The sequence below is a fragment of the Xenorhabdus thailandensis genome, assembly GCF_037996785.1.
GTDB classification, from domain to species: Bacteria; Pseudomonadota; Gammaproteobacteria; order Enterobacterales; family Enterobacteriaceae; genus Xenorhabdus; species Xenorhabdus griffiniae.
This window is the reverse complement of sequence record NZ_JBBMXF010000015.1, coordinates 1-115,343: the sequence shown is the minus strand read 5'-3', so window position 1 is coordinate 115,343 and position 115,343 is coordinate 1. Positions and strand designations below refer to the sequence as shown.

Here is a 115,343-nt window from a genome sequence, read left to right as displayed (position 1 = left end):
TGAGTGCTTGTTGCATCTCTTTTTCACATTCTGGATCGGCATAGGCGGTAGCTTCATCTAATACAAGAATGGGCGCGTTTTTCAGGATAGCGGCGGCAACGGCGATACGCTGTTTTTCTCCTACAGACAAGCTAATACCGTTGTTGATTACGGTGTTGTAACCTTGTGGTAACTGTTGGATAAATTGATGTGCTTGTGCTGCGATGGCCGCTGCTTCAACTTCTGCTTGTGAAGCATCAGGACGAGCCAGGCGGATATTATTGGCTATCGTATCGTTGAACAGAAATACCCGCTGGAACACAAAAGAGATGTTATTACGCAGTGTGGTTTCATCCATGTTGCGGATATCAACACCACCAACAGTAATTTTGCCCTGTTGAGGATCCCAAAGACGGGCAACCAGGCTGGCTATCGTGGATTTACCAGAGCCGCTGGCACCAACCAGAGCGAGTGAACTGCCGGCAGGGACGGAAAACGAAACGTTATTTAAGACATTGTCCTGCTTATCTTGATAGGAAAAGCTGACATTATGCAAAGCCACAGTATGATCGGCAGGGACCTGATTTTGGGTACATGGCGCTAATTCAGGTTGATTCATCAGCCAACGATATCGTGTAACTAAGGCCTCTTGCTGCTGCAAACGTGTCATCACCGAAAACATAGATGAAGCAATATTGCCGAATGCCATGGCAGCCAGAATAAAGAAGGTGAATTCAAATAAAGTAATGGCTTGTCGGTTAAATAGCCAGACCGCCAAGGGGAGGACAAACAGCAGATTAGCGCTGGATAGCACAAAAAATCGGCTGGATTTGACCTGCACTTTCTCAACCCAAACATCGATAATACGTGTCAGGGCGGTAAAGGCTTCTTCCGCTCGCTGTAGGGCAATATTGCCGCCTGAATAGGTTTTCACTACAGGAATTGCGTTGATAACTTCACCCATTGTCGAGGCAATACGATTTTGGGCGGCGTAAAATCGTTGAGTAGTGGTTTGAACTTTCATCTGAATATAGATGAATAATAAACAAGCACCCAAAGTTGGAACAAAAGCCGCTAATGCTAATCGCCAGTCAATGGCTAACATCACACCCAATGCTATTAATGGACCGAACACGGTTGCTGACATCTCTGGAATAATGTGGGCGATACCATCTTCAAGTTGTTCGACGTCATCTAACATCATCTTCTTGATTTCGGTGCTGTCAGTCTGCATAAAGAAGCCCAGGGGGACAGACTTCAACTTATTGCTGATATTACGACGAACATCAGCTTGAACATCGGCAGCGATCAAATGAGCAACAAACGTTGAACCACTGAAAGTCAGCATCGCGGCAAAGGTGAAGCTCAATAACATGACGCCGTAATTCAGCAAGGTGTCATATTGCCCGTCATAGAGTGATTGGGTAATAAGGCCAGCAACTGCGGCCGGCAGTATTTGCAGGCCAGCAGAAACAATGGCAAGTGCGATAGCAACGTAACTCAGCGTGCGGTATGGGCGCATCATATCCCACAATGTCTTAAGGACACCGGCGTCAGCGGCACGTTGCTCAGGAGAATTTTGAACAGAAGGATCATTGCTGGGCATAGGTGTTTTCCTTTTGGAAATTGTGGCGCTTACGTAATGTCCAGAACAAGCCAGCCAGGGTGAAGAGGGAGGCAAGCGCGAAAAGAGAGGCATAGCTTGCTTTGGTTACAATCAATCCACCCAGCATTGAACAGATGATGGCAATGCTCATATCTGCGGATTGCATCAGCGCAAAATCCACACCAGATTGTATGCCTGCCGCCAGAGACATCATTTGGGTATACAAGGCAACAAATTTGGTCGCGGTGATTAGTGTGATAAAAACGTATGCTGCCGAAAGCAGGGACAGGGGTGTTTCTGGTTGCTGAGAAAGCCAGAAAATACCCACTAACACCAGACACTCAAGCAACATGACCGCCAATAATGTCTGGATGGCACCTAGCTTACGAACCACGATGCCGCCAAGCAGGACACCAGATAAGCCAGCTAATGCCCCACCACTGGCAGCAATGATACCTAATTGGGTTAAGTCTACGCCGCGATCGACTAAAAATGGGGAGAGCATACCGAGTGACAGGCGTGTCCCCATCATACATAGCAGTATTAAAATCAGTGCTTGTTTAACTGGGGTACGGCGTAATGCACTCTTTAGCGAAGGTTTTGGCGAGGAGGGCGTGATCGATGTTTTTGACGTGCTCGATTCTGCCTGTCCCTGCGTTTTTCGGATGAACAAGATAGGCAGTGACATTAATAGCATCACTATCACCAACATGCCTGCACCAATGTGCCAGCCATAGAGTGAAATAAGATATAAAAACAGACCGCTGCCAATAATGGCGCCCAGATAACTTCCCCCAACCTGCATGACATTGCTCCAGGGGCGATGCTGTGGTGGTAATCGATCGATAGCATGGCCGTCTGTGGTGGTATCTACCACGGTCAGACAAAGCGTAATCAAAAACAGGGCCGCTATGATAAGCGGCATATGTTCGGCAGGTTTTGCTAAGGACATTAAACCAAAAAGCAGTGCAATTAACAGATTGCCGCAGAGCATGATGCGGCGGGGGTGAGTATCCCCCGAACCTGATTTGCGATAGCGTTCTACAACGGGTGCCCAGAGGAATTTTAATGCCCAAGGTAACATTAATAGATAGAGTAACCCTATCTTATCTGGGGTAACGCCGTGGTTGCGTAGAAATGCCGGCATGCTTTGTAACGTTAACATACCAATGGTACTTTGGATGGTGTAAACACCAGCCAAAGTCAAAAGTAGTAACGAGATGTGACGGCGATGTGAGGTGCTGTGCATCATAGTGCAACGCTCACATCCAGCCCAACATTCAAGCCTTTATTTATCATGCTATACGTATTGTTTCCCATCTGGAAACTGGATGCGCGATACTGTTTGTTACCTAAATTTTCCCCATAAAGTTTGACATTGATGCCATGATCCATTTCTAAACTGAGTGATGCGTCATAGAGAGTATATCCCCCTTGTTCAAGGGCATTCGCTTCATCAAAGTAGCTTTTTGAATAGTAGCGAGTGCCAGCATTGAAATAGAGGTTACCTGGTAACAATGTTTGATTAATCAGATAGTCGAAACTTGCATTAAGCATGACATCTGGTGCATAAGGCAGGCGTTTGCCTTTATAATTTACGCCACTTGTTGTCTCAGTGAAATTTGACTTACCTACGCTACCCCCCAGAGAAAGTCTAAGCCCTTGCATTGGGTTAATCTGGCTGCTCAGCTCGATACCTTTACTTTCTGCTTTTCCGGCGTTACGAATGAATTGTCCACCCATAGGTCCGACGTAGATCTGTTTATCTTTGGAACGAATGTAATAAACTGCGCTGTTTAATGTCATTGCGTCATTAAAGAATGAGGTATGCCAACCAAACTCATAATTGTCTGAGGTTTCGGTATCGTAAGGCTTTTTATCATTGGCAGAGGAAACAATGTTATTGAACCCGCCCGGCTTGTATCCTTTGGTGGCAGAGAGATAGAAACGGGTATCTGGTGTCAATTGCCAGCCCAGTGCTGCCTTAGGTATAAACTCATTGCTGGAAACCTGGTTATCAAAAGCGTCGACCGCCATTATGCCAGAACGGCCTGCATAGGCTATTTGAGATTTTTCATGTGACAAACGCCCGCCAAGCGTCAGATCCCATTGAGAAGCGATGGGTAATTTGACTTCACCAAACAGGGCCAGTGATTTTGTTTTTATCGTGTTCAAGGCAGCGCTATAGTAATTCATATAGGCGCCAGTATGATGTCTGCTAGTTTCATCTGAGAACCAACCGCCGAGAACGCTGGTAATCCCATTAGAGTAGTTGGAGTTTAAGCGTAGTTCTTGGGTGGTGGCATGGTGTTTTTCTTTCCATTTACCCCCGATAAAATCACGGAAAATATCGCGATCCTGATAGGCGGTGATACTGGTTAATACGTTGTTACCAAAATCATAGTCCGCTTTGAGTGCATAACTGTTGACGCGCCGTGTTAAATCCGGGATAGGGCCATCATATTCTTTCCGACGGAACTGTTCGTCGGTTAAATAAAGCTCTTCATGTGAATTGAGATCTTCATGAGCAAAGCTAAGTTCAGCGCTGAATGGAGACTCTTCTGGTGCAAAGGTCAGCTTTCCTTTACCAAGCCAGGTTTTGCTGGAGTCAATATTTTTATCACCGCGATTTGGGGCATCAATTTGTCCTGGCTCTTTTACCCAGCGTAGACTCATGCTGCCATAAAGCATGTCTTCAATAAGCGGCACTGATCCGCTGAAGGAACCCCCTTGTTTTAATTTAGAATAATGACCAGAAAGGTTAAACCAAGGGCCTTCTTTTGGAGAGCGAGTGATGATATTGATAACACCGGCTTGGGCATTGCCACCATATAAAGTGCCTTGGGGACCACGTAATAATTCTACACGTTCTACATTAATTAACTCTTGTGTCAGAAATTGGTGATCTTGAGGAACACCATCAACATAAATGCGAATGGAGGGTGAATAGTAATCGGGTGAACTGATACCCCGAATGGTGGTTGCTGAGTAGGTTCGGTTACCGCGAGAGCGGATTTGTAAGCCAGGGAAAGCACGCTCAAGATCCTGTACTTGGGTGATACCTGCTTGCTCAAGTTCCTCGCCAGTTTTTACTAAAATACTGCCATTAACTTTATTTAATGCTTCTGCTCGTTTGTTAGCCGTCACAATCAAAACATCTTCTGTAGCTTTGGGTGAATGCTCCGCCCAAGTCACAACAGGTGTGATCAGACAACATAAGACAGACGCTTTAGCATATTTTTTTCTCATAAATACTCTTTATGCCTTTCCAAATCATGTTTTAAAAAGATCAAATGTGGTAAACCAAATAAGCGTGGTAAACCGAAAACAATCTTTAGTGAAATTAACTGGAATAGAAAGGAAGAGCTAACGGGATAGGGACAAAAATAGCGCGATACGTACTATTGATAATGATTCTCATTAATGATAAATTGCGTGATATTCACATTGGTATATAAATATATAAAATAAAAGAATAATGCCTTTAACACGCACAACATGCTGTTTTTATTGTGGAAAGCGTTTTTTTGAAATGGTTGGTGTCTGATGCTGATTTTACAGGGGATTTCATGAAGACAATCTATAGCGAAACATTGGGGATTTTCGCTGCTGGCCATGGCAATAATAGGCATTCACCAGTAGAGGAAAACAACACAACGCCTTCATTGCTAACAGAGGAACTATCCGATGGAATTCACATCAACCGTATCCATCTTGAGCTAAGCCAAGATTTTACAGAATATTGTGAAGGACCACCAACAGTGTCAATAGCCTTTGTTCTCAATGGGAAGGGAAAAATGGCAATTGAAAATGGCGAGGTTTTAGATATTAATCCGGGAACGATGGTCTTTTTTTATTCGCCTACGATAACGCGGGGTATGAATTTTTTTGGCTGCGGAACTTGGCGTATTCTCGATATCCGTTTTTCTCTGAACGAAATTGAAGCTCAGGAGTTGCCATCTTTTACCAAATTAACGGCTGGTTTTGAGAAAAACGCGAGTTATAGTGATGCTTTGATGATGGCTTGTCCTATCTATCCGCCTTTTATGCAGATAGTGAATCAAATAGAAGAGTGTCAATTAACTGGTAGTGTCAGGAAGGTCTACTTAAAGGCAAAGGCGTTAGAGATACTCGCTTGCGTGACAGCGCAAATTTATGATTGCCAATATAATATGATTAGCGGGTTGCAGCGCCGGGCTGTTTACAATGCGATAAAAATAATTAATAACGATTATCATCATCCCTGGACAATAAAATCGTTATCAAGGGCAGTAGGTCTGAATGAACGGAAATTAAAAGAGGGATTCCGGGCGGTTGTTTTTCGTACTTTTCATCAATATCTGGAAAACGTCCGTATGACCACTGCGGAAGATTTATTGAAGAAAGGAATGAGTGTCATTGAGGTTGCTGCCGCAGTGGGTTATTCCAGCCCAAGTCATTTTTCTAAACGTTTCCGGCAACATTACTTAATCAACCCTAAAGCATGGCAGGCAAAATATGCCGTGAATCACACACTACTGAAAGAAAATATTACAGTAGGAAGTCGGTAGAAATGCCGAATGTGGCATGACGTTGTTAATTGGTATTTAACCCGTTAAATAGATTCATTTCCCGAAATTCTGATTTATCCCCGTACTTACGGGGAACACAGATATGACAAATGTAATAGAAATACCGAATGAGGTTTATCCCCGTACTCACGGGGAACACTTTAATATCATACGGTTACGGCGAGTTCTCTGCGGTTTATCCCCGTACCCACGGGGAACACGCTTTCTGTAATCACAAACCAGTCACCACTACCGGTTTATCTCCGTACTCACGGAGAACACAGTCTTATTGCTATTTCCTTCAAGCCGTGGAGCGGTTTATCCCCGTACTCACGGGGAACACAACATAGCCATCCTGGCTAATTCTCTCAGTTCCGGTTTATCCCCGTACTCACGGGGAACACATGATTTCGCCGCTGTTTTTTGACAGGCGTGTCGGTTTATCCCCGTACTCACGGGGAACACCTGAGTTGCAGTGAGTACGGGGAATATTGATGCGGTTTATCCCCGTACTCACGGGGAACACATAAAAGCATGGCGAAATGTGTGCCGCCCGGCCGGTTTATCCCCGTACTCACGGGGAACACCTGAACGCGGATTCAATTTCGATGACCGGAGGCGGTTTATCCCCGTACTCACGGGGAACACTCAGGGAAAAATGAAACCGTGCCGGCAACAGCCGGTTTATCCCCGTACTCACGGGGAACACACTGGCCTAGTCGCCAGCCGTATCACTACCAGACGGTTTATCCCCGTACTCACGGGGAACACTCGATCAATATAACCTGGTGTATTGTTGCGCCCGGTTTATCCCCGTACTCACGGGGAACACATCATATCCTGCCACGGTAACACCTGACCGGACGGTTTATCCCCGTACTCACGGGGAACACAATGGCGGAGCCAGGCGCAAATCGCGTGCCATCGGTTTATCCCCGTACTCACGGGGAACACGGGGCAAACTCCAACACCTTGCCTGCCGGGATCGGTTTATCCCCGTACTCACGGGGAACACGACTGAAGCTGCTCGACTGCTGACTGAAGGGGCGGTTTATCCCCGTACTCACGGGGAACACTTATAGTGACCAAATGGCACATTAAATTCACCCGGTTTATCCCCGTACTCACGGGGAACACCATCCCGAATGAAAAAAGGTGAATCATGAATACGGTTTATCCCCGTACTCACGGGGAACACTGAGTCAGGATTACATAGATTACCTAGAACAACGGTTTATCCCCGTACTCACGGGGAACACTTGCCGCCCATGCAGAGCGTAATATGGATTATCGGTTTATCCCCGTACTCACGGGGAACACCGGCATCGTGAATGTCGTAGGCTACCCGTACGCGGTTTATCCCCGTACTCACGGGGAACACATGGGAATAAATCCGCCAAAGTCCGGCAATGGCGGTTTATCCCCGTACTCACGGGGAACACCTAATTAATCCAAAGAAGTTTATTGAAAATATCGGTTTATCCCCGTACTCACGGGGAACACGCAAATACCTAGTTACAGCAACCTGACACTCGCCGGTTTATCCCCGTACTCACGGGGAACACGTGCAAATTTAAACATCGTTAAACTCCAGATTCGGTTTATCCCCGTACTCACGGGGAACACTGCTAACATTAGGTCAGACTGCTCCCCCGTACCGGTTTATCCCCGTACTCACGGGGAACACAGGATTGATAAACAGATAGCCAATTTTTGGCTCGGTTTATCCCCGTACTCACGGGGAACACGTAGAGTTTTAATCCACGTAATACACCGACCTGCGGTTTATCCCCGTACTCACGGGGAACACAGAAAAGGAGCAAGGGACACCACGCGCCGAGGCGGTTTATCCCCGTACTCACGGGGAACACCTCCATGCCTGCTTGTAAACACTCATTGATATCGGTTTATCCCCGTACTCACGGGGAACACGCAGCAAGGATAGCTGATCACACTAAAGCTAACGGTTTATCCCCGTACTCACGGGGAACACCTCCAGCAGGGCATAGGGCTTGAATCGGATCGCGGTTTATCCCCGTACTCACGGGGAACACAACCTGTTTGTTCATCTGCCAATACACCGTGACGGTTTATCCCCGTACTCACGGGGAACACAGGCCGCTGCAAACATTACCTGTCATGGGTGTCGGTTTATCCCCGTACTCACGGGGAACACAGGTACATAACCGTGATATAGCGAAGCGGTCGCGGTTTATCCCCGTACTCACGGGGAACACCATTAATGTGAGTTCTGCCCGCGTGCCCTCATCGGTTTATCCCCGTACTCACGGGGAACACTTATGCAGGAAGCAGCAACTGATGAGTATTTGCGGTTTATCCCCGTACTCACGGGGAACACAGGTATTCAATCAGAGGCTGAAAAAGGGCGACCGGTTTATCCCCGTACTCACGGGGAACACTCCATAAATATCAGCCCGCAAGAGAGCCGGGGCGGTTTATCCCCGTACTCACGGGGAACACTATTCATGTTAGTTCCAGTTGAAATTGATTTTCGGTTTATCCCCGTACTCACGGGGAACACCTCATCCAATCCACTGATGCTGCCATTATTCTCGGTTTATCCCCGTACTCACGGGGAACACAACTGCCCGCATATCGACCAATCAGTAGTAGGCGGTTTATCCCCGTACTCACGGGGAACACGTTGTATACAACTTTAAAAAGTGGCCCTGATTCGGTTTATCCCCGTACTCACGGGGAACACGCCCCGTGTCGTATAGGGGGAATTCCAGGTGGCGGTTTATCCCCGTACTCACGGGGAACACGGTTTCACATTTCGCCCGATTATCTGATGATCCGGTTTATCCCCGTACTCACGGGGAACACGGTTCCAAGTCTTTAACCGTCAGGCCGGATTGCGGTTTATCCCCGTACTCACGGGGAACACGCATTGATTCCGACTTCTTCATTACGCCCTGCCGGTTTATCCCCGTACTCACGGGGAACACCCGTATTGACGGTAATCGTCGTATAACGCCACCGGTTTATCCCCGTACTCACGGGGAACACATCACCTTGTTTCAGTTTTCAGCCATCCGTGGCGGTTTATCCCCGTACTCACGGGGAACACCTGTTTGCAATTATTCCGTGCCGTGCGAGTTTCGGTTTATCCCCGTACTCACGGGGAACACCAGCTCTGCCGCCAAATCAGCAACACCGTAGCCGGTTTATCCCCGTACTCACGGGGAACACTTATGCCTATATAAGAGTAAGGCCAAGTCTGACGGTTTATCCCCGTACTCACGGGGAACACCTCAACAGCAGTAATCTCAAAGGACACGCCATCGGTTTATCCCCGTACTCACGGGGAACACCTGAAACACTCAGATGGTCGCTACCTCACTATCGGTTTATCCCCGTACTCACGGGGAACACGTTTATTGAGCTTAACTGTTTGTGAAGCCCAGCGGTTTATCCCCGTACTCACGGGGAACACTTGTTTAACTCATTCAGGCATTCCCTCGCCACCGGTTTATCCCCGTACTCACGGGGAACACATATAAGGGTTATCCTGTAGCTTCCGCAGTTTCGGTTTATCCCCGTACTCACGGGGAACACATCTTGCCACCCTATCCCCCTAACGCCAGTCCCGGTTTATCCCCGTACTCACGGGGAACACCTACGGGAACCGCTCTCACATTATAAATCGGGCGGTTTATCCCCGTACTCACGGGGAACACTCGTTCAAAGACAACCCAAATCTGATAGTGGGCGGTTTATCCCCGTACTCACGGGGAACACGCCTGTACTTGAATGGTTGGTGTGCTAGCGATCCGGTTTATCCCCGTACTCACGGGGAACACGGAATATCCCCGCCCAGAGCACTTGGAGCAGGCGGTTTATCCCCGTACTCACGGGGAACACTCGCTTCGGCGGGGTTTTCATTTCTAAGGCCGCGGTTTATCCCCGTACTCACGGGGAACACTTATCCGCCGCTTTCGCCAAATCATACGCCGCCGGTTTATCCCCGTACTCACGGGGAACACTCAATATCGCCATCCTGCAGCTGGTACTCACGCGGTTTATCCCCGTACTCACGGGGAACACGGCCGATTTCACTGTCTTGACCGGACGTGGGCCGGTTTATCCCCGTACTCACGGGGAACACTAACAGGATTTCATAATGACGCTGTAGCAAATCGGTTTATCCCCGTACTCACGGGGAACACGAATGCACTGGTACTGAAAGCGTGGGACATTATGGTTTATCCCCGTACTCACGGGGAACACATATACCCGGCATGGCTGCCGTTCAGGTAATACGGTTTATCCCCGTACTCACGGGGAACACTTATTTAAAATCGCATTTTCCCGACGGGTAACCGGTTTATCCCCGTACTCACGGGGAACACTAGCTGTAGTTGCTTCTGGCATTCTATAGCCGCGGTTTATCCCCGTACTCACGGGGAACACCCTAATTTTATCTAACTGTTTTATAAAATATTTTTTCGACTTAAAAAGTCTACCATTTTTTCAGCCTATAAATCAGTAAAATTTATCTTTCCGTTTTTTCTGATTTATAATCTGCAATACAGATCGTGTTTTTATTATTGTGATAGAGAATTGAATATAGGAAAGATTTTTGAGAGCGGCTTACAAAGTACCGGCGAGTTCCCCGTGAGTACGGGGATAAACCAAGGTTAAAAGGAGCCTTTAGAGACTCCTTTTGGAACAATTTCTTACTCTTAAGATCTATCCTGAATTCGAAAAAATTGACTCACTAATACTAATATACTTACCAGCAGATAAGCGGCAAAAATACCAATCAGCCATTGCGGCATATCCAGTGTTAAAAATTCCCACTGTTTCATCGAACAATCCCCAATCGCCTGAAACACTGAAGGTAACCAATCATTCAGTGGTAGCCAAGATGGGAATCGGACAAAAAATTCACAAGTATTAAATGGGGAAGGGTATAACTGCATCATGGTGTGATCCCATGCCAGTTGTAATCCTTGCCATGCGCTATAAATCCACAGCAAAATCGCTAACCAACGCAAAGGCGTTTTTGGTGCGATTGCACCAAGTAGCGCAGCGCCTAAAATACCGAACAACGCAACACGCTCATAAATGCACATTACGCAAGGCTGTAACTGCATCACATGTTGAAAATAGAGTGCTGTCGCTTCCAGGATAAGGGCTGTCAATGCCATCAATAACCATGCGCCTCGCCCTTGGGAACTCTGATTTAAAAATTGAAACATTTTCTTTTCTTCCCATCTTCTTAAGATAAATAACGGGTTTATTGTGCCGTTTCATCAGCCATAAAAAAATAAAATTAAAATCAACTGAGCTATTTTTTCAGGCAAGTGGTTAACAAAAAAACCGGATGGTATGCAGAACCACACCACCCGGCAGGATATAACGATAAATTAGGCCTCCAATTATAGTGGCGTGATCAAACCAAGTTTGATGAGATATTCAGTGGCAGGCACTAACCAGAATTCAACACACAATAGTCCCACTAGTGTCATCACAATGGTATAAGGCAAGGCCATCATGACCATGCGACCATAAGAGAGACGGATTAATGGAGACAAGGCAGAAGTTAGCAGGAATAAAAACGCGGCTTGTCCATTAGGGGTTGCCACGGATGGTAAGTTAGTTCCTGTGTTGATGGCAACGGCCAAATACTCGTATTGTTGTTGTGAAATCAGACCACTCTTCAGGGCGATAAGTGCTTCATTAATGTAAACCGTACCGACGAAAACGTTATCAGAAACCGTGGAGAGCAATCCGTTGAACAAGTAGAATAAGGAAAGCTGTGAAGCGGGTGAAGACTGCAAGACAAATTGAATAAATGGCGCAAACAGTTGTTGATCAACAATGACGGCAACTACAGAGAAAAACACGGTTAACAGGGCAGTAAACGGTAAGGCTTCCTCAAATGCTTTACCTAACGCATGTTCTTCGGTAATGCCACAGAATGCGGTTGCTAAGATAATGACTGATAAACCAATCAAACCCACTTCAGCCAAATGAAAAGCCAATGCTACAATCAGCCAAATACCGATCAGTGCCTGAACAGCAAGCTGGGCTTTTTCTTGGCGGGTACGTTTTTCACTGGCCTTTTGGTCGTAATCTTCCAGAACAGAGCGAACACGCTCAGGTAATTCAGCACCGTAACCGAACAGTTTAAAATGTTCAACCAGTAAACAGATTAGCAAACCACAAATAAACACGGGGATGGTGACTGGCGACATACGAATAAAGAATGTAGCAAAATCCCAGTCGACATGTTTGGCAATAATCAGGTTTTGGGGTTCACCAACCATAGTCATCACACCGCCCAAGGCAGTACCAACTCCCGCATGCATCATCAGGCTGCGCAGAAATGCCCGGAACTGTTCCAATGTCTCTCTTTTATCTTCACTGTCAATATACTTATCGTCATTCAGTTCAGAGCTGCCATGATGGGAAAGGAATTGGTGATAGATGGCGTAAAACCCGATTGAAACACTGATAACAACGGCAATGACAGTCAGAGCATCAAGGAAAGCGGACAAGAAAGCACTCGCCAGGCAGAATGCCAATGCCAGCATTTTCTTGGAACGGATATTTAACAGCAGCTTTGTGAAAACAAACAGCAATAACTGTTTCATGAAGTAAATGCCCGCAACCATGAAAATCAGCAATAAAATGACTTCCAGATTGTTGGAAATTTCATGACCTATTTGTTTTGGTGAAGTCATTCCAATGATGACCGCTTCAATAGCAAGTAATCCTCCAGGTTGCAGAGGATAACATTTTAATGCCATTGCTAATGTGAAGATAAACTCAACGACGAGCATCCAGCCAGCAACAAAAGGGCTGATGAAGAAATAGACCAGTGGATTGATAATCAGAAAAACAATAATAGCTAGCTTGTACCAATCCGGCGCATTACCGAGAAAGTTTTTCACCACTGCACGTTGGATACTGATTTCCATTATTATTAATATTCCTCTTTGTGAATACGTGGAAAAATCTAAGTTGCTATCAACCACTAAGAAACATATTGGTTCGGTATAGTACGCTCAATGTGATAGCAATTTAAGAGCATTAGCGCATAATTAATCTACTAATATTTGTATTTTTTATGAGCCTATTCACTCTTTCACGGTTTATTTACCAGGTAACTATGTCGAGCAAACACATTCTGGTATGATCAACCGCTATTATTAGCCAAGAAAACTACTTTGGAATAATTAAAATTATGGTAATTAAGGCTCAAAGTCCTGCGAGTTTCGCGGAAGAGTATATCATTGAAAGTATTTGGAATAATCGCTTTCCACCTGGCTCTATATTGCCAGCAGAACGTGAATTATCTGAATTGATCGGTGTCACCCGTACGACCTTGCGTGAAGTGTTGCAGCGCCTTGCCCGTGATGGTTGGTTGACTATCCAGCATGGAAAGCCAACCAAGGTTAATAATTTTTGGGAAACATCCGGTCTTAATATTCTGGAAACTTTGGCGCGTCTTGATCATGATCGTGTTCCTCAGTTGATTGATAACTTATTGGCAGTGAGAACTAATATCGCAGCCATCTTTATCCGTACTGCATTTAGGAATAACCCTGAAAAGTCATTGGAAATTTTGGCAGAAAAAGAAAACGTGGAAGATACCGCTGAAGCTTTCAGCTCTGTGGACTATGATATTTTCCGTGGTCTGGCTTTTGCATCAGGAAACCCAATTTATGGTTTGATTATTAATGGGCTGAAAGGGTTGTATACCCGTGTTGGTCGTTATTATTTCTCCAGTCCTGAAGCACGTAATTTAGCGTTGAATTTCTACCAGCAGTTAAGTTCATTATGCCGGGAAAAAGCCTATGACAAGATTATGGATTGCGTGCGGAGTTATGGTAAAGAGAGTGGCATTATTTGGCATAGTATGCAGAGTATTATGATCCATGAATTAACAGAAAGATCAATGAATTAACAGAAACATGTCTTAAGTTGGTTAAACTCTTCGTTTTTTGTTTACCTCGCTATTGGTTACATTTATTTACCCCAGTTATGTAGTGATATCATGGTTAGGTCATATAATATACAATTATATGATGCATAATTATCTATGTTTCTGGGGCACTTCACTAATCATCACTTAACACATATGTGTTATTTAGAAACACTCCCAACTGTGTAATGCAGTTTTTTAAATTATTATTCTACTTATTAACAGTGGTCTTATATAAAATTCTAAAAATTTATATTTTTTTGGTGTTTTATAAATTTCACCCTTGTGAGTGAAATGTTTATTTTTTGCCATAAAAACCACTTTAATAAGTAGAAATTAAAGGGGTGAACAGTATTTTACTCTTATTTAACTTGATGATTTAAATGTATTTCTATATAGAAAATATGCGATTATTGAAGAAATGTGTTTTTTATATTTTGTAATGTAAATGTGACTTAAATCCTAAAAGTTAATTAATTGTATCATAGTCTATTATTCTGTATTGGCTTTTTATGTTTAGCATATTATGCTTGAAAATATCACTTGCCAGTAGGGGGTAAAATGAAGGTCCTTATTTTAGGCAGCGGCGTTATTGGCGTAACCAGCGCATGGTATCTTGCACAAGCAGGCCATGAAGTTACTGTAATTGATCGCCAGAATAGTGCCGCGGAAGAAACTAGTGCTGCTAATGCCGGTCAAATCTCACCAGGGTATGCCACCCCTTGGGGGGCTCCAGGGATCCCACTAAAAGCAATAAAGTGGGTGTTTCAACGTCATGCACCTTTGGCTATTCGCCCTGATGGTTCCCTGTTTCAGTTGCGCTGGATGTGGCAAATGCTGCGTAATTGTGATGCAAGCCATTACGCGATGAATAAAAGCAGAATGGTTCGTTTGGCAGAATATAGTCGGGATTGTATTAAACAATTAAGGATTGATACGGGGATCCAATATGAAGGGCGTCAGGGGGGAACCCTGCAATTGTTCAGAACCACCAAGCAATTTGATAATGCTGCCAATGATATCAAAGTGTTAGAGCAAGAAGGAGTTCCTTATCAATTATTGACCGCTGAGCAATTGGCTACAGTGGAGCCGGCGCTTGCTAATGCTTCCCATAAACTGACTGGCGGGTTGCAATTACCGAATGATGAAACGGGTGATTGCCAGCTTTTTACCAAAGCACTGGCTAAAATGGCAGAAGATATTGGTGTGCAGTTTATATTTAACAAGCAGGTTAAACGGATCCTAGTGGATGGAAGTAAAGTCACAGGTATTCAATGTGATGATGGTATCATGACGGCGGATCACTATGTGGTAGCGATGGGATCTTATTCCACTGAAATATTAAAAGAACTGGTTAAAATACCGGTTTATCCATTGAAAGGTTATTCATTGACGATGCCGATTATGGACGAGTCAAAAGCACCCGTCTCAACTGTGCTGGATGAAACTTACAAGATCGCCGTTACGCGTTTTGATAATCGTATTCGCGTTGGTGGTATGGCGGAAGTAGTCGGATTTAATTTGAATGTCCTCCAAAATCGTTGTGAAACGTTAAAAATGGTTGTGCAGGATCTATACCACAATGGTGGCAATATTACGGAGGCCTCATTCTGGACAGGTTTGCGTCCTATGACCCCGGACGGTACCCCTATTGTTGGGCCAACTAAATATGCGAATCTTTATTTAAATACGGGACATGGAACACTGGGTTGGACAATGGCCTGTGGTTCAGGGAAGTTACTGGCTGATTTAATTTCAGGCAAAAAGCCCGACATTGCGGCAGATGATCTTTCCGTATTCAGATACATTGATGGCTTTAATATAAAAGTGTTTCCAATGAAGCCTCATTTACACACAGCATAAACTTATAAACTATAAGAAGGGGTCGTCATGCCACGTCCTATTTTGGCAACGATCCATCTCGATGCATTTCGCCATAATCTGTCAGTTATTCGTCAAATGGTGGGTAACAGCAAAATTTGGTCGGTAGTAAAAGCGGATGCGTATGGGCATGGATTGGACAGAATATGGCAATCACTCATGCAGACAGATGGATTTGCACTGCTTGACATGAATGAAGCTATTTATTTAAGGGAGCAGGGATGGCAAGGGCCAATCTTGCTATTGGAGGGTTTTTTCAAACCTGCGGATTTGCAGATTATCAATAAATACCATCTGACAACCGTAGTACATAGTCATTGGCAACTTGATGAGATAGAAAAAACTAAATTAGATGCTCCCATTGATATCTATTTGAAACTCAATAGTGGTATGAATCGGTTGGGATTCACCGCAAAAGAGTATACACAGATAGTTTCAATGGCGAAAAAGGCTAAAAATATTAAGTCAGTGACGTTAATGACCCATTTTGCCAATTCGGATAATGAAATGGGTATTGATGAACAATTCGCGGTTGTTGAGCGTTTGCAAATGAATTCACTGCACCATTGCCTGGCGAATTCTGGTGCTGTGTTGTGGCATCCGAAAACACATAAGGATTGGATACGGCCAGGTATTATTCTTTATGGCGCGTCTCCTAGTGGAAAGTGGCGTGATATTGCCAATATTGGGTTGAAACCAGCCATGACGCTAAAAAGTGAAATCATCGCAGTACATGAGCTTCCCAAGGGGAAAAAATTGGCTATGGCAGCCGCTATATAACTCAGAAACCCATGCTTGTCGGTACAGTTGCCTGTGGTTATGCGGATGGGTATCCGCGGCATGCCCCAACGGGAACACCTGTCATGGTTGATGGTGTTCGTACCCAGTTATTGGGTGCTATATCAATGGATATGATGACGGTTGATTTGACTCCGTGTCCTCAGGCAAATATAGGCAGTATTGCCGAGTTGTGGGGAGAAAATCTACCCGTAGACGAAGTCGCAAACTCGGCAGGAACCATTGGTTACGAGCTTTTGTGCGCTTTAGCGAAGCGTGTTCCTGTCACTGTGGTTTAACCCTTTCTATCTTTAAGAATTCAGGCATTTTTATCCTTGGTCTTGGAATAAATGCCTGCTCTATATTTCGCTTGGTTGATTATTATCTGAGAATTTACGGCAGCGGATAATGACAGAAAGTCTGCCAGGGTTGCCATTCTTAGGCTGCAATGGGTCATTGATACGTGCAGTTTCGATACAAGCCATATTCTTATAACCCTCTTTGCTCATGTCTTTCATACTACTGGAAAGTGCAGCGCCGGGGTTCCAGCATACTACTTCGCTATGGTGATAGTGGTGTATTTCAATTGTTCGTTTCCATAGCGGATCTCTGAGCAGATTAAAATCGTCTGGTTCTGTATAAATGCGGTCTGTTCTTCCGTGGAAGACTAAATCTTCATCAATATATTGCTCGCTATCGGTGAGGGTATCAATAAAATGGGAACCAAGCCCACTGACCCGAATTTGATTGATGTCACTCACATTGAAGTAAGAGTGAAGAGCACAAGTGGCTTGATATTCACCATGAGGCTCTAACTCTATTTCGCAAGTTTCCCCCAATTTAAAACGGGCAATGAGCGTGAATTCATGTGGCCATAACTTACGGGTATATGCGTTATCCTGTAATGTGAACGTCAAAATAACGCCATTTTCATTTTCATCATGGGCTTTGAGTTCCCAAGGTAATATCCTCGCAAATCCATGGCTGGGAGCTGCAAATGAACCAAACCAAGGCCAACAGATGGGAATGCCGCCACGAATAGCAGTGCCTGCCCTGAAAGGGGTGTTATCACTTACCCATAATACCGGTTTTTCGTTATTGGGCTGCCAGGTGATCAGGTGTGCGCCTTGAAGACTGATCACTCCACGAGCTTTGGGATGGGAAACAACAACTAACGGAAAACCATCAATGTTTCGCTGGCTGATATAAGGGGAGAGCTGTTCTACAATTGGTAATGAGAAAATTTTATCAAGCATCTGTCATGACCTTATGTAAACTTAAATTAGCCGTTGAACTAAAAGACAAGAATATCTCAATATTTTAGTTATATAAACATAAAAGCCACCTGTAAACAGATGGCTTTTGAAAGTCGATAAAAGCTCAGTTATTTGGAGATATGAGCGATCAGATCCAGGACTTTATTGGAATAACCGGTTTCGTTGTCATACCAGGAAACCAGTTTTACAAAGTTATCGTTCAGCGCGATACCTGCTTTTGCATCAAATACAGAAGTCAGTTTTTCGCCGTTGAAATCAGTAGAAACCACGTCATCTTCAGTATAGCCCAGAATGCCTTTCAGTTCGCCTTCTGCAGCTTCTTTAATTGCATCACAGATTTCTGCATAAGTTGCTGGTTTAGCCAGACGTGCAGTCAGGTCAACAACAGAGACGTTAGGAGTAGGAACACGGAAAGACATACCAGTCAGTTTACCGTTCAATTCTGGGATAACTTTGCCTACTGCCTTTGCTGCGCCAGTGGAAGATGGGATGATGTTCTGTGCTGCACCACGGCCACCACGCCAGTCTTTCGCTGAAGGACCATCAACCGTTTTCTGGGTAGCCGTTGTTGCGTGAACGGTAGTCATCAGACCTTCAACGATACCAAATTTGTCATTGATAACTTTAGCCAGTGGAGCCAGACAGTTAGTGGTACAGGATGCGTTGGAAACGATATCCTGGCCTGCATAGGCATTATGGTTGACACCCATAACGAACATTGGCGTATTGTCTTTGGATGGACCGGTCAGAACAACTTTTTTCGCGCCAGCAGCGATATGTTTACGTGCAGTTTCGTCAGTCAGGAAAATACCCGTTGCTTCTGCAACAACATCAACACCCACTTCGTTCCATTTCAGGTTAGCTGGGTCTCTTTCAGATGTCACACGGATGGTTTTGCCGTTAACAACCAGTTGGCCGTCTTTAACTTCAACAGTACCGTTGAAGCGGCCGTGGGTTGAATCGTATTTCAGCATGTATGCCATGTATTCTGCATCCAACAGATCATTGATTGCAACGATTTCAATGTCTGAGCGCTCTTGAGCAGCACGGAAAACAATACGGCCGATACGACCAAAACCGTTAATACCTACTTTGATAGTCATAGTATTCCACCAGCTATTTTTTAGTGAATTAAAAGTTGTTTTTAAAGTTACCAAAATCTTGCCAGCCGTCAAGCGGAATCGTGTCAACAATTGAAAAAGATCAATTTAATAATCACTATCTAGACGATTGCTATACAGCTGGAACAAGCTCTACGCACACCATTATCGGGGCATAAGGAGATATTTAAAGTTACCATTGGTTAGTTATGTGAGATTTATCACAATTAGTAAAGTAAATTGCTATGTTGGATAGGTTAGAATGCGTTTTGACATTTTGGTGTTAATTTTGGGTTGTTTCCGATGATATTTTATTGAAATCATTGACCTTAAAAGGTGGTCATTATGACTAAAAGTCAAAATATTTCCCTTTCTATAGAACAGCTTAATAAAATGCAACGCTATGTTACGCAAGAAGCAGGTACTGAGCCGCCATTTTCAGGGAAACTGCTGCACAATAAGAAAAATGGCATTTATTATTGCTTGTGTTGCCGCCAGCCATTATTTGTTTCTGATACGAAGTTTGATTCGGGATGTGGATGGCCAAGTTTTTACCAACCGATTAGTGATGGCTCTATCACATATATTGATGATTATTCTCATAATATGCATCGGATAGAGGTGCGTTGTAGCCAATGTCAGGCACATTTGGGGCATGTCTTTCCCGATGGTCCGAAACCGACAGGGGAACGTTTTTGTATTAATTCAGCAGCGCTGCGTTTTGTTGATAAAGAAACAGGCGAAGAAACGGCAGGTTAATGTTATTTTGAATACGCTGAATTTAAATGAAAAGTTGGCCTTATGAACTAAAAAGAAACGATTCAGCTTATTTTTGATAAAGTATTCTTAACTGTTCTTAAGGTCAATAATATTAATAATAACCATGTCGGCTTACGGCCGTACAAGTAAAATATGTAGTGCATGTAGTAAAATAGAGCACATAGCCATTAAGGAAATTTCGATGAAGTTGGATGATTTACTCTCCGCCATGACTCCTGAAATTTATCAGCGATTAGTTCAGGCTGTTGAACTGGGAAAATGGCAGGATGGTGTACCACTCACGCCAGAACAGAAAGAATACAGTTTACAGGCGGTGATGCTCTGGCAAGCAAAATATAATCATGATCCTGAACATATGACGATTGGCACAGACGGTCAAATTACCATGAAAAGTAAGCAGGAGTTAAAGGCTATATTTCAGTCCGACATGGTTGCAAAATTAAAACCTCAGTCGGAAGATTGAAATGGCATGAATTGAGAACCTCGCCCTATTTTTGTTGAGAACGAGGTTCTTTTTAATTTTATGAAGGAGCTAGGGGAGTTATAAAATGGATATAATTTCACTTTGTAGAATTAACTTTGCCCCTTTTCCTGCCATTTCCTCAAATGCTTGTTGGCTATCATCTTTCTGGATATTAACACCACGACAGCCATCAATAATGACATAGGTTTCATAACCGAGTGCCAGGGCATCAAGTACGGTAAATTTTACGCAATAATCAGTGGCGATACCCATGACAATCAGGCGTTGTATCTTCTGCTCTGTTAGCCAATCATCCAGGTGAGTTTTGCTTTTATGGTCATTATCAAAGAATGCACTGTAGCTATCTATTTGGGGATTTTCACCTTTGCGGAAAATTGCTTGAATAGCAGATTGATTTAACAAAGGATGAAATTCCGCACCAAACTCTCCTTGTATACAGTGATTAGGCCACCATACTTGAGGAATGCCATTGAGTTCGCCTAATTCACCTACTTTTTGTCCTGAATTTTCTGCAAAACTCATATGATTAGCCGGATGCCAATCTTGAGTGGCGATGACAGTGATAGTGTTTTCCTGACATCGTGCAATAACATTATTTGCTACTTCAATCACTGCATCACTATCTTTGACAGCCAGGGCGCCTCCAGTACAAAAGTCGTTTTGTAGATCGATAAGTAATAATGCTGTTTTCATCATATTTCTCGACTCATCTGTTCATTATTCATCAGCATAACTCAACTCTCCCCGCAGATTTTGTTGCATCAGATAGCGGATCTCTTCAGGGGTATAAGATTGGCTTAATAAATAGTGCAATTTTGTTAAAGTTGCTTCGAAAGTCATGTCATAACCACTGATAACACCTGATGCAGCCAGAGAATGACCAGTCGCATAGCCTTCCATGTTGACCCGGCCTGAAATACATTGTGTCAAATTAACCACAATAATACCTCTCTCAGTCGCTTGCTTTAACGTTTGTAGCAAATCAGCCCGTTGTGGAGCATTGCCAACACCGTAAGAGCGTAAAATTAACGCCTTGACTGGTTGCATGAGGATGTTTTCTACCACCTGACTGGATAATCCCGGGTAGATAGTCACGACACCAATTGGTTGTGATGTGATGGTATTCACAAAAAATTCGCCATGACTAGCAGGTATAGGATTTGTTTTGAAGGTGCGAATATTTATTCCGGCTTCCATCAATGGAGGGCAGTTAGGGGATGAAAAAGCATTAAAGCCATCTGCATGGGCTTTAATTGTTCTATTGCCACGAAATAACTTATTGTTAAAAAACAAGCTAACTTCGTTAATAGGGTAATTCGCTGCGAGATACAGCGCATTAAGAAGATTGGTTTGTCCATCGGAACGCAATGCTTCCAGAGGAATTTGTGACCCTGTCACAATAATGGGTTTATTCAGGTTTTCGCACATGAAGGAGAGTGCTGATGCAGTGAAAGCCATGGTGTCCGTACCATGCAGAATAACAAAACCATCGTAGTCATGATAATTCTGATAGATATCATTTGCGATAATGCTCCAATCGTCAGGACTCATATCAGAAGAATCAATCAGGGGTTGGTGTTCACGGATCGTGAATGTCGGCATTTCTGGACGGTGAAATTCTGGCATTTTGGCGAGTTGTTGTTGTAAATGACCGGAAACGGGAATGTATCCATTGGGGGAATGTTGCATCCCAATAGTACCGCCGGTGTAAACAACATAGATCGATTTCTTCTGCATGGTAACGCCTCAATAAAAACATTTAGCTGGATTATAGGGAGTATCAGGAATAAAAAAAGCCTGAGAGTGAAATCAGGCTTTAAATTTGTTGTAAATTTAGTCAGTTATTTAACGAATATCGACACAATTCAGGCAGAATGTGTATATATTCTGTGGATCATTCATATTTTTATAAAATGCAGCTTGTTTTTTTACATCTTGAGCGACTTCGGCAAATGGAGCAGGCAACATTGATTGTAAAGTATTTGGCAATAGTGCTTGCGCTGATGAAGTCAGTCCCAGCATGAATTTTTCCGAGAATGAAAGTTCAGGTTGCATCCAGTCCAGTGAGACATCTTTGATCTTTGCCAGCTCAGCGGCTTTTTTAACGGCATCATCAAAATCACCCAGTTGATCGACTAGACCATGCTTTTTGGCATCAATGCCACTCCAAACACGCCCTTGAGCGATATTATCAATTTCATCTACAGACTTATTACGGGCAACTGCAACCAGCTTAATAAACTTACTGTAGCTACTCTCAATAGCGAGCTGCATTACATCTGAGAACGTTTGGTTAATACCTTTGGTAACAGAAATATCAGCTAATGGCGTTGTTGAAATACCGTCGGTATTCACACCAACGTAATTGAGCGTCTTTTCAAAGGTCTGAATGACACCAAAAACACCAATCGAGCCTGTTAAGGTACTCGGATCAGCAATGATGTAGTTAGCAGGGGTAGATATCCAGTAACCCCCTGAGGCAGTCATCCCTCCCATGGAAACTACAATAGGTTTCGCATTTCCAGTCTTGTCATCTCGGATGGCTGCCAATTCATTGCGAATAATTTCGGACGCACCGATACTACCACCTGGGCTGTTTACTCGTAATACGATCGCTTTTATGTTGGGGTTATGGTGTGCGGCACGTAGTTGTTCAACAATAGTGTCACTTCCAACGATACCCGGCGATTGCTTGCCTTCTAAGATTGCACCTTCAGTAACAATGACAGCAATATTGCCTTTATTATCTGCATATTGTATTGGTTTTTGGTCAATGTAGTCATAGATGCTGATGTAATTGAAATGTTTTTGTTCTTTGTTCCAACCAAATTTTTCCCGCATTTTCTTTTCAACCGCATTGCGGGGTTCAATAGAGTCCACTAGTTTGTTTTGGTACGCATACAGTGAAAAGTCCCCACCCGCTTTACGGAGTTTTTCAATAAAGTTTGCTGCACCAGGGAAGACTTGATCAACAGGGATATGTCGGTTAACTGCGATGGTATTTAAGTAATTGTTCCACAATTCGTTAAGCCAGAGGCTGTCAGCTTCACGAGCCTCTTGTGACATATCGTCGCGCAGTATGGGTTCAACTGCTGATTTATAGGTTCCCACACGAAAAATATGGGTAGATACTTTCAACGTATCCAACAATGATTTGTAGTATAAATGGTTGGTGGAGAAACCATGGATATCAACGGAACCAAGTGGAGATAAATATATTTTATTGGCATAGCTGGCTAAATGATATTGTGATTGGCTGTAAGCATCACCAATCGCAAAAACAGGTTTACCAGCAGTTTTAAATTCGTTGATAGCCTTACCAATATACCTCATAGAAGTTTGGTCTGCGCCGATGAAATTATTTAGATCTAATACCATGCCCGTAATTTGGGGATCATTTTTTGCGCGGCGAATACTGTCAACAACGTCAAACACGGAGGTTTCTTTGTAATTGCTATTGGATGGCCCAATAAGATCTTTGGTAAATTGTTCGAGTGGATTGCGATCAGTTACGCGATCAAGAACTATACCAGATAGGTTGACATACAACGCCCCGTGATAATTATCGTCAAGTTTGGATTGTTGCTGGTAAACAGTAACCCCAACAACGATAACAGCGATCAACAGAATAAAAATAAGATTGAAAATAAACTGGCGAACAAAATTTAGGAGTTTCCAACTCCATTTAAATAATGCTGCCGTGAAGTGCCATAATTTGCGCATATTATCTCCGGTTATGGTATCAAGAGGGGTTATCCTAATCAGCTCACTGGAAAATGTCAGCTGGAAATCATGTTATTGATTGAAAAAACAGTTTATGTGCTTTCATTCATTAACGAATAAACAGAGAATGTGGGTTTGAGACAGATTATCTTATTTAGGAGAAAAGAATGAATGCTTTGGAACTTTTGTTAAATCGTCGTTCAGTTTCACGTTTAACAACCCCCGCGCCAAAAGACAGTGAATTGCAACATATTTTAGCTGCAGGGATGAGGGCGCCTGACCACGGGGCTTTGCGTCCTTGGCATTTTATTGTGATGGAAGGGGAAGGGATAAATAAATTTAGTCATCTTCTTGAAAAAGCAGCGATTGAAGGTGGTCTGGGCAAGGATGTTGAGGAGAAAGCAAAAAATGCCCCTTACCGAGCACCTATGATTATTACCGTTATCGCCAAGGTCGTTGAACATGCAAAAGTTCCGGCATGGGAACAAGTGGTTGCTGCGGGGTGTGCCGTTCACGCGATGCAAATGGCCGCCATCACCCAAGGTTTTGGCGGTATATGGCGTTCAGGCTCATGGACAGAAGATCCCATTGTTAAGGCAGGCTTGGGATGTAAGGAAAATGACAAGATTGTGGGATTCTTGTACTTAGGAACCCCAGAACTGAGGGCACCTGCAAAAGTTGCAATGCCAGATTTGACGAATTTTGTCAGTTATTTCTAATTTGTCAGTGACTTCTTAACTGGAGCGACTAATGTCAACAGAAATCCGTCTGACTCAATACAGCCATGGTGCCGGATGTGGCTGCAAAATTTCGCCTAAAGTGCTGGAAACTATTTTGCACAGTGAACAGGCAAAGTTTTTCGATCCTAATCTTTTGGTAGGTAATGAAACCCGTGATGATGCTGCTGTGTATGATATTGGTAATGGTACAGGCATCATTAGTACTACGGATTTCTTTATGCCTATTGTTGATGATCCGTTTGATTTTGGCCGTATTGCGGCGACTAATGCCATTAGCGATATTTACGCGATGGGAGGGAAACCCATCATGGCAATTGCGATTTTGGGTTGGCCAATTAATAAACTGGCACCGGAAATTGCGCAAAATGTTATTGAGGGAGGCCGGGCTGTTTGTCAGGAAGCGGGTATTTCCTTGGCTGGAGGGCATTCTATTGATGCCCCTGAACCCATATTCGGCTTGGCAGTGACGGGAATCATCAATATTGAACGTGTAAAGCGTAATAATCAGGCAAAAGCAGGCAGTCTCCTGTTCCTGACTAAGCCTTTGGGCGTTGGCGTATTGACTACGGCTGAAAAGAAAGGGTTGTTACAACCCGAACACCAAGGTATTGCGAAAGAAATTATGTGCCAGTTGAATAAAGCGGGGACAGATTTTGCAGGAATTGAAGGTGTTACCGCTATGACGGATGTAACAGGCTTCGGCTTGTTAGGGCATTTAAGTGAAATTTGTGCAGGTTCTGGTGTTCAGGCGAAGATCAAATTTTCACAAATTCCGAGATTGCCAGATGTTGATGTTTATATCGAAAAAGGTTGTGTACCTGGAGGAACGGGACGCAACTTTGACAGCTATGGGCACTTAATTGGAAAGATGGCTTCCCATCAACGTCATCTCTTGTGTGATCCACAAACTTCGGGTGGTTTATTACTGGCGATTTTGCCGGATGCCGTGGAAGAGGCGAAAGCCGTTGCACGAAGCCACGACATTGATTTTTTTGCTGTTGGTGAACTGACTGAGCCAAGCTCAGGCAGGGCACTCATTGAAGTTCTTGAATAATTCCATGCGTCTTTTTATTGCAGAAAAACCCAGCCTCGCGAGGGCTATCGCGGATGTTTTACCGAAGCCCCATCGACGTGGGGATGGGTTTATCGAATGTGGTAATAACCAGTTTGTGACTTGGTGTGTGGGTCATCTATTGGAACAGGCCGAACCTGATGCCTACGATAGCCGTTATGCTCGTTGGGTATTGGCTGATTTACCGATCATTCCTGAAAAATGGCAGTTAAAGCCACGGGCAGCCGTGGCCAAACAGCTCAACACAATTAAATCCCTGTTGGAAAGAGCAAACGAGATAGTCCATGCAGGTGACCCTGATCGCGAAGGGCAATTGTTGGTGGATGAAGTGCTGGATTTTTTAGATCTGGATATGGATAAAAAACACAATGTCCAGCGATGCTTAATCAATGATCTCAATCCCCAGGCAGTCGCAAAAGCGATTGAACGGCTAAGAAGCAATCGGGAGTTTATCCCCTTATGTGTTTCTGCGCTCGCCAGAGCCAGGGCAGACTGGCTTTATGGCATCAACATGACCCGTGCTTACACTTTATTAGGCAAAAATGCCGGTTATCAGGGGGTATTATCGGTCGGGCGAGTGCAAACCCCTGTTTTAGGTTTGGTTGTACGTCGTGATGAAGAGATAGAAAATTTTGTGCCAAAAGATTTTTTTGAAGTTAAAGCACACGTTGTTACACCCAATGAAGAGCGATTTACGGCTTTATGGCAACCGAGTGAATCTTGCATTGATTTTCAGGATGAAGAAGGCAGAATTATTCACCGGCCGTTAGCTGAGCATGTTGTTGCGCGTATTACTGGACAACCTGCCTATGTCTCCTCCTATCAGGATAAGCGCGAAACAGAAACGGCACCATTACCTTTTTCCCTTTCATCCTTGCAGATTGAAGCGGCCAAGCGTTTTGCTTTGAGTGCTCAGGATGTCCTTGACATTTGTCAGCGGCTTTATGAAACCCATAAAGTGATCACTTATCCGCGTTCTGACTGTCGTTACCTGCCGGAAGAACATTTTGTTGGGCGTCATGCAGTCCTGAATGCCATTTCGGTTCATGCTACCCATTTGTTTCCGCAGAATGCTTTAAATATAGAGCAAAAGAACCGCTGTTGGGATGATAAGAAGGTTGATGCTCACCATGCCATCATTCCTACTGCACGTAGTAGCCAAGTTAATTTAACCGAAAATGAAAGCCATATTTATAGTTTGATTGCGCGACAATACCTGATGCAGTTTTTTCCTGATGCGGTATTTCGGAAATGTACGATTGAACTTGATATTGCTGGTGGAAAATTTATCGCTAAGGCACGTTTTCTAGCAGAGGCGGGTTGGCGGACTCTACTTGGCAACAAGGAACGGGATGAAGAAAATGAAGGTACGCCATTACCTGTTGTTGCTAAAGGAGATGAATTATTGTGTGAGAAAGGTGAAGTGGTGGAAAGACAGACACAGCCTCCAAGGCCTTTCACTGATGCGACACTATTGTCTGCAATGACTGGCATAGCTCGATTTGTGCAGGATAAAGATTTGAAAAAGGTACTTCGTGCAACCGATGGCTTAGGTACTGAAGCGACTCGAGCGGGGATCATTGAATTACTATTCAAACGGGATTTCCTGTACAAAAAAGGACGCTATATTCACGCGACTCCGGCTGGCAGGGCGTTAATTCATGTGTTACCGGACATGGCGGTATTGCCAGATATGACAGCACATTGGGAATCTCGGCTGACACAAATCAGCGAAAAGCAATTCCGTTATCAGGATTTTATGTTCCCCCTTCAGGAAACATTGCAGCAGTTGATCTGGCAGGCAAAACAGCATCGTAATTTAACGGCTTTTAGGAACTTGCCTCCTGCTCCTGTTAATACCAAAAAAGGGAAAGGCAAGCAGGAAAAATCTGGTAAGAGCAGAGCAAAGAAAGATCAAGTTAATCAGGGATAATTCACGATAACGACACAGCACCATAATGGAGGTGCTGTGTTTCATGATCGTTGTTTATATCTTAAACTCTGTCCAAATAGGGGCATGATCGGATGGTTTTTCCATACTGCGTATAGCATAATCGATACCAGAGGATATACATCTTTCTGCCAGAGGATGGCTGGCAAGCAGCAAATCAATGCGCAGTCCACGATTATCATCAAAACCTTTTGAACGATAGTCGAACCAAGAAAACTGATCATTAGCTTCAGGATATTTTACCCGGAATGTATCGATAAGCCCCCAATTTTTTAAGCGTTCCATCCATTCTCGCTCTTCTGGTAAGAAAGAACATTTTCCCATTTTTAACCAGCGTTTCTGGTTGTTTTCTCCAATGCCGATATCGAGATCTGTTGGACTGATGTTCATGTCTCCCATAATCAAAATGTGTGACTCCGGAGAATGATTAGTTTCTAGGTAAGATAGTAGGTCCTGATAAAATTTTTCTTTTGCAGGAAATTTAATCGGATGATCACGGCTCTCTCCTTGAGGAAAATAGCCATTGATTACAGTTAATAAACCAACAGGTGTCTCGATATCGGCCATAATAATGCGGCGCTGTGCATCATCGTCATCAGTAGGAAAACCTTTACGGATATCCACTGGTTGTTGGCGAGTTAGCAATGCGACACCGTAGTGAGATTTTTGACCATGATAAAAAATGTGATAACCCAGCTTACTGACTTCTTCCAGAGGAAACATTTCATCATGGACTTTTATTTCTTGTAATCCGATAACATCAGGTTGGTGTTGTTCAACAATGGCTGCGAGTTGATGATGACGTGCTCTTAACCCATTAATATTAAATGATATAAATTTCATTTTGTTATAATCACCTATAGAATATGTTAATTAATATTAACAGATACAAATAAGGATGTAACTATTTATTAAATAATAATTTTTACTTAATTACTTTGATAATTCGCTATTTTACTCATATATGTATACTATATTGGGTATAATACTCTCATTATCCAGAATTTAAAGTATCGAAACGATTTTTAAAAAATAAAAAGACACCAAATAAATGATTAGTAAATTAATGAACTTATAATAATTTACTAATTATTATAAGTTATATTCAACATTTGATATTATAATTTTCCGTGAGGAATTTTATTCTTAGAATTCATTTTATGTTGCGTGTTACAAAAATTAATTAATGAAAAAGTAGAAGAGTTAATCAATCTCTGATAGAAATTTGAGCTTGTAGACCATGGTTATATTTATTAATGGATTACAATCACGGTGGAATATTCATCATGATATAGATGAATTATATTATTCATCTAAACCGCATTATTACATCAGGGGCTGGCATTTTATATAAATGCCATTTGAAAAATATTTATTTTTATTGTACAAAATTGTACCTTCATAATATCAAGTTTGATTTAGCGGTTACCTGATGAGAAGGCCATTTCAAGGAAATTATTTTAGCCACAAGTTACATAGGAACGGTGAATTATGTTTTTTTCTCGTAAATTAGAAGCATTCATGGCGGTGGTGGAAATGGGTTCTTTAAGCAAAGCGGCAAGAGTGATGAACCGTACGACTCCCCCAGTCGCTAAATCAATTAAAGACTTTGAAGCGACGTTAGGAAAGCGCTTGTTTAAAAGGGAGAAGTTTGGGATGATTCTGACCAAAGACGGAGTGGAATTATATAATGACTTAAAAGAGCTTTATTTGAAAGAGAAAGAAATTACAAAGAAACACATTAGTGGGAGTATTTGTAATGTTGTAAATATATACCATGATTGGGGTAAGAAAAAGCATCTGATTTCGCTTTATAAAGCAGCGGACAGAAATAATGCTCAAGTTAATATATTACGCTTCAGTTATGATAACATTGATGAAATAGTTGACTATGAGGGCAATACAATAATTTTAAGTTCAGAAAAAATACTTAGTGACCGATTCAGCCTGGTACGGAAAATTGATGGACCAAATTTGGGGATCTGCTGTCGAAAGGAACTATTGGATGAAGTAAACGGAGACTTTATTCAATTGCTGAAAAAAAGAACATGGTTATGTGATCCAGTGCTCTACAAAGGCAATTTGATAAAGAATTTGGAAGAGGAAATAATGAAAAATGGAGAAAAAGTTAATATCCGACAAATGGATAGCATAGAATGCTGTCTTAACTTTATTCAGTCAACCGATTATATTTTTATTACAGATTCTCATTCCGGTGCTTTGGAAGAGGGAGAAAGCCTAGGCTTCATTCCAATATCACGACCTGATGCAGTTAATCAGTGTTATGTCTACAAATCAAAATCTCATTCAAGCGTATTAAATCGTTTCATTGACTCCGTCAGCGATATGGAGTAACTGACTACATGAACGATAAAACTATCTGATTTCCCGGCTCCACTATGGCGCTTATCTAAACGCATTAACTTTGAAGACATTGGTTTATCCGTTAATTTGAAGTGTTTTGTTTTTGTTGATTTGTTTTACTTCAACCAAGTTTTTTAAACGGATTTTTTTAAATAGATTAGTGATGAATTTCGACGATTGGTGCAAGTAATGAGGTAACCATTTGTTGATCTCTTAATGCATTAAGAGCTTGGAAAAGATTTTTGATAGTGGTGAGGAAGGATAAGGATGATGTGTCATTTCGTTCCTCACCTTTGGTCTATGCATAATTACACATCTCTCTATTCTACTAAATGAGATCTCTTATTTTCTACTCACAGTCATTGTATAGTATTTCAATTTTACGATTCAGCAAACTATAGTCTATTGTTTGGTAAAAACAAATAGATCCATTTTGGGATTTTTATGTAAAAAATGAGTTTTGATGGTGGTGGGGGAAGGATTCGAACCTTCGAAGTCTGTGACGGCAGATTTACAGTCTGCTCCCTTTGGCCGCTCGGGAACCCCACCAGATTTTGAATTGTATGCTGTTGTTAACAGCGAGCGGTATCATATCAGATAAACCGCCGCTGTAAAGTAGCTAATTGAACATAAAGTATTGTTCGATTGCTTTTTGATCTTAATGATCGCGTTGTAACCTATTGGGTAATACCATCGATAGAAAGTACCTGTATTACACCTCAATCAGCTAAAGGCAAGATACTTGATTGTTTATTAGAGAATAACCGTACGGTTACCATATACAAAAACCCGCTGGGAAAATACCCAGTATAATGCTTGGCTCAATACATTCTTTTCAACATCACGTCCAGCACGCATCATCTCTTCAGCTGTATAGGTATGATCTACATTTATCACATCTTGGGTGATAATCGGTCCTTCATCCAAATGATCATTTACATAATGAGCCGTTGCGCCAATAATTTTCACACCACGTTCATAAGCTTGATGGTAGGGGCGCGCACCAATAAATGCGGGTAAGAATGAATGATGAATGTTGATTATTTGATTTGGGTAATGCTGAACAAATGCGGGTGTTAAGACGCGCATGTATTTGGCAAGAACAACATAATCCGGTTTATATTGATCAATCTGGTCCATCAACGCTTCATCATGTTGTTCTCGGGTTAGGCCTTCATGACTGATGTAATGAAATGGGATATCAAACTGCTCAACCAATTTTTGTAAAGTAGTATGGTTGCCGATGACAGCAGCAATTTCGACATCCAATCCACCATAGGCGCTTTTAACTAAAATGTCGCCAATGCAATGTGCTTCTTTTGTCACCATGATAACGATACGACGTCGGCCCGCTGTATTTAATTCACGATTTGAACCTGCAGGTAGAGCGTCATCCAAATCGGCCAAAAGTGTTTCGTCATTAAAAACACCTTCCAGCTCGGTACGCATAAAAAATCGGCCAGTACGATGATCAACAAACTCATTATTTTGAACGATGTTTAATTGATGTTTGTAACAAATGTTTGTGATTTTTGCGATCAATCCTTTGGAATCAGGACAAATCGTACGTAAGATTTTTTTTTGTATGTTTGCGTTTTGCATGGATTACGAGAACCTCAAATATTTTTCACTGTGTGTGAGTTGTGATGTTTGATATTTAGATGCTGTTTTAATCACAGCATTTCTTATATTTTTTGCCTGAACCACATGGGCAGGGGCTATTTCGGCCTATTTCAGGACGAATACCATCTATATAAAACCAACGTTGATCGATGCGCAAAAAACGTGAACGCTCATGAATCAATTGCTTATCTTGCTTTCCTTGTTCAATAAAGCAAGCTGAAAATTCAACATAGGCCTCGTTATTATGTTTCCCTTGATTAGTTTCGAGGACATTTAATCCCAGCCATTGTACACCGGCAAAACTTTGTTCTATTTCTGTACGCCAATTTTCAGCCTGACAATCTGGGTGCCAGGTAGCGATAAGGTAGTCTGCATTTTGTGTAACGTAAGCACTGTATCTGGAACGCATCAGGGATTCAGCATTTGGGGCAGGGTAATGGTTTTCAAGATAGGGGCTACAGCAAAGGTCGAAAGATGTACTGCCACAGGGACACATTTTTGTCAAAATCACTCCAGTTATTTAAAGAGATTGCAGATTATCGTTAATTGTAAGGCAAATTAGTATTTGCTGAATAGGATTAAATGCACAATCCGACATCTAATCATTGAAATGTGAGCAAAGGTTAGCACACTGTATATTTGGTTGAATTAACTAGTGTATACTTGTGCCCGTTATTTTTATGAGTGTGTTTTTATAATCATTTTTTCTGAGAGTTAATGATATCGTTTAAGCCGTAAAGGAGTTTTGCAGTGAAAACATATCAGTAGGAGACGATTTAATGTCAGTGTCAGTAATAAATAAAAAGGTCAAAAAAGCGGTTATACCTGTTGCTGGCTTGGGAACCCGGATGTTGCCAGCCACCAAAGCCATCCCAAAAGAAATGCTCCCCTTGGTGGATAAGCCTCTGATTCAATATGTGGTTAATGAATGTATCAAAGCAGGCATTAATGAAATCATTCTGGTGACACATTCATCCAAAAACTCAATAGAAAATCATTTTGATACCAGCTTTGAGTTGGAAGCGATTCTTGAGAGAAGAGTTAAGCGTCAATTATTGGACGAAGTACAGTCTATTTGTCCAAATCATGTGACGATTATGCAAACCCGTCAGGGAATTGCAAAAGGATTGGGGCATGCTGTGTTATGTGCTAAACCACTTATTGGTGATGAGCCATTTGCTGTTATTTTGCCGGATGTTATTTTGGATGAGTACAGTACTGACCTATCAAAATATAATTTGAGCGAAATGTTATCACGCTTCAATAGCCGTGGTGCAAGCCAAATTCTCGTTGAACCCGTCCCTGTAGAAAGTGTCGCAGATTATGGCATTGTTGATTGTTTGGGGGAAAATTTACAGCCTGGGGATAGCAAACCGATTGTTCGAGTTGTTGAAAAACCAAAACCAGAAGAAGCGCCATCGAATCTTTCCATTGTTGGTCGTTATGTATTATCCGAAAAAATCTGGCCATTATTGGCTAAAACTGCGCCAGGGGCAGGAGATGAAATACAACTGACCGATGCCATTGCCATGCTGATGGAAAAAGAACCCGTTGAGGCTTATCACTTACAAGGCCGTAGCCATGATTGTGGTAATAAGTTGGGTTATATGCAGGCATTTGTTGAATATGGCATGAAACATAAAGAATTGGGCAAGTCATTCACGGATTGGATCATGGCCTTGCAAAATCAGATTGAAAAATAATCTACTAGTACTTTAAGGTGTGATATGAAAGTTACTGTATTTGGTATTGGCTACGTAGGCTTAGTGCAAGCAACCGTATTTGCTGAAGTGGGGCATGATGTACTTTGTGTCGATGTTGATGCAAAAAAAGTCGAGAACCTAAAAAATGGTCAAATTCCTATTTTTGAGCCGGGTTTGACACCCTTGGTAAAGAAAAACCATGCTGAAGGGCGGCTGAATTTTACAACGGATGCTAAAGCCGGTATTGCCCATGGCAAATTACAGTTTATTGCAGTAGGCACACCTCCTGATGAAGATGGCTCGGCTGATCTTAAGTATGTTACTGCTGTAGCCAGAACTATTGCAGAAAATATGGATGGTTACAAAGTTGTTGTTGACAAATCAACTGTGCCAGTGGGTACGGCTGATAAAGTTAAGGCAGTGATGCAAGCAACATTGGCCGAGCGTAGTTTGGAGCTTCCATTTGATGTCGTTTCTAATCCTGAGTTTTTGAAAGAAGGCGCTGCTGTTGCTGATTGTATGCGGCCTGAACGCATTATTATTGGTTGTGATAATGATGATGTGGTTGATGTCATGCGTGAATTGTATGAACCATTTAATCGTAATCATGATCGTATGATAGTTATGGACATCCGTAGCGCGGAATTGACTAAATATGCAGCTAACTGCATGTTGGCAACAAAAATTAGTTTCATGAATGAAATTGCTAATTTGGCAGAAATGCTGGGAGCTGACATTGAACATGTGCGCCAAGGCATTGGTTCCGACTCACGTATCGGATATCACTTTATTTACCCTGGATGTGGATATGGCGGTTCATGTTTCCCCAAAGATGTTCAGGCACTGATCCGGACTTCTGAACAAATTGGATATACGCCAAAAATTCTTCAGGCAGTGGAGCAGGTTAATGAAGAACAGAAAAGTAAATTGCCTGCTTTTATAAGACAGCATTTCGGTGATGATTTATCGGGCAGGACATTTGCTATTTGGGGACTGTCATTTAAACCTAATACCGATGACATGCGTGAGGCATCGAGCCGTGTCTTGATGGAAACGTTATGGAAATGTGGTGCTAAAGTTCAGGCGTATGATCCTGAGGCTATGCAGGAAGCTCAGCGTATTTATGGGCAGCGTGATGAACTCTCTTTAATGGGAACAAAAGAAGCGGCATTAAAAGGTGCTGATGCTTTGATTATCTGTACAGAATGGCAAAACTTCAGGGCACCTGATTTTGATGTGATTAAGAATTCATTAAAAACTCCAGTGATTTTTGATGGGCGCAACCTTTATGATCCTGAACGCGTACAATCGCGAGGTTTTACTTATTATGGCATTGGCCGCGGTGCTTCAATCAAACCAGTTATTTGAGTTAATATATGAAATTTTTAGTGACAGGTTCTGCTGGTTTTATAGGTTTTCATGTTAGTCAGCGGTTATTGAATATGGGGTATGAGGTTGTTGGTATTGATAACCTCAATGATTATTATGATGTTAACCTGAAACAGGCGAGATTAAATTTATTACTCCCTTATTCAAATTTCAAATTTCAAAAACTAGACTTGGCTGACAGAGTTGCAATACCCGAATTGTTCGCGAAACATCAATTTCAGCGAGTGATCCATTTAGGGGCTCAGGCAGGGGTGCGTTATTCAATACAAAACCCTATGGCATATATAGATGCCAATATTGTCGGTCATATCAATATACTTGAAGGTTGCCGCCATCATTCTGTAGAGCATCTATTATATGCGTCTTCTAGTTCAGTATATGGTTTAAATAAAAAGCAGCCTTTTTCTACGGATGACTCCGTTGATCATCCTGTTTCTTTATATGCAGCAACGAAAAAGGCTGATGAATTAATGTCTCACAGCTATTCACATCTTTATCAACTTCCCACTACAGGATTAAGATTTTTTACTGTATATGGACCGTGGGGGCGTCCTGATATGGCTTTATTTAAATTCACTAAAGCCATGTTAGAAGGTAAGCCGCTTGATGTTTATAATTACGGCAATATGGTGAGAGATTTTACATATATTGATGACATTGTTGAATCTATAGTTAGGTTGCAGGATATCATTCCTACTTCTAATAAAGACTGGTCAGTTGAAGCTGAACAAATATCTACCAGCTCTGCACCATATAGAGTTTACAATATTGGTAATGGACAACCGACAAAACTGGGTGATTTTATTGAAGCTATTGAAACTTCATTAGGGATTGAAGCGAAGAAAAACTTTATGGAAATTCAAGACGGTGATGTATTGTCAACGTGTGCAGATTCAAGCGCGCTTTACAATCAAATTGGTTTTTCGCCTAATACGCCGGTAAAGGAAGGGGTGAAACGATTTACTGATTGGTATTTAGGCTTTTATCAAAAACTGTAACAGTAGAAATAGGAAAAGGAGCGATTAGCTCCTTTTTTTATAAGATTATGTTAATAAAAAACTAATTTAGTGTTAAGTTATTTTTTATCACATCGAAAATATGAAAGCGACTTAGCTATTAATATAACTCTCTGTGTTTTTACATCAGCCCGTAATTAACCTAGTTAGTTTATATTAAGCATAAAACAAAAATACCCTTGATAGGGTATTTTTGTTATCAGGTTTACAAAACAGCTGATTAGATCAGGAAATCGTCCAGTGTTTTGCCTTCTTCTTCAATTGCTTTTTTGATTACAGCTGGTGTACGGCCTTGGCCAGTCCAGGTTTTAGTTTCACCTTCATCAACGTATGAATATTTTGCTGGACGAGCAGCACGTTTAGATTTACCAGTAGCTTTGCCACTTAGGGCATCTACTAAATCGCTTAATTCAATACCGTCTTTTTCCAGCATTTCACGGTATTCTTGAAGTTTACGTGTGCGCTCTTCTAATTGTACACGAACCTGGTTTTCTTCTTCACGACGTTCTTCAACAACAGTCGTAAGTTTTTCCAGCATTTCTTCTAAAGTACTAAGTTCACATTCTCTTGCTTGCGCGCGCAAGGTACGGATGTTATTTAAGGATTTTAAATTTTCGCTCATTGTCCTGGTCTCAAATTATAATGATGATAGCTGATGTGGAGATAATAATAGAATGCTATTTTATTTTCTGCAATAGTGAATTTACTTTCTCAGGTTAAAACATGTCATTTTAAAATGCAATTTTTGAAGTGATCGATATATTGCGTTTTAATCCTGCTATTGGGATTACCATTTTTCAATAAGCGTGAAGGAGAATAGTGTAAAGTTTAGTAAGGGATAAAACATAGAGTATAAAACTAATTTATAGTCAATCCGTAAGAAACATTAACTGTTTTGCTAGAAATAAGTTGAAGAGTAAGTGTGAGATGAAAGTTTTTTTATGGGTAATCCATTAGTTATGATCATGGTGGGTGAATTGAACAAAAGTAAACCACTATGATTATTAATATTCAAAGGATGGGGGTAAAAATAATTATTTTCTTTTTATGTTAATTTTGTTCATTTGGTATGCAGGAAGTATTTTATGGTGTTGATTTTATATGCGCAAGTGTGATGATTATCATGAAAATAATTTTTTCTGATTCGTTCTAATTTGTTTCTGCTACTCTACATTTGACAATCGCAAGGATAATCTCAACCAGAATTTGTGGTAAGCTGGTGCTGTTATATCGCCTGATTAAATTTGACAAGAGGATGGACAGGCCAATGGCTCAGCTTTATTTTTATTATTCTGCCATGAACGCAGGGAAATCAACTTCCTTATTGCAGTCTTCCTATAACTATAATGAAAGAGGAATGAGAACACTGATCTTTACAGCAGAAATCGATATTCGATTCGGTAAAGGGAAAGTTAGTTCCCGTATTGGCTTATCCGCTGAAGCTTTGTTGTTTTCACCAAGAACAAATATTGCTGAGCTTATCAGAAAGGAAAATGAGGCAGAAAAAGTCCATTGCGTTTTGATTGATGAATGCCAATTCTTAACGAAAGAGCATGTTGAGCAACTTTGCGAAATTGTAGATTATGATGATATCCCCGTTCTTTGTTATGGTTTAAGGACAGATTTTCAAGGCGAGTTATTCAGCGGAAGTGAATATCTTCTCGCGTGGTCAGATAAATTGGTAGAGTTAAAAACAATTTGTCATTGTGGGAGAAAAGCCAGTCGTGTACTTCGCTTTAGTAGCGATGGCAGTGTTGTTTACGATGGTGCTCAGGTTGATATTGGTGGTAACGAAAAATACGTCTCTGTGTGTCGTAGGCACTATACTGATGTTATTCGTGAAGCCAGGGTAAGAAAGGTTTAATACGCCACCCGTTTTAATCAATAAATCTAAAATTATATCGGTTTGAGAAGGCTGGAAAATAAAATAATAAAAAGGCGTTGGGTTACCCAAACGCCTTTTAAGTTATATCCATCAGACTATCATTTATTATTCTTTCTTATTATTTTTTCTATTTGGTTTTACTGCCTCCTGTGGTTTGTTCTCTTCGGTGAATTTACGGCCATAAAAAGAATCTAGCAGCAGTTGTTTCAACTCAGAGATTAATGGGTAGCGCGGATTTGCACCGGTACATTGGTCATCAAACGCGTCTTCTGCAAGCTTGTCGATTTTTGCCAGGAAGTCAGCTTCTTGCACACCTATTTCACGAATTGAAGCTGGAATGTCTAGCTGAGACTTCATTTCTTCCAGCCAAGCCAATAGTTTTTCAATTTTGACGGCAGTACGATCACCCGATGAGGTTAACCCCAAATGATCTGCAATTTCCGCATAGCGACGTCGCGCTTGTGGGCGGTCATATTGGCTGAAAGCAGTCTGTTTTGTCGGATTGTCATTGGCGTTGTAGCGGATTACGTTACAAATCAACAGTGCATTAGCTAAGCCATGTGGGATATGAAACTCAGAGCCAAGTTTGTGGGCCATAGAGTGGCATACTCCTAAGAATGCATTAGCAAAGGCAATACCTGCTATTGTGGCAGCATTATGGACACGTTCGCGGGCAACGGGGTTTTTTCCACCTTCGTGGTAACTAACAGGTAGGTAATCTTTTAGCAGGTTTAGTGCTTGCAATGCCTGCCCATCAGAGTATTCATTGGCTAAAACAGAAACGTAGGCTTCTAATGCATGGGTTACTGCATCTAGGCCACCAAAGGCACATAACGATTTTGGCATATCCATGACCAGGTTCGCGTCAACAATTGCCATATCGGGGGTAAGCGCATAGTCTGCCAAAGGATACTTCTGCCCTGTTATGTCATCGGTAACAACCGCGAAAGGTGTGACTTCTGAACCCGTGCCTGAAGTGGTGGTAATGGCGACAAATTTAGCTTTCACACCCATTTTCGGGAACTTATAGATACGTTTACGGATATCCATAAAGCGCAGAGCCAGTTCCTCAAAATGCGTTTCTGGATGCTCGTACATCACCCACATAATTTTAGCTGCATCCATCGGGGAACCGCCGCCAAGGGCAATGATGACGTCCGGTTTAAACAGATGCATTTGTTCAGCACCTTTGCGAACGATGCTTAATGTTGGATCTGCTTCGACCTCAAAGAATACTTCAGTTTCAACGCCATAAGATTTCAAGACATTAATAACTTGATCGGCATAACCGTTATTGAATAAGAAATGGTCTGTCACAATAAAAGCGCGTTTAGCACCATCGGTGGCGACTTCTTCCAGGGCAATGGGCAGAGAACCGCGTCGGAAATAGATTGATTTTGGAAGTTTGTGCCACAACATATTTTCGGCTCTTTTGGCGACGGTTTTTGTATTGATCAAGTGTTTTGGTCCAACATTTTCAGAAATAGAATTGCCTCCCCAAGAACCACAACCCAACGTCAGAGAAGGAGATAGCTTGAAGTTGTACAAATCTCCGATACCACCTTGAGATGCAGGTGTGTTGATCAAAATACGCGCGGTCTTCATTTTGTCGCCAAAATATTTAATACGCTCTGCCTGATTATCTTGTTCGGTATAGAGACATGACGTATGTCCAATACCTCCCATATCAACCAATTTCTCGGCTTTTTCGACCGCATCTTCAAAGTTTTTGCTACGGTACATGGCAAGCAGTGGTGATAGTTTTTCATGGGCAAAGGGTTCTGCTTCATCTACCAGAGTAACTTCACCAATAAGAATTTTGGTGCTTTCAGGAACATTAATACCAGCTAATTCAGCAATTTTTATTGCGGGTTGGCCAACAATCGCTGCATTTAAATTGCCGTTTTTCAAGATAATATCTTGAACAGCTTTTAGCTCTTTTCCCTGGAGAAGATAGCCACCATGAGTTGAAAAACGTTCACGTACTTGTTCGTAAACAGAATCAACGACGATAACAGATTGTTCTGAAGCACAAATCACACCATTATCAAACGTCTTAGACATCAGGATAGATGCAACGGCTCGTTTGATATCAGCCGACTCATCGATCACGACAGGAGTATTGCCGGCACCAACACCAATAGCGGGCTTGCCTGAACTATAGGCTGCTTTTACCATACCTGGGCCACCTGTTGCTAAAATCAGGTTAATATCAGGGTGGTGCATTAAGGCATTTGAGAGTTCAACGGAAGGTTCATCTATCCAGCCAATGATATCCTTTGGTGCGCCTGCTTCAACCGCTGCCTTTAAGACAACTTCAGCTGCTCTATTAGTCGCTTTCTTGGCACGTGGATGAGGGGAAAAAATAATACCATTACGGGTTTTCAGGCTGATAAGTGCCTTGAAAATAGCAGTGGATGTTGGGTTTGTTGTTGGAATAATGCCGCAAATTAAACCAATAGGCTCAGCGATAGTAATAGTACCGAAAGTATTATCTTCAGATAAGATACCGCAAGTTTTATCATCTTTATAGGCATTATAAATATATTCTGAAGCGAAGTGGTTTTTGATCACTTTATCTTCCACAATGCCCATACCAGATTCAGATACGGCCAATTTTGCTAGTGGAATACGGGCATCAGCAGCGGCAAGGGCAGCAGCTCGAAATATTCGGTCAACTTGTTCCTGAGAAAATCGGGCAAATTCCTGCTGGGCTTTTTTTACACGAGCAACTAATTCATTGAGTTCTGCAACATGGACTACAGTCATAAAAATTACTCCTGACAAATTTAAATATTTTTAGGGAAATTAGCTGCGAGATTATTAACTTATTAAATAAAATTATGAGATTAATTATTTGAATTTAATCGTAAATACTGCTAATTGCCGTGATAAATTACTCAACAAATTGATTAATATAGAAATAGTTACTTTCCTTAAAATTTTGTCTTGAATACAGCTTACCATTTACCGGCATTTGCATTGTGATTTAGATCATGAAAACATCAAGCTGACTCAATTCAGCTATTGTTTTTGGATCAACGAGAACTGGTTAATTATTTAACTGTATAAATACAATTTATTAACTTTGTTATTATTGCATTGCCTATAGGTAAGGGGGGTTGCTCAGTTGTAATCACTAAGTTAATTGATTTGACTTACCGAAATAGTTTCGATTTATTGTATTTTTAGGTGAATGCGCTGATAGTCATGATGACTGTATCGATGAACAACGATAAGTTATGTAAAGATAAGCAAAATAAACGCGAAAATTGGTTGTTATTAAGTTCGATATCTTTGTTTCCTGGGTTACTGTGATATATACCAATCTAACTTCAAGATGCATGTGATTTCTCCCCGCGAAGCGGGGAGAAATCAAGTTTCATAGCGTGTTGTAAATTGCAACTTGAAGTTTAATGCGTATAGCAAGAATAATTTATATATTTATTCAAATTATTCATGTAGTGAGATGAAATTTTATACTCTTGTCTAACCGGTGGCTTGCATCGTTGTTTTGTGATGAAGATGGGCTTTTACTTTGTCGTAATTGCTTTTTGTTAAAATAATGTTTATTTTCTCTTTTGATAATATTCCATAGATATCGCTTGGGGATAATAGAATAAAAATGATAATTATCATTGCATTACATTTATTTTGTAAGTGTATTGTATACAGGGATAATGAATAATTTTAATGTTTTAATAAATTTATTATAGGAATCAAATAACAATTATTATGTGGACATGGTTTTTTAGTAGGTTAATTATAATTTGTTAACGAACTAAGTAAATTAGTTGAGTTAGTAAATTAAAAACGATTCATTTACTGTTTATAACTTAGGGAAAAATATGAGAAAAAAAACATTAAAGTTAGGTCAGTTGATTTCGAATATCGTTTTATTATCTTTTCCTGTGGCTCAGAGCATTGCTGCAACTCTTCCAGCAGGCGTTACCTTAGCTGAAAAACAAGAAATAACCGTTAACAATGGTGTCGAAGTCACTTCATTGGATCCTCATAAAGTTGAAGGTGCTCCAGAAACCGTCATTATTCGCAATCTATTGGAGGGACTGGTAACGACTGGGCCACATGGTGAAACTGAGCCTGGCGTAGCAGAAAGATGGGAAAATGATGGTTATAAGGTATGGACATTCTATTTGCGTCGTGACGCCAAATGGAGTGATGGTAATCCTGTGACTGCGCAGGATTTTGTCTATAGTTGGCGCCGGCTCGCTGATCCAAATACTGGCTCGCCTTATACCAGTTATTTGCAATATGCCTATATTCAGAACGTTGACGATATTCTGAAAGGAATCAAATCACCGGAACAATTGGGGATTAAGGCGTTAGATGATCACCGTTTCCAGGTAACACTTAGCCAGCCAGTTCCTTATCTGATTGACATGTTAAGCTATACAGCGATGAAACCTATCAGGCAAGATGTGGTTGAAAAATGGGGAAATAAATGGACATTACCGGAAAACTATATTGGCAATGGTGCTTATACATTGAAGGATTGGGTGGTCAATGAGCGAATTGTTTTAACGCGTAATCCTCAGTATTGGAACAATAAAGAAACCCTCATTGAAAAAGGCACTTTCCTGCCTATTGTCTCTGAAGTTAGTAGTGTTAACCGCTACCGTAGCGGGGAAGTGGATATTACTGATAGTGCTATTCCTCCTGATCTATACCAAAAAATGAAACGGGATATCCCCGAACAATTGCAAATTTCACCTTATTTGTGCACGTTTTATTACGAAATCAATAATCAGAACCCTCTGTTTAAAGATAAACGGGTGCGTGAAGCCATAAAACTGAGTCTTGATCGCGATATCATTACGAAAAAAATTATGGCGCAGGGGCAAATTCCGGCTTATGGATATACTCCCACATATATTGGCGGCGGTTTGACTATTAATCCAGAATGGGCAAGTTGGACCCAGGAACAACGCAATCAGCGGGCAAGGGAATTGTTGAAAGAGGCAGGTTTTGATGCCAGTCACCCCCTTAAGTTTACTTTGTTATACAACACATCAGAGCAAAATAAACAACAAGCCATTGCTGCGGCTTCTATGTGGCAGAAAAATATTGGCGCAAAAGTCACTTTGCAAAATCAAGAGTGGAAAACTTCTCTCCAGAACCGCCACCAAGGAAATTACGATATCGCAAGAGCGACATGGTGTGGCGATTATAACGAACCCTCTTCTTTCTTGAATATGTTGCTGTCAAGTAGCAGTACCAATACTGGTTTTTACCAAAGTGAGACTTTTGATAACTTGCTTAAGCAGGCCCTGACTGCCAAAGATGATGCGACACGTAAGGCATTTTATCAGCAAGCCGAAGCTCAGCTAGATAAAGATTCAGGGTTGATACCGGTTTATTACCGAGTCAGTGTGCGCCTTATTCGGCCGACTGTTGGGGGAATGACAGGGAAAGATCCCATGGATTATGTCGATCTAAAGAATTTGTATATTAAAAAGGTGAATAATTAATTATCGTCACAAGATATTGTTTTACCGTAAACAAAATAGTTCCTTTTGGATACGGAAAATAACCAGCCCAATGTGTGGATATGACTTTAATGGGTCAAATGATATCAATTGGAGAGAATAAGATGATAAACACAACAAAGAAAAAACTGGCTACTGGTATTACGGTAGCGTTAGGTATGATGATTGGGTGGCCAGCTTTTGCAGCACAAGTGCCTGCAGGCGTGCAACTTGCGGACGCTGCAAAACAGGTGCTAGTTCGTAACAATGCCTCTGAACCACAATCGTTGGACCCGCATAAAATCGAAGGTGTACCAGAGTCTAATATCGCGCGTGATCTATTTGAAACTCTGGTAATCAATGATCCTGACGGTAAAATTATACCGGGAGTTGCAGAAAGTTGGGAAAATAAGGATTTTAAAGTTTGGACATTCCATCTGCGTAAAGATGCAAAGTGGTCTAATGGTGACCCTGTCACTGCACAGGATTTTGTTTACAGTTGGCGTCGTCTGGTAGATCCAAATACTGCGTCCCCATACGCAAGTTTTCTTCAATATGCCCATCTTCTCAATGTTGACGATATCATCAGAGGTAAACAAAAACCTGAAACGTTGGGTATCAAAGCATTGGATGATCATACGTTAGAATTGACACTCAGCGAACCTGTACCTTATTTAGTTAGATTGTTTGTTCATCCAAGTACATCACCAGTCCATCGTGCAACTGTAGAGAAGTATGGCGAAAAATGGACGCAACCCCTGAACTTTGTCGGTAATGGCGCTTATAAACTGAAAAGTTGGGTGATCAATGAACGTCTTGTTTTCGAACGTAGTCCAACCTATTGGGATAATAAGAATACAGTTATTAATCAAATCACTGTCTTGCCTATTTCTTCCGAAGTCACTGATGTTAATCGCTATCGCGCTGGCGAAATTGAGATGACTTATAACAATTTACCGATAGAACTATTCTCAAAACTAAAAAAAGAAATTCCTGAACAGTTGCGTGTAAACCCGTATTTATGTACTTATTATTATGAAATCAATAACCAAAAACCCCCATTTAATGATCCCCGTGTGCGTACTGCACTGAAACTGGGTATAGATCGAGATCTTATGACTAATAAGGTGAAAAATCAGGGTGATATACCTGCCTATGGTTATACACCACCCTATATCGCCGATTTTAAAGATGAGAAACCAGACTGGTATACCAAATTAAATCAGCAGCAGCGTAATGAAGAAGCGAAAAAACTTTTGGCAGAGGCTGGATTTACTAAAGATAATCCTTTGAAAATTAAGCTACTGTACAATACTTCCGATTTGCATAAAAAGTTATCCATTGCCGCAGCATCTATGTGGAAAAAGAATATCGGTATTGATGTTTCTCTTGAAAATCAGGAATGGAAAACTTTCCTTGACTCCCGCCATCAAGGTAACTACGACATTGCTCGTGCAGGATGGTGTGCTGATTATAATGAAGCTTCTACCTTCTTGAACGCCATGTTATCCAATAGTAGCAATAACACAGCCTATTATAAGAGCAAAGAATTTGATGCATTAATGAAACAATCACTTCAAGTCAAAACCGACGAAGAACGTGCTGAAATTTATGCTAAAGCTAATGCGCAATTGGATAAAGATTCTGCAATTATTCCTATCTATTATTATACAAATTCTCGTTTGCTAAAACCTTATGTCGGTGGTTATACCGGTAAAGATCCCTTAGATAACTTCCATACCAAAGATCTGTACATAATAAAACATTAGGAATTAGCTGGTGATCCAACGAGATCACCGGCTTGTTAAATAATTAAAAGCCACAGTTTGGCTAAATAGTAGGAACGGGCAATGCTAAAATTTATTTTACGTCGCTGCTTAGAGGCGATCCCGACACTTTTTATACTTATTACTATTTCGTTTTTTATGATGCGGCTTGCGCCGGGTAGCCCATTTACAGGAGAAAGAAAGCTACCGCCAGAGGTTATGGCAAATATTGAAGCGAAATACCATTTAAATGATCCTATTTATAAGCAATATTTCAATTACCTAATCCAACTCTCTAAGGGGGATTTTGGTCCTTCATTCAAATATAAAGACTACAGTGTCAATGATCTGGTTGCAGAAGCTTTGCCGGTTTCTGCTAAATTGGGATTTGCCGCCTTTGTTATGGCGGTAATATTCGGTGTCAGTGCAGGAGTTATTGCGGCATTGAACCAGAATACGAAATGGGATTACACGGTAATGGGGTTTGCCATGACAGGCGTCGTGATCCCCAGTTTCGTGGTCGCCCCCTTATTAGTTTTGATATTCGCCATTACATTAAAATGGTTGCCGGGAGGGGGCTGGAATGGCGGGGCACCTAAATATATGCTTTTGCCAATGGTCGCACTTTCACTCTCTTATATTGCCAGCATATCCCGTATTACCCGTGGTTCCATGATAGAAGTTTTGCATTCCAATTTTATTCGTACAGCACGGGCCAAAGGTTTGCCATTGCGGAAGATTATTTTCCGTCATGCGTTAAAACCTGCCTTATTACCCGTTATCTCTTACATGGGGCCTGCATTCGTAGGCATTATTACGGGTTCAATGGTTATTGAGACTATTTTCGGTTTACCTGGCCTGGGACAATTGTTTGTTAATGGTGCATTAAACCGTGATTACTCACTGGTACTGAGTTTGACGATCCTGGTGGGGAGCCTGACCATTATGTTTAATGCCATTGTTGATGTGCTATACGCCGTCATTGATCCGAAAATTCGTTATTAAAACTGGAGCGCGCAATGTTACTGAATAAAAAAAATAGCGAAGCTCTGGAAAATTTTTCTGAGCAACTGGAAATTGAGGGCCGCAGTTTGTGGCAGGATGCACGTCGCCGTTTTGTGCATAACAAGGCGGCGATTACAAGCTTATGTATTCTATTCTTGATTATATTATTTGTGATCTTAGCTCCAATGTTGTCCCAATTTGCTTACGATGACACTGATTGGAACATGATGACGATGCCGCCGGATTTTGAATCCAAACACTATTTTGGCACCGATTCTTCAGGGCGTGATCTGTTAGTGCGCGTTGCCATTGGTGGGCGGATTTCATTGATGGTCGGGATTGCCGCCGCTTTGATTGCCGTGTTATTTGGTACTTTATATGGTGCGATGTCAGGCTATCTTGGCGGTAAAATCGACATGGTCATGATGCGCTTGCTGGAAATCCTCAACTCTTTTCCATTCATGTTCTTCGTTATCCTTCTAGTGACTTTCTTTGGTCAAAACATTTTGTTGATTTTCGTTGCAATAGGCATGGTGTCATGGCTGGACATGGCACGTATTGTCCGTGGTCAGACACTGAGTTTAAAACGCAAGGAATTCATCGAAGCAGCGTTGGTTTGTGGTGTTTCTACCCGTCATATCGTTTTGCGCCATATCGTGCCAAACGTATTAGGTGTTGTGGTGGTTTATGCCTCATTACTTGTACCTAGCATGATCCTGTTTGAATCCTTCTTAAGTTTCCTTGGCTTGGGAACTCAGGAGCCACTCAGTAGTTGGGGCGCTTTGTTAAGTGATGGTGCTAATTCAATGGAAGTGGCTCCGTGGTTATTGTTATTTCCGGCGGGCTTTCTGGTCATGACCTTGTTTTGTTTTAACTTTATTGGTGACGGCCTGCGAGATGCCCTCGACCCGAAAGACCGTTAAGGAGAGCCTATGAATAGCGTTGAAACTTCGAAAAATGTTGAATCCCTCTTATCGGTAAGAGATCTAGATGTCGTATTCAGTACGCCAGATGGCAACGTGACTGCTGTAAATAAATTGAATTTTGACTTACAGGCCGGAGAAACACTGGGGATCGTGGGTGAATCTGGTTCTGGCAAATCGCAGACAGCATTTGCATTAATGGGGTTATTAGCCAGCAATGGTTCGGTCAGTGGCTCTGCCCACTTTAATGGGCGAGAAATTCTCAACCTGAGAGAAAAAGAGCTGAACCGAATGCGGGCAGAAGAGATTTCGATGATATTTCAAGATCCCATGACTTCCCTTAACCCTTATATGCGGGTGGGTGATCAATTAATTGAAGTATTGATGCTGCACAAACGTATGAGTAAAAGTGCGGCTTTTGAAGAATCTATCCGTATGCTGGATGCCGTTAAGATGCCAGAGGCACGTAAGCGCATGAAAATGTATCCGCATGAATTCTCTGGTGGTATGCGTCAACGCGTCATGATTGCTATGGCGTTATTATGTCAGCCTAAGTTATTGATTGCCGATGAACCGACAACGGCATTGGACGTAACCGTTCAGGCACAGATTATGACGTTGCTTAACGAACTGAAAAAAGAGTTTAACACTGCCATCATCATGATTACCCATGACTTGGGGGTGGTTGCTGGCATTTGTGACAAAGTATTAGTTATGTATGCCGGAAGAACGATGGAATATGGCACGGCGCGTGACGTATTTTACCGTCCTACCCATCCATACTCTATTGGGTTATTAAATGCTGTTCCTCGCCTGGATGGTGATGAGGAATCATTGGAAACGATTCAAGGCAATCCCCCCAATTTATTGCGTTTGCCAAAGGGATGCCCATTCCAGCCGCGTTGTCAGTTTGCCACAGAGCATTGTGTTCGTGAGGAACCACAGCTGGAAAAATTTGGCCATGGGCGCTTGCGTGCCTGCTTTAAACGCCAGGAGGAATTGGTATGAGCACAATAGCTGAAAAACGTGTCTTATTGGAAGTTAATGACCTTAAAGTTTATTTTGATATTAAAGATGGAAAACAGTGGTTTTGGCAGCCGATAAAAACCCTAAAGGCGGTAGATGGCGTTACCTTAAGATTATATGAAGGTGAGACACTGGGCGTAGTGGGAGAATCTGGCTGCGGGAAATCGACTCTTGCCAGAGCCGTCATTGGGTTAGTGAAAGCATCTGGTGGCGCAGTCACTTGGCTTGGTCAAAATTTGCTGGATATGAGTGACAAACAATGGCGAGATATTCGCAATGATATTCAGATGATTTTTCAAGATCCTTTGGCATCACTGAATCCACGTATGACCATTGGTGATATTATTGCGGAGCCATTAAAAACGTATTACCCCAAAATGAAAGGTGGGGAAATAAAAGAAAAAGTTCAAAAGATGATGATGCGGGTAGGATTGTTACCTAACCTGATAAACCGTTACCCACACGAATTCTCTGGAGGACAATGCCAGCGTATTGGCATTGCTCGCGCCTTGATTCTGGAGCCTAAATTAGTTATTTGTGATGAACCTGTTTCAGCGCTGGATGTTTCCATTCAGGCACAAGTCGTTAACTTGTTGCAGGAATTACAGCGGGAAATGGGACTTTCCCTGATATTTATTGCTCATGATCTATCAATAGTAAAACACATATCAGATCGTGTTTTGGTGATGTATTTGGGAAATGCTGTGGAATTGGGTACTTACGATGAAGTTTATCATAATCCGTTGCATCCATATACCAGAGCGCTTATGTCGGCGGTGCCAATCCCTGATCCAGACAAAGAGCGCAACAAGCATATTGAATTGCTGGAGGGAGAACTGCCTTCACCGATTGATCCCCCGTCTGGATGTGTATTCCGCACTCGCTGTCCAATGGCTGATGCCGAATGTGCCAGGACCCGTCCGTTGCTTGAAGGAAGCTTTAAACACGCGGTGTCTTGCCTTAAGGTTGATCCACTCTAATCCGTTAGATTAGGTTAATGTGACGCTGTCACGAAATTAAATTCAATGCCCTCACTGTGAGGGCATTTATTTTGGCCGATCGGGGGAGGCATGTCTGATTATTTTTTCCATAGGATATGGCAGATGGAGTGAGATTTTTCCCGGCAGAGCAAGACACGGGCAAAGATGTCATCAATTTCAGCCTCGTCTGATTCAGCCAGGCCAATAATGACTTCTGAAAAAAAGTCTGGATCCAAATCAAAATCAACATGTTCAAGCCAGATCCTTGAAGGTTCCACTAATTCAACCCCCCCTCGTTCTTCAAATTGCAAATTAAACAATAGGCTGTCAGCCGGATCGAGATGAGAAAGCGCTTGTTCCAAAAAGATGTCGTAAGCTTTTTCAAGTGCTTCATCTTCAGTCATTCGGTTATTTAAGTCTAATTGCATAGAATCTTTCGGTTGGTTTTCCATGGTGCAAGATCCGAGATTAATCACATGATGAAATTAAAACATGTTCTGTATTGAATGAATACTGTTATTCGTGGAATTATAAAAGCGGGCTGAAAAAGTAACAGATACGTTCCAGGATACGATGCCACACAGGGCGTTTTTCCCATTTATTGTTTGCAAGCAATGTTGAACGCATAATATAGTCTTGTTGAACCAGAGTTAAATCATTGCCAAAGTGCTCATCATCAATGACCACTGTAATTTCAAAATTCAGCCATAAGCTGCGCATATCCAAATTGACAGAACCGACCATACTGAGTTGTCCATCGACTAAGACACTTTTAGTGTGTAATAAGCCATCTTCAAATTGATAAATTTTCACACCGGCTTCCAGTAATTCAGAAAAAAACGCGCGACTGGCCCAACGAACAAGAAATGAGTTATTTTGGCTTGGTACAATAATACTGACATCAACACCGCGCATAGCCGCAGTGCAAATTGCGTGCATTAAATCATCGCTGGGAACAAAATAGGGAGTGGTAAGAATAAGCTGTTTGCGGGCAGCAAAAATAGCAGTCATTAGGGATTGTTGGATTAATTCATCAGGGAACCCAGGCCCGGAAGCAATAACTTGGGCTATATGACCACTGGCTTGTTCGAAGGGCATGGTGACACTGTCAGGGGGCGGAGGAAGATGCCGCTGTCCTGTTTCCATTTCCCAGTCAAAAGCGTAAATGATCCCTAGTGTTGTCGTAACAGGGCCTTCCATTCTTACCATGATATCGACCCATTGACCGACCCCTGCATCTTGTTTAAAAAAACGGGGATCAACCATATTCATGCTACCGGTGTATGAAATATAATTATCGATCAGGATAATTTTTCTATGCTGGCGCAAGTCCATACGACGCAAGAATAAACGGAAGATATTAACTTTGAGTGATTCAACAAATTCAATACCTGCTTTTCGCATAATATCAGGATAAGGGCTACGGAAAAATTGCCAGCTTCCTGCCGAATCTACCATAATTCGACATTTAATGCCGCGTTTGGCTGCACGCATCAGAGCATCGGTGACCTGATCAACCAGTCCCCCAGATTGCCATATATAAAACACCATTTCGATATTGTATTTGGCGTTTTCAATATCATGAACAATCGCTTTTAGCGAGTTATCATAAGATGTCATTAATTGCATTTTATTACCCTTGACACCTTTGAGCTTTTGTCGACGCTCACACAGTTGAAACAACGGAGTAGCGACTTCACTGTTTTCATCGGCAAAAATTTGAGGGGAATTTCTTAACTCGGCCAGCCACTTGGCTACAGATGAACGCATCTGTCTGGCTTGCTCAACCCTGCGTTTGCCAAGGTGTAATTCTCCGAATGACAAGTAAGCAACGATCCCGACTAATGGAAAAATGTAAATAATGAGTAACCATGTCATTGCTGATGTCACAGGACGACGTTTCATCAAAACTCGAATAGTGATACCCGCAATAATCAGCCAGTAGAAAAAAATCGCCAGCCAGCTCAGTACAGAGTAGAAAGTTGTCATACGTGGCAATCAATCCTATTTATTTAAATATTAATGTAGTCATTGCCGCAAGTTTCTAGAAATTCGGGTGAACTATCAACTTAATATCATTAATTGAATAGAGTACAATTTTAGCCAAAAAGCGCCAATTATGATAAATACCATGACTATTTAGTCAATTATAACAACGATTTGATTTTGTAGGCTGTATGTAATATACGCAAATTGATATAAATAAATCATGAATGGTTGATGATAGTGATTAATCTGATGATGTCGAACAATGTACTCTCATGCCAGAGTCATGGGGTAGATTGGCAATGGGTTGACATCGCTAATCGTGACAATTAAGAATAATATTATTTATTCAATGAGAGATTACTCGGAATATTTATGAAACATAGTAGAAGAGAAGTAGGGCGTTGGAGAATACTCCGTCAAAGTATCCGTTGCCGTCGCCGCTGGTTAGAAGGGCAGTCACGTCGTAATTTGCGTATCTATGCACTCCGTAAGGTAGATGCTTATAAGCGCCGTAGATCGATTCTATTCACCCAGAATGTAGAGTGGGTTTAATGCTAATGTAGTGAAATTGCTTAGGATCAATGTGCAGCATTTTCTTAATAACTCAATATTTTTCCGTTAAGAAAAATATTTTCAGCCGCCAAGATTATGGTTAATAATCATGTGATTCCACTGGAATGAGCGTGTGTATCCAATAAGGTTTTAGCTTGAAAAATGCAAATCAGGTATAGAAGTTTTTGAATCTTTATTGAATATGATAGTCATTTGCATTTAAACTAATATCTATCTGAAAACTGACTATCATGCTGTTAAGCAAGAATTCTCTTATGCGTTGGATACATTGGCCGATACTACTTTCCGTTTGTTTACATATTTCTATTGCTGCGGCACTTTTCCATGCCACTAAGCTCGAAAAACAGGCAGAAGCTACACCTATGTCTGTTGCCATGATCCAGTTGGCTGCTGAAGAGGCACCTGTCTCCAAACCTGCCGTGTCTGAATCCCTTCCTGAGCCAGAACCTGAACCGGAGCCTGAACCTATTGCGGAAATTGCTCTGCCTAAGCCTAAACCTGAAAAGAAAAAAATCGTCAAAAAAGAAGTGAAGCCAAGAGAGAAAAAGGCAGAAAACACTTCTGAACAACCGCTGAAACCTGTTTCTGATCAAGAAACTCAGATAGCAAAGAATTTGGATGATCAGAAATCGGATCACCATACTATGAGTGAAAAAGCGGGAGTACAAAACGGGCCGAAAGCATTAAACAGGCCAGATCCCGTTTACCCATCCAGAGCACTACAGTTAAGGACTGAGGGAACGGTAAAGGTAAAATTTGATGTTGATGAAAATGGCCGCGTTAAGAATATTAAAATTATTTCTGCCAATCCGAAAAATGTCTTTGAACGTGAAGTGAGAAATGCGATGAGAAAATGGCGTTATGAAAAAATTCCCGCTACTGGGTACATAACGACTATCGAATTTAAAACTACAGGCATTTCACAATCCTAATTGTGCAAAAGTTTCTTTTCTGAACAGGGGATGTAAAGCATCCCCTAACTTCATCAGCAAAATGGATTATGGCTCTGAGTCACTGCTTTCCAACTTGAAATGCCTTTATTTAATCACTATTAATCATTTCCAGTCACGTGCAGTCACATTTTGTTAATTAATATTTTGATTTTTAAGATAATTTAATCCTTTGTTTGTTGTAATCAGAAATAGTCACAAATATTCATTTGGCGTCATGAGAAATTCACGACATTGGTAATAAAGATGATAGTTATCTGTTTAACGTCAGGCTCAATAGAGAGAAATTTGCGTATCTACCAATCAAAAACATAGCTGAATGAGACCCCATAGAATATTTATCAGGCTTTGATGTGCTGATTAACATGGAACTAACAACAAAATGAATGCAATTGAGTTGAGATGGTGACATAAAGCTCCATTAGAGCTTTAAATCGTCTATGATTTATTTGATCAGTGATTAACTTGTTACCTGTATGGCACAGATGAACTGCTTCAAAGATAAGCTGTCAATGCTATTTATGCATTTATTTGGGGTCGTTTTCCTTCATTGATTGGTATAATGAATAAAATTTAACAATGGAGGTAATGAAAAGCTAGGTGTGGGTTGGTTACGGTTTGTTTGTTATCTTTTAATGTAATGGAAAATGATATAAAAAGGTTCTATTTTATGATGAATACTAAAAGATTGCTTTTGTCCGTTTCTTTTTTAAGCGCTTTACTTCTCAGTGGTTGTGCTAGCGTACCTCTTGCAACTGAACAAGAAACAGTAGAAGCTAAAAGTTTCTCTGCTCCAGAGAAGGGCAAATCTGGTTTATATATTTACCGAGACAGTTTTGTCGGCAAGGCTCTAAAAAAAGATATTCATGTTGATGGTAAGTGTCTTGGAGAAACAGCAGATAAAACTTTTTTCTACACACAGGTAGCAGGTGACCGAAACCACAAAATATCTACTGAATCGGAATTTTCCCCTAATGATTTACTCATTTTTACTGAATCTGGGAAAAATTACTTCGTAAGGCAGTACATAAAGATGGGCGTTTTTGTTGGTGGCGCTGATTTAAGTGTATCAACAGAGGAAGAAGGAAAAAAGGTAATATCTAAGTCAGATGTTCGTCTTGCCAAGGAAGGGTATTGTGGTAATTGATTTCCATTATACTAACTAGATTTATGACTCTGGTCAGTCTTTTTATTCCTTTTAAATAACGGCCTCTTATGAGGCTTTTTTTATTGCTTTTTATGTAATAAATAGCGTTTCAAAATGATAGGAGTATTCCTTACCCCGCGCGGAGCGTGGGGGTAAGGAACTCCAACATCTGATACTCTCAGTATTATGAAAACCTATTTATTGTCGCGATTCAAACTTATTACATAAAAACATTATGGAGAAAAAATTAAAAATAAAAAGCTAATCATCATCGGTGCGATTGTTGTATTTGTGATTATGTTTTTTAAGCTCCTGTCAGAAAATCTAGCTTCAATATAATGATACAGCCCCGTAAGGTACTTTTTAATAGCTGCAAAATTTCGTAGTTGGAATGTTATCTTTGAGTGTGCTAGTTAAACACTAAAACGTGTGTAATCCTTTATAAAATTCGGTGAGTACCTGACCTGAATACGTGTCTTAGGGAATTCTCATTCTACAGAGGTTATTATTTTGTTCTTTAAAGCGTAACTCGCGTGTGTCGAAAAAAGTATACGCTATAGGTTTTCTTGGAGCAAGTAATCCTCTAGAATAGGGCTGGTTAATTACAATTAATGCTCTGCCCATGTGGAGAGTCTTTGCCCTTTAATATCACTGTGCTGAAAAAGCACAAACCATCTTAGAATTAATACATTCATAATATTTTATACATAAATTATTATGAAAATAAATAATTCTATAACTTAAGAAGTACCCAGCCTTCACTCATTCCAAAATCTAAGACCATGAAATTAACCTGTGAAATCTGGCTTTTGGCTTCCTATTGAAAGGAGAATATAAATGACTACAAACGGGTCAATATATGATTGGAGAATTGACTAATGATCACTGAAACTTATGTTCGTGCACGTATTGGTGCGGAGACTAAAGCCCGCTTCGTTGGGATTTTTTTATCAGCAGAAAACTTTAAATTTACACTCCAGCAGATTACTTACTTAGCGAATGGTAAGATTTTATAATGCGATGCCCTATATTAATGCGTATTAATAGTAATGTGTCTGCATCTAATTGATATAAAAATCTGACTTAAGTAATATTAATTGGCTATTTGTCAGTGGATTGAAATGACCTTGAACTTTAACGATGATAAGTGAGGAAATGATGTCTGATGTTAATAAGCTAGTGAGTAATGATGCTGATAAAAAGTGTTTATTTGACCCTGAACAATACAAACCGAAAGTTAAGATTGATAATTGATATAGCTGCACCAGAAGGCTCTTTTCCGTGGGCTATGATTAAAGCGTACTTAGGAAATAAAGTATATCGTAGTAATTGGGATTTTCCTGTTGAATACATACGCCTTGCAGGCATACCTGATAATGATCCTTATATTGAAAAACATAAGCCGGAAAACACCACATCTTGGAATCCAGCTCAAAAAGATTTGGTTGCTTGTGATTGGCAGGTAATGTGTCCAGACGATAGTATGTTGTCTTTTGATCTTACTTTAGGTACTAGGACTTACGGTGATGATGGTGTTAATACCGGCTCATTTGGTCAAGATTGGGGATATATGACGAACAAAGGGCAGCGAGAGCAAGATGAACAAATTTTTGGAACTTTGACTACGGATCAAAAAAATAAAACAGATATTGCAAATGTTTTATCATTCTTTTGGGAAGAGCGTGTTCATTTAGGTACCTCAGAGACTTTGCGATTTAGAGTATCTTCCAGCAAAGCTAATTATCAGAATATGCTGAATTTAATGCAAAAAGCGCTTTCCGTAATTGTCGATGGTGTGTCTTATCATGTTGGTGTGCCTACTTCTTCTTCCTATCCAACTAACGATAACATCAACGATTGGTACACGTACACTGCTTATTATCGAAGTGATGATGCACAAAAATTGAGTACTATATTGAAACAAAGAAATACAATTAAGACTTTTTGCTTCAACTGGAAATAACTCACCCAAATCTGCATACTAAATTCAAAGCCGCGTTCTGGCGTGGCTTTTTCTATATCTATCGCCTAGTACGGTTTTTTATTTTATAGATATTTATATGGCTGTTGACGTATGTAAGTGCCAGTGGTGAATTTAAGCATCGCATTAAAACGTAACCTAGAAAGTCAGTCATGGTCTTACTCTTATATCGGCATAAAAGGGGAAGTCGCTCCAATCTTTCAGTTTATTCGTAGAGACACTTTGAGATCATTCATTTGGACGACTCCATACGGTGAGAAAAAACTATATCGGGTCAAGGCAGACGCAATAATTATGATCCCCATGTCTGGTGGGGCATGAGAATTAGCTATATTTGATGAACAGGCACATTGCGTATGAAAATTAATACAGATTTTCAACGCTTGGAAGCAGGAAATAAAATTCTATTGTTTGCTATTGATGGCTCAGGCGTATGTGACTATTTGTATAACATTTGCACATTATCTGGATGCGCGAAATTTATCCGAAGGCAATCCAGAAGCAGATCTCACGTAGCAAAAGATTGATGTTTTCTATATCCGCTCCGTTTTGGTCTTTGGCTAGTTGAATATTGGCATTTTGATTAGCTGTATTCGCTAAATCATACGCCGCTTTTACTGCTTTTGGTAATTGCTACCAGAATCATTGCTCAGGACAACAAATCCTTTATCTTTCAGTGTTGCATCTGGATGATTGCGGTTTTGAGGTGGCTGATGAAATTTAGTACAGTAAACGTGGAGGTTTCTCCGTCTTTAATTTAGCACGCTTCTGTTTCAAACGGAGGTATGAAATTACCGTGGTCTTCACTTTGGCTTACCTAATAATTTGGGGGGTAGTTCCAATCGGACGAATGTTTGACTAATTATACATCAGCTGAAATTTTAGCTGATGGGTGTGTGAAAAATTTCTCGAATCTTAAAGATAATCGGAATTTCCATCATGGCTCAGATTTGAGTTATATACGGGAACTATAGGGATTTCCCGATTTCAAATCGGAAAATTTTTTAGATGATCACCCTGAGAGTTAAAGGGCAGATGACTGCCCTGTGTGTGGTGATAGTGATTTCCTTTTTATCCTTACCTATGACCTGAACTTCCTCTATCTAACGTACGTAAAATCCATTGCTATGTGCTATAGCGAGTATGTTTTCTGTTTGTACATAGGTGTGAGCATGTGTGGTTTTTATGCGTTTTGTATTTTATTTAACATTTTGTTTTAATTTAATTATTGTCAATTTCACTGCTTTCCAACTTGAAATGCCTTTTATCTTCAGGCAAAGGACGGGAAGTATTATTTTCATCAACGGCAACATAGGTGAAAACGGCTTCTGTAGCACGGTAACGCTGGCCGACTGGCTCAGAAGCCACTTTTTTCACCCACACCTCAATATGAATGGTGATGGATGAATTTCCCGTTTTGAGACAACGGGCATAGCAACATACGACGTCACCTACCGCAACCGGTTTCAGAAAACTGATGCCATTTACGCTAACAGTCACTACGCGCCCCAGAGCAATCTCTTTTGCTAAAATTGCGCCGCCAATATCCATTTGAGACATCAGCCAACCACCGAAAATATCCCCATTGGCATTAGTATCAGCAGGCATGGCCAGTGTACGGAGAACCAATTCTCCGTTTGGTAAGCATTGTTGTTGTGTCATTAGAAAACTTGCTTTATTTGGTGAATACAACAATACCTGCCGCTGCATCGGCAGGTATCCATATGAAGGTCATTATATTATTTTTGTTCGCGAGGCAGATGACGGTAGATATATACCACACTCAATACAGTAAAAACTAGTGTCAATGCCGTTAACCCGAACACTTTAAAGTTTACCCAAACATCCTGGGGTAGCCAGAAAGCGACATAAATATTTGCTAATGCGCAGGCAACAAAGAAGATCGCCCAAGCTATATTCAGTTTGTTCCAGACAAAATCAGGCAATTCTAACTCTTTGCCTAACATCCGTTGAATTAACGGCTTTTTCATCACCCATTGGCTAATAAGCAGTACCAGAGCAAAAATGGCATAAATGACAGTCACTTTCCATTTAATAAATAAATCGCTGTGGAAAGCCAGTGTCAGAGTACCGAAAACAGCAACCATAACAAATGTAATTAAGGAGGACTTTTCAACTCTACGATAAATGAAGTAAGAAATGACAACAGCTAACCCTGTTGCTGCAATCAAGGCACCAGATGCATAGAAAATGTCGTACATTTTGTAGATGACGAAGAAAACGACTAGTGGCAAAAAGTCTAAAAGTTGTTTCATAAATTGAATCCATTGTGAAGTCAATGATGGCATGTTTTTAAATTTGTGCCAGAGTGTACCAGATCTCAATGAAATGGTTTATTTATCAGGTAAAAAACATTTTTCATCTGTTTAGGTAATTTTATCACAATGAGCGACAAGCTAAGTGTGGGAAAGGGGAAGTTTGTGAGTTTCCATTTAGTTACGCATTATAACTAAGTTTCATTTTCACAAAAGGACATAAAGGCTATGTTGTGGGAAAGATTACATCGCTGGATGCCTGGCTTGGGAAATATCTGTCATTACCGTAGAGAATATTTCAGTCATGATATGCGGGCGGGTCTCTCTGTTGCTGCAGTAGCATTGCCTGTTGCGATTGCTTATGCTGAATTAATGGGGATCAGCGCCATTATTGGTTTATATGCCTGTATCTTACCGATGTTTGTGTATGCGTTGTTCGGTACTTCACGGCAGTTGATTGTTGGGCCAGATGCTGCAACGTGTGCTGTTATTGCTGCTGCTGTTACACCGTTGGCATTGGGAAATGAGAATGTGCGTTGGCAGCTTGCGATAGTGATGACGTTAATGACAGGATTTTGGTGTATTTTGGCCAGCCATTTTCGTCTGGGCGCTTTCGCTGATTTTATATCTCATCCCATTTTGAAAGGCTTTATTAATGGTGTTGCGATTACCATTATCGCTGATCAGTTGGCTAAAGTTTTTGGGCTGTTTGGGTTGCCGGTGGAATTGATTGAACGATTGATTGCATTTCCCCATAAGTTGTTAGAATCTCACTGGCCGACAGTAGGAATATCAGTCATGACGCTGCTGGTACTGCTTAGTGTAAATTTTCTCCGTCCGAGTTGGCCTGCGCCATTGGCGGCCATGATCGTATCGACTTATATCAGTTGGCAATTTGAACTCAGCCAATATGGTATCCAGATTGTGGGGAGTATGGGGAATGGTTTGCCTGTGGTTCCTATACCTGAATTTGAAATCGGTATCATACGTGATTTAGTGGTTCCTTCCATTAACTTAGCGGTGATCAGTTTCGTCAGTTTTATGATGACTGCTCGTAGTTTTGCCAGTAAAAATGGCTACCAAGTCGATGCAGATTTGGAACTTAGGGCACTAGGTATTTCTAATATCGCTTCGTCATTGTCGCAAGGTTTTGCTGTTAGTGCTGCGGGTAGCCGTACTGCGGTCAATGACGCGCTAGGTGGTAAAACGCAAATGGTTTCGGTGATAGCAGCCTGTGCTATTTTGCTGGTATTGCTATTTATGACAGAATTTTTGGTGTATATCCCCCTGTCATCCCTGGGTACTGTTTTGATCTTTTCCACTTGGTCTTTATTGAGTTTAAAAAATCTTTGGGCTTATCGAAAACGTAATCGTCAGGCTTTTACGCTGTCAATTTTTACGTTAATTGCTGTTTTGCTGGTCGGGGTAATCGATGGTATCGGTTTTGCCGTTTTGTTGGGATTATTGCAATTTTTGCGAATAGTTTTTCGGCCTTCGGATCAACTGCTGGGCGTGAATGACCAAGGTATGGTTCGTTCCATTCATAAGCATAATGATATCAAACCGGTAGATGGCATTATGATGTACCGCTTTAACTCTCCACTCACTTATTTTAACGTTGGATATTTCAAAAAACGGGTATTACAGCATGTGAATAGTGCTGCAAATGATCCTGTGTGGTTAGTGGTGGATGCGACGGTCAGCTTTACCTATGATGATGTCAGTGTTTTTGCCGTATTGGATGAGTTAATCACAGAATTAAAAGAGAAAGGTGTAACATTGGTTTTGGCAGGACGCAGGACAGAACTGAAGCGTTGGATTAAACAAAACAAATTAAGTCGTAGCGATAAAGATTTGCTAGTTGTGCCGGATCTCTATTTTGCTATTCGTTTAATCCAAAGTAAGCAGCAAGTTGAGGAGAAATAATTGAGGTTCATTTTTCGGCAGTTCACCTCGCTGCATTGCAGTGAGGTGAACTATGTTAGGTGATTATTACATACCGTTTGTGGTTTTATTTTGTGGCCTGACCAACATATACAAGCGGAATAGGTAAATCAGTAATAGGGATGATAACAGATTATCTAGCGTTGTTAACAACATATCAGGCATTTTTGCCAATATAAGGACCAGTATTAGCTTGGTAATAAGCCATAGCAGTATAGCTGGGAGCAACAAGCGTATATTACCAAATGCTAACTTCCAACTATTTTGCATGGCTGCAAAAACACTTTTGCCTTTTTCAAACAAAAAGATAGGAGCCAGTGAGAATGCAATAGAAAACAGTACGCCAGGCAAGATCATTACAGCGTAACCGATTTGAATCAACAGGGTACAGATAAACATTAGCAAAAACATCTTAGGTAATCGTGTTATTGATAATGTACTGGCATGAATGGCACTAGTTTGCTGACCGCAAGAGATAGCATTGATGAGTACCAGCATACTGGCTGTTAGCAGGGTGTTACCAAATATGTTGGTAAATAAAACCCCGAACATTGTGCGCATTAACATGAATTGCTCATCTGGTGTTAATTGCATCACGAAACGCTGGATCCCCGTATTACCGGACTCTCTGACTATATTTTGCAACTCGGCCAATAAATTGAGTTGTTCCTCATTTGGTATGAGTAAATACCCCAACAGTGTTGTCACCAACGTGGCCAAGACAGAGAGGATGACGATATTCAACCATTGATTCTTTAAAAAATTGATACTGTCACGATACAGGGTATTTGCCGTGATGGGCATAAAAGTGGCTCCTATCAAATAAAACAACAATAGTGCACAATTGTACCTTGTTGGCCTAGTGGAAGCGAAGCTGTAAAATATAACATTTGGCTTTTTTAAACCATATTAACACGATACACGACTTAACTGGATGTGGTATTGGTCTCAACAACAGGCCTTACTCGAATGCCAAAAAGAAGGAACCATAAAATCCCTCCATTCACGAGGAAAAGTCCCTTTTCTGAGTGATGGAGATTGTAATTGAAGAAACCTGGCAATATGTATATATATTTGTGAAAAATATCCTTCTGCAACATTCTATCCTACCGAGCCGAAACCGAAATCCATTATTAACTCATGGTTGAGCTATGCTCTTACTGACCTCGAGTCTCCAGTGTGGAACTTATTGAAACAGCATTTTGCGCTTGTCCAGAAAATCAGCGAAACCTAGGACTCATAGATTACGCCAAAAGCGAAGCAAACAGAGCAGTTAACCAAATCAGGCTAAATGAAGGTTACGAATGGATAACAGGCCCTAACTTTACGTTAGCTGATATCTTCGTGACACACACTCTTTTGTGGGCAAAATTATGTGGTATAGCTATAAGTTCAGAAATAAAGGATTACATGGACAGAGCCATTGGTGTCGACCTGCATATCTGAAGGCTCAGGAAAGAAATAATCGTTAAAAATGATAAACGAGTGGTGGTTGTGGCTATTCGTTTTATTTATGTTGTGTCTTTGGGTTAAAAAATATACTTAGTGTGGGATGTTTTCCATTTTTCAAGCGAACCTCTATTATATCAGTTAATTAATACTGCATTTTCGGGGGTTCTTATACACAGACGCATTAACAGATATCGTCAAATTGTAGCTTTGCTCCCACTGGGCCTTGTTGAGGCTAAGAACTCTAATACTTGATCCTGTATCTTGAGGTTGTTGGGGGGAAGAATTCTTTTTTTGCCAATCCTCCTCAGTGTAGATTTTATATAAATGATCAATTTATTAAATTTTTGTTAATAAAGGATAAGAGCATTAAATAAAGATATATGATTTATATTATTATTTATTGTTATTCATTCAAAAGTTGATACCAAGATATAAATCGTGAATGGTATTAAAATTAATACGCAGATAATTTTGATTTGGATCAATTTAAAATACCCAGTAAATGAAATAATAAAACAGTAATAAATACCTTATTTCGCCAAAGATCTTTAAAAGATGTGATCTGCCTTAGATCATAATAGTAAACAAACGTGTATATTTCTGACTGTTTTAAAACCACACAAATGGGATGGATAATGAAAAAGATTTCTGCGCTTGTATTGGCTGCTGCTACGTTAGCCCCGTCATTGACTTTTGCCCATGAAGCAGGTGACTTCCTGTTTCGTGCAGGTACAGCAACGGTAAGGCCGCATGCGGGTTCTGATAATGTATTAGGATTGGGATCTTTTGGTGTCAATAATAATACCCAGTTGGGTTTAACTTTTGGTTACATGATTACTGATAATATTGGTGTTGAATTATTGGCAGCGACACCATTCCAGCATAGGGTCAGTTTGCCGGGAGCGGGTGAAATCGCTGAAGTTAAACATTTACCACCAACGCTAATGGCACAATATTATTTTGGTTCATCAGAAAATGAATTTCGTCCTTATGTCGGGATTGGTATTAACTACACGACTTTCTTTAGCGAAAAATTTAGTAATAATGCAACCGTGAAGGCCGCTAATTTAAATAGCTTAGATCTGAAAGATTCTTGGGGTATCGCTGGGCAGGTTGGCCTGGATTATCAACTGAACAAAAACTGGATGCTGAATACTTCGCTTTGGTGGATGAATATTGAAACTGATGTGAAATTCAAAACTGGTGATGTAGATCAAAAATATAAAACCCGTCTTGATCCGTGGGTCTTTATGTTCGGTGTTGGTTATAGTTTCTAACTAAAGCTACGTATGTGTTTGACTGTGATATAAGAGAGAACCAATGGGGCGTAATTGCCCCATTTTTTGCTAGTGGGCTTACAATTGTGTAGCGTTTTTCATGGCACGAACAAAATCCATTAATTTTTCCAGCATGATATTGGGTTGATGTAAGTTATCTTCAATAATTCTGACAACAGCTGAACCTGAAATTGCCCCCGCAGCACCACCATTGAGAGCCGTTATAACTTGCTCTGGCTTTGAAATGCCAAAACCTTGTATAGCAGGGGCTGCGTGATATTCTTTGAGTTTATTGACAATATGGCTAAGTGGTTGTTGAGCACGATTTTCACTACCAGTTACTCCCGCTCTTGATAGCAGATAGGTATATCCCCGTCCAAATGAAGCAACTTCACGTAATAAATCATTATCTGCATTTGGGGGACAAATAAAGATCGGGGCAATATCATGCTTTATGGCAGCTGAATGGAAAGGCGATGACTCGGATAACGGTACATCAGCCACAAGAACGGAATCAACACCGGCATCTTTGCAGCGACGATAAAATTCATCAATGCCATTGTGAAAGACGAGATTAGCGTAAACTAACAGGCCAATGGGTACATCAGGGTATTTAGCCCGAATTTTAGCCAGTAGGTCAAAACATAATGTAGGCGTGACCTTGGATGATAACGCGCGCAGATTGGCATTTTGGATAGTTGGGCCGTCAGCCAGGGGATCTGAGAACGGAATACCCAATTCAAGGGCGTCAGCACCACCTGAAATTAAGGTATCAATAATTTCCAATGATAATTCAGGATTAGGATCACCAAGGGTGACAAAAGGAACAAAAGCGCCTTGGTTTTTGTTTTGCAGCTTCTTAAAAAGTTGTTCGTAACGTCCCATCAGATTTCCCCCCTGGATTTTAAAATATCGTGAACGGTAAAGATGTCTTTGTCACCACGGCCAGATAAATTGACAATTAATAGTTGTTCCTTGTCTGGAGATTCATGGATCATTTTCAAGGCGTAAGCCAACGCATGAGAAGATTCCAGTGCCGGAATAATACCTTCATTGCGTGAGAGTTCCTGGAAAGCATCCAGCGCTTCATCATCAGTAATTGAAACATAATCGGCTCTACCGATACTGTTTAAATAGGCATGTTGTGGACCAACGGAAGGAAAATCTAAACCCGCCGAAATGGAATAAGATTCTTCAATTTGCCCATCTTCTGTCTGCATAATGGGGGCTTTCATACCAAAGTAAATTCCCAACCTTCCGTGTTTCAATGGGGCACCATGTTCTCCAGTTTCAATACCATGCCCCGCAGGCTCAACACCAATCAAGCGGACATCATTTTCTGGAATAAATTCAGCAAATAAACCGATGGCATTTGAACCACCACCAATGCAGGCAATGACTGCATCAGGTAAGCGGCCTTCTTTTTCCAGAATTTGAGCTTTGGCTTCTTCACCAATCATACGTTGGAACTCTCGTACCATTGTCGGATAGGGATGAGGGCCTGCGGCAGTGCCTAATAGATAATGTGCTTTCTCATAGCAACCTGACCAGTCACGCATTGCTTCGTTACAGGCATCTTTCAAGGTTGCCGAGCCGCTGTGGACAGGGATCACTTCGGCACCCATCAAACGCATACGAAAAACATTGGGCGATTGGCGTTCAATATCTTTTGCTCCCATATAAATACGGCATTTCAGCCCCAATAGCGCACAAGCTAGCGCGGTGGCGACGCCATGTTGACCTGCGCCTGTTTCAGCAATAATTTCATGCTTTCCCATGCGTTTTGCCAACAATGCTTGCCCTAAGACCTGATTGGTTTTGTGAGCACCGCCGTGAAGCAAATCTTCACGTTTTAGATATAAACGTGTTTTTGTCCCTTTCGTCAGGTTTTGACACAGCGTTAAGGCAGTAGGTCTGCCTGCATAGTTTTTCAATAGATCCTGAAAAGTATGCTGAAATTCAGGATCTTTCTGTGCATCAATAAAAGCATCTTCTAATTGGTTAAGTGCAGGGATTAAAATTTGTGGCACAAATTGCCCGCCAAAGTCGCCAAAATAAGGATTCAATTTACTCATTATTCTACTCATCCATTTTTATCTGAAAAATTAGTGATAACAGCGCAATTGTTGAAACACCTGCTTGATTTTCTGGTTGCTTTTGATACCCGGAGACACTTCAACGCCTGAGTTAAAATCCAGTCCATAACAGCCAAGTGTTGCTGCCAGTTGGCAGTTTTCAGCATTCAGGCCACCCGCCAGAAAACTGTTATGCTGAATTAATGGATTAATTAATTGCCAGTCAAATGGTTTTCCCGTTCCACCGGCGCCGTTATCCAACAGTAAGTGATCAACGTGAGGTATTACGGAAACGTCCTCAGCCTTAGACATATTGATGGCTTTCCAAATTTCACAATGTTCAGGTAGTACTGAGCGCAGGGCGTTGATGTAGTTTTCATCTTCACTTCCGTGCAGTTGCACTGCGGTGAGTGAAAGCCTACGGGCAGTATTATTGACAAAATCAATGGGTTGATTTTGAAACACACCAACATATAGCAGAGAAGCTTCATTGATGATTTGTTGAGCTTTTTGCAGACTGATTTTGCGCGGTGATTTTTCGGCAAAAATTAAACCACCGTAAACGGCACCCATTTGCAACGCAGCTTTGGCATCCTGTGGGCGAGTCAAGCCACAAACTTTGTTGTCACCCAAAATTAGGCGTCGTAAGGCGAGATCTAAATTTTGTTGTGCCATTAAAGAACTACCGATAAGAAAACCATTGGCAAATTGGCTTAATTCTCGCACCTGACGATGCTGGTGGATACCGGATTCACTAATGACGATGGTGTCTTCAGGTAAGCCCACCGACAATTTACGGGTACTCCCTAAATCAATGGACAAATCACGGAGATCCCGATTATTGATACCAATAACTTTTGCGCCCAATTTAATTGCCCGTTGCCGTTCATCTTCATTACTGACTTCGGTCAATACACCCATATCAAGACTGTGGGCCAATGCCGATAATTTACGATATGTATCATCATCAAGGACAGACAGCATCAGTAAAATAGCATCAGCTTGATAATAACGGGCAAGATAAACCTGATAGGCATCAATAATAAAATCTTTGCACAAAACAGGTTGATGGACAGCAGAACTGACCATGGCGAGAAAATCATAACTGCCCTGAAAGTATTTTTCATCGGTCAGGACAGAGATTGCAGCGGCATAAGGTTGATAAGTTTTAGCAATATGGACGGGATCGAAATCTTCGCGAATCAATCCCTTTGACGGGGATGCCTTTTTGCATTCCAAAATAAAAACGGTTTGCTTATGAGTCAAGGCTTGATAAAACCGACGATGACTTGGAACGATATCATCAATAAAACTCTCCAGCGGTTGCTCTGCTTTACGAGTAATCAGATATGCCGCTTTATCTTCAACAATTTTCTGTAATACGCTGGTTTTCATGATCTGGTCCTTGCTGCCAATGCCGTTACTTTTTCATAGGCCTGGCCGCTGTAAATAGTATCGAGTGCTAATTGAGTATTTTCCCGTAGGTCTTCTTGCCCGTGAATTTTCATTAACAGAGCCACATTGGCTGCTACGGCATGAGCATGGGCTTGGTTTCCGTGACCTTGTAACAACATTGCCAACATGTTGCGGTTTTCTTCTGGTGATCCACCTTGCAGTGACGATATTGGATGGTTTGGCAAACCAAAATCTGTTGCTGTTAATTGATATTGGCGAATTTCACCGTGATTAAGCTCTGCAACATAAGTTGGTGCATGTAAGGCAACTTCATCCATTCCTCCGCTGTGTACAACGGCAGCGCGTTGATAACCTAAAGCGTGTAAGGTATGGGCTATGGGTTCAACTAATTCAGGGTGATAGACGCCGATGAGAGACACAGGAGGACGCGCTGGATTGATCAACGGGCCAAGTACATTAAATAGTGTTCGGGTTTTTAGTTGCTGGCGTACTTGCACCGCATGACGGAATCCACTGTGATATTGGGGGGCGAACAGGAAACAGACACCAATTTCATCCAAAGCCTTGCGTGATTCTTCGGCTTGAGCATCTAATGCAATGCCGAATGCAGCTAATAAATCAGATGATCCAGACCGACTGGAAATACTGCGATTTCCATGTTTTGCCACCTTAAGGCCACAGGCAGCAGCAATAAAGGCGCTGGCTGTTGAAATATTGATGCTATTGGAACCGTCTCCACCTGTGCCGACGATATCACAAAACGTGTAATCAGGGCGAGGAAAGGGGGCTGCGTTTGCCAGGAACGCTTGGGCTGCGCCCGCAATTTCTTGTGGCTGCTCGCCCCGCAGCTTCAGGCTAATTAATACAGCAGCCAGTTGTGTATCGTTCAGCTCACCATGAATAATGGCGGTGAATAGCTGCTGGCTTTCTTGTTGTGTCAGTGCCTGAGCACTGAATAATTTGTCAAAAATCAACTGCATCTTCCCATTCCTTTAAGTTGAGTGCTTTTAATTCGATACTCATCTATCTTTGAAATTGTGAGTTCAATGCCCAGGCTAGAGTTTGTTCAAGGAGTTTGGCTCCCTGTGTAGTTAAAATAGATTCGGGATGGAACTGAAAACCACAAACTTTGTGCTCATCATGTCGCACAGCCATCACAATATCACCGCATGAAGCAGAAGCAGTCAGTTCTGCCGGAGTATGCACAGCGGCAAGAGAATGGTAACGGGCGACAGACAAAGGATTTGGGAGGCCGGAAAACATATTTTTCCCATCATGGATGGCCGGTGTTGCTTTGCCATGCAAAATTTCCTGAGCAGCAGAGATTTTTCCTCCGTAAGCTTCAATAATCGCCTGATGTCCAAGACAAATTCCGATTATCGGGATCTGGCCTATTACTTGTTTAATCAATGCGGGCATACAGCCTGCTTCTGAGGGTTTCCCCGGACCTGGGGATAACATTAAAAGAGGAGATGCCATCTCATTAAGTTTGGCAATAATGACGTCTGCTGGCACGGTATTACGGTAAATAACAACATGGTGACCATGAGTACGCAGTTGATCCACAAGGTTATATGTGAAGGAATCTACATTATCGAGTAAAAGAATATTTGCCATCAGAATGTCACCTCCATATGATGCGCTTGTGCAATGGCGCGAATAACGGCTCTGGCCTTACTGTGAGTTTCATCTACTTCTGACTGAGGAATGGAGTCCAGCACCACACCGACTCCAACTTGAATGGTGGCCTGATCGTGTTCCACATAGGCGGAACGGATCACTATGCAGGTATCAAAATCCCCTTTGCCCGTGAAGTAACCGACGGCTCCGCCATAACTGCCACGTCGTACACCTTCATATTCTGCGATGAGTTGCATCGCCCGAACTTTAGGGGCTCCCGTCAATGTACCCATATTCATGCTGGCTTGATAGGCGTGGAAGGCATCTAAATCATGCCGGAGTGTGCCGACAACACGGGAAACCAGGTGCATAACAAATGAATAACGATCGACTTTAGTTAAATCGGCGACATATCGACTGCCCGGTTCGCAGATACGGGCTAAATCGTTGCGAGCTAAGTCGACTAACATCACATGCTCAGACATTTCTTTCGCATCCGTGCGCATTTCCAGCTCAATTCGGCTATCAAGATCGGCATCCAATTTTCCGTTATTATCACGTCCACGTGGTCGAGTACCGGCTATCGGATAAATTTCGATTTGGCGGTTATTGGCATCATATTTGAGAGCACTTTCTGGTGAAGCCCCAAACAGGCAAAAATCCTGATCTTGCATAAAAAACATATAAGGGCTTGGGTTTTGTTTTTTCAATACATGATAAGCGTTCAGCGGAGAAGGGCATGGCAAGGTGAAACGACGCGATGGAACGACCTGAAAAATATCCCCTTGACGGATAAATTGCTGTAGTTGCTGTACGATATTTGCGTATTGTTCATCACTTTGGTTACAGCCGACAGTAATATTGGGTAATGTGACAGGTAAGAGTGGCTGAAGCGGGGCTGAAATGGCTGTAACTAAGGTTGCTAAACGCGCTTTAAGGCGCTTTCTTTCTGAATCGGATTCGCCAAACAATGAAGTTTGCAGACGTGAATGTTTATCTTGATGATCGATCACTAATAGCGTTTCTGCGAGATAAAAACAGAAATCAGGGCAACGTTGATGAGCTTCTACTTTAGGTAATGGTTCAAACCCGGCGACTAAATCGTAAGCAAACAATCCACCAACAAAAATGGCATCGGGATTTTCTGAAAAGGCGGCTAATGCTGCCAGGGCACGCAATGCATCAAAAACTGAATCGGATTTTAGCCGGCTATCTTCATCCAGATTGTGCCCAATGGCCGGAAACCGTGCTCGCATAACCTTCAGTTCTACATCTAATTGAGCTTTACCTGATAGTAAGTTGATGAGTATAGGGATCAGGTTTTGGCCGTTTTCAGTGAGTGCCTCAAAAGTAACTTGACGCCCGTTGGCCGTGATGCGCATGGCACTATCAATGATCAAGATGCTTTTGAGATTCTTTTTACTGTGAATTTCAGCAGAGTCCAGTAATAACGTTGCTGGGCGATTACTACAAAGTTGATGAAAAAGCAGTGTTGGATCTGTCTGGTAGAGAGTATCTACCTGATTTATAGAAATATTAAATTCTTTGCCAGTCATCTTCATACCCCGTTTCTAATCTTTACGCATAAAAAACCCGCCTCTTAGGGCGGGTTTTGGCACTTGCATATCTATTCTTAACTTATGTGCGTGAGCCAACCGCCCTGATTGGGAAGTTGTGCCACCAACGCATTGACTGCTTAGTTTGCATAGATACGCTCATTTTGAGTGCCTCATCGGTTCAATGTTTTTTTGATAAAGGTTTTTTTAGTATAGACTGTTTCAGCTAACCCTCGTACTAGTAAACTGGTTCGTGGTTTGCTTGTCAATGATTTTTTTTACTCGTGTGTTATCATAACTGCTTTGCGCTTGATAGCGCTTCATATCACTTAATCGATAGTGTCTTCTTCCCATCCGAAAAACAGGTCAAAAAACAATGATTGAAGCCGCCAGTGAAATGACAAAACGCTATGATCTGCATAGCCATACGACCGCTTCAGATGGCGTTTTATTACCTGAACAGCTCGTGGACAGAGCTATTGCTATGGGTATTAATGTACTGGCAATCACCGATCACGATACGACGGAGGGTATTCCGTCGGCTTTAAACCATATTCAACAAAATAATTTGCCATTAACTTTGATATCCGGCGTTGAAATCTCGACATTGTGGCAAAATCTGGAAATTCATATCGTTGGTTTAAATATTGATATTCATGCTATTTCCTTAAGGAAATTTTTAGCGCATCAGGTTGATTTAAGGCAACAGCGTGGTGTTGAAATAGGAAAACGATTAGCCAAAGCAGGCATTGCCGATGCCTGGGAAGGCGCATCCAGATTAGCCAATGGTGGACAAGTTACTCGTGGCCATTTTGCCCGTTATTTGGTAGAAGCGGGAGTTGTACCGACTATCCCGAAAGTGTTCAAAAAATATCTGGCAAGAGGAAAAATCGGTTATGTCCCACCGCAATGGTGTACAATCGAACAGGCTATTGAAGCCATTCACCAGGCTGGAGGACAGGCTGTGATTGCCCATCCCGGCAGGTATAATTTGTCGATGAAATGGCTAAAACGATTAATAGTTTGGTTTAAACAACATGGTGGTGATGCAATGGAAGTTGCACAGTGCCAGCAAGCCCCTAATGAAAGACAACAACTTGGTCAACTGGCAAGAGAATATGGGTTGAAAGTATCATTAGGATCGGATTTTCACCAACCCTGTTCATGGATAGAACTTGGGCGCAATTTGTGGTTACCCGGTGATGTTGTACCGATATGGCACGACTGGTCACGGCTTGGACTGCATAGAAGTATAGAGGTTATTGTATGAGCCAGTTTTTTTATATCCACCCTGACAATCCACAAGTCCGTCTTATTGACCAAAGTGTGGATGCACTGAAAAAGGGCGGAGTTGTCATCTATCCTACTGATTCAGGTTATGCCATTGGTTGTTGCCTGGAAAATAAGGATGCTATGACCCGTATATGCCGTATTCGCCAATTGGAAGGACGCCACAATTTTACCTTGATGTGTCGTGACTTATCTGAAATTGCCACTTATGCCCATGTAGATAACCAGGCGTTCAGGTTGATTAAAAATAACACGCCTGGTAATTACACGTTTATTTTACAGGCAACAAAAGAAGTCCCGCGTCGCTTGATGAACGAAAAACGTAAGACGATTGGTTTACGTGTTCCTTCTAATCCTATTGCGTTGGCATTGCTGGAAGGGATGTGTGAACCATTGATGTCATGTAGCTTGATTTTGCCCGGAAATGATTTTGCCGAATCGGATCCTGAAGAGATTAAGGATACTTTGGGTAAACAAGTTGATTTAATCATTCACGGTGGTTATCTTGGGCAGCAACCGACGACGGTAGTAGATTTGACGGGGGATTCGCCCGTAATTCTTCGTGAAGGCGAAGGTGATGTAACACCTTTTTTATAAAGTGTACGGTTTTCTTAACGTATACGATTCAATTTTATTTAGTATCACGACGCCTGTGAAGGCGACAATAGAGGTTGCTCAATGAGCGATAAAACAGAAAAGTTACAAAAAGTTCTCGCGCGTTCTGGTCATGGTTCCCGTCGCGAAATCGAAGGGTATATCCAACAAGGGCGTATTAGCGTTGATGGTAAGATCGCAACGTTGGGTGATCGAATCGAAGTTAATCCCGCAATAAAAATTCGTCTGGATGGACGGATCTTAAATATCAAAGAGCCACAGAAAACAGTTTGCCGGGTTTTGGCTTATTATAAACCGGAAGGTGAATTGTGTACCCGCCATGATCCTGAAGGCCGTCCAACTGTATTTGATCGTTTGCCAAAAATGCAAGGCGCACGCTGGATTGCGGTAGGACGTTTGGATATCAATACCAGCGGGTTGTTGTTGTTTACTACCGATGGGGAATTGGCTAACCGTTTAATGCACCCAAGCCGCGAAGTTGAGCGTGAATATGCAGTCCGCGTGTTTGGCGAAGTCGATAACGCAAAACTCCGTCAATTGACACAAGGTGTACAACTGGAAGATGGCCCGGCTTCATTTAAGACCATTGCGTTTAAAGGTGGAGAAGGGATCAACCAATGGTACAACGTGACTCTGACAGAAGGCCGTAATCGCGAAGTCAGACGCTTATGGGAAGCCGTTGGTGTGCAAGTCAGCCGCCTGATCCGTGTGCGTTATGGCGATATTAATCTGCCGAAAGGGTTGCCGCGAGGTGGCTGGACTGAGTTGGGGTTAGAACAGACTAACTATTTACGTCAGTTGGTTGACTTGGATGAAGAGAGTGTGACCAAAGTTGCTGTTGGGCGTGATCAACGCCGCGTTAAGGCTAATCAGATCCGCCGTGCGGTAAGACGACATACTCAGGTTGCATCCCGTCCGGCAGGAAAACGTCCTGCAAGCAGTTCTCGTCAGAATGCAGGGAAGAAGACGGCACCTAAAGGTCGTTAATACGCTTAAGCCGCTGTTTCAGCTCATATCAACATTTATCTGGATGATTTGAAACAGCGGATCCATTTACCAATCAATACCTTTCTGTGCCTTGATGCCGGCATTAAAAGCATGTTTTGCCGGACGCATTTCTGTAATCGTATCGGCATATTCCAATAATTCTCGATGGCATCCTCTGCCAGTGATAATCACACTTTGATGAGCAGGGCGCTGTTTGAGAGCGGCCAAAATATCGGTCAGTTCTAAATAACCATATCTGACCATATAGGTTAATTCATCCAGCACGATAAGGTGTAGTGAAGGATCAGATAGCATTGCTACAGCCTGTTGCCAGGCTGTTTGGCAGGCTGCTGTGTCTGATTCGCGATTTTGTGTCTCCCATGTGAAACCTGTTGCCATCACATGAAATTCAACACCTTGTTGTATCAACAAGTTTCTTTCACCGCTTTCCCATGTCCCTTTAATAAATTGGATAACGCCAGCACGTTGTCCATGCCCGATTGCACGAATCACTGTGCCAAATGCAGCGGTCGTTTTTCCTTTACCGTTTCCAGTGAACACAATGACAATTCCCCGTTCTTGTTGTGCTGCTTCAATACGGGAATCGATTTTTTCTTTCAGGCGTTGTTGTCTTTTCTGGTACTGGCTGTTATCTCTGGTCATTATTCGGCAGGCCCCGCTTTGCGTCCGGGTTGAGCATCAAAACTGATGCCGGAATCATTTCGGCTGTCATCTCCCATCACATAAAGATAGACGGGCATAATATCCGCGGGGGTTTTTAACTTAGCGGAATTTTCATCAGGAAAAGCACTAGCTCGCATATTGGTACGCGTCCCGCCGGGATTGATGCAGTTGATACGCAGGGAAGTATCCCGATATTCTTCTGCTAAAACTTGCATTAGACCTTCTGTAGCAAATTTGGAAACAGCATATGCTCCCCAACCACTTCTACCTTGACGGCCGACACTGGAGCTGGTGAACACCAAAGAAGCGCTGGTGGATTTTAATAATAGAGGGATCAATGCCTGAGTCAGCATAAAAGTGGCATTGACATTCACTTGCATCACTTCATGCCAGAGTTGAACAGGTTGTTCTACGATAGGGGAGACGGCGCCAAGAAGACCAGCATTATGCAAGACACCATCCAAACGTGAATAGCGCTGTGCCAGGTCATGGGCGAAAGTTTGGCATTCCTCGGCGGTCACTGTCAGCAGATCCATCGTATAAATGTCAGCAGGTAAACCGCCCTCGTTTGTAATTTGCTGCCTGACTGCTTCCAGTTTCGCAGTAGTACGTCCCAGTAAAATAACTTGTGCACCGTGGCGGGCATAGGTCAGTGCAGCTTCTCGTCCAATGCCATCGCCAGCACCAGTGACGAGAATAATTTTTTGTTGCAGCAGGTGATTATTTGGTTGGTAATCAAACATCGAACAATCTTCCTATAATTGTTTGTGAAGCTATGATTTGCCATTTCAGAATGGCATATACGCATTAAACTTCAAATTGCCATTTACAACACGCTATGAAACCTGATTTCTCTCCGCTTTGCGGGGAGAAATCACATGCATCTTGAAGTTAGATTGGCATATACAGGTCATCATCAGAACAAAACTTAAGGTTCCCGTCAAATTTGCCTGCATGGGTGAAAAATGGGTAAAAAGTGTAACTTCAATTGAGATAGGGTTAAGTAAACTGTTAGGGAAAGGCATTCGATTTTTGGTTAGAATGAAACAAATATATTGTTTGTTATAAGTTAATAAAGGTGGATCTGTGGAATATTTGTCTCTATACGGATTGTTCTTAGCCAAAGTGCTCACAGTGGTCTTGGCAATCGCTGTTTTGGCGTTCGTTTGTATCGGATTAGGTGTACGTAAGACAATGCACAAAGGGGAGTTAAAGCTGACCAATCTTGGTGAGTCATATAAGGAAAGACAGCGTCAGATGCAACAGGCGCGAATGAGTGAAGCAGAACAAAAAATTTGGCAAAAAGAATTAAAAAAACAGCAGAAAAATGATGCTAAGCAGAAAAAAGCGGCAGCCAAAACAGGTCATCAAGGCATACAGAAGCCAAATCTTTATGTTTTGGACTTTAAAGGCAGTATGGATGCCCGTGAGGTGGAGTCACTCCGTGAAGAGATCAGTGCGATATTGGCTGTGGCTGACAAAAAAGATGAAGTTTTGCTGCGACTGGAAAGTCCTGGTGGCGTGGTTCATGGGTATGGACTGGCAGCATCTCAATTGGTTCGTTTGCGACAGAAAGGGATACGCCTGACAATTGCCGTGGATAAAGTAGCAGCAAGCGGTGGATACATGATGGCTTGTGTAGCTGATCGCATTATTGCTGCACCGTTTGCCATTATTGGTTCCATTGGCGTTGTAGCGCAATTACCCAATATTCATAGGCTTTTGAAAAAAAATGATATTGATGTTGAATTGCATACTGCTGGTGAATATAAACGTACCTTGACTGTTCTGGGAGAAAATACTGAACAGGGGCGCAAGAAATTTCAGGAAGATTTGAATGAAACGCATAAGTTATTCAAATCATTTATCCACCAATATCGTCCATCTTTAGATGTAGAAAACGTAGCTACTGGTGAGTATTGGTACGGTACACAGGCAAAAGAAAATGGATTGATTGATGATGTGGGTGTCAGTGATGATTTTCTGATTGAAAAAATTGAACATTGTGAAGTCATCGGTGTCAATTATTATCGCCGTAAACGTGCCATAGACCGTTTTATGGGTAGCGCGATGGAGAACGTTGACAAATTGTTTATGCGTTGGTGGCAAAGGGGAGAAAAACCTTTGTTGTAACGGCAAAATCGTTACCCAAAACTATTACAGATTATGCGGGTAAATAAAGGCGATTTATAATCCTTTATTGCCCGCATATTTATTCATCAACCAGGGGGAATGCTCCACTTCTTTGTTCTGCCTCTCTGTGTACATGCCTTGTATCAAATCTTCGTATGTCTTAATGATTTCATTTGCTTTTTTTAGCCACTATTCTTGCTTAATGGGTATGGTTTTAGTTTTCATTTATTGTGCTTTAGCAAGAAATAAGTTGTTGCGCATCGTTTTTTATCAGGTAGAGTGTGGGCTTTTCGTCATGCAGATGGAAGATTTTGTTTACAACTGTTAAAACATACAATTGCATGGTTTGTGTAGGTATATAAAATACCCTAGATATTTCAAAGGGTTTTGCGCTTAAGCAAAAGTACAAGATAAAAATTAGTTGATATCTTGCAAATCTATCGCAATATAAAAAGAGGTTTTATTTTATATATCGCAACATAACGCCGTGATTTTCGCCATCTGAAAAGAAGATAATTAGGTAAAGGTAACTATGGCTAAAGCTCTTGTTATAGTGGAGTCCCCGGCAAAAGCCAAAACAATCAATAAATATCTGGGGAATGACTACGTTGTAAAATCCAGTGTAGGTCATATCCGTGATTTGCCGACGAGTGGAACAGTGAGTCAAAAGAGTTCAAGCTCATCTACCGATAAGAATAAAAAGAAAGCAAAAAAAGATGAGAAAACGGCGCTAGTAATTCGTATGGGCGTCGATCCTTATCATGGTTGGGAAGCGAACTATCAAATTTTGCCAGGCAAAGAAAAAGTTGTTTCAGAGCTGAAAACGCTGGCTGAAAAAGCCGATCATATCTATCTTGCAACGGATCTTGACCGCGAGGGAGAGGCTATTGCATGGCACCTGCGGGAAGTGATTGGTGGAGATGAATCCCGTTTCAGTCGGGTTGTATTCAATGAAATTACCAAAAATGCAATCACACAGGCTTTTGATAATCCCGGTGAGTTGAATCTTGATCGTGTGAATGCCCAGCAAGCGCGTCGTTTTATGGATCGCGTTGTAGGCTATATGGTTTCACCGCTACTGTGGAAAAAAGTGGCCAGAGGGTTATCCGCTGGGCGGGTACGATCTGTCGCAGTCCGTCTTGTGGTTGAGCGGGAACGCGAAATCAAGGCATTTGTGCCGGAAGAATATTGGCAACTGCACGCGGATTTAATGGCTAAGGGCGATATCCCTCTCCATATGGAAGTTACCCATGAGAAGGGAAAACCATTTAAGCCTGTAAATGCGCAACAAACGCAGTCAGCAGTATCTCTGCTTGAAAAGGCGAGATACAAAGTGGTTGAGCGTGAAGATCGTCCAACATCGAGTAAGCCAGGTGCCCCATTCATTACCTCAACATTGCAACAGGCGGCAAGTACACGGCTTGGGTTTGGGGTTAAGAAAACCATGATGATGGCGCAACGCTTATATGAAGCTGGGCATATCACTTATATGCGTACCGATTCGACTAACTTGAGTCAGGACGCATTGGAAATGGTTCGGGGTTATATCAGTAACCATTTTGGTGATAAATACTTGCCGAAAAGTGTTAATGTCTACAGTAGCAAGGAAAACTCTCAGGAAGCCCATGAGGCGATTCGCCCTTCCGATGTTAATGTCATGGCAGAAGAATTGAAAGATATGGAAACTGATGCACAAAAATTGTATCAGCTTATCTGGCGTCAATTCATTGCTTGTCAGATGACCCCTGCGAAATATGATTCCACGACACTGACCGTCCAAGCTGGCGATTTTGAGTTACGTGCCAAAGGCCGTACTTTGCGTTTTGATGGTTGGACAAAAGTCATGCCGGCTTTGCGCAAAGGAGATGAAGATCATACGTTGCCAATCATGGAAGTAGGCACAGAGCTTGATTTGCAACAGTTGATACCAAGCCAGCACTTTACAAAACCACCTGCACGTTTCAGTGAGGCGTCTTTGGTCAAGGAGTTGGAAAAACGCGGAATTGGTCGTCCATCGACTTATGCGTCAATTATCTCAACCATTCAAGAGCGTGGTTATGTTCGTGTTGAGAATCGGCGGTTCTATGCAGAAAAAATGGGTGAAATCGTTAATGATCGTTTGGAAGAAAATTTCAACGAATTGATGAACTATGATTTTACGGCAAGAATGGAAGACCAGCTCGATCATGTAGCTAACAATGAAGCGAATTGGAAAGGCATTCTGGACGAATTTTTCTCCAATTTCAGTGAGAAGCTCGATATTGCTAGTAAAGAGCCAGATGAAGGTGGAATGCGTCCAAACCCAATGGTGATTACCTCGATTGAGTGCCCGACCTGTAGTCGCCCAATGGGAATTCGTACTGCAACAACAGGGGTATTTCTTGGCTGTTCTGGTTATGCGTTATCACCTAAAGAGCGATGTAAGCAGACGATTAACCTTATCCCAGAAAATGAAATCCTAAATATTTTGGAAGGGGATGATGCTGAAACCAATGCATTGCGCGCTCGCTGTCGCTGCAAAAAGTGTGGTACAGCGATGGACAGTTATTTAATTGATAACCAGCGTAAATTGCATGTATGTGGTAATAACCCAGAATGTGATGGTTATGAAGTTGAAGAGGGTGAATTCCGTATTAAGGGTTATGATGGCCCAATAGTTGAATGTGATAAGTGTGGTTCAGAAATGCACCTGAAAATGGGGCGTTTTGGTAAATACATGGGTTGTACAAACGAAAAGTGTAAAAATACCCGTAAGATTTTACGTAATGGGGAAGTGGCACCACCAAAAGAAGATCCGGTTCCATTACCTGAATTGGCGTGTGAAAAATCGGATGCCTATTTTGTTCTGCGTGATGGCGCCGCAGGGGTATTTTTAGCGGCTAACACTTTCCCTAAATCTCGCGAAACACGAGCGCCATTGGTTGAGGAGCTTGTTCGGTTTAAAGATCGCTTACCGGAGAAATTGCGTTATTTAGCGCAAGCGCCTGTTGTTGATCCTGAAGGAAATAAAACAGTTGTTCGTTTTAGTCGTAAAACTAAACAGCAATACGTTTCGTCAGAGAAAAACGGTAAAGCTACCGGATGGAGCGCATTTTTTGTTGAAGGGGCTTGGGTTGTGAAAGAGAAGTAATCAATCTGAAGATGAATTTGTGCTTTATACCCTTATTTATTGGGTATAATTCATAGAAATATATTTAGAGAGATATTTCTTTTTTTGTGAGAAATATAATTTTTCTTTCTAAAAAGCCAGTTCTATGGACTGGCTTTTTTTGTATTTCAACAAAATTAAAACACAATATATCTGCAACAGGTTCTTGATAATAGTTACTCAACTTAATTATTTGTTATATAAATATATAGCAAGTGTTATAGTGGTTATATACTGACAAATATATATTCTATATGGTTATATGTGGATAACCATTGGTAATATAGAAATTGGTTAAACTACAAAACGTTCATACATTTGATTATTAGGGACAGTGCTGACATGAAATTACAGCAATTGCGTTATATTGTAGAGGTGGTTAATCACAATCTAAATGTATCTTCTACAGCAGAAGGATTGTACACCTCTCAACCAGGGATCAGTAAACAAGTCAGGATGCTCGAAGATGAGTTGGGGATTCAGATATTTGCTCGCAGTGGTAAGCATTTGACGCACGTGACTCCGGCTGGTGAAGAAATTGTCCGTATTTCACGTGAAGTGCTGTCAAAAATTGATTCAATTCGTTCTGTTGCTAGTGAACACACCTATCCTGATCGTGGTTCTTTATATATAGCGACCACCCATACACAAGCAAGATATGCTTTACCTCCTGTTATTAAAGGCTTTATTGAACGTTATCCCAATGTATCACTGCATATGCATCAAGGTTCTCCAACGCAAATTGCGGAAGAGGTATGTAAAGGAAATAGTGATTTTGCGATAGCAACAGAAGCACTGCACCTTTATAGCGATCTGATTATGCTGCCTTGTTATCATTGGAACCGTTCTATTGTGGTGACGAAAAATCATCCTCTCGCTAGTAAACAGAATGTCACGATTGAAGAATTGGCTGAATATCCGATTGTAACCTATACGTTTGGTTTTACTGGGCGTTCTGAGTTAGATGTTGCTTTTGATCGGGTTGGTTTGAAACCTAAAATCGTATTTACAGCAACAGATGCTGATGTGATTAAGACTTATGTACGACTAGGACTGGGAGTTGGTGTGATTGCCAGTATGGCCATAGAACCTGTTCAGGACAGTGATTTAGTACGTATTGATATGCGCGATCAATTTGGTTACAGCACGACCAAGATAGGCTTTCGCCGCAGTAGTTTCTTGCGCAGTTATATGTACGATTTTATTTGGCGTTTCGCGCCACATTTGACGCGTAATGTGGTGGATAACGCCATAGCGTTGCGTTCTAATGAAGAAATTGAAGAAATGTTCAAAGATATCGAACTACCAATAGTATAAAAAGGTATTAATATCAGAAAAATAGGTATAAAGAAGATTAAACCACCTCCAAACAGCAGGTAGGTGGTTGATCTTTTATTTTATATCCCCTTTGGGATCATTGTATTAAATTCACCACTGAAAAAATTGTCAGAGTCTTCTATTGAAGATTTTTGATTTTTGAGAATAAATTTATCGAAAGCGGTTTTAACTTCGTGATCCTCTAGCGCTTGATAATTAAATAAGGAAGTACAAGAAGAGTAAGTAAATTCAATATTAACATTCTCGTTAGAGGCGCAGTTTGATGTCACCTCCGAGTTGGTTCTGTCAAAATCTATTTTGTAGAGTTTTATTTTAGGGATATACACGACCTGATCTTCGATCCCAATTGCTTCAATAACACTGGCTAATGTGAGGGTGGAGTAATGATCTCCATTCCGTTTTAAACCCAGTCTTATGGCATCACCTTGTTTTTGTAAAAAGTCGGAAAAGCTTTTCAGGCTTGGAGAGTTTGCATTTAAAATAATATCCATAATGAGTTGGAGTAAATTTATTGCAATAGAAATTCCTTTCATTTCATGCTGATAAGTTTTATTTTCGACATTTATGATACTCATCAATGGCAGTTTTGCCATGATATCTTCCCAAAATTGAATGTCAGTTTTATATTCTTTACCATGGACATGGGTATATTTGGTAATATAATCGGCGACTATTGAGGAAAGCGCGATCTGTATTTTTTTGATCTCGTTCATTTTCTGTAAGATACTGTCTTTATCGACAATATTTGCAGTAATAATAAATTGGACAAGGCCGTCTGTATCACTAAGCTGATAATCTGACAATGAAAATTTATCTCTAATACCGGCTGAAAAAAACTGATCTGCTTGTTGTATGTTGTTTAGATGATATTGAAATTCTTTGTTTTTTTCTGTATCCATAATTTTCCCTCCAATCTCTAACTATCCTGAATATACCTTTGTTTTTCAAGTTTCAATTTAAAACTTATTAGCCAGAAATACGTAAAAATTTTAGAGCTAATTCAATAAAACTTTTATGGCGCGAATAAAACATATCTACTTTGGAAATGTCATCATTAAAATTTATCAATAAATGAGGGTTTATAGTTAATTAGCAAAATGTGTGGTCATGGAATAACAAATATTTGCTTATATGTTATGTTTAATGGTAGCTAACCATAATAAGAAAGGAGGAGTTATGTCGTTTAAATTGAAAAAAGACTGTGCTTCAACGCTCTCAATTGGAAGTAAAATCTATCATTATTATAGCCTACCTCTGTTATCTGAACAATTAGGCGATATATCCCGCTTGCCAAAGTCAATGAAAGTCTTGCTCGAAAATCTCTTGCGCAATGTTGATGGTGAATCAGTTGTGGAAGATGATTTGCAGGCGCTGGTGGAATGGCAAAAAACCGGTCATGCAGACCGCGAAATTGCTTATCGTCCTGCCCGTGTCCTTATGCAGGATTTTACAGGCGTGCCGGCTGTCGTCGATCTTGCTGCCATGCGGGAAGCTGTGTTAAGACTCGGTGGTAATGTAGAACAGGTTAATCCGTTATCTCCTGTTGACTTGGTTATCGATCACTCAGTGATGGTTGATAAATTTGGCACTGAACAGGCATTTTCAGAAAACGTCCAGATAGAGATGGCACGTAACTATGAACGTTATCTGTTCTTGCGTTGGGGGCAGAAAGCGTTTAACCGTTTCCGTGTTGTCCCTCCTGGAACGGGGATTTGCCATCAAGTTAATCTGGAATATCTGGGGAAAGCTGTCTGGTATGAAAATCAGGATGGCCAGGATTTTGCTTATCCTGATACGCTGGTTGGAACGGATTCTCACACGACCATGATTAATGGGTTGGGTGTCTTGGGATGGGGGGTAGGAGGAATTGAAGCAGAGGCGGCCATGCTGGGGCAGCCGGTTTCCATGCTGGTTCCAGATGTTGTTGGCTTTAAACTGATCGGAAAATTGCAAGAAGGGATCACAGCAACTGACCTTGTACTGACCGTGACACAGATGCTACGTAAGCACGGTGTTGTGGGTAAATTTGTTGAATTTTATGGCGATGGATTATCTGATTTGCCGCTGGCAGACCGGGCAACTATTGCCAATATGTCCCCTGAATATGGTGCAACTTGTGGTTTCTTCCCTGTTGATGACATTACATTAGACTATATGCGATTGACGGGGCGTCATGAAGAAGAAATTGCTTTGGTTGAAGCCTATTGCAAAACTCAGGGTCTATGGCGTAATACTGGGGATGAGCCTATTTTTACCAGCATCCTAGAGTTGGATATGTCGACGGTTGAAGCAAGTTTAGCTGGACCGAAACGGCCTCAAGACAGGGTTGCATTGGGAAATGTACCACAGGCTTTTCAGTCTGCTATGGAGTTGGATACTCATAATACACAAGAGCACTCAGTCGCGATATCAGTGACTTTAGATAACCAAACTTTTTCATTGCAAGATGGTGCCGTGGTGATTGCTGCCATTACCTCTTGCACAAACACCTCTAACCCCAGCGTATTGATGACGGCGGGATTACTTGCCAAAAAAGCGATTGAGAAAGGCTTGCAGCGTCAACCATGGGTTAAAACGTCACTGGCACCTGGTTCGAAAGTTGTGACAAATTATCTGGAATTGGCAGGTTTCATGCCATATTTGGAAAAATTGGGTTTCAATTTAGTGGGTTATGGTTGTACTACCTGTATTGGTAACTCTGGGCCATTGCCTGATCCCATTGAAGCTGCGATTAAGCAAGCTGATTTAACCGTTGGAGCTGTGCTTTCCGGTAACCGAAATTTTGAAGGACGTATTCATCCTTTAGTAAAAACCAACTGGTTGGCATCGCCGCCCTTGGTGGTGGCTTATGCGCTTTCTGGCAGTATGAAGAAAGATCTGACGCGAGAGCCTATCGGAAAAGATCAACAAGGAAATGATGTTTATTTGAAGGATATCTGGCCTGATAGTACAGAAGTTGCAGAAGCGATTGGAAAAGTCAGAACCGAAATGTTCCATAAAGAATATGATTCTGTGTTTGATGGTGATGAAAATTGGCAGTCCCTGAGTGTGGAAAGTTCAGCAACTTATGCTTGGCAGCCGGATTCTACCTATATACGCCATCCACCGTTTTTTAGTGATATGAAAGCTGAACCTAAACCCGTTACAGACATTCATAAGGCTCACATTTTGGCGATATTGGGGGATTCAGTTACGACGGATCACATTTCCCCTGCTGGAAATATCAAGGCTGACAGTCCTGCTGGACGTTATTTGCAAGAACATGGTGTTGCACCAAAAGATTTTAACTCGTATGGCTCAAGGCGTGGCAACCATGAAGTCATGATGCGAGGAACGTTTGCCAATATTCGGATCCGTAATGAAATGGTACCTGGTGTTGAAGGAGGGTATACCCGCCATATTCCTTCTCAATCCCAACTTGCTATTTATGATGCGGCTATGCGTTATCAGGAGGAGAAAATACCATTAGCCGTTATAGCAGGAAAAGAATATGGTTCAGGATCGAGCCGTGACTGGGCTGCAAAAGGAACGAGATTACTTGGGGTCAGGGTTGTGATTGCGGAATCTTTTGAACGAATTCACCGCTCTAATTTGATTGGTATGGGGATTTTACCATTAGAATTTCCTCAGGGAGTTAGCCGTAAGACCTTAAACCTGACAGGAGAGGAGCAAATTGATATTACAGGATTATCTAACATTCAGCCTGGGCAGACAATTGCAGTGAAAATCACCTATGTCGATGGACAAAAAATTGTGATTGATACTCGTTGTCGCATTGATACGGGAACAGAACTGGATTACTTCTATCATGATGGCATTTTACATTACGTGATTCGTAATATGCTGAAATAAGAAATTGAATTCTGGATAATAAATTGAACCAAGAGCCTGTTCCAAGATTAGAATTTTAGGCCAATAAGAAGCTGATCTGAAAAGGAACAGGCTATATAGACGACACGTCACCATTATTCTGTTGATAATTTGATTATTTTTTTTAAAATGTTACCAAATTCACATAATTATAAATATCAGAGTTTATTTCTATTGTTATTTTTATAAAAACTCATAGTCTTTTAATGCTCTTAAAATACTATAGTTGCATGTATTGCAAAGGAAAAACAACATTATGAAAATTAAAACTCTTGTTGCAGTGGCTATTTCTGCTGTAGTTCTGGCAGGTTGTAAGAATATTGATCAGGGAATGCTGGCTCACTCTGGAATGCAATTACTCCAGGCGGCGACACTAAGTGATTCTAATGTCAAACAGTTATCTGACCAAGCATGTAATGAAATGGATGCACAGAATAAAATTGCACCGGCATCCAGTCAATACACTAAACGTTTGAACAAAATAGCCAAAGCATTGGGTAACGAAGTTAACGGTACACCGGTTAATTATAAAGTTTATCTGACTAATGATGTGAACGCATGGGCAATGGCTAATGGTTGTGTGCGCGTATACAGCGGCTTGATGGACATAATGAATGATAATGAAGTCGAAGGCGTACTGGGTCATGAAATGGGTCACGTTGCACTGGGTCATTCACGTAAAGCAATGCAAGTTGCTTATGCCGCAGTTGCTGCACGTACCGCAGCTGCGTCAGCGGGTGGTATAGCCGCACAGCTGAGCGATTCTCAGCTGGCTGCATTGGGTGAAAAACTGATCAACTCGCAGTTCTCACAACATCAGGAAAGTCAGGCTGATGACTTCTCTTATGATTTGCTGAAAAAACGCAATATCAAAACGGAAGGTTTAGTAACCAGCTTCGAGAAACTGGCTAAACTAGGCAGTGGTGAAACCAGCATGTTTGATTCACACCCGCCTTCACAGGAGCGTGCTCAACATGTTCGTGATCGTATTGCAGCAGACAAGAAATAATAAGTTACTCCCACAGGCGATTTAGTAGAAATAGGGACACTTCACGCGTGTTCGCCGAGTGGAATAAGGTAATGTTGTCAAAAAGGTTTAAAAATAAAAACTGCGCCCACACCGACGCAGTTTTTTATAGAAATTAATCGGAAAACTTTTAGTTTGATTGGGATAATAAATGGCCCATTCGGCTGGCTTTAGTATCTAAATAACGGGCATTTTGGGGATTACGCCCTACAATCAGTGGAACACGTTCGGTGATATTAATGCCCGCTTCTATCATGATTTCAACTTTTTTAGGGTTGTTGGTAAGAAGGCGAATTGCATTAATATGCAACAACTTATACATATCTGAGCACAGGGTGAAATCTCTTTCATCGGCCGCAAAACCTAATTGATGATTAGCCTCAACAGTATCAATACCTTGATCCTGTAAAGCATAGGCTCGAATTTTATTCAGCAGACCAATATTGCGGCCTTCCTGGCGGTGGTAGAGCAAAACGCCACGGCCTTCTTGACTAATTTGCGAAAGCGCAGCTTCTAATTGAAAGCCACAGTCACATCTTAGGCTGAATAAAGCATCGCCAGTGAGGCATTCTGAGTGGATCCGCGATAATACAGGTTCATCACCAGAAATATCTCCAAAAACAAGAGCGACGTGATCACGGCCTGTTTTGGTTTCTTCAAATCCAATCATTAAAAACTCGCCCCATGGCGTAGGTAATTTTGCTTCAGCTACTCGTTTTAGCTGTATTTTTGTATTCATATGTTGATTTAACTCGTTATAAATATTGTGATATTTAAAACAATACCGGCTGAGAAAACAGCTAAAACTACGCAAAAAATTTTCTCTGGCTACGACGCATGCACGAAGAAGCATTGTAACAGAAGGTATTAATATGTATGAATATAAGGTGTCAGATTCTTTAATGATAAACATATTAACATGCTAAACTAGAAGGCAGATTTTTGTAGATATATTTATCACAAAAAGAAGGAAATCAGTGTTTGTTGCAATAAATTGTTCCCTTTACGTAGACGTGTGTAGACGAGAAATGCTAATTTAGCACGCCACTATGTCTGTTATTTGGCATAATCAATCAGCAACAATAGATAACAGGAAGAAATGTGAAATATTTTCTGATCTTATTACTGGCACTGGTTGTTTTTGTTATCTCAGTGACACTGGGAGCAAATAACAATCAGATAGTGACGTTTAATTATTTGATTGCTAAAGGTGATTACTCTGTATCTACACTGCTGGCTGCATTATTTGCTGTTGGCTTTATCCTCGGTTGGGGAATTTGTGGGATTTTTTACTTACGCGCCGGTATCTCTTTGCGACATGCGAAACGCAAAATTAAGCGACTGGAAACTCAGGTGGGGCAACCATCCGGTTCATCCAAAAAAGTCGTATCTACCGTGGCATTAAACAAGGAATAATTCTCCATGTTAGAGCTGTTGTTTCTGTTGCTTCCCATTGCTGCCGCCTATGGCTGGTATATGGGGCGCAGAAGTGCTCAACAAAATAAGCAACAATCGGCTGACCGCCTTTCGCGTGAGTATGTTGATGGTGTTAATTTTTTACTTTCAAATCAGCAAGATAAGGCGGTAGATTTATTTCTTGATATGCTGAAAGAGGATAGTCCTGCATTTGAGGCTCATCTAACATTGGGCAATCTCTTTCGTTCCCGTGGTGAAGTTGAAAAAGCCATCCGTATTCACCAATCCCTTATGGAAAGTGCTTCTCTGACGTTTGAACAGCGTTTGCTTGCGATCCAGCAACTTGGGCAAGATTATATGGCTGCTGGTGTCTATGATCGTGCTGAGAATATGTTTATTCAGCTAGTTGACGAAACAGACCTGCGTGAAAATGCCTTCAACTCCTTACTCATCATTTATCAATCAACGAGTGACTGGAATAAAGCTGTTGATGTCGCTGAAAAACTCGTAAAACTGGGCAAGCATCATTTTCGGGAAGAGATTGCCCATTTTTATTGTGAGTTAGCATTGCAATGTATGGGTAGTGACGATTTTATTGATGCGCTCAGTTATTTGAACAAAGCGTATCAGGCAGATAAAAACTGTGCTCGTGCTTCTATTATGCTTGGCCGTATTTATATGGCCCAAGGGGAGTATCTTAACGCGACCAATGCGTTGAAGCGTATTCTCGACCAAGATAAACAACTCGTCAGTGAATCTTTGCCAATGTTGCAAGAATGTTACCAGTATCTATCTCAACCAGATGAATGGCAATCTTTTTTACAACGCTGTGTAGAAGAAAATTGTGGTGCGATCGCAGAACTTCATATGGCTGATGTTCTTGAAAAGGAAGAAGGACGTGATGTTGCCCAAAATTTCATTAACTTTCAACTGGAACGCCATCCAACAATGAGGTTGTTTTATCGTCTGATGGATTATCATCTGACGGAAGCAGAAGAAGGGCGGGCGAAAGAAAGCCTGATTCTTTTGCGCAATATGGTAGGTGAGCAAATTCGTACAAAACCTGATTATCGATGCCATAAATGTGGTTTTACTTCCCGCTCATTATATTGGCATTGCCCATCATGTCGTTCTTGGGACTCAATTAAACCGATCCGAGGATTGGATGGTCAGTGACACGGTCGCTATTCATTAGTGATGAAAGTTTATAAGTAGTTCAAGTTTATTAGTAAATCAAAGGGCCTAAAAATGACCTCTCACACAGTTCAAACTTTAGATAAACAGATTGACTCACCTATTATTATCGCATTGGATTATGACAATCAGGATATGGCGCTGGCCTTTGTCGATAAGATTGATCCACAATCCTGTCGCCTGAAAGTGGGTAAGGAGATGTTTACATTATATGGCCCACAATTTGTTCAGGCGCTGCATCAGCGTGGTTTTGACGTATTTTTGGATCTTAAATTTCACGATATTCCCAATACAACGGCAAGGGCGGTTGCGGCTGCGGCTGAACTAGGTGTGTGGATGGTTAATGTTCACGCCAGTGGTGGTGAGAGAATGATGACAGCAGCTAAAGAAGTCTTGTTGTCTTATGGTAAGGATGCCCCTCTATTAATTGCTGTGACAGTACTGACCAGTATGGAACACGCTGATTTATTAGGTACAGGCATTGATGTGACTCCAGCGCAACATGCGGAGCGTTTGGCATTATTGACAAAGCAGTGTGGTTTGGATGGCGTAGTTTGTTCAGCCCATGAAGCACAGCAATTGAAAGCCGTATGTGGACAAGCATTCCAATTGGTTACTCCAGGTATTCGCCCTGAAGGTACAGAAGCAGGAGATCAGCGCCGGATCATGACACCTCCTCAAGCGGTTCAGGCTGGGGTGGATTATATGGTGATCGGGCGTCCAATTACCCGTGCAGAAAATCCGGCATTAGCACTACAACAGATTAACCAATCTATTGGAGTTGTTCATGGATAATAACTCTCGCCTGGTTTATTCGACGGAGGGTGGCCGCATTCAGGAGGAGGAAAAAGTAAAGCCTTCTCGTCCGAAAGGGGATGGTGTTGTACGGATCCAGCGCCAAACTAGTGGCCGTAAAGGGAAAGGTGTTTGTGTGATTACAGGCATAGATGCTGATGACCAAACTTTGGCTAAGTTGGTTGCCGAATTGAAGAAAAAATGTGGTTGCGGGGGATCTGTCAAGGAGGGAGAAATTGAAATTCAAGGCGATAAACGCGACTTACTGAAACAATTGCTGGAAGCAAAAGGAATGAAGGTAAAACTGGCTGGAGGCTAAGCCCGGTTTGTCATCTGCAAGCTATGCAGCCAATAAACTGCATGGCTTGTTAATTGAATAATTAAATTAACACCTGTCACGGTCAATATGGAAAGAGCTGTGCAGTGAGTGTTTACTTGTATTAGTCACGACGTGATCTGACACTGAACCTTGAAAGGTTAAGAGTTACCGACTTTGCTATGTGGGTGTCGAATCCTTATACAAAATACGAGGTAACTCTCATGATTCATACCAGCAATCCTATTATCAAACCAATCGGTTTGCCTGCCTGTTCATAGCCATTGATCCGCTCGACAAACGTTTGACGAGCCTGAGGGTCAGCGCGAGGGTGTTCTAGCGTTTTTTTTATGCGTGAGCCGAAGTTGTTTCAAGGCGTAATGAATAGCCGACTGCGAGGCACCTAAACGTTTTGCTCTTTCCCACTGATAATCGTCGGGAAATTTTTGGATATCCGCGATAAGCACTTCATCAGGAATTTTCATAGGAGGCTTATCACGCGTCATGCAAGGTTCTATTTTATGGCTCCACCGGAACAGGGTACGAATAGAAATCTCAAAATGGGCATTTGTTTGCTCGAAAGTCAACGAATGTTTATCTTTGTATGCCAGGACGCTTTTTCGAAAATCTAAACTGTAGCCCATTTCACTTTATGCCTTGTCATGTTGGATCTGGATATTATGCCATATTAGTATGATTTGGCTATAATGCTGCATTCTGCTCGTGAGCGGCCCGGAGCTTTTCTGTCTGCTCCATACTTTTGCCTTTCTGCACCTCTAACTCACCCTCTGTAGTTGCCAATTTTTGGCTCAAAGAGCGATTTTCACTATTCGCTTGCTCCAGATGATCCTGGGTTCTGGTCAGGTCGGCGGCTTTTGCTTCCAAGTCCAAGATCTGCTTTTCCACCTTGTCGATGTCGACCATTTCAATTCTTGACAGAAATAATCGACGAAATAGTAAAGCTATTCTAAAGTATTTATAGCTTGTGAGCCTTCACTATTTTGTTTTCGATGACAAAACGTTGTTTGTGTTTCAAACACCTTAGTTCCCCTTCTTAAACGAAATTCAAGTTATTTAGGGAAGCACTTATGAAAATATACAGACACGCCGTATTGCCGATAGCCCTTAGAGTGGCTTTGTTTTTTCCTGGCATAAGCGTTAATGCAATAGTAGCCTCACCATGCGGCTCTTCGAACACGACGTCCATTTCCGGTGATGAAACAACCTCCCCCTATAATCTGTCAAGTGGTGAAAATCTTCTTGTCAATAAAGGAGTATCGATTGATGCCCCTAGGGGGCAAGCAACTAAATCAGATCCTTACGGACTGAAATACAGTGCAGTCAATGTCGGTGAGAACAATAATATAGCACCAAAAACTTTAGTTGATTGCATTGAGAATAATGGCGTTTTGCAGGGATCCAGTGGAGTTACAGTAACTCACAGTGGTTCTGTTGGACAGCTGATTAATCGCGGAACTATAAGCGGAGTGACCGGAGCCATTTGGGTTTCTGGTCAAATAAACATGTTAGATAATTATGGTTCAATCAAATCCATTGATGACTCTGACTCATTAAATTCAATACAAATTCAGCAGGCAATTGGTGCAAATAATAATGACCAATCTGGAAGCATAGATACCATCATAAATCGGGAGAAAGGATCAATTGATGGAATAGCCGTTACAACGTCGATACTTAAAAAATTTGATAATTATGGAATATTGTCTCTGGGGAATATTGCTAACTCTGCTTACGCGACGTTTGTTATTGAATCTGGTAGTAATGTTGGTACTTTTAATAATGATGGGACAGTGACAGGACCCAATCAGGGCGTTCTAATCCAGGGGGGGGGGATACCTCGAAAATCTGAATAATAACTCCGGGAGTAAAGGGATCACAGTTGACCAGGCCGCAATTCAGGTCACTGGGCAGGGAATGACTGAATTGAATGTTAATCCCCAGATCAGGCCGTCTAAAATTAAACAAATTACCAATGCTTCCTTGTTATATGGAAAGCAAAATGGAATTTATATCGACGATAAAGGCGTTGTTGATACCATCACGAATTTGGACGGAGGTGTAATAAAGGGAGACCAATTCTCTATAAAGAATAATGGCACTATTACTAACGATATTCATAATTCAGGCGCAATTGATGGCAATGTCGAGCTTGGCAGTGCCCGCCTTTATATGTCTGGTCCAAATGTAACCCTGAAGGGCAATGTGTCCGGGGCGAAAAATTCAGTGGTCACCATCGGGGCAAAAGGTGCTACAACAGGAAATCTGGATCTTACCTATACCCATGACATGAATATTGGTACGGTCAATATATTATCCGGCAGCACGTTACGTTTGGGTGACGGACATAACACGGGAAGCATCACCAGTAATGTGGATAATGCAGGAAGCCTTTATTTCAACCGAAACAATAAAGTGACCTATAACCACATTATTAGTGGAGCAGGCTCAGTTCATCAAGTGGGTAGTGGCACAACTATTTTGACAGAGGCGAATACCTATACCGGTGAGACAAAAATCGAATCGGGTATTTTTCAACTTGGCAATAAAGGGCTGGCGGGAAGCCTTGATAATACTTCCAAAGTGACAATTGGGCAGAGCGGTGTACTGGCTTTCGACCGAACAAATCCCATCCTCTTTGCCGCTGATATTGAAGGTGCCGGTTTCCTTCACCAACAGGGCACCGGTGATTTGACTCTGACCGGTAATGTGACTACGGGTAAACCAATCACAGTGACATCAGGCAAACTGCGGTTTGGTGATGGCAACACTATAGGCAAACTCTCGCTCGCCGGAATCGACAATAAAGGCGCGGTTGTCGTTGCCGGTACGAAGAACAGTGTGGTGACACTCGATGGTGAGATAAGCGGGACAGGCACTTTGGAGATCGCCGGCGGCAAAGCTATCATAACCAGTGACAGCAACTACTCGGGCCAGACTAGCATTGGCAATGGCGCAACGTTACAGCTCGGTCATGGTGGAACGACCGGAAACCTGACCAAAAGCGATATCTTAAACAAAGGCACTCTGGCACTCAATCTGAGTGGAACAAGCAACTTTGAGGGTGTTATTTCTGGAAGTGGTCATATTGATAAAATTGGCGCTGGCGTAACGAGGCTCAGTTCAGATTCCTCGGCTTTTACAGGATCAACGCATGTTGAAAAGGGAACTCTTATCGTTGATGGACAGCTAGGCACAACAACTTCGACTTTCAATGTTAAAAATGGAGGGACTGTTAATGGCACAGGCATAGTTGGGGGTAAAACAACGATTGAAAGCGGCGGTCACCTTACAGGCAAACAAGGTGATACTCTGACATTTAGCAAAGATCTTATTCTCAATAGCGGCGCCAATGTGGATATTTCGCTTGGGGCAAAGGATGTCTCCACGCCGGCATTATTTGATGTTCATGGTGATCTGACATTGGCAGGAACACTTAATGTCACGGATCTTGGCGGATTAGCAGCAGGTGAATACGATATATTTCACTATGGCGGCACCTTAATCGATAACGGAATGACGTTCACTGGCGGAAAACCGGACTCATTCTCTCTCGGTACAAATAGAAACCATAAAGTCTATCTCATCAATACTGGCGGCATGATCCTGAACTATTGGGATGGTGGTGACATCAGTAAACACAACAATAATGCCATTGATGGTGGTGATGGTATTTGGCAAGTCGGTGGAAATGATAACTGGACGTCAAAAACAGGATATCCCAATGCCAGTTGGAAAAGCACTGACCAGTTTGCCATTTTCTCAGGGACCGCAGGGACTGTGCAGGTAGATAATAGCGGCGGCAATGTCACTGTAAATGGTATGCAGTTTAGCGCCGATGGCTATAAAATCACTGGCGGTTCTCTGGTCTTAGAGAATGATAAAACCGGCAGCGCCAAAATTCGTGTTGGAACGGGTAATAAGTCAACTGCTGGTAGGGTTGCCACAATTGAATCAACCCTGACAGGGTCGGCTACACTTGAGACAACGGATGACGGGACGTTGGTTTTGAAAGGTGAGAATAAGTACACCGGCGGCACGAAAGTGACGCGGGGTGTCCTCCAGATAGGTGATGGCGGCACCCAGGGCAGTATTTCCGGTGATGTGGTCACAGGCAGTAAAGGGACGCTGGCTTTTGACCGCGCAGATGTTGTGACATTTGGCGGCAATATCACCGGCGAAGGCAAACTTATTCAAAAGGGTAAAGGGACGCTGGCGCTTACCGGCACGAATGCTCATTCAGGCGGCACGAAAGTGACGCAGGGTGTCCTCCAGATAGGGGACGGTGGTACTAAAGGCAGTATTTCCGGTGATGTGGTCACAGGCAGTAAAGGGACACTGGCTTTTGACCGCGCAGATGCTGTGACATTTGGCGGCAATATTACTGGCGAGGGCAAATTTATTCAAAAGGGTAAAGGGACGCTGGCGCTTACCGGCAAGAATATCCATTCTGGTGGTACGGTAATTCGTCATGGCATTTTGCAAATCGGTGATGGACATAACAGCGGAACCCTTACTGGATTGGTCGAAAGTGGAGAAGGTACGAAACTGGTTTTCAACCGTGCTGATCAAATGGCATTTTCCGGTTCCCTAAAAGGGCAAGGGCAAATGGTGCAGGCGGGTAACGGTACAACCCTTCTGACCGGCATTAACAACTATACAGGCACGACGGAAGTACAGAAAGGGACGCTTCGCCAAGGATCGGAAGGGGCTTTCAGTGCAGATTCGTCTTATACAATCGGGCAACATGGTAAGCTTGATATGGGCGGATTTAATACGACTATTTCCGCTTTGAATAACAGTGGCACAGTCTTGGCTGGTGGAGATGACAAAGCCGTAGGGCGTACACTGGTGATCGCAGGTAACTATAGCGGTAATAACGGTATAGTGAGTTTATCGACCGTGTTGGAAGGCGATAACTCAAAGACTGACAGACTGGTGGTGAACGGCAGCACATCTGGCACAACTCATCTCGTTATCAAAAATGTCGGCGGCGCGGGGGCACCGACGACTGAAGGCATCAAGGTTGTTGATGTGAAAGGCACGTCGGATGGCACTTTCAGTTTGGTTGGTGATTATAGTTATAAGGGAGAGCAAGCCGTTGTGATCGGTGCCTATGCTTACCGGCTTCATAAGAATGGTATTGATAATTTGGATGGAAATTGGTATCTGCGCTCGTCGCTGACCAGCCCAAAACCCAACCCAGATCCTCAACCAAAGCCACAACAACTCTATCATGCTGGCGTTAGCGTTTACGAGGCTTATGGACGAGTTTTACAGACCCTGAATATGCCTGAGTCTTTGCATGGACGAGTTGGCGGGCGTGAGGACAAACTGCGGGGTGTGAATAGCTTCAGAACCACTGCTGACGAGGATAGCGCAGATGATAGCACAAACCTATCATTGCCCAGTGGCACATGGGGACGGATGGCAGCTTCTTACGGCAGATTATCACCCCGCATCACCACATCTGGAGCTGGCGATATCACCTATAACATGGCTCGTGCTCAAATCGGCATAGACGGCCGCTTGTATGAAAATGACCACGGCTCAGTGGTTGGTGGTGGTTTCCTGCAATATTCGAATATTAATGCAAACGTGGGCTCCGTGCATGGTGAAGGTAAAATCCATGCGAATGGTTACACAATAGGTGTGACAGGTACATGGTATGGTAATAATGGGTTTTATCTGGATGGCTTAACGCAGCTTACCTACTTTGAAAATGACTTGGATTCAAAGACGGCCAGTCGGCAACTGGGGAATAATAAGTCCGCTCTGGGCTATGCATTGGGTCTGGAAGCAGGGCAACGGTTTGATTTGACCCCAAAATGGTCGCTGACTCCGCAAGTACAGCTTGTGCATTCTGCCATCAATATGAATGACTTCCATGATACATTTGGAGCCAAAGTCCGCTTTGATCAAAGCAGGAACGTGAAATTGCGCGTGGGTGCGACGATAGACTACAGCCAAAAGTGGCATGATGATCAGGGTAAGAATGAACAAGCTGCGAAGATTTATGGCCTTTTTAACATTCGACAGGAGCTTTTGGGGCATAATGACGCGGTTGATGTTGAAAATGTTGCCTTCCACGGAGGGAATGACCGCACATGGGGTGAAACAGGTGCTGGTGGCTTCTACAGTTGGGATGATGGCAAGTATTCTGTCTCTGGTCAGACTTCAGTCAATACCAGCCTTAATAACTTTGCAGACAGCTACGAGCTGAACGCAAAAATTGGGCTAAGAATGACGTGGTGATTAAGAGAGTGCTATTGGTGTCAAGTTAAAACCGTGGGGATGATACCCCACGGTGAGAATGCTGATTGCAGAATGGGGTATTTATCCTTCGTGAGACCATCCTACCAGACAGACAAAAAAGTCATTGTAATCAATTGAGCCGCCAAAATCCTCAAAAGCCGCACAATAAGTTCTACCTAGTATTGGCGTTCCCGAACTTGGTTGTATCGAACCTTCACTCCAACTGTTATCAAGATGATTACTCTCAGGACACTCAACAGTGCATACAAGTTTTCCGTCCGCTCCCGTGTATTGAAACGTTTTACCATCATATTTATTTATCTCACTATCTCCATCGTCAGGTTTTGTCCAGTGAGCATAGAGTGTGTTTGTATCTTCATCATATATTTTCACTGTATAACCATAACCAGCTTCTGTCATAAAAAAATAAGAAATATACCAACCACTTTTTATATCAATAAATTTAAGTGTCTTTGTTGCCATTATTAATATCCCCTTAATATAATTACATGAAGTGTTTTTTTATTACGATATAATTCTTGGCTGTAATCCTATGTTGCAATTTCTTTTAGGGTTACTTTAGACTGCCAGTATTTATCTATACCCGTTGATTGTGTCGTGGCTTGAATTGATTTCTAACATTCCATTTATATACCAATCTAACTTCAAGTTGCAATCCGTAAGATGAGGCGAGACTTTATATTTCCCCGCTACGCGGGGAAATATAACACGCATCTTGAAGTTGGATTGGTATAGTGTTGTAAATTGCAATTTGAAGTTTAATGCGTATATATATTATTTATGATGACATAGCTTATTTTATAATAGATATCTGAGTTCTAAATTTTCTAATATATATGGTTATCATGAGGTTGGATTGCAAAAATCGACGCCTACCCTCCGTGAGACCACCCTGTCAGACAAACAAAGAAATCATTGTAATCGATTGAGCCACTAAAATCCTCAAAGGATGCACAATAGGTCATTCCTAGAGTTGGTTCCCCCGAACTTGGCAGTATCAAACTTGAATTCCAGCTATTATCAAGACGATTACCTTCAGCACACTCAACATAGCATGTAAGTTTTCCATCTGGCCCTGTATATAGAAATGTACCGGAAAAAGTGTGGGGAATACTGGATTTTTCGTAAGTTTTTACCCATGTGCCGTAGTTTGTTTTGGTGATGCTATCTTGTATTGTTACCATATAACTATTCCAAGTTTGCGTTTGAAAAAAATACGAAACATTCCAACCACTTTTTATACCCGAAAGATGAAGTAATTTATTTGCCATTATTAATATCTCCTTAATCTTGTCCCATAGTATATGGTATGCTTCCGACATGATTATTAGCTGTAACCGTTATAATGCCATATCCTCCGACCTGACCTTGCAGATTTATTTTAAATTGTCCGTATTCATCTGTAGTCATTGATTGTACTGTATCGGGGTTTGAGGCAATTTCCGATACAATATTCAAATTTATAGCCTGGTCTATTTTATAAGAGATGGCTGTATTTTTAATTTGTTCAGATGTCTGTGCATCGTGAATCTGGATTGTCAGTATTGCGTATTCGTCACCGATTTGCTGATATCCGGTTATTATTAGTATCGCATCAAGAGATGGTTGCGGAGGATCTGTCTTTTTCGGCGGCTCTGTCTTTTGAATTGTGACGTGGGTACTTTCAGATATAGCTATATTCCCTACCAAGTTGGTGATGGTATAGTAAACATCATAACTACCAGGAGGAATAGTAAAAAAAGGTATGGTTATTTGATAGGTCGGACTTAGGAGATTTTCATTTGTGATGGGATACGGTATTGACGATAGGTATGGCGTCAGATGAACAATAATTTGATATCCAATACGAACATTTGAATTTCTTTCGACTACGATTACAAGTTCGTCCTGATTTATTTCTGATTCATCAATAATCCCTCCGACACTTTGTGGGAAATTAGGCGCCACGAGGCTATGATTCTGTTTAGACATATCATTGTCCTTTTTCTATTCGCAAAAAATTCACTTGATATAAGGTGGCATGTTAGTTGCTGCCAACATGCCACATGCTATTAATTAGTCAGGTATGGATGTATCGAACGCTCTGGTGAAAAGTTTAGATTTCTGGTTTTGTGGAAGGCTGATGTAGTCTATTGTGATTGAGCCGACAGACGCATCACTTGATGTTCTATAATCCATTAGCTTATCAGCAGGGATGGTCACCTTAAAATATCCGTCTTTTATTTCTCCCGGTCCTATGGTGTGATTTTCAGCAACCATAATCGGTAATTTACGTGCAGGCGAACGTTCATCGTCGCAATACGAGATATAAGCTTTAATCGTAATCCTATTACCTTCAGTGATTGTTGTATCCTGTTTAGTCAGGTCGGATAGTAACCAAACTTCAAGTCCTTTGTTACCGATACTGTTAATATTTATTGGTTTATATAGGTTAATGTAGTTACCGTACTGATCGTATACATCTGGAGCAACTAGGGGCCGGAGAGAGTCATTAGGGGCAGGGCTATTGTTGCCACCGCTAGTATAATTTATGTAACGAAGCTCGGAACCTACAAGGATGCCTGCCTTATTAAGAGTAACATAGCTGATATAATTATCACCTTCGTACATATTTTCGTAATCGGCTATAAATATATACGATTCGTTTTTTTCATCCGATATCCGCCCAAAACATAGCTGTTTTTTATAGATGTTATTTTCATCGTCTGTCACAAATCCGATAATGAAACCACCGTCTTCTAAAGCATCGTTTTTCTGAACCATGAAATGGAAATCATCCGTTTGAGCTGGCCTTGTTAACGTCGAGCTAAAATTTGTTTCCTCAATGCGTGGCCCATCAAAGTTATTGTCTATATTAATTGGAACAGTATTAATAAATATAACTTGTGTTTGATCGTACTCTTTGTGAGCTGCTCCGGTAAGATTGAATACCGTTTCAAGAGTGACGAACTCGCTGAGGCCTGGGGTGGCGTATATATTTAGATTAACAGCGGCTTTTGATTTTTTCTGAATTAGATAGTCGTAATACGGGTTTTCATGAGTAGGTACATCATAAGGTAAAATTTCAGCCCCATCTTCTTCTGTGAATATTCTCACGATACTTTCTGTCCGAAGATGGATATCATATTTTGAAATTGGGTGCCCGTCCTCTGTCAGTGGATTGATTGACAGTGGAATAAATGGGGCGCTTGGGGGAATAGGTGCGTTAACAGCAACGGGATTTGGGTCATAAAGATAAGATGAAGTTCCTGTCAGTTTGAGAGAATCAGGTTTCATTTTCTGATTGTCGGCAGCTGTATACGTTACATCCTGTTGAGATATGCCCGGCAAATTCGTTGTAAACGAGATTTTATAATCGCTACTGGTTTTATCGGCCTGAAATATCAGTTGCTGGTAAAGGTTTCCCTTTGCAATATAGCTGGTGAATGCCTTTATCAATTTTACACCTGTTGGATTAGGAGCAACGCTGATTTTTGCAGAAGCTGTTAAACTCTGTTTACCGGTTATCGAAACCGTCACACTGAATGGTTGCCCTTTGATGATTTTACCGTTTGGGGGATCTATCGTGATTTTTCCAGCCATTATATTACCCTTTCAAATTATGAAGTTTATTTTTAACTGAAAACCACATTCTGTGGGTGTGGTCAACAGCAGTTTTTTATTCTTTATCGAAATGTAACAGGAATGACAGTGTTTATATTTAGGACTTACTTTATCGTAAAGTTGATGCCGCCTTATTGTAAGGCTACGTTTATTGATATTTGCAGGTTAGACTACATTCAAACAAATAAAAGTCAATGTGAAAAATATAAAAATATTATTACAATTAACCAAGCCATAAATATTACCTCTAAAAAAGAATCACATTTAGAGATAATTAGATGACGCCATATAAAAATAGTATTTCATTAACCACATCCTAAATGTTTTCTCTAGAAAAACGTTACACTTAGGAATAATTAAATATACCAATCTAACTTGAAGATGCCGGTTTTAAAATCTGAAAATTGTCAGTCAGTCGAGTCGTCAGTTCTTTCGCTTTTTCTGGCAAAGTGACATGAAAAAAGTGACGAAGGGTTTCACGGAACGTCTTCGCATTCGGGAAATAGACATTATTACGCACCTGCTCATTCATATACTTCCACAATCGCTCTATCGGATTGAGGTTTGGGCTGTAGGGCGGGAGGTAATGCAATTCAATATTCAGGACATACGCAATATCTTTCACCCACTCTGCCCGGTGATAACCCGCCCCATCCAGAATAATATGGATCCTTTGCGAAAGCGGGTAAGTTTCCCGGATTGCCCCGAAGAAATACGCGATGTTTTTAGCATTGATGCTCGGATATTCACGGATCACGGTGTCTTCAATACGTTGTAAATTGAGCGCACCCAGAATATTGAGACGGGGACGACTGCCGGTGGTTTCGACCACTTTGACCTGATTTTTTCCTGCTTTCATCCAGCCATAGCTGAGCTTTGGGGACTGGGTAGGATGCACCGCATCAATAAATAGGATAGGTTCACTCTGACCCACTCCGTTTTTCAGCGATTGGTAATCATCAATAAATTGTTGCTGTTTATCCGCATCAAATTTATGCGGAACGCCCTTTGGTTTCTTGTAGCTGAAACCCTGGCGGTGAAGCCATTTTGTCATTCCGCCCACGCTGAAAGACACCTGCCAACGGGCTTGGACATAGGCCACAATTTGAGTGGTCGTATGCATCAAATTGGCCGTCAAATAATCAATCAGGTCGGTGGTTTGTTCGGCAGAGAGATGGCTTTCAGACCCGCCATTTTCCGGGGTGAGCTTTTCCTGAGCGATGAAATCTTTCAGGTGGCGGCTGACCGTACTTTCATGAATACGCAAGGCCTGTGCAATCATCTGAGCAGTCCAGCCTTCAGAGGCCAAAAGCACGGCCTTGATGCGATCACAGACTCGACTGTCACGAGTAGTATCATGCATCAATTCGAGGGCACGTTTTTGTTCTGGTGTCAGATGAATTTTCATGGTCGTAAGCATGATCTGGTTTGGGGGATAAATCAAGCATCTTCAATGGCGATTGGTATAGTATTTAAAGTCACAATTACTTACTTTAAAATCATAAAAAACAAAACATTGTATTCGTTCATATATACCAATCTAACTTCAAGATGCGTTTGATTGGTATATACGGTGCTGTGGATGGTCGCCTGGAGTGTATTACTCCTTGCTTGTTTCATTTTCTTCGTCTTGAGTCATGATACGTGCAGCTGTAGCCAATACGTCAGGCCGGGCAGTGGCTTCTTTGTTATCTGGTTGAGTAAAATAAGTAACTAAAACTAATGGTGCACGGTTAGGTACTGGCCAAATAACCGCAATATCATTTGTTGTACCATAATCGCAGCGACCAGTTTTATCTCCTACAATCCAATCCTTGGGTACTCCGGCCTGAATGCTGGCACCACCTGTTTTATTGCCCTTTATCCACTCAGTTAATTGTTTACGTTGAGTTGTAGCTAAAGCATTGCCCAATACCAAATGATATAAACTTTTTGCCATAGTTTGAGGTGTGGAAGTATCGCGCTCATCACCTGGAATAGCGGTATTTAATTCGGGTTCATAGCGATCGAGACGAAAAACATTGTCACCGATAGTACGGGCAAAGTGTGTCACTTCATTTGGGCCATTCAATTGGTTAAGAAGCAAATTCATAGCCGTATTATCGCTATATTGCAATGTTGCTGCACTTAACTCTCCCAAGGTCATACCTTCTTTAAGGTGTTTTTCTGTAATAGGGCTATATTCAACAAGATCTGATTGTTGATAATGAACTCGTTGAGTTAATAGGTGGGCATTTGTTTCGCTTTTCTTCAGAATAGCGGATACAGCTATTAACTTACTCGTGCTACATAGAGGAAAGCGCTCGTTTGCGTGGTAAGAGATGATGGAGTTATCAGATGTATCTATTAATACTACGCCAAGCCGGCCATTGGCATTTTTCTCTAATATGGAAAGCTGATGAATGATCTTATTTGTCTTGTGTGGGTTTCTTGCAGACGATGTTTCATTCGGGTAAGAAATTTGATTGTTATAATCGCTTGCATTGGCTGGAAAAGTGAAGAGTACACCAAGTAAGGAAACAAGGGTGGTTGTGAAAACTATCCGGCTCATTGAAGAAAATAGCATGTGGAAGTCCCCTTATGGGTTATTACAAAACTGCCGCCATTTATGGCGGCAGAGATGCTTTATATAAATGACTTGTAAGATTAGCTTATACAGGGCGTGCCACAATATTGCGGGTTTCCATTCTGACATCTTCAATACGGACATTGATGATGTCATTTAAGCGGTGAACAGTTTCGCCTTTAATCAACACGGAACCTGTTTCTTGGCTGCATTGAAGTTCATCACGAACAGCATGCAAGAATGGTCCAGGGACGAAAGCGACGGCACCGTTATCTACCAGTCGAACTCGCAAGCCACCACGGGTGATATCGATAATTTCTGCTGGGAATGCTTTATCTGTGCCAGCATGAGGTTGCAAGAAACGAGCATAGAGCCAATCACCAACATCGCGTTCTGCCATGCGGTTAGCTCGGCGACGCTCGGTCAATTGCAAGCAAAGATCTTCAGTAGGTTTTTCTATCTCCACTTGTTGGATAATTGCTTTCAACAAACGGTGGTTGATAATGTCGCTGTATTTACGGATAGGAGATGTCCAGGTCGCGTAAGCATCAAATCCTAAACCAAAGTGTGGGCCTGGTTCTGTTTTGATTTCAGCAAATGTTTGGAAACGGCGGATGCGGCTGTCCAGGAATTGTGTCGGTTGGTTATCCATCTCACGGCGCAATTCACAAAACCCTTCCAGTTTTAGTAATGCTTCAGCGTTAGCTTCAATGCCATGTTCCTTGAGAACTTCAATAACCTGTTCAATCTGGGTAGGTTCAAAGCCAGTGTGGACGTTATAAACACCAAAGCCCAATTTATCACGCAGAATTTTAGCTGCACATAAGTTTGCTGTGATCATGGCTTCTTCGACAATACGGTTAGCTGTGCGACGCTGTTCAATAACGATATCAACAACATGGCCGTTTTCATCAAGGATAAATCGATAGTCCGGACGTTCCTTGAAAACCAGCGCATTTTGCAGACGCCAGTTATTGCGACGTTCACTCATCTCTTTTAGGAGGATGATTTGGCTAGTCACGGCATCTGATTCGGGTTTCCAACCTTTCTGGCCTTCTAAGTAATCTGAGACTTCGTCATAAACCAGCTTAAATTTAGACTCAACCCAAGCAGAGAAGAATTGAATATCATCACCCAATTGACCATCTTCGAAAATTGAAACCTGACAAACCAGGGCAGGGCGGCGTACATTAGGGCGCAGAGAACACAGGTCATCGGATAGCTCACGAGGGAGCATTGGAATATTGAAACCTGGCAGGTAATTGGTGAAACTACGCTGGTAGGCAATTTTATCTAGTTCGCTACCTGCTTTGATATAAGCCGTAGGATCGGCAATTGCAATAGAAAGTTTCAGGCTACCATCATCATTTTTGGTGATGTGCAGGGCATCATCCATATCTTCGGTTGTTGCACTGTCAATGGTGACAAAATCAAGCGCGGTCAGATCGATGCGTTCGATAGAACTATCATCCAACAGGCAATCCGTCATTGCTGGCGCTTCACGTTCCAGTTCGTGGCGAGTTAATGTTACCCACCATGGTGCGTAATGATCATCACCTTGCGTAATATAGCCAGTGATTTCGGCATGAAAACCGCGATCACCTTTCAGTGGATGCCGGCGCATTTCAGCTACGGCCCAATCGCCGTTTTCAAAGGCATGGTCAACGTGGTTTGCTGGGCGGCAAGGGATAGTGTCTTTTAACAATGGGTGATCAGGAATAATCCATAGTCGGTTGTCATTTTCTTTCTTCTGGACCTTTCCTACAAAACGGGTCAGGAAGGGTTCAATCAGAGACTCCGGTTCGGCAATTTCTTTCTCTTTGTCTGTGTGGATAGCGGCGGTAATCCGATCTCCGTGCATGACTTTTTTCATGTGGGGAGGTGGAATGAAATAACTTTTTTGGCCGTCGACTTCTAAAAATCCAAAACCTTTCTCAGTTCCTTTGACTAAACCTTCTACACGCAGGGTCTGGGCGTGAAGTTGCTGTTTTAGCTGTGCAAGCAGCGGATTATTTTGAAACATAATATCTGAGGAATATTGAGTTATTATCGATAATTTTGGACAACAGTTTTACGCGAATCGAGAGTATGGAGCAAGTAACATCTTATCAAAACAGGAAAAACTGTGGTGTAAGACTAAAAATCGGCCATTTTACCGAAATGGGGAATGCCATTTTTATTTCTCCACTGATACGACAGGATTATTAGTCCTAATCCGTATTAGGTAATGTTTTAAACAGAAATATTTAGTTACAACATACTAATTTAAATCTCAACAATACAACTATAAAATTCAACTCACAAATTTCAATAGGGGAAAAAATAATATGATTTTCTCAGTCTGCCTCCTGTAAGAATTAAAGGAGACAGACTAATGAAGATTCAGGATTTTTAATTATTCGGTTTTATCCGTATATTCACAAAGATCCTCAATAATACAAGAACCACAGCGCGGCTTTCGGGCAATGCAAGTATAGCGACCATGTAGAATCAGCCAATGATGACAATCAACCTTGAATTCTGCTGGCACAACTTTCAATAAGTGCTTCTCGACTTCATCGACATTCTTCCCTGGGGCAAATTGAGTTCGATTGCTGACGCGAAAAATATGCGTATCAACTGCAATAGTTGGCCAACCAAAAGCAGTATTTAAAACAACGTTAGCCGTTTTTCGACCAACGCCTGGTAACGCTTCCAACGCTAGGCGATCTTCCGGTACTTCTCCATGGTGTTTTTCCAACAATATCCGGCAAGTTTTAATCACGTTTTCAGCTTTAGTGTTATATAACCCAATAGTTTTTATATACTCTTTTAAACCATCAACGCCCAAATCAAGGATCGCCTGCGGTGTATTAGCAACGGGATATAGTTTTGCCGTTGCCTTATTCACGCTGACATCTGTAGCCTGTGCAGATAGCAATACAGAAATGAGTAACTCAAATGGAGAGTTGAATACCAGCTCAGTAGTTGGGTGTGGATTGTTATCCCGTAAACGGGTAAGTATCTCAATCCGTTTTTGTTGATTCATATCTGGTTGCTCTTTAGCCTCTTGTGATATGGCTTCCACAGCCTTTTTCTACGTTATACTGCCGTTCTTTATGTTCTGCTCGATTTTTGATGCGTTCATCGATGATATATTTTCCTGCCAGCATCAGACCTAATCCGATAAAAGCACCTGGTGGCAGGATGGCAAGCAAGAAAGGGGAGTCCAGATGGATGATTTCAATACGCAGTGATTTAGCCCAGTTACCCAGCAATAGATCGGCACCATCGAAAATAGTTCCGTTCCCCAAAATCTCTCGCATGGAGCCCAATACAAATAAGGCGAAAGTTGCTCCCAGCCCCATTGCAAGACCATCAATTGTTGAATTGTAGATCGAATTTTTTGATGCGTAGGCTTCAGCACGGCCTATCACAATACAGTTAGTGACAATCAGAGGAATAAAAATACCCAATGATTCGTAGAGTCCGAAAGCAAAGGCATTGATTAACATCTGGACGGCACTGACGACAGACGCGATGATCATCACATAAATTGGGATACGAATTTCATGGGGTACCCAGCGACGTAATGCTGATACGGCCATATTAGTACTCACTAAAACCAGTGTTGTCGCTAATCCTAATCCTAGCGCATTGGTTGCCGTAGAGGAAACAGCCAATAAAGGGCAAAGCCCTAAAAGCTGTACCAATGCGGAGTTATTTTTCCATAGCCCCTGAATAAATAGGTTTTTAGTTTCATTCATAATTATTTCTCTTCGCAAGTTGGCAGGGAAGAAAGTTGTGTCAATACTGTTTCCAGATAAAGAGTTGTCCGTTTAACAGCATTGACAACAGCACGCGGTGTAATGGTTGCACCGGTAAATTGGTCGAATTCTCCACCATCTTTTTTGACCGCCCAGTTGTGATCATCCTTTGACATGATTTTTTTGCCAGAGAAAGCATAAATCCAATTGGAAATTCTGGTTTCAATTTTGTCGCCCAAACCGGGGGTTTCGTGGTGTTCAGTGACTCTAACACCCAACACGCTGCCAGAAAAATCAGCACCAACCAGTAATTGAATTGCACCCGAATAGCCATCAGGCGCTGTACTTTCTAACGCAGCCGCAACCGGAACACCTTTTTTACGGGCGAGGTAAAGACGGTGAGGCTGTTCATTACCTAATGCCTTGTTTGCCACTAGATAACATTCATTTTGCATATCATTGTCGTATAAAGCAGGGGGGACAACTTGATCCAGCAATACCTTATGTTGTAAAGCTGCTTGTTCGGCGATCCGATCTTTTGTTAATGAATAAACAATTGCCGTTAGCCCTGTCGTACAAGCTGCGAAAATTGCGAGGGTAACACCGTGACGACGCATAGTTTCTAACATAGTACTCTTCCTTTTCCTATTTATGGCCGTAAGCACGAGGCTGGGTGTAATGGTCAATAAGTGGCACACATATGTTTGCCAGTAATACCGCAAATGCAACAGCATCAGGATAACCACCATAAACACGAATTATCCAAATAAGCCCACCAATAATGGTTCCGTAAATCAAACGGCCTTTTGGTGTTGTTGATGCGCTAACGGGGTCAGTTGCAATAAAAAATGCGCCTAACATGGTGGCACCGGAAAAAAGTTGCAATAAGGGTGGTGAATAACGGGTAGGATCAAAAAGCCAACTTATCAGTGCACAAATACCCAGTGACAAAATAAAGGCAGTTGGGATTTGCCAGTTAATGATTTTTCGGTTGAGCATGATCAAGCCGCCAACCAAATAAGCAACGTTAACCCATTGCCAGCCAATGCCAGCTAAAACGCCTTGTAATATAGGTTGTTGCAATACTTCATCAATATTGTGAGTCAACCTGCCAGTTTTGAAACTGTCCAGCGGTGTTGCTTGACTTAATCCATCAATACCTTGTTGCAGTTGTAACAAAGTTGAGCCATCTGGCGTATGTCCTGTGAAAATGACCATAAGGCTATCCCATGGGGTTAAAGTGAATGTCTGTAAAGATTCAGGAGGCATCCAACTGGTCATTTGTACAGGAAATGAGATCAATAGAACGACATAGCCGATCATGGCAGGGTTAAACGGATTTTGCCCAAGTCCGCCATACAAATGCTTAGCAATAATGACAGCAAAAAATGTGCCGAGCACGATTAGCCACCATGGTGCTAATGGTGGCAGGCTAATACCTAAAAGCAATCCTGTCACTAAAGCAGAGTTATCCCTGAGATAGGGAAGTATTAGTTGTTTTTTCAATGCTATAGCAGCAGATTCAGCTAACAATGCGGTAATGATAGCTAGCAAAATCTGGAATAATGTTCCAGAGCCAAAGAAATAGGTCTGGATAGCAATACCAGGTATGGCCGCTAAAACTACCCAAAGCATGATCTGACTAGTGCTTTTTTGGTTGTGTGTAAAAGGTGAACTTGCGACTTTTAGTTGGTTGTTGTCAGTTTTTACTGGCCTAAATTTCATCGATAAATTTCACTATTCGGTTGTAATTACTTGTTCTTCCTGAGCGGCTTTTTTAGCTTTGACACGGGCAATAGCCGCCGCAACAGCTGCTTTACGGGGATCGGTTTCTTCCGGCTCTGCGGAATCCGCTTGAGGGAGAGTTGACTCCGGTTGGCTTTGCGCGGCTTTCTTGGCTTTAGCACGGGCAATGGCCGCCGCAACAGCTGCTTTACGGGGATCGGTTTCTTCCGGCTCTGCGGAATCCGCTTGAGGGAGGGTTGATTCCGGTTGGCTTTGCGCGGCTTTCTTGGCTTTAGCACGGGCAATGGCCGCCGCAACAGCAGCCTTGCGTGGATCTTGTGTATCATCCCCGCTATTTTGTTGAGATTGCTCTAGTGACGTTGTCACTTCATCGCTTTGTACTGCCTTTTTCGCTTTTGCCCTGGCTATCGCAGCGGCGAGGGCGGCTTTACGCGGATCATTGTCTTCAACCGATGTTGATGTATTTTCTTCTATATTTAAGTTTGTAGTAATTTGTTTTTCTGCTTGACGAGCACGCAACTGTTCTTTTCTGGCTTTACGTGCTGCAATTGCTGCTGTATTGTCAGGTGATTGTCCTGCCTGCACAAGGATAGATTCGCCAGTATTTCCCTGTTTTTCCTTCGCACGGGCAAGGGCGGCTTGTACAGCACTTTTATCACTGCTATTTACTTGAACAGCCGCTTTTTTATGGCGTTCTTCACGTGCCAATTTTTCCCGTTCCATACGTACTTGTTTAGCTTCAAAACGCACCTTAGCTTCAGCAGAACGGCGTGCTTCTGCTTCTATCGCCCATATTTCAGCTTTTTCCTGTCGATAGTATTGAACCAGAGGGATATTACTTGGGCATACATAAGCACAAGCTCCACATTCAATACAGTCGAATAAATGATGATTTTTGGCCTTTTCATGTTCTTGCCCACGACTGAACCAGTACAGTTGTTGCGGCAGCAATCCGGCGGGGCATGCTTCAACGCATAGGCCGCAGCGAATGCACGCTTCTTCAATGACTTTGGGTTCCATCTCTTGTACCGAAGGTGCAAGAATACAGTTACTGATTTTGACGATGGGGACATTCAAATCAGGTAAAGTGAATCCCATTAATGGTCCACCCATAATGACCATTTGTTCTGATCCTGGGTTAAATCCGGCTTGTTGTAACAGGAAGTGAACAGGCGTGCCGAGGCGCGTCCAGAAATTGCCAGGCGAAGTGACTGCTTCACCTGTTAGCGTAACTACACGTTCGATTAACGGCTCACCGTCAATAATGGCACGTTTTATCGCCACGACTGTTCCCACGTTTTGCATAAGAACGCCGATATCAGAAGAACGACCACCAGAAGGTACTTCTTTTCCGGTCAAGATCTTGGTCAGTTGTTTGGCACCACCAGAAGGATATTTTGTTGGAATGACGCGCACAATGATGGATTTATCACCACTAAGTTCTGCGTTTAAGGCATTAATCGCTTCGGGTTTGTTGTCTTCAATGCCGATCAATACCTGCTTTGGATTAAGCAAATGTATTAAGATGCGGATACCCGCAATAATTTCTTTTGCATGTTCTTGCATTAAACGATCATCAGCGGTGATATAAGGTTCACACTCGGCCGCATTGATGATTAGGGTGTTGAGATTGTGTCGTCCGCCTTTCAGTTTTGTTTCAGTAGGGAAGCCAGCACCACCTAAGCCAGCAATACCGGCTTGTTGAATGCGTTGCAATATTTCATTGACTTCCAATATGGTGTAATCAGCGACTGGGTTGCGTTCTCCCCATTGATCTTTACCATCAGGACGCAACCGGACACACAATTCTTTTAGCCCAGAAGGGTGTGCTGTGACGCAAGGTTCAATTGCAATAATTGTCCCAGATGTGGAAGCATGAACAGGTACTGTTCTGCCCATTCCAAATGTTAAAGCCTGGCCTTTCAGCACATAATCGCCCACTTTAACCAGCAGCTCGCCTTCTGGCCCCAAATGTTGCTTTAGGGGGATGATTAATTCATCCGGCAATGGCGCATAGCGTAATGGGGTACGGCTAGATTGCAACTTCATTTCTGGTGGATGGATACCACCATTAAAATCCCAGATTTTATTTTTGTTAAGCAAGTTGAGTAGATTAAACATGGGTTTTAACCTCAACAGGCTTAGCAGAGGAGAACAAAGTAGGGTCTGGTGTTGCGGGGATATTTTTTACTGGAATGGTGTTTAAATCCCATTTCCAATTTGAGGTAGTAGTAGCAACGGGGATCATCGTAATACAATCTGTTGGGCAAGGTGCGACACATAGGTCACAACCTGTGCAGAGATCTTCAACAACGGTATGCATGGCACGGTTTGCACCAATAATCGCATCTACAGGGCAAGCCTGAATGCATTTTGTGCAGCCTATGCAATTTTCTTCATCAATGAAAGCAACTTTTCTGGCTGGATTCTGAACGTTATCGTCGCCGTCCAACGGTTGTGGATCAATACCCATTAATTCGGAGATTTTGAGCATAACTTGTTCTCCACCTGGGGCGCATTTATTGATCATCTCGCCATTATTGGCAACCGCTTCCGCATAGGGGCGACAGCCGGGATAACCGCACTGTCCACATTGACTCTGGGGTAATAAGCTGTCGATATTTTCAACAATCGGATCTTCTTCTACTTTAAAACGACGCGCAGCAAAACCAAGGATTAAGCCAAAGATTAATCCGAGTATGCTTAGTACGCCGATAGCAATCCATAATGACATCATTAGAATTTCACCAAACCACTAAATCCCATAAATGCGAGGGACATTAACCCTGCTGTAATAAGCCCTATTGATGAACCACGAAAAGGGACAGGAATATTGGCAACGGCCAGGCGTTCCCGAATGCCGGCAAATAGCACCATGACAAGAGAAAAACCCGCGGCAGCACTGAAGCCATATACAGCAGATTGTAAAAAATCGTGAGATTGATTGACATTCAGTAATGCAACACCAAGTACAGCACAGTTGGTTGTAATCAGTGGCAAGAAAATTCCTAACAAGCGATAAAGCGTCGGGCTGGTTTTGCGGACGACCAATTCCGTAAACTGAACGACAACCGCAATAACGAGAATAAAGCTCAGGGTGCGCAAATAAACCAAATCGAGCGGGACAAGAATAAATGTGTTTACCAGCCATGCGCAGATAGAAGCTAGGGTAAGAACAAAAGTTGTGGCCAGCCCCATACCGATGGCGGTTTCGAGTTTTTTGGATACCCCCATAAATGGGCATAGACCCAAAAATTTTACCAAAACAAAATTATTGACTAAGACTGTGCCAATAAATAACAAAAGGTATTCAGTCATTGCTATACCTGAAAATAAGATATTGGAAAATGGAACACTGCTTACATAGTTTGAGTAGAAATTCCCCACCTGAATGTGGGGAAGCGGGGCAATGATAACAATCAATTGTGGGGTATGTTATCGATCTTGTGTGAAAGTCATTTTCACCCGATGGGAGCGTTTAATATAAGGAATGAAGATGGTGGCAGCCAGTAATGGCCATAATAGGGATCGTATTGCCATTTCATCAGAAATAGGAGAAAAGGCGAAAGTTTTTATGGCCATCAACACGGAAGCCATCAGCCAAATAATAAAAATACGTGGGAATCGTTTCGAGCGAATAAAAAGTAGCTTCAATGCCCATATAGTAAAACACCACATCATTGTCGTGGTTAATACTGAGGTATACCACAAGGTGGTAAAATTCCCCCCTATTTGATGAATAGTTTCGTTTTTATGGATAAACGTCATTATATATAACAGTAACATCAAACTGGCAGCGATTAATGTCATGATTAGATATGCGGCAGGCGCTAATAACCAGCCATTAATGCGATAATAATCATTGGACTGATACATAAGCAGTTTTCACTCCACCGTGATTTTTTTGATAGTAGAAAATGATTATAGGAAAAAGAGAGTAGTACTGGAATCAGGATTATTTGCTAACGTGTGAGAGGAGGTGATACTTTCTGGTGCCTGATGACTTGTTTACGATATTTTGATCATTTTTTAGAGGCCGTTATGAGTGATTTTTTGAAAGTGGGTTTAGTAGGCTATGGCTATGCAAGTAAAACATTCCATGCGCCATTAATTGCAGGAACACCCAATATCGAATTGGTTGCCATTTCCAGCAGTGATACAGATAAAGTTAAAAAAGACTGGCCAACAATATCAGTCGCTTCCTCGCCGGAGGAACTCTTCAGTGATCCCAACATTGACCTTATCGTGATCCCGACACCAAATGATACTCACTACCCATTGGCACAAAAGGCGTTAAAGGCAGGTAAACATGTTGTCGTTGATAAACCTTTTACCATTACGGTAAAACAGGCTCAATCATTGAAAAAGCAAGCAGAAGAAGCCAATTTATTGCTGTCTGTATTCCATAATCGTCGTTGGGATTCTGGTTTTCTGACAGTGAAATCACTTATTAAAGAAAATAAATTGGGAGCCCTGAAATATTATGAATCCCATTTTGATCGTTACCGTCCCGCTGTTCGTCAGCGCTGGCGTGAAGCTGCTGGAGCCGGTAGTGGCATTTGGTATGATTTAGCGCCTCATTTACTGGATCAGGCCGTGCAACTGTTTGGCAAACCACAAGCTATCACAACCGATTTGGGCATGATGCGCCCAGATGCAGAGACGGCGGATTATTTTCATGCCCAGCTCACCTATCCTGATTTGAAAGTCGTGTTGCATGCAACCATGCTTGCAGCAGCAGAATCACCTATTTATACATTGCATGGTATGGATGGCAGTTATACCAAGTATGGTCTGGATCCTCAAGAAGAGCGTTTAAAGGCAGGAGAAAGGCCTCCACGGGCAGACTGGGGATATGATGCACGGGATGGTTATGTGACGTTGTCACAAGGTGATGACTTAGTTACGAAAGTTGTTCCTACTGTACCTGGTAATTATGGCGCTTATTATGCGGCTATTCGTGATGCGATTTTGTTTGGAAAACTTAATCCCGTAACTGCTAGCGAAGCTATTTTGATTATGAAACTTATCGAAGCTGGTGAAAAATCAGCAAAAGAACAACGCACAATCTTAATTGACTAATTAAACAGTGGCAGGTGGGTAAAGGGGACTTATATTGATGAACGTGTTGCAAAAATTAAGAATTGATCCTTTTTTAGTGACATTAATTACTGTGGTCATCATTGCATCGTTTTTTCCTTGCGAAGGTGAAGCGAAAAAGTGGTTTCAATACTTAACTACAGCCGCTATTGCGCTGTTATTTTTTATGCATGGCGCGAAGTTATCCCGCAATGCCATCTTGGCAGGGATAGGGCATTGGCGGTTGCATTTGGTGATTTTCTCCAGCACGTTTATTTTGTTTCCCATACTAGGGATGGGGTTAAGTTTCATCGTGCCAGAGTGGATGTCACCAACCATTTATATGGGCTTTCTTTATCTTTGTGCTTTACCTGCCACAGTACAATCGGCTATTGCGTTTACTTCCGTTGCAGGGGGAAATGTTGCCGCGGCGATATGCAGTGCTTCCGCCTCAAGCTTGTTAGGTGTATTCCTGTCTCCATTGTTGGTTGGTTTTTTGATCCAAACTCAAGAAGGAGGGGCTCAAACAGATACCTGGAAAGCGATAAGAGATATTATCTTGCAGTTAATGGTGCCTTTTATCGTCGGACATTTATCGCGTCCTTTGATTGCCAGTTGGGTGGAAAAACATAAGAAATTGGTCAACATGACAGATCGTTCTTCTATCTTGCTGGTGGTTTATGTTGCCTTTAGTGAGGCGGTGGTGGAAGGTATTTGGCATAAAATCGATGCCTATTCACTGCTTATGATTGGGATCGTCTGCTGTGTTTTATTAGCTATCGTACTACTAATTAACGTATATAGCTCGCGTTTGCTGGGATTTGGCAAAGATGACGAAATCACTATTGTGTTTTGTGGTTCGAAGAAGAGCCTGGCGAATGGCGTACCAATGGCGAATGTATTATTTCCCGCGCCAATGGTTGGTGTGATGTTGTTACCGTTGATGATTTTCCACCAGATCCAATTGATGGTTTGTGCTGTCCTTGCTCAGCGTTATGCGCAGCGTTTAAAAATAAAAAAGGCAGAGTAATTTTCTGCCTTTGGAACAACTTAGTTCTTAGCGGTTGGCGACTTTTTCTTTCAGTGCCTGTTTTTCTGCTTCACTAAGGAATGCAGTTGCCAAGCCATTAATCTGTGCCTGTCGAATCAACGCTGGAGACAGTCCCGCAGCTGGCGCCGCAACGTTATATTCATGGCGAATTTCGATGCCTTCTACTGCCGGATCATCCGTATTGATTGATGCCAGGATCCCGTGCTCAAGGAACTGTTTCAGGGGGTGAGCTTGTAAGGAACTGACGGTGCTGGTTTGCAAGTTTGATGTCAGGCAGGATTCAATACCGATGCCATGTTCAGCCAAATAATCCATTAAGGCTGGATCAGTGATTGCTTTGACACCGTGACCAATACGAGTTGCACCTAATTCACGAATAGCGTGCCAGATGCTTTCCGCCCCTGCGGCTTCACCTGCATGTACGCTAATATTCCAACCTGCGTCACGTGCTCGGATAAAATGTTGCTCAAAGAGATGGCCGGGGAAGCCTAATTCATCACCCGCCAGATCTAATGCGGTGATATGTTGTTTATGAGCAAGAAGTCCGGCGAGTTCTTCGGTGCACGCTTTTTCCCCAAATGTTCTGCTCAGAATACCAATTAAACGGATCTGAATATCATGTTGCTGGCTTGCTGAGTGGATAATCCCGTCGATCACCGCTTCCACAACGCCTTCAACGGGAAGTTGGTGCTTCATTGCCATGTAATAAGGGGAGAAACGCAGTTCAGCGTAATCAAGACCCGCCTTGACTGCATCTTCAACGTTTTCAATGGCGACTCTGCGGCAAGCTTCTAAATCGGCAAGTACAGTCACACCCCAGTCCAATTTTTGCAGGAAGCTGACAAGGTTAGGCTCATTTTCAATGATTTGGACATGCGGACGTAATGCTTCCAGCTCATAAGCTGGGAGAGGGATATTATGTTGACGTGCAAGATCCAAAATGGTTTCAGGACGGATATTACCGTCAAGGTGACGGTGAAGATCGGTCAGTGGAAGCTGTATGTCAATCATTTTATTATCCTTTTTATTAAATTATATATATATAAAAAAGCCAGCCAACGTGTTGGCTGGCAAGAAAGTGAAACACTATTCTGCAAAGCCATTATCAAGCAGGAATTGATGTAAACTGGATTCTTTGTCGTTTAATTTGACTTTATCATTGGCATAGAGGAAGTTAAGGCTAATGATACCGTCTTTGTCAGTCAGAATGTTGTATTTAATCCCTTCTTGGGTCATTATCTGAACTTGCAGTTTTGCTTGAGCTTCTGCGGTAGCTTTATCCTTACCGTCTAGCATCGCTGACTGCGCAATAGATTCTATCAACATGGCTTTCGGTATATTAATGTGCAAAGACAATTTTTGAACCAGGGTACGAACCATTTCTTCTGGTTCCATAAGTTGCAATGCACTTTTATCCTCCGGAATATTTTGTAAGGCAAGGTTGAAATCCACTGAACTTTCACCTTTACTGTTTTTCCAACTAAAAGGAGAAATACTGAATTGTGGATTATTATTCAGAAGGAGATGTAAGTTACTGAGGATCGCTAAGGAAGTCGTATCATAAGATACTTGATCCGTAGTCAAGGCCGCTTCAGCCGCATCGTTATAGGCTTGGGTAAATTTACGCACAGACTGGCCATCAAGTTTTCCCATACCCAGAGCTAACTTACCAGAGCCAAACTCTATATCCTTAATCTTTAAACCATCAATGCTATAAACGATTTTGATTTTCAGATTATCTTTGTCCTCGCCTAAATTGGATGTCACTTTCATTCCTTTAAGAGCGATATTTGGCTCATTAGGAATTCCATTCATGCTGAATTCGCCAATACTATAGCTTTGATTTCCGGTATAGATATCGAATTTGCCTTTTTTGTTATCCCCTTTAAAATCAATTTCCTTAAGTGAAATTGACTCTTTTTTGGTTGGATCGCTGAAAGACAGTTCATCACTTTTGATTGTGAAGGAAAATTCACTTAGATCACGATTGACGTCGGCACTGATTTTTGCGCCTGAAAATGACAGCACCCGTTGGTTACCATTTTTAGTCGTTTCCGTATGATTAATAGGGATCAGATCAATGTTAGCAGAGAGCGCACGGCTATAACTGACTTTAGCATCTAAGTTAAACAGCGATTTTTCGTTTGTGATATTAAATAGTTTTTTCAACGCATCACTTTTTTCCAGTTCTGCGTGGACAGAGGCCATTTGGGGACTCAGGTTGAATCTCTTCAAGTCAGAGATAGGAAATGGCCCATGATCGATTGTCGATTTGAAAATGATTTCTTCATTTGGTGGGATATCGGCATTTTTTACACCATTCCTGATGTTTAGGATCAAACGAACATCGGAACTGAAAATACCTCGTTTGAAATCTTTTGCTTGCCATTCTATGCCACTTTCAGGAAACGCTTTTACCAGTTCAGTGTTTGCCTGTTTTATGAAGCCATCTAAACGCTCTTCAAGTTTCTTACCTGTATACCATGATGCTCCTGTCCACACAGCACCCAGAGCAACAACAATGCTTACTGCAACTAACGACTTTTTCATGTAAAAATCCCATCCTTTTAACGCATATACATGGGTGTATTATACGTTTTGTATTTATGTCAACATTCACTGGAAATATGATTAACAACCAATGAAAATAAATTAATTAGATACCTTGGCTATTCTCCCCTTACCATAAACAGTTACGGTATCTTCGATAGCAGGCAAAAAAAGTGATTCACCCGAGAGTAATCTCAACTGCTGCTTATCCGTGTTGATAACTGCTTCCCCTTCAACACAAAATAGAACCGATGCTGAATCATTTTCCAATGAAATTGGTTGTTCTGAAATAGAATAGACAGAAAAACAAAAATCATTAACAGGAACAGGGTAACTCAGCGCATCTTTTACCTGTTTTGGTACGGTTAGCAAAGTATCGGCAGCTTTTGGAATAAAATCCAGATTAGCCATGAGTTCAGGAACATCAATATGCTTGTTGGTTAAACCGGCTCGCAAGACATTGTCAGAATTGGCCATAACTTCTAAAGCAACGCCATCAAGATAGGCATGGGGAGTGCGGGCATATAAAAACATAGCCTGGCCGGGTTCGAGTTCAACGATATTGAGTAAGAGTGGTGTAAACAGTCCATTATCAT

General features: G+C 41.9%; 93 protein-coding genes, 1 tRNA gene, 1 pseudogene, 1 CRISPR repeat array and 1 other annotated feature (1 of these 97 running past the window's edge). Of the genes and pseudogenes, 44 read left to right on the top strand and 51 right to left on the bottom strand.

All coding sequences use genetic code 11. The features are described 5' to 3' along the window. The 3 genes in view from AAC853_RS15555 to AAC853_RS15545 are tightly spaced (each overlapping or abutting the next) and all read right to left on the bottom strand, a layout consistent with a single transcriptional unit that may run on beyond the window. Positions 1-1,585, bottom strand: partial view of an ABC transporter ATP-binding protein gene (locus AAC853_RS15555; protein WP_340615082.1) — the 5' portion only. Its footprint begins 200 nt before the window's first position; only the first 1,585 of its 1,785 coding nucleotides appear in the window; its start codon is at positions 1,583-1,585; its stop codon lies beyond the left edge, outside the window. Next, entirely contained in the window at positions 1,572-2,837 is a 1,266-nt protein-coding gene (locus AAC853_RS15550; protein WP_340615081.1) for an MFS transporter, read from the bottom strand. The genes AAC853_RS15555 and AAC853_RS15550 overlap by 14 nt, the downstream gene beginning before the upstream one ends. Continuing rightward, on the bottom strand, positions 2,834-4,834 hold the full coding sequence (locus tag AAC853_RS15545; RefSeq protein WP_340615080.1) for a TonB-dependent receptor: 2,001 nt from the start codon (positions 4,832-4,834) through the stop codon (positions 2,834-2,836). The genes AAC853_RS15550 and AAC853_RS15545 overlap by 4 nt, the downstream gene beginning before the upstream one ends. 320 nt (positions 4,835-5,154) lie before the next feature. Here AAC853_RS15545 and AAC853_RS15540 point away from each other — a divergent pair, with 320 nt between their 5' ends. After that, entirely contained in the window at positions 5,155-6,135 is a 981-nt protein-coding gene (locus AAC853_RS15540) for a helix-turn-helix domain-containing protein (RefSeq protein WP_340615079.1), read from the top strand. A gap of 70 nt (positions 6,136-6,205) precedes the next feature. Beyond that, positions 6,206-10,569: a CRISPR direct-repeat array (repeat unit 29 nt; unit sequence CGGTTTATCCCCGTACTCACGGGGAACAC). Between the two features lie 272 nt (positions 10,570-10,841). Here the strand turns inward: AAC853_RS15540 and dsbB are convergent. Both dsbB and nhaB read right to left on the bottom strand, forming a co-directional pair. Beyond that, complete coding sequence (gene dsbB, locus AAC853_RS15535) at positions 10,842-11,360, bottom strand: disulfide bond formation protein DsbB (protein WP_340615078.1); 519 nt, start codon at positions 11,358-11,360, stop codon at positions 10,842-10,844. A 180-nt stretch (positions 11,361-11,540) separates the two neighbouring features. Then, a complete protein-coding gene (gene nhaB, locus AAC853_RS15530; protein ID WP_338882431.1) occupies positions 11,541-13,085 on the bottom strand; it encodes a sodium/proton antiporter NhaB in 1,545 nt (514 codons plus the stop codon). Between the two features lie 266 nt (positions 13,086-13,351). Here nhaB and fadR point away from each other — a divergent pair, with 266 nt between their 5' ends. From fadR to alr, 3 genes and pseudogenes are all read left to right on the top strand, one after another. Next, positions 13,352-14,074: a fatty acid metabolism transcriptional regulator FadR gene (gene fadR / locus AAC853_RS15525; protein ID WP_338882429.1), complete on the top strand. Its 723-nt coding sequence runs from the start codon at positions 13,352-13,354 to the stop codon at positions 14,072-14,074. A gap of 579 nt (positions 14,075-14,653) precedes the next feature. Continuing rightward, positions 14,654-15,955: a D-amino acid dehydrogenase gene (locus AAC853_RS15520; protein ID WP_340615077.1), complete on the top strand. Its 1,302-nt coding sequence runs from the start codon at positions 14,654-14,656 to the stop codon at positions 15,953-15,955. Between the two features lie 27 nt (positions 15,956-15,982). Beyond that, positions 15,983-17,049: pseudogene (gene alr, locus AAC853_RS15515) on the top strand (alanine racemase). A 60-nt stretch (positions 17,050-17,109) separates the two neighbouring features. Here the strand turns inward: alr and AAC853_RS15510 are convergent. Together AAC853_RS15510 and gapA are read right to left on the bottom strand one after the other, a co-directional pair. Beyond that, the gene (locus AAC853_RS15510; protein WP_340615076.1) at positions 17,110-18,006 is read right to left on the bottom strand and encodes a D-hexose-6-phosphate mutarotase; all 897 of its coding nucleotides are present in this window, start codon (positions 18,004-18,006) and stop codon (positions 17,110-17,112) included. Between the two features lie 128 nt (positions 18,007-18,134). After that, positions 18,135-19,130, bottom strand: a complete 996-nt coding sequence (gene gapA, locus AAC853_RS15505; protein ID WP_338882424.1) for a glyceraldehyde-3-phosphate dehydrogenase — start codon at positions 19,128-19,130, stop codon at positions 18,135-18,137. A 342-nt stretch (positions 19,131-19,472) separates the two neighbouring features. On the opposite strand from gapA, the gene msrB reads away from it, so the two are divergent. Next, complete coding sequence (msrB, locus tag AAC853_RS15500; protein ID WP_340615075.1) at positions 19,473-19,886, top strand: peptide-methionine (R)-S-oxide reductase MsrB; 414 nt, start codon at positions 19,473-19,475, stop codon at positions 19,884-19,886. A 202-nt stretch (positions 19,887-20,088) separates the two neighbouring features. Then, complete coding sequence (locus AAC853_RS15495; RefSeq protein ID WP_338882422.1) at positions 20,089-20,370, top strand: YeaC family protein; 282 nt, start codon at positions 20,089-20,091, stop codon at positions 20,368-20,370. A 78-nt stretch (positions 20,371-20,448) separates the two neighbouring features. On the opposite strand, the gene pncA is transcribed toward AAC853_RS15495, so the two are convergent. The 3 genes from pncA to sppA all read right to left on the bottom strand — a co-directional run bounded on the left by pncA (position 20,449) and on the right by sppA (position 24,114). Continuing rightward, positions 20,449-21,084: a bifunctional nicotinamidase/pyrazinamidase gene (pncA, locus tag AAC853_RS15490; protein ID WP_338885570.1), complete on the bottom strand. Its 636-nt coding sequence runs from the start codon at positions 21,082-21,084 to the stop codon at positions 20,449-20,451. A 24-nt stretch (positions 21,085-21,108) separates the two neighbouring features. Continuing rightward, positions 21,109-22,128 (bottom strand): asparaginase, encoded by a 1,020-nt coding sequence (gene ansA / locus AAC853_RS15485; RefSeq protein WP_338882421.1) that lies wholly within the window; start codon positions 22,126-22,128, stop codon positions 21,109-21,111. Between the two features lie 108 nt (positions 22,129-22,236). Further along, on the bottom strand, positions 22,237-24,114 hold the full coding sequence (sppA, locus tag AAC853_RS15480) for a signal peptide peptidase SppA (protein WP_340615074.1): 1,878 nt from the start codon (positions 24,112-24,114) through the stop codon (positions 22,237-22,239). A 167-nt stretch (positions 24,115-24,281) separates the two neighbouring features. Here sppA and AAC853_RS15475 point away from each other — a divergent pair, with 167 nt between their 5' ends. The 3 genes from AAC853_RS15475 to AAC853_RS15465 are packed head-to-tail and all read left to right on the top strand — an operon-like array spanning position 24,282 to position 27,859. Further along, positions 24,282-24,833 carry an NAD(P)H nitroreductase gene (locus AAC853_RS15475; protein ID WP_338882418.1) on the top strand — a complete coding sequence of 184 codons (552 nt, stop codon included), beginning with the start codon at positions 24,282-24,284 and terminating at the stop codon, positions 24,831-24,833. Between the two features lie 31 nt (positions 24,834-24,864). Continuing rightward, positions 24,865-25,908: a selenide, water dikinase SelD gene (selD, locus tag AAC853_RS15470; RefSeq protein WP_340615073.1), complete on the top strand. Its 1,044-nt coding sequence runs from the start codon at positions 24,865-24,867 to the stop codon at positions 25,906-25,908. Between the two features lie 4 nt (positions 25,909-25,912). Next, the gene (locus AAC853_RS15465) at positions 25,913-27,859 is read left to right on the top strand and encodes a DNA topoisomerase III (protein ID WP_340615072.1); all 1,947 of its coding nucleotides are present in this window, start codon (positions 25,913-25,915) and stop codon (positions 27,857-27,859) included. 54 nt (positions 27,860-27,913) lie between these two features. Here AAC853_RS15465 and xthA read toward each other — a convergent pair whose 3' ends face one another. Continuing rightward, on the bottom strand, positions 27,914-28,720 hold the full coding sequence (xthA, locus tag AAC853_RS15460) for an exodeoxyribonuclease III (RefSeq protein WP_338882413.1): 807 nt from the start codon (positions 28,718-28,720) through the stop codon (positions 27,914-27,916). A 648-nt stretch (positions 28,721-29,368) separates the two neighbouring features. Between xthA and AAC853_RS15455 the strand changes: the two genes are divergently transcribed. Beyond that, the gene (locus tag AAC853_RS15455) at positions 29,369-30,232 is read left to right on the top strand and encodes a helix-turn-helix domain-containing protein (protein ID WP_338882412.1); all 864 of its coding nucleotides are present in this window, start codon (positions 29,369-29,371) and stop codon (positions 30,230-30,232) included. Positions 30,233-30,705: 473 nt separating this feature from the next. On the opposite strand, the gene AAC853_RS15450 is transcribed toward AAC853_RS15455, so the two are convergent. From AAC853_RS15450 to AAC853_RS15440, 3 genes are all read right to left on the bottom strand, one after another. Further along, positions 30,706-30,790: transfer RNA gene (locus AAC853_RS15450), tRNA-Tyr, on the bottom strand. Positions 30,791-30,994: 204 nt separating this feature from the next. Continuing rightward, positions 30,995-31,843 (bottom strand): formyltetrahydrofolate deformylase, encoded by an 849-nt coding sequence (gene purU / locus AAC853_RS15445; RefSeq protein WP_340615071.1) that lies wholly within the window; start codon positions 31,841-31,843, stop codon positions 30,995-30,997. 67 nt (positions 31,844-31,910) lie between these two features. Then, entirely contained in the window at positions 31,911-32,369 is a 459-nt protein-coding gene (locus tag AAC853_RS15440) for a YchJ family protein (RefSeq protein WP_340615070.1), read from the bottom strand. 274 nt (positions 32,370-32,643) lie between these two features. On the opposite strand from AAC853_RS15440, the gene galU reads away from it, so the two are divergent. The 3 genes from galU to AAC853_RS15425 are packed head-to-tail and all read left to right on the top strand — an operon-like array spanning position 32,644 to position 35,954. Next, positions 32,644-33,567 (top strand): UTP--glucose-1-phosphate uridylyltransferase GalU, encoded by a 924-nt coding sequence (gene galU, locus AAC853_RS15435; RefSeq protein WP_422824232.1) that lies wholly within the window; start codon positions 32,644-32,646, stop codon positions 33,565-33,567. 24 nt (positions 33,568-33,591) lie between these two features. After that, the gene (locus AAC853_RS15430; RefSeq protein WP_340615069.1) at positions 33,592-34,935 is read left to right on the top strand and encodes a UDP-glucose dehydrogenase family protein; all 1,344 of its coding nucleotides are present in this window, start codon (positions 33,592-33,594) and stop codon (positions 34,933-34,935) included. 8 nt (positions 34,936-34,943) lie between these two features. After that, positions 34,944-35,954: an NAD-dependent epimerase gene (locus AAC853_RS15425; protein ID WP_340615068.1), complete on the top strand. Its 1,011-nt coding sequence runs from the start codon at positions 34,944-34,946 to the stop codon at positions 35,952-35,954. A gap of 238 nt (positions 35,955-36,192) precedes the next feature. On the opposite strand, the gene AAC853_RS15420 is transcribed toward AAC853_RS15425, so the two are convergent. After that, positions 36,193-36,594, bottom strand: a complete 402-nt coding sequence (locus AAC853_RS15420; RefSeq protein ID WP_338882405.1) for an H-NS family histone-like protein — start codon at positions 36,592-36,594, stop codon at positions 36,193-36,195. Positions 36,595-37,239: 645 nt separating this feature from the next. Here AAC853_RS15420 and AAC853_RS15415 point away from each other — a divergent pair. Further along, positions 37,240-37,836, top strand: a complete 597-nt coding sequence (locus AAC853_RS15415; RefSeq protein ID WP_340615067.1) for a thymidine kinase — start codon at positions 37,240-37,242, stop codon at positions 37,834-37,836. Between the two features lie 126 nt (positions 37,837-37,962). Here the strand turns inward: AAC853_RS15415 and adhE are convergent, their stop codons facing one another. Then, the gene (gene adhE / locus AAC853_RS15410; protein WP_340615066.1) at positions 37,963-40,626 is read right to left on the bottom strand and encodes a bifunctional acetaldehyde-CoA/alcohol dehydrogenase; all 2,664 of its coding nucleotides are present in this window, start codon (positions 40,624-40,626) and stop codon (positions 37,963-37,965) included. A gap of 1,079 nt (positions 40,627-41,705) precedes the next feature. On the opposite strand from adhE, the gene AAC853_RS15405 reads away from it, so the two are divergent. From AAC853_RS15405 to oppF, 6 genes are all read left to right on the top strand, one after another. After that, positions 41,706-43,346, top strand: a complete 1,641-nt coding sequence (locus tag AAC853_RS15405) for an ABC transporter substrate-binding protein (protein WP_340615065.1) — start codon at positions 41,706-41,708, stop codon at positions 43,344-43,346. A gap of 122 nt (positions 43,347-43,468) precedes the next feature. Next, complete coding sequence (gene oppA / locus AAC853_RS15400) at positions 43,469-45,112, top strand: oligopeptide ABC transporter substrate-binding protein OppA (protein ID WP_340615064.1); 1,644 nt, start codon at positions 43,469-43,471, stop codon at positions 45,110-45,112. Between the two features lie 81 nt (positions 45,113-45,193). Beyond that, positions 45,194-46,114, top strand: coding sequence for an oligopeptide ABC transporter permease OppB (gene oppB / locus AAC853_RS15395; RefSeq protein ID WP_193847855.1), 921 nt, complete (start codon positions 45,194-45,196; stop codon positions 46,112-46,114). Positions 46,115-46,128: 14 nt separating this feature from the next. Then, positions 46,129-47,037, top strand: coding sequence for an oligopeptide ABC transporter permease OppC (gene oppC / locus AAC853_RS15390; RefSeq protein ID WP_189758961.1), 909 nt, complete (start codon positions 46,129-46,131; stop codon positions 47,035-47,037). 9 nt (positions 47,038-47,046) lie between these two features. Continuing rightward, positions 47,047-48,045, top strand: a complete 999-nt coding sequence (oppD, locus tag AAC853_RS15385; protein WP_340615063.1) for an ABC transporter ATP-binding protein — start codon at positions 47,047-47,049, stop codon at positions 48,043-48,045. Next, positions 48,042-49,043 (top strand): murein tripeptide/oligopeptide ABC transporter ATP binding protein OppF, encoded by a 1,002-nt coding sequence (oppF, locus tag AAC853_RS15380; RefSeq protein ID WP_340615062.1) that lies wholly within the window; start codon positions 48,042-48,044, stop codon positions 49,041-49,043. The genes oppD and oppF overlap by 4 nt, the downstream gene beginning before the upstream one ends. Positions 49,044-49,141: 98 nt before the next feature. On the opposite strand, the gene AAC853_RS15375 is transcribed toward oppF, so the two are convergent. Both AAC853_RS15375 and cls read right to left on the bottom strand, forming a co-directional pair. Then, complete coding sequence (locus AAC853_RS15375) at positions 49,142-49,471, bottom strand: HI1450 family dsDNA-mimic protein (RefSeq protein ID WP_338805395.1); 330 nt, start codon at positions 49,469-49,471, stop codon at positions 49,142-49,144. Between the two features lie 100 nt (positions 49,472-49,571). Next, the gene (gene cls, locus AAC853_RS15370) at positions 49,572-51,032 is read right to left on the bottom strand and encodes a cardiolipin synthase (RefSeq protein WP_338882395.1); all 1,461 of its coding nucleotides are present in this window, start codon (positions 51,030-51,032) and stop codon (positions 49,572-49,574) included. A gap of 372 nt (positions 51,033-51,404) precedes the next feature. On the opposite strand from cls, the gene AAC853_RS15365 reads away from it, so the two are divergent. The 6 genes from AAC853_RS15365 (at position 51,405) to AAC853_RS15340 (ending at position 56,199) form a co-directional block, all read left to right on the top strand. Further along, positions 51,405-51,584, top strand: a complete 180-nt coding sequence (locus tag AAC853_RS15365) for a YciY family protein (protein ID WP_340615061.1) — start codon at positions 51,405-51,407, stop codon at positions 51,582-51,584. A 251-nt stretch (positions 51,585-51,835) separates the two neighbouring features. Next, a complete protein-coding gene (gene tonB, locus AAC853_RS15360) occupies positions 51,836-52,537 on the top strand; it encodes a TonB system transport protein TonB (protein WP_340615060.1) in 702 nt (233 codons plus the stop codon). Between the two features lie 688 nt (positions 52,538-53,225). Beyond that, entirely contained in the window at positions 53,226-53,702 is a 477-nt protein-coding gene (locus tag AAC853_RS15355) for a DUF2846 domain-containing protein (RefSeq protein WP_338882391.1), read from the top strand. Positions 53,703-54,580: 878 nt separating this feature from the next. Next, on the top strand, positions 54,581-54,718 hold the full coding sequence (locus AAC853_RS15350; protein WP_340615059.1) for a hypothetical protein: 138 nt from the start codon (positions 54,581-54,583) through the stop codon (positions 54,716-54,718). 173 nt (positions 54,719-54,891) lie between these two features. Continuing rightward, entirely contained in the window at positions 54,892-55,665 is a 774-nt protein-coding gene (locus tag AAC853_RS15345; RefSeq protein WP_340615058.1) for a Thoeris anti-defense Tad2 family protein, read from the top strand. Between the two features lie 438 nt (positions 55,666-56,103). Next, on the top strand, positions 56,104-56,199 hold the full coding sequence (locus AAC853_RS15340) for a hypothetical protein (RefSeq protein WP_422824231.1): 96 nt from the start codon (positions 56,104-56,106) through the stop codon (positions 56,197-56,199). 705 nt (positions 56,200-56,904) lie between these two features. Here the strand turns inward: AAC853_RS15340 and yciA are convergent. Together yciA and AAC853_RS15330 are read right to left on the bottom strand one after the other, a co-directional pair. Further along, positions 56,905-57,345, bottom strand: a complete 441-nt coding sequence (gene yciA / locus AAC853_RS15335; protein ID WP_338882388.1) for an acyl-CoA thioester hydrolase YciA — start codon at positions 57,343-57,345, stop codon at positions 56,905-56,907. Between the two features lie 77 nt (positions 57,346-57,422). Further along, positions 57,423-57,959, bottom strand: coding sequence for a septation protein A (locus AAC853_RS15330; protein WP_338882386.1), 537 nt, complete (start codon positions 57,957-57,959; stop codon positions 57,423-57,425). A 228-nt stretch (positions 57,960-58,187) separates the two neighbouring features. Between AAC853_RS15330 and AAC853_RS15325 the strand changes: the two genes are divergently transcribed. Further along, entirely contained in the window at positions 58,188-59,885 is a 1,698-nt protein-coding gene (locus tag AAC853_RS15325; protein WP_340615057.1) for a SulP family inorganic anion transporter, read from the top strand. A gap of 66 nt (positions 59,886-59,951) precedes the next feature. Here AAC853_RS15325 and AAC853_RS15320 read toward each other — a convergent pair whose 3' ends face one another. Next, positions 59,952-60,707, bottom strand: coding sequence for a YciC family protein (locus tag AAC853_RS15320; RefSeq protein WP_340615056.1), 756 nt, complete (start codon positions 60,705-60,707; stop codon positions 59,952-59,954). Positions 60,708-61,990: 1,283 nt separating this feature from the next. Between AAC853_RS15320 and ompW the strand changes: the two genes are divergently transcribed. After that, entirely contained in the window at positions 61,991-62,632 is a 642-nt protein-coding gene (ompW, locus tag AAC853_RS15315; RefSeq protein ID WP_338882382.1) for an outer membrane protein OmpW, read from the top strand. 78 nt (positions 62,633-62,710) lie between these two features. Here ompW and trpA read toward each other — a convergent pair whose 3' ends face one another. Genes trpA through AAC853_RS15285 form a run of 6 tightly spaced genes read right to left on the bottom strand, consistent with a single transcriptional unit; the run spans position 62,711 to position 69,299 of the window. Next, positions 62,711-63,517 (bottom strand): tryptophan synthase subunit alpha, encoded by an 807-nt coding sequence (trpA, locus tag AAC853_RS15310; protein WP_340615055.1) that lies wholly within the window; start codon positions 63,515-63,517, stop codon positions 62,711-62,713. Beyond that, positions 63,517-64,707: a tryptophan synthase subunit beta gene (gene trpB / locus AAC853_RS15305; protein WP_340615054.1), complete on the bottom strand. Its 1,191-nt coding sequence runs from the start codon at positions 64,705-64,707 to the stop codon at positions 63,517-63,519. Before trpB ends, trpA begins: the two co-directional genes overlap by 1 nt. 30 nt (positions 64,708-64,737) lie before the next feature. After that, the gene (trpCF, locus tag AAC853_RS15300) at positions 64,738-66,102 is read right to left on the bottom strand and encodes a bifunctional indole-3-glycerol-phosphate synthase TrpC/phosphoribosylanthranilate isomerase TrpF (RefSeq protein WP_340615053.1); all 1,365 of its coding nucleotides are present in this window, start codon (positions 66,100-66,102) and stop codon (positions 64,738-64,740) included. Continuing rightward, a complete protein-coding gene (gene trpD / locus AAC853_RS15295) occupies positions 66,099-67,103 on the bottom strand; it encodes an anthranilate phosphoribosyltransferase (RefSeq protein WP_273557603.1) in 1,005 nt (334 codons plus the stop codon). The genes trpCF and trpD overlap by 4 nt, the downstream gene beginning before the upstream one ends. Before the next feature lie 43 nt (positions 67,104-67,146). Next, positions 67,147-67,740 (bottom strand): glutamine amidotransferase-related protein, encoded by a 594-nt coding sequence (locus AAC853_RS15290; RefSeq protein WP_340615052.1) that lies wholly within the window; start codon positions 67,738-67,740, stop codon positions 67,147-67,149. Next, positions 67,740-69,299: an anthranilate synthase component 1 gene (locus AAC853_RS15285; RefSeq protein WP_340615051.1), complete on the bottom strand. Its 1,560-nt coding sequence runs from the start codon at positions 69,297-69,299 to the stop codon at positions 67,740-67,742. Before AAC853_RS15285 ends, AAC853_RS15290 begins: the two co-directional genes overlap by 1 nt. Before the next feature lie 27 nt (positions 69,300-69,326). Further along, positions 69,327-69,432: a sequence feature (Trp leader region), on the bottom strand. 243 nt (positions 69,433-69,675) lie between these two features. Here AAC853_RS15285 and rnm point away from each other — a divergent pair. The 3 genes from rnm (at position 69,676) to rluB (ending at position 72,191) form a co-directional block, all read left to right on the top strand. Next, positions 69,676-70,569 (top strand): RNase RNM, encoded by an 894-nt coding sequence (gene rnm / locus AAC853_RS15280; protein WP_340615050.1) that lies wholly within the window; start codon positions 69,676-69,678, stop codon positions 70,567-70,569. Next, positions 70,566-71,186 (top strand): L-threonylcarbamoyladenylate synthase, encoded by a 621-nt coding sequence (locus tag AAC853_RS15275; RefSeq protein ID WP_189759542.1) that lies wholly within the window; start codon positions 70,566-70,568, stop codon positions 71,184-71,186. The genes rnm and AAC853_RS15275 overlap by 4 nt, the downstream gene beginning before the upstream one ends. Before the next feature lie 81 nt (positions 71,187-71,267). Next, the gene (rluB, locus tag AAC853_RS15270; protein WP_338882372.1) at positions 71,268-72,191 is read left to right on the top strand and encodes a 23S rRNA pseudouridine(2605) synthase RluB; all 924 of its coding nucleotides are present in this window, start codon (positions 71,268-71,270) and stop codon (positions 72,189-72,191) included. Positions 72,192-72,257: 66 nt separating this feature from the next. Here the strand turns inward: rluB and cobO are convergent, their stop codons facing one another. Both cobO and AAC853_RS15260 read right to left on the bottom strand, forming a co-directional pair. Then, positions 72,258-72,854: a cob(I)yrinic acid a,c-diamide adenosyltransferase gene (cobO, locus tag AAC853_RS15265; RefSeq protein WP_340615049.1), complete on the bottom strand. Its 597-nt coding sequence runs from the start codon at positions 72,852-72,854 to the stop codon at positions 72,258-72,260. Beyond that, positions 72,854-73,618: a YciK family oxidoreductase gene (locus AAC853_RS15260; RefSeq protein ID WP_340615048.1), complete on the bottom strand. Its 765-nt coding sequence runs from the start codon at positions 73,616-73,618 to the stop codon at positions 72,854-72,856. The genes cobO and AAC853_RS15260 overlap by 1 nt, the downstream gene beginning before the upstream one ends. A 343-nt stretch (positions 73,619-73,961) precedes the next feature. Here AAC853_RS15260 and sohB point away from each other — a divergent pair, with 343 nt between their 5' ends. The 3 genes from sohB to cysB all read left to right on the top strand — a co-directional run bounded on the left by sohB (position 73,962) and on the right by cysB (position 79,473). Continuing rightward, positions 73,962-75,008, top strand: a complete 1,047-nt coding sequence (gene sohB / locus AAC853_RS15255; protein ID WP_338882369.1) for a protease SohB — start codon at positions 73,962-73,964, stop codon at positions 75,006-75,008. A gap of 532 nt (positions 75,009-75,540) precedes the next feature. Beyond that, a complete protein-coding gene (gene topA, locus AAC853_RS15250) occupies positions 75,541-78,138 on the top strand; it encodes a type I DNA topoisomerase (protein ID WP_340615047.1) in 2,598 nt (865 codons plus the stop codon). 360 nt (positions 78,139-78,498) lie between these two features. Further along, complete coding sequence (gene cysB, locus AAC853_RS15245; RefSeq protein WP_338882367.1) at positions 78,499-79,473, top strand: HTH-type transcriptional regulator CysB; 975 nt, start codon at positions 78,499-78,501, stop codon at positions 79,471-79,473. 80 nt (positions 79,474-79,553) lie between these two features. Here cysB and AAC853_RS15240 read toward each other — a convergent pair whose 3' ends face one another. After that, positions 79,554-80,393: a hypothetical protein gene (locus AAC853_RS15240; protein ID WP_338882365.1), complete on the bottom strand. Its 840-nt coding sequence runs from the start codon at positions 80,391-80,393 to the stop codon at positions 79,554-79,556. A 277-nt stretch (positions 80,394-80,670) separates the two neighbouring features. On the opposite strand from AAC853_RS15240, the gene acnA reads away from it, so the two are divergent. Together acnA and loiP are read left to right on the top strand one after the other, a co-directional pair. Next, entirely contained in the window at positions 80,671-83,346 is a 2,676-nt protein-coding gene (gene acnA, locus AAC853_RS15235; protein ID WP_340615046.1) for an aconitate hydratase AcnA, read from the top strand. A gap of 274 nt (positions 83,347-83,620) precedes the next feature. Next, on the top strand, positions 83,621-84,373 hold the full coding sequence (gene loiP, locus AAC853_RS15230) for a metalloprotease LoiP (RefSeq protein ID WP_338882362.1): 753 nt from the start codon (positions 83,621-83,623) through the stop codon (positions 84,371-84,373). 148 nt (positions 84,374-84,521) lie between these two features. On the opposite strand, the gene ribA is transcribed toward loiP, so the two are convergent. Further along, positions 84,522-85,130 carry a GTP cyclohydrolase II gene (gene ribA, locus AAC853_RS15225; RefSeq protein ID WP_338885568.1) on the bottom strand — a complete coding sequence of 203 codons (609 nt, stop codon included), beginning with the start codon at positions 85,128-85,130 and terminating at the stop codon, positions 84,522-84,524. Between the two features lie 362 nt (positions 85,131-85,492). On the opposite strand from ribA, the gene AAC853_RS15220 reads away from it, so the two are divergent. The 4 genes from AAC853_RS15220 (at position 85,493) to yciH (ending at position 88,115) form a co-directional block, all read left to right on the top strand. Then, positions 85,493-85,807 (top strand): LapA family protein, encoded by a 315-nt coding sequence (locus AAC853_RS15220; protein ID WP_338882360.1) that lies wholly within the window; start codon positions 85,493-85,495, stop codon positions 85,805-85,807. 6 nt (positions 85,808-85,813) lie between these two features. After that, positions 85,814-86,983, top strand: a complete 1,170-nt coding sequence (gene lapB / locus AAC853_RS15215; protein WP_340615045.1) for a lipopolysaccharide assembly protein LapB — start codon at positions 85,814-85,816, stop codon at positions 86,981-86,983. A gap of 72 nt (positions 86,984-87,055) precedes the next feature. Then, on the top strand, positions 87,056-87,796 hold the full coding sequence (pyrF, locus tag AAC853_RS15210) for an orotidine-5'-phosphate decarboxylase (protein ID WP_338882358.1): 741 nt from the start codon (positions 87,056-87,058) through the stop codon (positions 87,794-87,796). Beyond that, a complete protein-coding gene (yciH, locus tag AAC853_RS15205) occupies positions 87,789-88,115 on the top strand; it encodes a stress response translation initiation inhibitor YciH (RefSeq protein WP_340615044.1) in 327 nt (108 codons plus the stop codon). Before pyrF ends, yciH begins: the two co-directional genes overlap by 8 nt. Positions 88,116-88,432: 317 nt before the next feature. Here the strand turns inward: yciH and AAC853_RS15200 are convergent, their stop codons facing one another. Further along, positions 88,433-88,756, bottom strand: a complete 324-nt coding sequence (locus AAC853_RS15200) for an IS630 transposase-related protein (RefSeq protein WP_340615043.1) — start codon at positions 88,754-88,756, stop codon at positions 88,433-88,435. Positions 88,757-88,814: 58 nt separating this feature from the next. After that, positions 88,815-89,036 carry a hypothetical protein gene (locus AAC853_RS15195; protein WP_422824230.1) on the bottom strand — a complete coding sequence of 74 codons (222 nt, stop codon included), beginning with the start codon at positions 89,034-89,036 and terminating at the stop codon, positions 88,815-88,817. 164 nt (positions 89,037-89,200) lie between these two features. Between AAC853_RS15195 and AAC853_RS15190 the strand changes: the two genes are divergently transcribed. Both AAC853_RS15190 and AAC853_RS15185 read left to right on the top strand, forming a co-directional pair. After that, positions 89,201-89,986, top strand: coding sequence for a hypothetical protein (locus AAC853_RS15190; RefSeq protein WP_340615042.1), 786 nt, complete (start codon positions 89,201-89,203; stop codon positions 89,984-89,986). A 61-nt stretch (positions 89,987-90,047) separates the two neighbouring features. After that, complete coding sequence (locus tag AAC853_RS15185; protein ID WP_340615041.1) at positions 90,048-94,385, top strand: autotransporter outer membrane beta-barrel domain-containing protein; 4,338 nt, start codon at positions 90,048-90,050, stop codon at positions 94,383-94,385. 81 nt (positions 94,386-94,466) lie between these two features. Here the strand turns inward: AAC853_RS15185 and AAC853_RS15180 are convergent, their stop codons facing one another. The 15 genes from AAC853_RS15180 to AAC853_RS15110 all read right to left on the bottom strand — a co-directional run bounded on the left by AAC853_RS15180 (position 94,467) and on the right by AAC853_RS15110 (position 109,943). Further along, a complete protein-coding gene (locus AAC853_RS15180; protein ID WP_340615040.1) occupies positions 94,467-94,868 on the bottom strand; it encodes a hypothetical protein in 402 nt (133 codons plus the stop codon). 410 nt (positions 94,869-95,278) lie between these two features. After that, positions 95,279-95,677, bottom strand: a complete 399-nt coding sequence (locus AAC853_RS15175) for a hypothetical protein (RefSeq protein ID WP_340615039.1) — start codon at positions 95,675-95,677, stop codon at positions 95,279-95,281. A 13-nt stretch (positions 95,678-95,690) separates the two neighbouring features. Then, the gene (locus tag AAC853_RS15170) at positions 95,691-96,377 is read right to left on the bottom strand and encodes a hypothetical protein (protein WP_340615038.1); all 687 of its coding nucleotides are present in this window, start codon (positions 96,375-96,377) and stop codon (positions 95,691-95,693) included. A gap of 84 nt (positions 96,378-96,461) precedes the next feature. Then, a complete protein-coding gene (locus AAC853_RS15165) occupies positions 96,462-97,988 on the bottom strand; it encodes a hypothetical protein (protein WP_340615037.1) in 1,527 nt (508 codons plus the stop codon). A gap of 391 nt (positions 97,989-98,379) precedes the next feature. Further along, positions 98,380-99,417 carry an IS630 family transposase gene (locus tag AAC853_RS15160; RefSeq protein WP_340615036.1) on the bottom strand — a complete coding sequence of 346 codons (1,038 nt, stop codon included), beginning with the start codon at positions 99,415-99,417 and terminating at the stop codon, positions 98,380-98,382. A 192-nt stretch (positions 99,418-99,609) separates the two neighbouring features. Further along, positions 99,610-100,575 carry a class A beta-lactamase gene (gene bla, locus AAC853_RS15155; RefSeq protein WP_340615035.1) on the bottom strand — a complete coding sequence of 322 codons (966 nt, stop codon included), beginning with the start codon at positions 100,573-100,575 and terminating at the stop codon, positions 99,610-99,612. Positions 100,576-100,660: 85 nt separating this feature from the next. Beyond that, positions 100,661-102,598: an exoribonuclease II gene (locus AAC853_RS15150; protein ID WP_340615034.1), complete on the bottom strand. Its 1,938-nt coding sequence runs from the start codon at positions 102,596-102,598 to the stop codon at positions 100,661-100,663. A gap of 372 nt (positions 102,599-102,970) precedes the next feature. Then, positions 102,971-103,603 carry an endonuclease III gene (gene nth, locus AAC853_RS15145; RefSeq protein ID WP_340615086.1) on the bottom strand — a complete coding sequence of 211 codons (633 nt, stop codon included), beginning with the start codon at positions 103,601-103,603 and terminating at the stop codon, positions 102,971-102,973. Positions 103,604-103,616: 13 nt separating this feature from the next. After that, positions 103,617-104,321, bottom strand: a complete 705-nt coding sequence (locus AAC853_RS15140; protein ID WP_338882354.1) for an electron transport complex subunit E — start codon at positions 104,319-104,321, stop codon at positions 103,617-103,619. A 2-nt stretch (positions 104,322-104,323) separates the two neighbouring features. Beyond that, the gene (gene rsxG, locus AAC853_RS15135) at positions 104,324-104,950 is read right to left on the bottom strand and encodes an electron transport complex subunit RsxG (protein WP_340615033.1); all 627 of its coding nucleotides are present in this window, start codon (positions 104,948-104,950) and stop codon (positions 104,324-104,326) included. 16 nt (positions 104,951-104,966) lie between these two features. Next, complete coding sequence (rsxD, locus tag AAC853_RS15130; RefSeq protein WP_338882352.1) at positions 104,967-106,046, bottom strand: electron transport complex subunit RsxD; 1,080 nt, start codon at positions 106,044-106,046, stop codon at positions 104,967-104,969. A gap of 12 nt (positions 106,047-106,058) precedes the next feature. Continuing rightward, positions 106,059-108,188: an electron transport complex subunit RsxC gene (gene rsxC, locus AAC853_RS15125; RefSeq protein WP_340615032.1), complete on the bottom strand. Its 2,130-nt coding sequence runs from the start codon at positions 108,186-108,188 to the stop codon at positions 106,059-106,061. Continuing rightward, positions 108,181-108,804: an electron transport complex subunit RsxB gene (gene rsxB / locus AAC853_RS15120; RefSeq protein WP_340615031.1), complete on the bottom strand. Its 624-nt coding sequence runs from the start codon at positions 108,802-108,804 to the stop codon at positions 108,181-108,183. Before rsxB ends, rsxC begins: the two co-directional genes overlap by 8 nt. Continuing rightward, positions 108,804-109,385 (bottom strand): electron transport complex subunit RsxA, encoded by a 582-nt coding sequence (gene rsxA, locus AAC853_RS15115; protein WP_189760139.1) that lies wholly within the window; start codon positions 109,383-109,385, stop codon positions 108,804-108,806. The genes rsxB and rsxA overlap by 1 nt, the downstream gene beginning before the upstream one ends. Positions 109,386-109,502: 117 nt before the next feature. Then, a complete protein-coding gene (locus tag AAC853_RS15110) occupies positions 109,503-109,943 on the bottom strand; it encodes a DUF2569 domain-containing protein (RefSeq protein ID WP_338882348.1) in 441 nt (146 codons plus the stop codon). Positions 109,944-110,108: 165 nt separating this feature from the next. Here AAC853_RS15110 and AAC853_RS15105 point away from each other — a divergent pair, with 165 nt between their 5' ends. Further along, entirely contained in the window at positions 110,109-111,149 is a 1,041-nt protein-coding gene (locus tag AAC853_RS15105) for an oxidoreductase (protein WP_340615030.1), read from the top strand. Positions 111,150-111,186: 37 nt separating this feature from the next. Next, positions 111,187-112,176, top strand: coding sequence for a bile acid:sodium symporter family protein (locus AAC853_RS15100; RefSeq protein WP_338882345.1), 990 nt, complete (start codon positions 111,187-111,189; stop codon positions 112,174-112,176). A 27-nt stretch (positions 112,177-112,203) separates the two neighbouring features. Here the strand turns inward: AAC853_RS15100 and add are convergent, their stop codons facing one another. The 3 genes from add to manA all read right to left on the bottom strand — a co-directional run. After that, positions 112,204-113,208, bottom strand: coding sequence for an adenosine deaminase (add, locus tag AAC853_RS15095; protein WP_340615029.1), 1,005 nt, complete (start codon positions 113,206-113,208; stop codon positions 112,204-112,206). 75 nt (positions 113,209-113,283) lie between these two features. After that, complete coding sequence (locus AAC853_RS15090) at positions 113,284-114,747, bottom strand: YdgA family protein (protein ID WP_340615028.1); 1,464 nt, start codon at positions 114,745-114,747, stop codon at positions 113,284-113,286. Between the two features lie 102 nt (positions 114,748-114,849). Beyond that, on the bottom strand, positions 114,850-115,343 hold a 494-nt coding region (gene manA, locus AAC853_RS15085; RefSeq protein ID WP_340615027.1), incomplete at its 5' end, for a mannose-6-phosphate isomerase, class I.

Coding starts and splice junctions, on each gene's coding strand:
- AAC853_RS15550 (WP_340615081.1), bottom strand. CDS start 2,837: ATGATGCACAGCACCTCACATCGCCGTCACATCTCGTTACTACTTTTG.
- AAC853_RS15545 (WP_340615080.1), bottom strand. CDS start 4,834: ATGAGAAAAAAATATGCTAAAGCGTCTGTCTTATGTTGTCTGATCACA.
- AAC853_RS15540 (WP_340615079.1), top strand. CDS start 5,155: ATGAAGACAATCTATAGCGAAACATTGGGGATTTTCGCTGCTGGCCAT.
- dsbB (WP_340615078.1), bottom strand. CDS start 11,360: ATGTTTCAATTTTTAAATCAGAGTTCCCAAGGGCGAGGCGCATGGTTA.
- nhaB (WP_338882431.1), bottom strand. CDS start 13,085: ATGGAAATCAGTATCCAACGTGCAGTGGTGAAAAACTTTCTCGGTAAT.
- fadR (WP_338882429.1), top strand. CDS start 13,352: ATGGTAATTAAGGCTCAAAGTCCTGCGAGTTTCGCGGAAGAGTATATC.
- AAC853_RS15520 (WP_340615077.1), top strand. CDS start 14,654: ATGAAGGTCCTTATTTTAGGCAGCGGCGTTATTGGCGTAACCAGCGCA.
- AAC853_RS15510 (WP_340615076.1), bottom strand. CDS start 18,006: ATGCTTGATAAAATTTTCTCATTACCAATTGTAGAACAGCTCTCCCCT.
- gapA (WP_338882424.1), bottom strand. CDS start 19,130: ATGACTATCAAAGTAGGTATTAACGGTTTTGGTCGTATCGGCCGTATT.
- msrB (WP_340615075.1), top strand. CDS start 19,473: ATGACTAAAAGTCAAAATATTTCCCTTTCTATAGAACAGCTTAATAAA.
- AAC853_RS15495 (WP_338882422.1), top strand. CDS start 20,089: ATGAAGTTGGATGATTTACTCTCCGCCATGACTCCTGAAATTTATCAG.
- pncA (WP_338885570.1), bottom strand. CDS start 21,084: ATGAAAACAGCATTATTACTTATCGATCTACAAAACGACTTTTGTACT.
- ansA (WP_338882421.1), bottom strand. CDS start 22,128: ATGCAGAAGAAATCGATCTATGTTGTTTACACCGGCGGTACTATTGGG.
- sppA (WP_340615074.1), bottom strand. CDS start 24,114: ATGCGCAAATTATGGCACTTCACGGCAGCATTATTTAAATGGAGTTGG.
- AAC853_RS15475 (WP_338882418.1), top strand. CDS start 24,282: ATGAATGCTTTGGAACTTTTGTTAAATCGTCGTTCAGTTTCACGTTTA.
- selD (WP_340615073.1), top strand. CDS start 24,865: ATGTCAACAGAAATCCGTCTGACTCAATACAGCCATGGTGCCGGATGT.
- AAC853_RS15465 (WP_340615072.1), top strand. CDS start 25,913: ATGCGTCTTTTTATTGCAGAAAAACCCAGCCTCGCGAGGGCTATCGCG.
- xthA (WP_338882413.1), bottom strand. CDS start 28,720: ATGAAATTTATATCATTTAATATTAATGGGTTAAGAGCACGTCATCAT.
- AAC853_RS15455 (WP_338882412.1), top strand. CDS start 29,369: ATGTTTTTTTCTCGTAAATTAGAAGCATTCATGGCGGTGGTGGAAATG.
- purU (WP_340615071.1), bottom strand. CDS start 31,843: ATGCAAAACGCAAACATACAAAAAAAAATCTTACGTACGATTTGTCCT.
- galU (WP_422824232.1), top strand. CDS start 32,644: ATGTCAGTGTCAGTAATAAATAAAAAGGTCAAAAAAGCGGTTATACCT.
- AAC853_RS15430 (WP_340615069.1), top strand. CDS start 33,592: ATGAAAGTTACTGTATTTGGTATTGGCTACGTAGGCTTAGTGCAAGCA.
- AAC853_RS15425 (WP_340615068.1), top strand. CDS start 34,944: ATGAAATTTTTAGTGACAGGTTCTGCTGGTTTTATAGGTTTTCATGTT.
- AAC853_RS15420 (WP_338882405.1), bottom strand. CDS start 36,594: ATGAGCGAAAATTTAAAATCCTTAAATAACATCCGTACCTTGCGCGCG.
- AAC853_RS15415 (WP_340615067.1), top strand. CDS start 37,240: ATGGCTCAGCTTTATTTTTATTATTCTGCCATGAACGCAGGGAAATCA.
- adhE (WP_340615066.1), bottom strand. CDS start 40,626: ATGACTGTAGTCCATGTTGCAGAACTCAATGAATTAGTTGCTCGTGTA.
- AAC853_RS15405 (WP_340615065.1), top strand. CDS start 41,706: ATGAGAAAAAAAACATTAAAGTTAGGTCAGTTGATTTCGAATATCGTT.
- oppA (WP_340615064.1), top strand. CDS start 43,469: ATGATAAACACAACAAAGAAAAAACTGGCTACTGGTATTACGGTAGCG.
- oppB (WP_193847855.1), top strand. CDS start 45,194: ATGCTAAAATTTATTTTACGTCGCTGCTTAGAGGCGATCCCGACACTT.
- oppC (WP_189758961.1), top strand. CDS start 46,129: ATGTTACTGAATAAAAAAAATAGCGAAGCTCTGGAAAATTTTTCTGAG.
- oppD (WP_340615063.1), top strand. CDS start 47,047: ATGAATAGCGTTGAAACTTCGAAAAATGTTGAATCCCTCTTATCGGTA.
- oppF (WP_340615062.1), top strand. CDS start 48,042: ATGAGCACAATAGCTGAAAAACGTGTCTTATTGGAAGTTAATGACCTT.
- AAC853_RS15375 (WP_338805395.1), bottom strand. CDS start 49,471: ATGCAATTAGACTTAAATAACCGAATGACTGAAGATGAAGCACTTGAA.
- cls (WP_338882395.1), bottom strand. CDS start 51,032: ATGACAACTTTCTACTCTGTACTGAGCTGGCTGGCGATTTTTTTCTAC.
- AAC853_RS15365 (WP_340615061.1), top strand. CDS start 51,405: ATGAAACATAGTAGAAGAGAAGTAGGGCGTTGGAGAATACTCCGTCAA.
- tonB (WP_340615060.1), top strand. CDS start 51,836: ATGCTGTTAAGCAAGAATTCTCTTATGCGTTGGATACATTGGCCGATA.
- AAC853_RS15355 (WP_338882391.1), top strand. CDS start 53,226: ATGATGAATACTAAAAGATTGCTTTTGTCCGTTTCTTTTTTAAGCGCT.
- AAC853_RS15350 (WP_340615059.1), top strand. CDS start 54,581: ATGATCACTGAAACTTATGTTCGTGCACGTATTGGTGCGGAGACTAAA.
- AAC853_RS15345 (WP_340615058.1), top strand. CDS start 54,892: ATGCTGATAAAAAGTGTTTATTTGACCCTGAACAATACAAACCGAAAG.
- AAC853_RS15340 (WP_422824231.1), top strand. CDS start 56,104: ATGGCTCAGGCGTATGTGACTATTTGTATAACATTTGCACATTATCTG.
- yciA (WP_338882388.1), bottom strand. CDS start 57,345: ATGACACAACAACAATGCTTACCAAACGGAGAATTGGTTCTCCGTACA.
- AAC853_RS15330 (WP_338882386.1), bottom strand. CDS start 57,959: ATGAAACAACTTTTAGACTTTTTGCCACTAGTCGTTTTCTTCGTCATC.
- AAC853_RS15325 (WP_340615057.1), top strand. CDS start 58,188: ATGTTGTGGGAAAGATTACATCGCTGGATGCCTGGCTTGGGAAATATC.
- AAC853_RS15320 (WP_340615056.1), bottom strand. CDS start 60,707: ATGCCCATCACGGCAAATACCCTGTATCGTGACAGTATCAATTTTTTA.
- ompW (WP_338882382.1), top strand. CDS start 61,991: ATGAAAAAGATTTCTGCGCTTGTATTGGCTGCTGCTACGTTAGCCCCG.
- trpA (WP_340615055.1), bottom strand. CDS start 63,517: ATGGGACGTTACGAACAACTTTTTAAGAAGCTGCAAAACAAAAACCAA.
- trpB (WP_340615054.1), bottom strand. CDS start 64,707: ATGAGTAAATTGAATCCTTATTTTGGCGACTTTGGCGGGCAATTTGTG.
- trpCF (WP_340615053.1), bottom strand. CDS start 66,102: ATGAAAACCAGCGTATTACAGAAAATTGTTGAAGATAAAGCGGCATAT.
- trpD (WP_273557603.1), bottom strand. CDS start 67,103: ATGCAGTTGATTTTTGACAAATTATTCAGTGCTCAGGCACTGACACAA.
- AAC853_RS15290 (WP_340615052.1), bottom strand. CDS start 67,740: ATGGCAAATATTCTTTTACTCGATAATGTAGATTCCTTCACATATAAC.
- AAC853_RS15285 (WP_340615051.1), bottom strand. CDS start 69,299: ATGACTGGCAAAGAATTTAATATTTCTATAAATCAGGTAGATACTCTC.
- rnm (WP_340615050.1), top strand. CDS start 69,676: ATGATTGAAGCCGCCAGTGAAATGACAAAACGCTATGATCTGCATAGC.
- AAC853_RS15275 (WP_189759542.1), top strand. CDS start 70,566: ATGAGCCAGTTTTTTTATATCCACCCTGACAATCCACAAGTCCGTCTT.
- rluB (WP_338882372.1), top strand. CDS start 71,268: ATGAGCGATAAAACAGAAAAGTTACAAAAAGTTCTCGCGCGTTCTGGT.
- cobO (WP_340615049.1), bottom strand. CDS start 72,854: ATGACCAGAGATAACAGCCAGTACCAGAAAAGACAACAACGCCTGAAA.
- AAC853_RS15260 (WP_340615048.1), bottom strand. CDS start 73,618: ATGTTTGATTACCAACCAAATAATCACCTGCTGCAACAAAAAATTATT.
- topA (WP_340615047.1), top strand. CDS start 75,541: ATGGCTAAAGCTCTTGTTATAGTGGAGTCCCCGGCAAAAGCCAAAACA.
- cysB (WP_338882367.1), top strand. CDS start 78,499: ATGAAATTACAGCAATTGCGTTATATTGTAGAGGTGGTTAATCACAAT.
- AAC853_RS15240 (WP_338882365.1), bottom strand. CDS start 80,393: ATGGATACAGAAAAAAACAAAGAATTTCAATATCATCTAAACAACATA.
- acnA (WP_340615046.1), top strand. CDS start 80,671: ATGTCGTTTAAATTGAAAAAAGACTGTGCTTCAACGCTCTCAATTGGA.
- loiP (WP_338882362.1), top strand. CDS start 83,621: ATGAAAATTAAAACTCTTGTTGCAGTGGCTATTTCTGCTGTAGTTCTG.
- ribA (WP_338885568.1), bottom strand. CDS start 85,130: ATGAATACAAAAATACAGCTAAAACGAGTAGCTGAAGCAAAATTACCT.
- lapB (WP_340615045.1), top strand. CDS start 85,814: ATGTTAGAGCTGTTGTTTCTGTTGCTTCCCATTGCTGCCGCCTATGGC.
- pyrF (WP_338882358.1), top strand. CDS start 87,056: ATGACCTCTCACACAGTTCAAACTTTAGATAAACAGATTGACTCACCT.
- yciH (WP_340615044.1), top strand. CDS start 87,789: ATGGATAATAACTCTCGCCTGGTTTATTCGACGGAGGGTGGCCGCATT.
- AAC853_RS15200 (WP_340615043.1), bottom strand. CDS start 88,756: ATGGGCTACAGTTTAGATTTTCGAAAAAGCGTCCTGGCATACAAAGAT.
- AAC853_RS15195 (WP_422824230.1), bottom strand. CDS start 89,036: ATGGTCGACATCGACAAGGTGGAAAAGCAGATCTTGGACTTGGAAGCA.
- AAC853_RS15190 (WP_340615042.1), top strand. CDS start 89,201: ATGAAAATATACAGACACGCCGTATTGCCGATAGCCCTTAGAGTGGCT.
- AAC853_RS15185 (WP_340615041.1), top strand. CDS start 90,048: ATGACTGAATTGAATGTTAATCCCCAGATCAGGCCGTCTAAAATTAAA.
- AAC853_RS15180 (WP_340615040.1), bottom strand. CDS start 94,868: ATGGCAACAAAGACACTTAAATTTATTGATATAAAAAGTGGTTGGTAT.
- AAC853_RS15175 (WP_340615039.1), bottom strand. CDS start 95,677: ATGGCAAATAAATTACTTCATCTTTCGGGTATAAAAAGTGGTTGGAAT.
- AAC853_RS15170 (WP_340615038.1), bottom strand. CDS start 96,377: ATGTCTAAACAGAATCATAGCCTCGTGGCGCCTAATTTCCCACAAAGT.
- AAC853_RS15165 (WP_340615037.1), bottom strand. CDS start 97,988: ATGGCTGGAAAAATCACGATAGATCCCCCAAACGGTAAAATCATCAAA.
- AAC853_RS15160 (WP_340615036.1), bottom strand. CDS start 99,417: ATGAAAATTCATCTGACACCAGAACAAAAACGTGCCCTCGAATTGATG.
- bla (WP_340615035.1), bottom strand. CDS start 100,575: ATGCTATTTTCTTCAATGAGCCGGATAGTTTTCACAACCACCCTTGTT.
- AAC853_RS15150 (WP_340615034.1), bottom strand. CDS start 102,598: ATGTTTCAAAATAATCCGCTGCTTGCACAGCTAAAACAGCAACTTCAC.
- nth (WP_340615086.1), bottom strand. CDS start 103,603: ATGAATCAACAAAAACGGATTGAGATACTTACCCGTTTACGGGATAAC.
- AAC853_RS15140 (WP_338882354.1), bottom strand. CDS start 104,321: ATGAATGAAACTAAAAACCTATTTATTCAGGGGCTATGGAAAAATAAC.
- rsxG (WP_340615033.1), bottom strand. CDS start 104,950: ATGTTAGAAACTATGCGTCGTCACGGTGTTACCCTCGCAATTTTCGCA.
- rsxD (WP_338882352.1), bottom strand. CDS start 106,046: ATGAAATTTAGGCCAGTAAAAACTGACAACAACCAACTAAAAGTCGCA.
- rsxC (WP_340615032.1), bottom strand. CDS start 108,188: ATGTTTAATCTACTCAACTTGCTTAACAAAAATAAAATCTGGGATTTT.
- rsxB (WP_340615031.1), bottom strand. CDS start 108,804: ATGATGTCATTATGGATTGCTATCGGCGTACTAAGCATACTCGGATTA.
- rsxA (WP_189760139.1), bottom strand. CDS start 109,385: ATGACTGAATACCTTTTGTTATTTATTGGCACAGTCTTAGTCAATAAT.
- AAC853_RS15110 (WP_338882348.1), bottom strand. CDS start 109,943: ATGTATCAGTCCAATGATTATTATCGCATTAATGGCTGGTTATTAGCG.
- AAC853_RS15105 (WP_340615030.1), top strand. CDS start 110,109: ATGAGTGATTTTTTGAAAGTGGGTTTAGTAGGCTATGGCTATGCAAGT.
- AAC853_RS15100 (WP_338882345.1), top strand. CDS start 111,187: ATGAACGTGTTGCAAAAATTAAGAATTGATCCTTTTTTAGTGACATTA.
- add (WP_340615029.1), bottom strand. CDS start 113,208: ATGATTGACATACAGCTTCCACTGACCGATCTTCACCGTCACCTTGAC.
- AAC853_RS15090 (WP_340615028.1), bottom strand. CDS start 114,747: ATGAAAAAGTCGTTAGTTGCAGTAAGCATTGTTGTTGCTCTGGGTGCT.